The organism is Azospirillum himalayense (genome assembly GCF_042657465.1).
GTDB classification, from domain to species: Bacteria; Pseudomonadota; Alphaproteobacteria; order Azospirillales; family Azospirillaceae; genus Azospirillum; species Azospirillum himalayense.
In genome coordinates this window covers 163033-278375 of record NZ_JBHSLC010000049.1, presented here as the reverse complement: position 1 = coordinate 278375, position 115343 = coordinate 163033, and the positions used below count along the sequence as shown (strand labels likewise).

At 69.1% G+C, this 115343-nt stretch carries 87 protein-coding genes and 3 pseudogenes (1 of these 90 running past the window's edge); 50 read left to right on the top strand and 40 right to left on the bottom strand.

Going from position 1 to position 115343, the window contains the following annotated elements; genetic code table 11:
• The coding region annotated (locus ACFPMG_RS22705) for an isochorismatase family protein (RefSeq protein WP_376997476.1) crosses the window boundary (this coding region is incomplete at its 5' end): on the top strand, nt 1-221 show 221 of its 433 nt. Its footprint begins 212 nt before the window's first position.
• A gap of 316 nt (nt 222-537) precedes the next feature.
• On the opposite strand, the gene ACFPMG_RS22700 is transcribed toward ACFPMG_RS22705, so the two are convergent.
• The 4 genes from ACFPMG_RS22700 to tssA all read right to left on the bottom strand — a co-directional run bounded on the left by ACFPMG_RS22700 (nt 538) and on the right by tssA (nt 6813).
• On the bottom strand, nt 538-2622 hold the full coding sequence (locus tag ACFPMG_RS22700; RefSeq protein ID WP_376997474.1) for a caspase family protein: 2085 nt from the start codon (nt 2620-2622) through the stop codon (nt 538-540).
• A 142-nt stretch (nt 2623-2764) separates the two neighbouring features.
• Nucleotides 2765-3622 (bottom strand): PP2C family protein-serine/threonine phosphatase, encoded by an 858-nt coding sequence (locus ACFPMG_RS22695; protein WP_376997472.1) that lies wholly within the window; start codon nt 3620-3622, stop codon nt 2765-2767.
• 34 nt (nt 3623-3656) lie between these two features.
• Nucleotides 3657-5420 (bottom strand): serine/threonine-protein kinase, encoded by a 1764-nt coding sequence (locus ACFPMG_RS22690; protein ID WP_376997471.1) that lies wholly within the window; start codon nt 5418-5420, stop codon nt 3657-3659.
• A gap of 181 nt (nt 5421-5601) precedes the next feature.
• Nucleotides 5602-6813, bottom strand: a complete 1212-nt coding sequence (gene tssA, locus ACFPMG_RS22685) for a type VI secretion system protein TssA (protein ID WP_376997470.1) — start codon at nt 6811-6813, stop codon at nt 5602-5604.
• A 202-nt stretch (nt 6814-7015) separates the two neighbouring features.
• On the opposite strand from tssA, the gene ACFPMG_RS22680 reads away from it, so the two are divergent.
• The 4 genes from ACFPMG_RS22680 (at nt 7016) to ACFPMG_RS22665 (ending at nt 13090) form a co-directional block, all read left to right on the top strand.
• A complete protein-coding gene (locus ACFPMG_RS22680; protein WP_376997469.1) occupies nt 7016-8914 on the top strand; it encodes a type VI secretion system Vgr family protein in 1899 nt (632 codons plus the stop codon).
• A gap of 186 nt (nt 8915-9100) precedes the next feature.
• Complete coding sequence (gene tssH, locus ACFPMG_RS22675; protein WP_376997467.1) at nt 9101-11740, top strand: type VI secretion system ATPase TssH; 2640 nt, start codon at nt 9101-9103, stop codon at nt 11738-11740.
• 30 nt (nt 11741-11770) lie between these two features.
• Nucleotides 11771-12250 carry an Hcp family type VI secretion system effector gene (locus ACFPMG_RS22670; protein ID WP_376997465.1) on the top strand — a complete coding sequence of 160 codons (480 nt, stop codon included), beginning with the start codon at nt 11771-11773 and terminating at the stop codon, nt 12248-12250.
• Nucleotides 12251-12385: 135 nt separating this feature from the next.
• Nucleotides 12386-13090 (top strand): hypothetical protein, encoded by a 705-nt coding sequence (locus ACFPMG_RS22665; RefSeq protein WP_376997463.1) that lies wholly within the window; start codon nt 12386-12388, stop codon nt 13088-13090.
• Between the two features lie 93 nt (nt 13091-13183).
• On the opposite strand, the gene tssG is transcribed toward ACFPMG_RS22665, so the two are convergent.
• Genes tssG through tssB form a run of 6 tightly spaced genes read right to left on the bottom strand, consistent with a single transcriptional unit; the run spans nt 13184 to nt 19938 of the window.
• Nucleotides 13184-14200, bottom strand: a complete 1017-nt coding sequence (gene tssG, locus ACFPMG_RS22660; protein ID WP_376997462.1) for a type VI secretion system baseplate subunit TssG — start codon at nt 14198-14200, stop codon at nt 13184-13186.
• Nucleotides 14164-15975 (bottom strand): type VI secretion system baseplate subunit TssF, encoded by a 1812-nt coding sequence (gene tssF, locus ACFPMG_RS22655; protein WP_376997460.1) that lies wholly within the window; start codon nt 15973-15975, stop codon nt 14164-14166. The genes tssG and tssF overlap by 37 nt, the downstream gene beginning before the upstream one ends.
• Nucleotides 15972-16472, bottom strand: coding sequence for a type VI secretion system baseplate subunit TssE (tssE, locus tag ACFPMG_RS22650; protein WP_376997458.1), 501 nt, complete (start codon nt 16470-16472; stop codon nt 15972-15974). The genes tssF and tssE overlap by 4 nt, the downstream gene beginning before the upstream one ends.
• A gap of 26 nt (nt 16473-16498) precedes the next feature.
• A complete protein-coding gene (gene tssC / locus ACFPMG_RS22645) occupies nt 16499-17899 on the bottom strand; it encodes a type VI secretion system contractile sheath large subunit (protein ID WP_376997457.1) in 1401 nt (466 codons plus the stop codon).
• 3 nt (nt 17900-17902) lie between these two features.
• Nucleotides 17903-19408, bottom strand: a complete 1506-nt coding sequence (gene tssC / locus ACFPMG_RS22640) for a type VI secretion system contractile sheath large subunit (protein ID WP_417281713.1) — start codon at nt 19406-19408, stop codon at nt 17903-17905.
• A complete protein-coding gene (gene tssB, locus ACFPMG_RS22635) occupies nt 19405-19938 on the bottom strand; it encodes a type VI secretion system contractile sheath small subunit (RefSeq protein WP_376997456.1) in 534 nt (177 codons plus the stop codon). Before tssB ends, tssC (ACFPMG_RS22640) begins: the two co-directional genes overlap by 4 nt.
• Nucleotides 19939-20257: 319 nt before the next feature.
• On the opposite strand from tssB, the gene ACFPMG_RS22630 reads away from it, so the two are divergent.
• The 7 genes from ACFPMG_RS22630 (at nt 20258) to ACFPMG_RS22600 (ending at nt 30274) form a co-directional block, all read left to right on the top strand.
• Nucleotides 20258-20890 carry a DUF6931 family protein gene (locus tag ACFPMG_RS22630; protein WP_376997455.1) on the top strand — a complete coding sequence of 211 codons (633 nt, stop codon included), beginning with the start codon at nt 20258-20260 and terminating at the stop codon, nt 20888-20890.
• Nucleotides 20887-22155, top strand: a complete 1269-nt coding sequence (tagH, locus tag ACFPMG_RS22625; protein ID WP_376997454.1) for a type VI secretion system-associated FHA domain protein TagH — start codon at nt 20887-20889, stop codon at nt 22153-22155. The genes ACFPMG_RS22630 and tagH overlap by 4 nt, the downstream gene beginning before the upstream one ends.
• Before the next feature lie 44 nt (nt 22156-22199).
• Nucleotides 22200-23534 (top strand): type VI secretion system baseplate subunit TssK, encoded by a 1335-nt coding sequence (gene tssK / locus ACFPMG_RS22620; RefSeq protein ID WP_376997452.1) that lies wholly within the window; start codon nt 22200-22202, stop codon nt 23532-23534.
• Nucleotides 23535-23540: 6 nt separating this feature from the next.
• Nucleotides 23541-25115 (top strand): type IVB secretion system protein IcmH/DotU, encoded by a 1575-nt coding sequence (gene icmH, locus ACFPMG_RS22615; protein ID WP_376997451.1) that lies wholly within the window; start codon nt 23541-23543, stop codon nt 25113-25115.
• 127 nt (nt 25116-25242) lie between these two features.
• On the top strand, nt 25243-28749 hold the full coding sequence (gene tssM, locus ACFPMG_RS22610; RefSeq protein WP_376997487.1) for a type VI secretion system membrane subunit TssM: 3507 nt from the start codon (nt 25243-25245) through the stop codon (nt 28747-28749).
• On the top strand, nt 28731-29975 hold the full coding sequence (gene tagF / locus ACFPMG_RS22605) for a type VI secretion system-associated protein TagF (RefSeq protein WP_376997450.1): 1245 nt from the start codon (nt 28731-28733) through the stop codon (nt 29973-29975). The genes tssM and tagF overlap by 19 nt, the downstream gene beginning before the upstream one ends.
• A 26-nt stretch (nt 29976-30001) precedes the next feature.
• On the top strand, nt 30002-30274 hold the full coding sequence (locus ACFPMG_RS22600) for a PAAR domain-containing protein (RefSeq protein WP_376997486.1): 273 nt from the start codon (nt 30002-30004) through the stop codon (nt 30272-30274).
• 536 nt (nt 30275-30810) lie between these two features.
• Here ACFPMG_RS22600 and ACFPMG_RS22595 read toward each other — a convergent pair.
• Nucleotides 30811-31095, bottom strand: a pseudogene (locus ACFPMG_RS22595) (AMP-binding protein); the annotation flags it as partial.
• A gap of 356 nt (nt 31096-31451) precedes the next feature.
• Here ACFPMG_RS22595 and ACFPMG_RS22590 point away from each other — a divergent pair.
• From ACFPMG_RS22590 to ACFPMG_RS22580, 3 genes are all read left to right on the top strand, one after another.
• Nucleotides 31452-32246, top strand: a complete 795-nt coding sequence (locus tag ACFPMG_RS22590) for a hypothetical protein (RefSeq protein ID WP_376997449.1) — start codon at nt 31452-31454, stop codon at nt 32244-32246.
• 694 nt (nt 32247-32940) lie between these two features.
• The gene (locus ACFPMG_RS22585) at nt 32941-33681 is read left to right on the top strand and encodes a ParA family protein (protein WP_376997448.1); all 741 of its coding nucleotides are present in this window, start codon (nt 32941-32943) and stop codon (nt 33679-33681) included.
• A gap of 14 nt (nt 33682-33695) precedes the next feature.
• Entirely contained in the window at nt 33696-34430 is a 735-nt protein-coding gene (locus ACFPMG_RS22580) for a DUF3102 domain-containing protein (RefSeq protein WP_376997447.1), read from the top strand.
• A gap of 340 nt (nt 34431-34770) precedes the next feature.
• Here the strand turns inward: ACFPMG_RS22580 and ACFPMG_RS22575 are convergent, their stop codons facing one another.
• From ACFPMG_RS22575 to ACFPMG_RS22565, 3 genes are all read right to left on the bottom strand, one after another.
• Nucleotides 34771-35331 carry a hypothetical protein gene (locus tag ACFPMG_RS22575; RefSeq protein ID WP_376997446.1) on the bottom strand — a complete coding sequence of 187 codons (561 nt, stop codon included), beginning with the start codon at nt 35329-35331 and terminating at the stop codon, nt 34771-34773.
• Between the two features lie 379 nt (nt 35332-35710).
• A complete protein-coding gene (locus tag ACFPMG_RS22570) occupies nt 35711-36337 on the bottom strand; it encodes a hypothetical protein (protein WP_376997444.1) in 627 nt (208 codons plus the stop codon).
• Nucleotides 36338-36348: 11 nt separating this feature from the next.
• Nucleotides 36349-37143 (bottom strand): helix-turn-helix domain-containing protein, encoded by a 795-nt coding sequence (locus ACFPMG_RS22565; RefSeq protein WP_376997442.1) that lies wholly within the window; start codon nt 37141-37143, stop codon nt 36349-36351.
• Between the two features lie 834 nt (nt 37144-37977).
• Between ACFPMG_RS22565 and ACFPMG_RS22560 the strand changes: the two genes are divergently transcribed.
• Nucleotides 37978-39150 carry a hypothetical protein gene (locus tag ACFPMG_RS22560; RefSeq protein WP_376997441.1) on the top strand — a complete coding sequence of 391 codons (1173 nt, stop codon included), beginning with the start codon at nt 37978-37980 and terminating at the stop codon, nt 39148-39150.
• A 174-nt stretch (nt 39151-39324) separates the two neighbouring features.
• Here ACFPMG_RS22560 and ACFPMG_RS22555 read toward each other — a convergent pair whose 3' ends face one another.
• Together ACFPMG_RS22555 and ACFPMG_RS22550 are read right to left on the bottom strand one after the other, a co-directional pair.
• Complete coding sequence (locus ACFPMG_RS22555) at nt 39325-40353, bottom strand: DJ-1/PfpI family protein (protein ID WP_376997440.1); 1029 nt, start codon at nt 40351-40353, stop codon at nt 39325-39327.
• Nucleotides 40354-40544: 191 nt separating this feature from the next.
• Nucleotides 40545-41382, bottom strand: a pseudogene (locus ACFPMG_RS22550) (IS5 family transposase).
• A 376-nt stretch (nt 41383-41758) separates the two neighbouring features.
• On the opposite strand from ACFPMG_RS22550, the gene ACFPMG_RS22545 reads away from it, so the two are divergent.
• The 6 genes from ACFPMG_RS22545 to ACFPMG_RS22520 all read left to right on the top strand — a co-directional run bounded on the left by ACFPMG_RS22545 (nt 41759) and on the right by ACFPMG_RS22520 (nt 50782).
• Nucleotides 41759-44704 carry a xanthine dehydrogenase family protein molybdopterin-binding subunit gene (locus tag ACFPMG_RS22545; RefSeq protein WP_376997439.1) on the top strand — a complete coding sequence of 982 codons (2946 nt, stop codon included), beginning with the start codon at nt 41759-41761 and terminating at the stop codon, nt 44702-44704.
• Entirely contained in the window at nt 44701-45537 is an 837-nt protein-coding gene (locus ACFPMG_RS22540) for an FAD binding domain-containing protein (RefSeq protein ID WP_376997438.1), read from the top strand. The genes ACFPMG_RS22545 and ACFPMG_RS22540 overlap by 4 nt, the downstream gene beginning before the upstream one ends.
• Nucleotides 45525-46124: a (2Fe-2S)-binding protein gene (locus tag ACFPMG_RS22535; RefSeq protein WP_376997436.1), complete on the top strand. Its 600-nt coding sequence runs from the start codon at nt 45525-45527 to the stop codon at nt 46122-46124. The genes ACFPMG_RS22540 and ACFPMG_RS22535 overlap by 13 nt, the downstream gene beginning before the upstream one ends.
• A complete protein-coding gene (locus tag ACFPMG_RS22530) occupies nt 46117-47658 on the top strand; it encodes an AMP-binding protein (protein WP_376997435.1) in 1542 nt (513 codons plus the stop codon). The genes ACFPMG_RS22535 and ACFPMG_RS22530 overlap by 8 nt, the downstream gene beginning before the upstream one ends.
• Nucleotides 47659-47684: 26 nt before the next feature.
• Nucleotides 47685-48494 (top strand): enoyl-CoA hydratase/isomerase family protein, encoded by an 810-nt coding sequence (locus ACFPMG_RS22525; RefSeq protein ID WP_376997434.1) that lies wholly within the window; start codon nt 47685-47687, stop codon nt 48492-48494.
• A gap of 206 nt (nt 48495-48700) precedes the next feature.
• Entirely contained in the window at nt 48701-50782 is a 2082-nt protein-coding gene (locus ACFPMG_RS22520) for a methyl-accepting chemotaxis protein (RefSeq protein ID WP_376997433.1), read from the top strand.
• A gap of 43 nt (nt 50783-50825) precedes the next feature.
• Here ACFPMG_RS22520 and ACFPMG_RS22515 read toward each other — a convergent pair whose 3' ends face one another.
• From ACFPMG_RS22515 to ACFPMG_RS22495, 5 genes are all read right to left on the bottom strand, one after another.
• Entirely contained in the window at nt 50826-51689 is an 864-nt protein-coding gene (locus tag ACFPMG_RS22515) for an AraC family transcriptional regulator (RefSeq protein ID WP_376997432.1), read from the bottom strand.
• Between the two features lie 173 nt (nt 51690-51862).
• Nucleotides 51863-53281 (bottom strand): UbiD family decarboxylase, encoded by a 1419-nt coding sequence (locus tag ACFPMG_RS22510; protein WP_376997431.1) that lies wholly within the window; start codon nt 53279-53281, stop codon nt 51863-51865.
• An 87-nt stretch (nt 53282-53368) separates the two neighbouring features.
• Nucleotides 53369-54763, bottom strand: a complete 1395-nt coding sequence (locus tag ACFPMG_RS22505; protein WP_376997430.1) for a sodium:solute symporter family protein — start codon at nt 54761-54763, stop codon at nt 53369-53371.
• Between the two features lie 69 nt (nt 54764-54832).
• On the bottom strand, nt 54833-56113 hold the full coding sequence (locus ACFPMG_RS22500) for an alpha-hydroxy acid oxidase (protein ID WP_376997429.1): 1281 nt from the start codon (nt 56111-56113) through the stop codon (nt 54833-54835).
• 20 nt (nt 56114-56133) lie between these two features.
• Entirely contained in the window at nt 56134-57873 is a 1740-nt protein-coding gene (locus tag ACFPMG_RS22495; RefSeq protein ID WP_376997428.1) for a thiamine pyrophosphate-requiring protein, read from the bottom strand.
• 301 nt (nt 57874-58174) lie between these two features.
• Here ACFPMG_RS22495 and ACFPMG_RS22490 point away from each other — a divergent pair, with 301 nt between their 5' ends.
• From ACFPMG_RS22490 to ACFPMG_RS35440, 4 genes are all read left to right on the top strand, one after another.
• Nucleotides 58175-58882, top strand: coding sequence for a UbiX family flavin prenyltransferase (locus ACFPMG_RS22490; RefSeq protein WP_376997484.1), 708 nt, complete (start codon nt 58175-58177; stop codon nt 58880-58882).
• 52 nt (nt 58883-58934) lie between these two features.
• The gene (locus tag ACFPMG_RS22485; RefSeq protein ID WP_376997426.1) at nt 58935-59867 is read left to right on the top strand and encodes a LysR family transcriptional regulator; all 933 of its coding nucleotides are present in this window, start codon (nt 58935-58937) and stop codon (nt 59865-59867) included.
• Between the two features lie 122 nt (nt 59868-59989).
• Nucleotides 59990-61453: an aldehyde dehydrogenase family protein gene (locus tag ACFPMG_RS22480; protein ID WP_376997425.1), complete on the top strand. Its 1464-nt coding sequence runs from the start codon at nt 59990-59992 to the stop codon at nt 61451-61453.
• Nucleotides 61450-62130: a recombinase family protein gene (locus tag ACFPMG_RS35440; protein ID WP_465252033.1), complete on the top strand. Its 681-nt coding sequence runs from the start codon at nt 61450-61452 to the stop codon at nt 62128-62130. Before ACFPMG_RS22480 ends, ACFPMG_RS35440 begins: the two co-directional genes overlap by 4 nt.
• Nucleotides 62131-62365: 235 nt before the next feature.
• Here ACFPMG_RS35440 and ACFPMG_RS22470 read toward each other — a convergent pair whose 3' ends face one another.
• From ACFPMG_RS22470 to ACFPMG_RS22410, 13 genes are all read right to left on the bottom strand, one after another.
• The gene (locus tag ACFPMG_RS22470; RefSeq protein WP_376997424.1) at nt 62366-62701 is read right to left on the bottom strand and encodes a DMT family protein; all 336 of its coding nucleotides are present in this window, start codon (nt 62699-62701) and stop codon (nt 62366-62368) included.
• Between the two features lie 30 nt (nt 62702-62731).
• Nucleotides 62732-63622: a hypothetical protein gene (locus ACFPMG_RS22465; RefSeq protein ID WP_376997423.1), complete on the bottom strand. Its 891-nt coding sequence runs from the start codon at nt 63620-63622 to the stop codon at nt 62732-62734.
• A gap of 155 nt (nt 63623-63777) precedes the next feature.
• Nucleotides 63778-65430: a hypothetical protein gene (locus ACFPMG_RS22460; RefSeq protein WP_376997421.1), complete on the bottom strand. Its 1653-nt coding sequence runs from the start codon at nt 65428-65430 to the stop codon at nt 63778-63780.
• 20 nt (nt 65431-65450) lie between these two features.
• A complete protein-coding gene (locus ACFPMG_RS22455) occupies nt 65451-67106 on the bottom strand; it encodes a hypothetical protein (RefSeq protein ID WP_376997420.1) in 1656 nt (551 codons plus the stop codon).
• Nucleotides 67107-67339: 233 nt separating this feature from the next.
• A complete protein-coding gene (locus tag ACFPMG_RS22450) occupies nt 67340-69565 on the bottom strand; it encodes a TonB-dependent receptor plug domain-containing protein (protein WP_376997419.1) in 2226 nt (741 codons plus the stop codon).
• 588 nt (nt 69566-70153) lie between these two features.
• Entirely contained in the window at nt 70154-70792 is a 639-nt protein-coding gene (locus ACFPMG_RS22445; protein WP_376997483.1) for a TetR/AcrR family transcriptional regulator, read from the bottom strand.
• A gap of 29 nt (nt 70793-70821) precedes the next feature.
• Nucleotides 70822-72255 (bottom strand): MmgE/PrpD family protein, encoded by a 1434-nt coding sequence (locus ACFPMG_RS22440; RefSeq protein ID WP_376997418.1) that lies wholly within the window; start codon nt 72253-72255, stop codon nt 70822-70824.
• Nucleotides 72252-73766 carry an AMP-binding protein gene (locus ACFPMG_RS22435; protein ID WP_376997417.1) on the bottom strand — a complete coding sequence of 505 codons (1515 nt, stop codon included), beginning with the start codon at nt 73764-73766 and terminating at the stop codon, nt 72252-72254. The genes ACFPMG_RS22440 and ACFPMG_RS22435 overlap by 4 nt, the downstream gene beginning before the upstream one ends.
• Before the next feature lie 51 nt (nt 73767-73817).
• Nucleotides 73818-74990 carry an acyl-CoA dehydrogenase family protein gene (locus ACFPMG_RS22430; RefSeq protein ID WP_237906608.1) on the bottom strand — a complete coding sequence of 391 codons (1173 nt, stop codon included), beginning with the start codon at nt 74988-74990 and terminating at the stop codon, nt 73818-73820.
• Between the two features lie 33 nt (nt 74991-75023).
• Nucleotides 75024-76271, bottom strand: coding sequence for a dihydrolipoamide acetyltransferase family protein (locus ACFPMG_RS22425; RefSeq protein ID WP_376997416.1), 1248 nt, complete (start codon nt 76269-76271; stop codon nt 75024-75026).
• A 2-nt stretch (nt 76272-76273) separates the two neighbouring features.
• Complete coding sequence (locus ACFPMG_RS22420; protein WP_376997414.1) at nt 76274-77062, bottom strand: enoyl-CoA hydratase/isomerase family protein; 789 nt, start codon at nt 77060-77062, stop codon at nt 76274-76276.
• 24 nt (nt 77063-77086) lie between these two features.
• On the bottom strand, nt 77087-78061 hold the full coding sequence (locus ACFPMG_RS22415; protein ID WP_035681241.1) for an alpha-ketoacid dehydrogenase subunit beta: 975 nt from the start codon (nt 78059-78061) through the stop codon (nt 77087-77089).
• Between the two features lie 6 nt (nt 78062-78067).
• Nucleotides 78068-79081 (bottom strand): thiamine pyrophosphate-dependent dehydrogenase E1 component subunit alpha, encoded by a 1014-nt coding sequence (locus ACFPMG_RS22410; protein WP_376997413.1) that lies wholly within the window; start codon nt 79079-79081, stop codon nt 78068-78070.
• Nucleotides 79082-79526: 445 nt separating this feature from the next.
• Between ACFPMG_RS22410 and ACFPMG_RS22405 the strand changes: the two genes are divergently transcribed.
• The 17 genes from ACFPMG_RS22405 to ACFPMG_RS22325 all read left to right on the top strand — a co-directional run bounded on the left by ACFPMG_RS22405 (nt 79527) and on the right by ACFPMG_RS22325 (nt 97293).
• Nucleotides 79527-80747: an ABC transporter substrate-binding protein gene (locus ACFPMG_RS22405; RefSeq protein ID WP_376997411.1), complete on the top strand. Its 1221-nt coding sequence runs from the start codon at nt 79527-79529 to the stop codon at nt 80745-80747.
• Nucleotides 80748-80902: 155 nt separating this feature from the next.
• On the top strand, nt 80903-81805 hold the full coding sequence (locus ACFPMG_RS22400; protein ID WP_376997410.1) for a branched-chain amino acid ABC transporter permease: 903 nt from the start codon (nt 80903-80905) through the stop codon (nt 81803-81805).
• A 9-nt stretch (nt 81806-81814) separates the two neighbouring features.
• The gene (locus ACFPMG_RS22395; protein ID WP_376997409.1) at nt 81815-83611 is read left to right on the top strand and encodes a branched-chain amino acid ABC transporter ATP-binding protein/permease; all 1797 of its coding nucleotides are present in this window, start codon (nt 81815-81817) and stop codon (nt 83609-83611) included.
• Nucleotides 83604-84326, top strand: coding sequence for an ABC transporter ATP-binding protein (locus ACFPMG_RS22390; protein ID WP_376997408.1), 723 nt, complete (start codon nt 83604-83606; stop codon nt 84324-84326). The genes ACFPMG_RS22395 and ACFPMG_RS22390 overlap by 8 nt, the downstream gene beginning before the upstream one ends.
• Nucleotides 84327-84471: 145 nt before the next feature.
• Nucleotides 84472-85638: an iron-containing alcohol dehydrogenase gene (locus tag ACFPMG_RS22385; RefSeq protein ID WP_376997407.1), complete on the top strand. Its 1167-nt coding sequence runs from the start codon at nt 84472-84474 to the stop codon at nt 85636-85638.
• Nucleotides 85639-85864: 226 nt separating this feature from the next.
• Nucleotides 85865-86713 carry an IclR family transcriptional regulator gene (locus ACFPMG_RS22380; RefSeq protein ID WP_376997406.1) on the top strand — a complete coding sequence of 283 codons (849 nt, stop codon included), beginning with the start codon at nt 85865-85867 and terminating at the stop codon, nt 86711-86713.
• Nucleotides 86710-87858: a thiolase family protein gene (locus ACFPMG_RS22375; RefSeq protein ID WP_376997405.1), complete on the top strand. Its 1149-nt coding sequence runs from the start codon at nt 86710-86712 to the stop codon at nt 87856-87858. Before ACFPMG_RS22380 ends, ACFPMG_RS22375 begins: the two co-directional genes overlap by 4 nt.
• A 2-nt stretch (nt 87859-87860) precedes the next feature.
• Nucleotides 87861-88301 carry a Zn-ribbon domain-containing OB-fold protein gene (locus ACFPMG_RS22370; protein WP_376997404.1) on the top strand — a complete coding sequence of 147 codons (441 nt, stop codon included), beginning with the start codon at nt 87861-87863 and terminating at the stop codon, nt 88299-88301.
• A gap of 26 nt (nt 88302-88327) precedes the next feature.
• Nucleotides 88328-88711, top strand: coding sequence for a MaoC family dehydratase (locus tag ACFPMG_RS22365; protein ID WP_114857313.1), 384 nt, complete (start codon nt 88328-88330; stop codon nt 88709-88711).
• Between the two features lie 2 nt (nt 88712-88713).
• Nucleotides 88714-89115 carry a MaoC family dehydratase gene (locus ACFPMG_RS22360; RefSeq protein ID WP_376997403.1) on the top strand — a complete coding sequence of 134 codons (402 nt, stop codon included), beginning with the start codon at nt 88714-88716 and terminating at the stop codon, nt 89113-89115.
• Entirely contained in the window at nt 89112-89858 is a 747-nt protein-coding gene (locus ACFPMG_RS22355; RefSeq protein WP_376997401.1) for an enoyl-CoA hydratase/isomerase family protein, read from the top strand. The genes ACFPMG_RS22360 and ACFPMG_RS22355 overlap by 4 nt, the downstream gene beginning before the upstream one ends.
• Before the next feature lie 76 nt (nt 89859-89934).
• The gene (locus tag ACFPMG_RS22350; protein ID WP_376997400.1) at nt 89935-91092 is read left to right on the top strand and encodes an ABC transporter substrate-binding protein; all 1158 of its coding nucleotides are present in this window, start codon (nt 89935-89937) and stop codon (nt 91090-91092) included.
• 151 nt (nt 91093-91243) lie between these two features.
• Nucleotides 91244-92107: a branched-chain amino acid ABC transporter permease gene (locus ACFPMG_RS22345; protein WP_014198893.1), complete on the top strand. Its 864-nt coding sequence runs from the start codon at nt 91244-91246 to the stop codon at nt 92105-92107.
• Nucleotides 92108-92123: 16 nt separating this feature from the next.
• Nucleotides 92124-93827 carry a branched-chain amino acid ABC transporter ATP-binding protein/permease gene (locus ACFPMG_RS22340; RefSeq protein WP_376997399.1) on the top strand — a complete coding sequence of 568 codons (1704 nt, stop codon included), beginning with the start codon at nt 92124-92126 and terminating at the stop codon, nt 93825-93827.
• Nucleotides 93824-94558 carry an ABC transporter ATP-binding protein gene (locus ACFPMG_RS22335; RefSeq protein ID WP_376997398.1) on the top strand — a complete coding sequence of 245 codons (735 nt, stop codon included), beginning with the start codon at nt 93824-93826 and terminating at the stop codon, nt 94556-94558. The genes ACFPMG_RS22340 and ACFPMG_RS22335 overlap by 4 nt, the downstream gene beginning before the upstream one ends.
• Nucleotides 94559-94585: 27 nt before the next feature.
• Nucleotides 94586-95659 carry an SDR family oxidoreductase gene (locus ACFPMG_RS22330; RefSeq protein ID WP_376997397.1) on the top strand — a complete coding sequence of 358 codons (1074 nt, stop codon included), beginning with the start codon at nt 94586-94588 and terminating at the stop codon, nt 95657-95659.
• A 14-nt stretch (nt 95660-95673) separates the two neighbouring features.
• Entirely contained in the window at nt 95674-97293 is a 1620-nt protein-coding gene (locus ACFPMG_RS22325) for an AMP-binding protein (protein WP_376997396.1), read from the top strand.
• Between the two features lie 26 nt (nt 97294-97319).
• Here ACFPMG_RS22325 and ACFPMG_RS22320 read toward each other — a convergent pair.
• Nucleotides 97320-97606, bottom strand: a pseudogene (locus tag ACFPMG_RS22320) (transposase); the annotation flags it as partial.
• 38 nt (nt 97607-97644) lie between these two features.
• Between ACFPMG_RS22320 and ACFPMG_RS22315 the strand changes: the two are divergent.
• From ACFPMG_RS22315 to ACFPMG_RS22305, 3 genes are all read left to right on the top strand, one after another.
• On the top strand, nt 97645-97797 hold the full coding sequence (locus ACFPMG_RS22315) for a hypothetical protein (protein WP_376997395.1): 153 nt from the start codon (nt 97645-97647) through the stop codon (nt 97795-97797).
• A gap of 283 nt (nt 97798-98080) precedes the next feature.
• Nucleotides 98081-98677 (top strand): calcium-binding protein, encoded by a 597-nt coding sequence (locus tag ACFPMG_RS22310; RefSeq protein WP_376997393.1) that lies wholly within the window; start codon nt 98081-98083, stop codon nt 98675-98677.
• A gap of 249 nt (nt 98678-98926) precedes the next feature.
• The gene (locus ACFPMG_RS22305; RefSeq protein ID WP_376997391.1) at nt 98927-99619 is read left to right on the top strand and encodes a trypsin-like serine peptidase; all 693 of its coding nucleotides are present in this window, start codon (nt 98927-98929) and stop codon (nt 99617-99619) included.
• A gap of 75 nt (nt 99620-99694) precedes the next feature.
• Here the strand turns inward: ACFPMG_RS22305 and ACFPMG_RS22300 are convergent, their stop codons facing one another.
• Entirely contained in the window at nt 99695-103252 is a 3558-nt protein-coding gene (locus tag ACFPMG_RS22300) for a two-partner secretion domain-containing protein (protein WP_376997390.1), read from the bottom strand.
• Between the two features lie 195 nt (nt 103253-103447).
• Nucleotides 103448-104029 (bottom strand): calcium-binding protein, encoded by a 582-nt coding sequence (locus ACFPMG_RS22295; RefSeq protein WP_376997389.1) that lies wholly within the window; start codon nt 104027-104029, stop codon nt 103448-103450.
• Nucleotides 104030-104303: 274 nt separating this feature from the next.
• Here ACFPMG_RS22295 and ACFPMG_RS22290 point away from each other — a divergent pair, with 274 nt between their 5' ends.
• From ACFPMG_RS22290 to ACFPMG_RS22275, 4 genes are all read left to right on the top strand, one after another.
• Nucleotides 104304-105992, top strand: a complete 1689-nt coding sequence (locus tag ACFPMG_RS22290; protein WP_376997388.1) for a type I secretion system permease/ATPase — start codon at nt 104304-104306, stop codon at nt 105990-105992.
• A 29-nt stretch (nt 105993-106021) separates the two neighbouring features.
• Nucleotides 106022-107392 carry an HlyD family type I secretion periplasmic adaptor subunit gene (locus tag ACFPMG_RS22285; RefSeq protein ID WP_376997387.1) on the top strand — a complete coding sequence of 457 codons (1371 nt, stop codon included), beginning with the start codon at nt 106022-106024 and terminating at the stop codon, nt 107390-107392.
• A gap of 160 nt (nt 107393-107552) precedes the next feature.
• Nucleotides 107553-108260, top strand: coding sequence for a Crp/Fnr family transcriptional regulator (locus ACFPMG_RS22280; RefSeq protein ID WP_376997386.1), 708 nt, complete (start codon nt 107553-107555; stop codon nt 108258-108260).
• Nucleotides 108261-108264: 4 nt separating this feature from the next.
• The gene (locus ACFPMG_RS22275) at nt 108265-110007 is read left to right on the top strand and encodes a ShlB/FhaC/HecB family hemolysin secretion/activation protein (protein WP_376997384.1); all 1743 of its coding nucleotides are present in this window, start codon (nt 108265-108267) and stop codon (nt 110005-110007) included.
• Nucleotides 110008-110044: 37 nt separating this feature from the next.
• Here the strand turns inward: ACFPMG_RS22275 and ACFPMG_RS22270 are convergent, their stop codons facing one another.
• The 3 genes from ACFPMG_RS22270 to ACFPMG_RS22260 are packed head-to-tail and all read right to left on the bottom strand — an operon-like array spanning nt 110045 to nt 115037.
• Entirely contained in the window at nt 110045-110782 is a 738-nt protein-coding gene (locus ACFPMG_RS22270; protein WP_376997383.1) for a DUF928 domain-containing protein, read from the bottom strand.
• On the bottom strand, nt 110779-112836 hold the full coding sequence (locus ACFPMG_RS22265) for a CHASE2 domain-containing protein (RefSeq protein WP_376997381.1): 2058 nt from the start codon (nt 112834-112836) through the stop codon (nt 110779-110781). The genes ACFPMG_RS22270 and ACFPMG_RS22265 overlap by 4 nt, the downstream gene beginning before the upstream one ends.
• Nucleotides 112833-115037 carry a CHAT domain-containing protein gene (locus ACFPMG_RS22260; RefSeq protein ID WP_376997380.1) on the bottom strand — a complete coding sequence of 735 codons (2205 nt, stop codon included), beginning with the start codon at nt 115035-115037 and terminating at the stop codon, nt 112833-112835. Before ACFPMG_RS22260 ends, ACFPMG_RS22265 begins: the two co-directional genes overlap by 4 nt.
• Nucleotides 115038-115343 lie beyond the last annotated feature (306 nt).

Genomic DNA, 115343 nt, shown 5'->3' with positions numbered 1-115343 from the left:
TCGTCGCCGGCTTCCAAACCCACATGTGCGTCAGCAGCACGGTGCGCGCCGCCCTCGACCTCGGTTGGCGGACCACGGTGGTGGACGCGGCCAGCGCCACCCGCGACCTGCCGGACGGGGCCGGCGGCGTGATCCCGGCCGAGGCGCTCCACCGCGCCACCCTCGCCGCCATGGCCGACCGCTTCGCCGTGGTCGTCAAGGACAGCCGCGCCTGGGGGTGAGGGCATCGGGCGGGGCGTTGGTGCATGGAAGCGCCGCCGGGCCAATTGGCGGGGGCTGATGTGCCGTGCAAAAGGGCGGCCCCGTCGTCCGGATTGCCGAAACCGGTCGGATGGGTTGGCAGAGGGAAACCAACGGCGACCGCCTGCACGCCCGGGCGTCTGCCCGTGCAGCAGGCCGAAGCCGTCATCGGCGTAACGGCGCACAACCGCATGCTCGATTCAGGGCGCGCACCTCCGTGCGCCAAAGCCGCTTTAAGCGGCATTCCGCTCAGCACCGATCAGGGCGGCCCGCCGCAAACGGCAACGTGCAGTTCGCTCATTTCTGAACGACCACGCTGCCCTGCCAAACGCCGGGGATGACCAGGTCCTCACCCGACCCGCCCTTGGCTATGCGCACACCGGGGCCATTCTGAAGCCCATTCCTGAAGGTGCCGACAAACTGGTCGCCGGAACGGAAGTTCATGGTGCCCATACCTTCGGGTTGCATGTCGGCAATGGTGCCGAGGTAACGGTCGCCATTGCCGAACAGCACTTCTCCCGCCCCACTCGGACGACCGTTGCGGACATCGCCGGTGAAGACATCGCCGTTGGGGAAATGGTAGATGCCCGGCCCATTCGGACTGCCGTTCGCGAAAGTGCCCTCGAACCGTTCACCGCTGGGGAAGCTGTAGACGCCCGCCCCCGTCATGGCGTCGTTCTTCCATTCACCCTCATAGGCACCGCCGTTCCCATACCGATAGACTCCGAAGCCGTTCTTGGTCGGCCCGTCGCCCTGCCCCCGGTACGAATCGCCATTGGGGAACTGCGAATTGATGCTGCGCCCGTCCTGCGCCGCGGCCTGCGCCCGCTTCTGCGCGTTCCGTGCCTGCTCTGCCGCGGTGCGGCCGGCGTTGCGCTTGGCCGTGGCCTGCTGGGTCGCCTCACGCGCGCTGACCACCGCGGATCGGATGGGCGGCGGAAGGTTGGCGAACGGGTCGCCGGGCTTCGATTCCGCCGGCGAACCCGAACCCGGTGAACCCGAATTTGATGAGCCCGAATTTGATGAGCCCGAATTTGGTGTCCCTTTGGGTTCGTCCGAGGGTGTGCCGGTCGAACCGGACAACGGCGGCCTTTTCACCGCGTCCTGCTTGGGAACTTCGGAAAGGCTGGCGAGTGGAATGTAGCCGTCGTTCCAGAACACGTCACGAACCTTCACCCAATCGCCCTCGGGGACCGGAACGGCAACGGTCACGGGCGCGCCGCGTTCGAGGGTGCGCAGGCTGCGCGCTCCCTTCTCCGGACGATCCCGCATGGCGATCGCATCCTTGGTGACATAAACATCGCCCTCGATCAGACGCTTTTGCGGCGGCGGCGGCGCCTTCGCCTCCTCGGTCTTCGTCGGTGGTTCGGGCGGCGCATCCTTCGTCAGGAGGGTGGATTGGACATAGCCGGTCTTTCCCCCCTCCTCGACGCGCATCCACTCCGCCTTGCCCACCTTGACCTTGGCCGTGACGGACACCGGGGCCGCCTTGTCGAGGGTCCGGACACGGGATGACTTGGCGTCCGGGTCCTTGAAGACCGTTGTCTTGCGCGTGGTGTAGAAGTCCCCTTTGAACGGTTCGATGATCACGGCCGACGGTGCGGGAGCCGGTGGCGGAGTGGGTGCCGGGACGGCGGGAGGCGGGGGTGCCGTCTTGCTCGCCACCGGATCGCCGGCCGGCGGCGGAGGAGGCACCGGGACCAGCATCAGATCACCGTCCAACCGGTCCTCGAACCAGATGCGCTGGGCGCCTCCGGAAACGCTGGCGAGCGTCTGGTCCACCGCCTGAAACGCCCTTTTCACCGGGACGCCCGGTTTGACGATTTCCTCGGCAAGCGCTGCGGCGAAGGCGCTGGCGCCGTTCACCCTGGTCGGCACCGGGGACGATCCCGGCCGCTGGGCGAAGGCGATGATCATGCGATCGCGCGGCGTGGTCGTGGCCAGGAGCGGGCTGGCCGAACGGCCGTTCGCTCCCATGGTCGTCGCGAGGCGGTCCACCATCGGGTTGGGCACGATCGGATCGAACGCCACGATGGAGCGGTAGCTGGCGTTCTGGATCTGCTCCAGCACCGAATCCAACTCAACGGTTTCGAGCATGGCGTCCACCTCCATGTTGAGGCGGGCGTCGCTGGGAACGATGAAGCTCTTGTCGTTGAGGCTGAGCACCATGCCCGCATAGTAGAAGGCACCGAGGTCCGCCCGGGCCAAATCCTCCTGGAAACGGGACAGTGCACGGGTGAGGTTGCGGTGGTTGAGGTCGAACTGGGTGGCCACCTCGAAGCCGGCCTTGCGCAGGGCCTCGGTCACGGTCCGCGCGCTGGCGACGGCGCCCGGTACGGAGCCGCCGTTGTCGTAGCGGCCGTTGCCGATCACCAGCGCCACGCGCCGCTCCGCGGCCATGGCCTGTTCCACGAAACCCGAAAATAAGAGAGCCACCACGAGGACAAACGCGGACCAACCAAAACGCGCCCGACTTAACATGAAGGTTTCTCCCCCCTAGGGAATCGTTCGGTGCCGTCTCGTTTCACGATGTGAGCGTCGGATCGCCGTCTTGCGGATCACCGTCTTGCGGATCGCCGGCCGGTGGCGGGGCCCGCAACGGACCAGCCACGGCTTCGCATAGAACCAGCACCAGCGTGACGTTGTCCCGCGCCCCGCGCGCCAGTGCGGCATCGAGCAGCCGTCCGGCCGCTCCCGCAACACCGTCCGCACTGTGGCCCATGGTGTCGAGTTCGCCGGATATGTCCGGATCGGCGAGCGTCTTGGTGAGGCCGTCGCTGCACAGGAGGAAGAGGTCGCCGTGGTTCACGTCGCCCTCCACCGTGTCCAGGACCAGCGCGTCCGTGGCGCCGACGGCGCGGGTGATGACGTTCGACTTGGCATGCCCTTCCGCCTCGGACGGATCGAGCACGCCGCTGTCGATCAGCTGCTGGACGTAGCTGTGGTCGCGGGTCACTTGGACAAAGGCGCCGCCACGGGCCCGGTACAGCCGGCTGTCGCCCGCCCAGGCGCAGGAGAAACGGCGTCCGGTGATGGTCAGCACGACCGCCGTGCTGCCCACAACGGCGCTGCCGAGACGACCGGCATGATCCAGCAGCGCGGCGTTGCACCCGTCGAGGGCCGCGCGGATCTCCCGCCCCGTCGGCGCGCCCATGGTCGGGTCGATGCAGCGGTTCAACGCGGCCATCACCATCCGGCTGGCGTAATCGCCCGCCTCGTGCCCGCCCATGCCGTCGGCGACCGCCCACAGCCCGACGTCCGAGCGGTCCAGGCAAGCGTCTTCGTTGACGGACCGGACGGTTCCCGCGTGGCTGACCGCCGCCGTGTGGAACCAGAACGTCCGGGTCGGCGCATGATCGTCGATCGTTTCCCCGTCGCTCATCACCGTTCTCCCGCGGATAAAGGGTCCTGGACCGTCAGCAGCGCCGGAAGGGCCGGTTGTATTCGCGCCAGTCCGGATCGCTGTCCGAACGGGCGCGCAGTTGAACCATGGTGCGGTTGTCGCCGGAAAATTCGCCGAACTCCCAAAATGTCCGGCGCCCGTCGGTCCCCGTCAGCTCGACGACCAGCGTGCCGTCGGCCGTTTCATAGCGGCCGACCCGCATCGGAACGATGGAGCCGCTGGGCAACGACAGCGTCCATTCCGCCGGTGCCAGGGTCAGCTTCATGACCCCGCTGCACCATCCGCCCATGAGCGCACGGACACCCTCCACGCCCGGCGGTTCGACCGGGCGTGGCGGCGGCGGCGCCACCAACGGTTTTGGAACGGGCGGATCGGGCGGTGGCGGACGGGGAACCTCCATCGCCTTGGGACGCTCCGGTTCGGGGCGCTTGGCCGGCGGCGGAGCCGGAGCCGGCCTGGGAGTGGGTGTGGGCGTGGACATGGGTGTCGATGCCGAAGGCGGTGCCGCCTTCGGCGTCGGCGGCGCCACGTCGACGGCGCTTTCCACCGGCCGTGGCGCGGGCTTCTCCGGCGCCGGTGCCGGAGGAGCCGGCGCAAGCCAGCCCGTCCACCACAGGCCGCCCACCGCCAGGGCGGCGACCACGGTCCCGGCCAACCCCACCCTTGCGGCGGGGCCGAACCTCGGTGCGGCGCCTCCACGTCCCAGCTTCATGTCACGCAGGAAAACCTCGACCGAGCGCGTTCGTTTGGCGGCGTCGAATTCCAACGCGTTTTGCAGCGCCCGCATCTGCGCCTTCCCCAAGCCCCGGATGTGCACGAGTTTCATCCGCGTGTCCCGCGCATGGGTGGCCGGCATCCGGCTGAAAGGATGGTGCCCGGCGAGCAGCTCGTAGGTGATGCAGGCGAGCGAATAGATGTCCCCTCGCGGATCGGGCGTTTGCGTCTCGATCATTTCCGGGCTGGCGTAGGCGGGAGTCATCGCACCCAGACTGCCCACGTCGAAGGCCGTGGCATCCTCGTCGCCCGGCGTCGGCTGCTTGATCGCGCGGGCAAGACCGAAGTCGATGACTTTCACACGGCCGGAGTCGGTGATGAAAATGTTGCCCGGCTTCAGATCCCAATGAACGAAACCGTTGCCATGGGCAAAGGCCAGCGCCTCTCCCACCGCGTTGATGACCCGCCCGGCCTCGGCCGGCGGCATGGAGGTGAAACCTTCGGCCCGGATGATGCGGTCCAGCGACTTCCCCGTCAGATACTCCATCGTGATGAAGAAGCGGTCGCCGTCCCGGTCGAAGTCGTAGACCTTGATGATGTTGGGATGCGACAGCTCCTGCGCTTTGCGGGCCTCGCGCTGCAGGGCGATGATGCTGCTGGGGTGTTCGCGCAGGCTTTCCTTCAGGACCTTGATGGCGACATAGGGATTGCGGTCGGATGCCTCCTGCTTGCGCAGGTCGAGCGCCAGGAAGACCTTGCCCATGCCCCCGGCCCCCAGGACCTGTTCCAGGACAAACCGTTCCTTGAGCACGTCACCGACCTGGACCGGTTCCGCCGCGCGTGGCAGGGGCCGGATCCCGGAAGACGTCGACTGCAAGGACGGCGAGCGCAGGGACGGCAGCCCTTCCGACAGTGATCCGTCGGGGTTTGGCCCCTCGGAAGGCAGCCCTTCAGAATCCGGTCCGATGGAGATCGGCTGCACCACCGTGCCCTCATCCTCGGGCGGCTTGCCCCCCCGCGGTTCCGATAGGGGGATGCGCTGGAGAAACGGTTCCTTTCTCATGGCCTCGTCTCCCTGCCCTGACGCCTTCGGGCTCTCCGGTCACGGGTTGAAATCGCAGGCCTCGGTTCATGCTCCGGGGAACGGCGTCGTACCGGTTGCGTCGGCCCCCACGGGACTGTCGACGCCTCGCCCTGGAGAGTCATTCCGTCGTTCGAGCGGCACCGCATCTCAGCCTCTGCATCTAATCCTCTCCGGGCTCGGCAAGCCGCTTGTCGATACCGGCGGCCGTCAGCAGCCCGCGCCGCGCGTCCTCGTCCGGCAGCAACTCAGCCAGGAGTTCGACGAAAGGCAGCCGGGCACGCCGCACCAGTTCGGTCAGGGTGTAGGAGACGGGAGAGTGCGGCTCCGCCTCGCGGAAGTACCGGGCGACCGCCTCCAGCGTCCGCAACGCGTCCTCGCGCGAAGCGAACCCCTCGATCATCATCCCCCGAGGAGGTCCTTGCCAGGACGATGCGGCGGGGGTCGCCGATCCCGCAAACGCCGCCATCGCGGACGCCGCCGGCGCGACCGACGAGCCCGCATTGCCCTGGCCCACATCGCCCTGGCCCACATCGCCCTGGAAGGAAAGCGTTCCGGCGGGCTCCAGCGCGCTTCCGGCCAAGCCGGTCAACGTCCGGCGCATCTGCTCCAGCGTGTCACGGATGGCCCGTGTCGGCGGTCCGTCCATGCCGAGCCGCGCGTCGAGCGCCGCCTCCAGCCCCTGAAACGCCTGGAGGCAACGGTCGATGTCCGAGGCCAGCCTCACGAAGGCGGCGGGTGGCGTCGCACGCGCGCTGGCTTCGATCACGTCCATGGGCACCGTTCCGGCGGCGATGCGGCGCTCGCGCCGGTCATCATCCCCCAGCAGATCGAGCCCGGCCGCCTGCTCCACCTGCCACAGCGCGTAGGAACTGCCATCCGCACCGAAGGTCAGCGGGAGCCGGCTGAGCGGTTGAAGCAGCGTTCCGTTTCCGTCCCGTCCGTTCAGCCCGGTCAGCGGTGCGACGGTGGTCTCGACGCCGTCCTCATCCGGTTGCGGGTGCAGATCGGGCCAGTAGCGCTCCACCAACCCGCGCAGGACGGCAAAGCCGTCGGCCAGGCCCGCCATGCCGCGCGTGCGCAGCCACGCCTCGGCCAGCCATGCCGCGACCTCCAAGTCCTTGCTCTGCGTGGCCAGGACGGACGGTGCGAGATCGGCGATGAGCCGCCATTCGGGTGGTGTGGCGGAGGCGTCGCTCTCGGCCTCCTGCCGCCGCTCCGCCGCGCGCGCGGCCTGCCGCGCGTCCTTCAACTGCCGATAGGGGGCCCTGTCCGCGTAGTCCAAGCGCAGGTCCGGCCCCGTGGGCGCCTCGGCGGAGATCGGAGCCAGAATGGCTGCAAGGTCAAGCGCGGCCGTATCGAAAGAAGTATCCATGCCGGACATCCCTTTGACGCATGAACATTTCAGTCCAGCAGCGCCGATTACTCGCCATCAAAATGTAGGTAACGAAAAGAACAAGCGGATTAGTCAGCAATAAACCACCACGGCGGACTGCACTCGCATTGCGTTCGGTGGAGTGCTTCGGCAGTCTTTCCGGTCTGCCCGACCCATCGGAAGCCCAGCCGGGAGCGTTGCCATGGACCCGAGCGCCGCCATCGCCATCGCATCCACCAACCGCCTGCTGACGCTGGACACCGTGCTCGGGAGGGGAGCGACGCTCCTCACCGGCTTCTCCGGCGAGGAGGCCATGTCGTCGCTGTTCCGCTTCACCCTGGACGTCGTCAGCCCGCGCACGACGATCAAGCCGGAGGAGCTGATCGGCACGCCGGTGTCCTGGTCCGTGTCGGCACCCGCCGGAACCCCGCGCCGCTTCCACGCCCTCGTGCAGGGATTCGATGTCGGCGCCCCCATCGAGGATGGCCAACGCTCCTATCGGCTGGACGTCGTGCCCTGGCTGTGGCTGCTCACCCAGACCACTGACTGCCGCATTTTTCAAAAGCAGAGCGTGCGCGACATCATCCGCACCGTTCTGGAGGATCACCGCGCCGCCTCCCCCGCCGTGCAGTTCGATCTGTCGGGCATCAAGGGGGCCGACACGACGCGCGATTACTGCGTGCAGTATGACGAGAGCGACTTCGCCTTCCTCTCGCGGCTGGCCGAGGAGGAAGGCATCTTCTACGTCTTCCGGCACGAGGCCGACCGTCACGTCCTCGTCATGGCCGACGGCGCGTCCGCCTACAAGGATCTTCCCGAGAGCCGGATCGACATGGCGCGGGAAGGGCAAGGCTGGGGCGGCATCACGCAGTGGGTCGGCGGCTACCGCTTCCGCCCCGACCGGATGGTGCAGCGCGACTTCAACTTCGAAACCCCGCGCACCGACCTGACCGCGTCCAGCAACACCATGCTGCCGGCGATGCGCGGCGCGCCGCAGGAGCGGTTCGAGTATCCCGGCGGCTACGCCGACCTTGGCGCCGGCACGGCCCGCGCCAAGATGCGGATGGAGGAAATCGAGGCGCCCTTTCTCCAGGTCTCCGGCGCCGGCAGCGCCCGCCACATGGCGCCCGGCGGGCGCTTCACCCTGCACAACCACGCCGTGGCGGCGGAGAACGGCCGCGCCTACGTCGTCACCGGCGTCCGGCACGCCGCCACCGACCCGAAGCTGCGGTCGACCGGCGGCGGGCAGGCGACCTATCAGAACGGTTTCGACGCCATTCCGGCGGACGTCGCCTACCGACCGCCGCGCGTCACGCCGCGCCCGGTCATGCGCGGTCCCCAGACGGCCATCGTCGTCGGCAACTCCGGCGAGGAGATCGACTGCGACAAGCACGGCCGCGTGCGCGTGCAGTTCCACTGGGACCGGTTGGGCAAGCGCAACGAGAACAGTTCCTGCTGGATCCGTGTGGCGCAGCTGTCGGCGGGGCGCGGCTGGGGACACCAGTTCATCCCGCGCATCGGGACCGAAGTGGTGGTGGATTTCCTGGACGGCGATCCCGACCGGCCGTTGATCGTCGGCAGCGTCTACAACGGCGACAACCCCGTGCCCTACGCCCTGCCCGACAACAAGACGCAGAGCGGCGTCAAGACGCGCAGCAGCAAGGGCGGCGGTCCGGCCGACTTCAACGAACTGCGCTTCGAGGACCGCAAGGGAAGCGAGCAGGTCTATCTCCACGCCCAGAAGGACTTCCAGCGGGTGGTGGAGAAGGACGATACGCTGGAAGTCGGCAAGAACCAGACCGAGACGATCAAGGAAGGCGACCGGACGGTCACCATCGAGATGGGGAACGACACCCTGACCATCCAGCAGGGCAACCAGACCACCAAGGTCGCGCTGGGCAAGAGCGAGTGCGAGGCCATGCAGTCCATTGAGCTGAAGGTCGGCCAAAGCTCGATCCGGCTGGACCAGACTGGGGTCACCATCCGCGGCGTGATGGTGCGCATCGAAGGCCAGGCCATGACCGAGGTGAAAGCCCCGATGAACCAGGTGAAGGGCGACGCCATGGTCGCCATCAAGGGCGGCTTGGTCACCATCAACTGACCACCAACCGGGGGCACGCCCGAAATCGTCGCATCCTGCGGGGGAAGTGACCCGAACAGATGTCGCCCGGCTACTCCCATCGCCTATACACAGGAATGGCCTTTGAAACACCCCCGGTTGCTTTGAAAGATTTGCTCGCCGAACACGTACAGGCGAACACCAGGGCAAGATCAGGAGGCCGGATCGATGGTGTCGGTGAACCTGTCGTCGCTCCTTGCAAAGCTGAACGAACCATGCCGGACGGCCCTGGAGGCGGCGCCGGGTTTCGCGCTGTCGCGGGGCAACCAGGCGGTGGAGATCGAGCACTGGCTGCTCCGCCTGCTCGACCAGCCCGACACCGACCTGCACGCCATCGCCCACCACCACGCCATCGACATCGGCCGCGTCCAGGACAGCCTGACCCGCAGCCTGGACGGCATGCGCGCCGGCAACACGCGCACGCCGGTGCTGTCCCCCTATCTGGTCAGCCTCGCGCGCGAAGGGTGGTTGCTCGCCTCCCTGGACGGCGCCATGGAGGGCGGGGCGCCGCGTGTCCGCTCCGGTCATCTGCTGCTGGCGTTGCTGAGCGACGAAACGCTGGCCCAGGCGACGCGCTCGGCACTCGGCCCCCTCGCCAGATTATCCGCAGAGGCGCTGGCCGCCGACTGGCACGGCATCGCCGGGAACTCCCGCGAGGCCCGCCAAGCCCCGGCTCCCGGCGCCTCTCCCAAGGCGGAGGAGACCCCGGCCGCAGCCGGCGGCGCGCTGGCGCGCTTCACCATCGACCTGACGGAGCGCGCCCGCGCCGGCAAGATCGACCCGGTGCTGGGCCGCGACGCGGAAATCCGCGCCATCGTCGACGTGCTGACCCGCCGCCGCCAGAACAACCCGATCCTCACCGGCGAGGCCGGCGTCGGCAAGACCGCCGTGGTGGAGGGATTCGCCGCGCGCGTCGCCGCCGGCGACGTGCCGCCGGCCCTGCGCGAGGTCGCGGTGAAGACGCTCGACCTCGGCCTGCTGCAGGCCGGCGCCAGTGTGCGCGGGGAGTTCGAGAACCGCCTGCGCTCCGTCATCGACGAGGTGAAGGCGTCGCCCCAGCCGATCATCCTGTTCATCGACGAGGCGCACACCCTGATCGGGGCCGGCGGACAGGCCGGGCAGAACGACGCCGCCAACCTGCTGAAGCCGGCGCTGGCGCGCGGCGAGTTGCGCACCATCGCCGCCACCACCTGGGCCGAATACAAGAAATACTTCGAGCGCGACCCGGCCCTGTCCCGCCGCTTCCAGGTCGTGAAGGTGGAGGAGCCGGACGAGACCGCGGCCCTGTCGATGATGCACGGCCTCGTGGCGACGCTGGAGACGCACCACGGCGTGCGCATCCTGGACGAGGCGGTGGTGGAGGCCGTGCGCCTGTCGCACCGCTACATCGCCGGGCGGCAGCTGCCGGACAAGGCGGTCAGCCTGCTCGACACCGCCTGCGCCCGCGTCGGCATGAGCCAGTCGGCCACCCCGGCGGCGGTGGAGGACCAGCGCCGGACCATCGACGCGCTCGCCAACCGCATCGCGGTGCTCGACCGCGAAGCCGCGCTTGGCACCGACCACGCGGCCGCCATCGCCGAACTGACCGAACGGCGCGAGGCCGCCATCGCCGCGCTCGCCGCCGTCGAGGAGCGCTGGGCGCGGGAGCTGGAGCTTGCCGCGGAGATCAGGCGCCTGCGCGACGCGATCGAGGCCGCCGAACCCGACTCCCCCCAGGCGGCGGAGGGCAAGGCGGCGCTGGCCCGGACACTCGACGAACTGGCCGAGGCGCAGGGCGAGCAGCCTCTGGTCCACGTCTTCGTCGACGGGACGGCGGTGGCCGACGTGGTCGCCACCTGGACCGGCATCCCGGTCGGCCGCATGGTGACCAGCGAGATCGACGCCGTGCTGTCCCTGCGCGAACGCCTGTCAGAGCGCGTCATCGGCCAGGACCACGCGCTGGAGGCCATCGCCCAGGCCGTGCGCACCGCCCGCGCCCGGCTGACCGACCCGCGCAAGCCCATCGGCGTGTTCCTGATGGTCGGCACCAGCGGCGTCGGCAAGACCGAGACCGCGCTGGCGCTGGCCGAGGCGCTGTACGGCGGGGAGCAGAACCTGACCGTCATCAACATGTCGGAGTTCAAGGAGGAGCATAAGGTCTCCATGCTCCTGGGCTCGCCCCCCGGCTACGTCGGCTTCGGCGAGGGCGGCGTGCTGACCGAGGCGGTGCGCCGCCGCCCCTACTCCGTGATCCTGCTGGACGAGATGGAGAAGGCGCACCCCGGCGTGCAGGACATCTTCTTCCAGGTGTTCGACAAGGGCATGCTGCGCGACGGCGAGGGGCGCGACATCGACTTCAAGAACACCCTCATCATCATGACCTCCAACGCCGGCACGGACACGCTGACGCGGCTCTCGGCCTCCCCCACCGGCCTGCCGGCGCCGGACACGCTGCCGGACGCCCTGCAGCCGGAACTGCTGCGCCACTTCAAGCCGGCCTTCCTCGGCCGCGTGACGCTGGTGCCCTACCTGCCGCTGGCGCCCGACATCCTGACCCGCATCGTCGAGCTGAACCTGAACCGGATCGCCAAGCGCCTGCGCGAGGCCTACCGGGCCGACTTCCGCTACGGCCCCGAGGTCGTGGAGGCGATTGCCGCGCGGTGTGGCGAGGTTCACAGCGGCGCCCGCAACATCGAGCATATCCTGACCCGCGGCCTGCTCCCCGACCTGTCCGCCCTCCTTCTGGAGCGGCTGGCGCGCGACGAGCCGGTCGCCGCGGCCCGGGTCGGGCTGGACGCGCAGGGCCGCTTTTCCTTCGACATCCACTGAAAACCGCTTCAATCCTCCGGGAGGAATCCGATGGCCATCTACGTGAAGATCGACGGCATTGAAGGCGATGCAACGCATGAGTCGCACAAGAACTGGGTGGACGTCGGCTCCATGCAGTTCGGCGTCGGCCGCGCCATCAGCACACCGAGCGGCCGGGCGGCCAACCGCGAGTCCTCCGAGCCCTCGATCAGCGAGGTCACCTTGACCCGCGAACTCGACAAGTCCTCGCCCAAGTTCTTCAAGGAGGCGGTGGCCGGCAAGGTCGGCAAGAAGGTCCAGATCGACCTCGTTACCACTGGCGATCCCGGCGACACCTTCATGACCTACACGCTGGAGAACGCGCTGGTCAGCGGCTACAGCGTGTCGGCGAACGGTTCGGGCCGGCCGAACGAGACCATCAGCCTGAACTTCTCGAAGATCGAATTGAAGTACACGCCCTATGATGCCGGCCACAAGCCGCAGGCGCCGATTGTCAGTTCGTATGACATCGCGACGACAAAGTCGGGGTGAGCATACCCGGGACTTTTACTGCGTTAGTCGCCGCAAGTGGTGGCCAATGCGGAGTTGCATTGCCGTATACGCGAGCCGTTGGAAGGAAATGGCAGACGCAGATAACGGAATGACATTTAAAGATTGGAGACTCCCATGGCTGAAGGCAGTTCTAAAGTCGGAAACCGCCCACCTCCGTTAAGAATTGGCGGGCCGTCTCGCCCCAAAATACCCAAGCAACAATCCAACAATGCCGAAAAACTTTCTTCATCACTCGCGGCAAATTGCAGTTTTTTCAACATTACCCGCGATTCTGGATGGCGAATTACCGGCGACGACTCTCACCAAATCTCTTTAGATATTTGTAAGACTGGCTTCACATTGGCCGCTATTACTTACGACTTAGAGCATGCGAAATCAGGCAAAAAAGCGAAGGTCAGTTGTTATGGCGGAGGAGTTTCTGTAGGGCTAGGGATCGAGCCGCCAATACCTCTTCCAAGCTATTCAGGGGATATGGGGATCGGCGCACCCGGATCTGGCATTGGCCCTCTTATCGTCGGCCCACAAGGCTGCATATCGGAAGATCACAGGCTATTTGATGGTTATGCAACTCTAATCCCATTTTCTGGTAATGCGTATGTGAATGGCGTCGAAATTGGTTGCATAGTTTTCAGCGATATACCTGTCATCGCCATGGGTAGCCCGATCGCGGCTCCGGCCTTTATGGCCTCGATTAAAGCGATAGGGTTGGTGGCTGGAGTAAATTACGTGATCGACGCGGTTGCCGGCGTCGAGGTTTCCATGCTCATGCTGACATGCTCAGCAAAGCCCATTGTCGATATGACAACAAAATCCATTTGAGAGACACCGGCCATTCATCCGGCCGTTGCGCCTTGAATATCCACCATAAGAAGAAACGCGTGCGGCAAGCGGATATGGGTTGCAAAAAAATTTTTAAAACACCGCGTCCTCCGCATCCCGCTCCATCTCCCCGCCCTTCAGCCACGTGTTCCACCCCAACCGTGGCTGAAAGGCGCCGGGGCCCGCCTCCGCCAGCCGGCACTCCGGCACCCCCTCGCGCCTCAGGATCAGCTGCACATCGAAGTCCAGCGCCTCGCCCACCTGGAAGCGCGTCAGTGCCACCACGCGCTCCAGCCGCGCGCCGCCGGGGAGCAGCGAGTCGAAATCCGCATATGGCACCGGCCCGATCACCACGCGGAAGCGGCTCTGCACGTCCCAGGCGCGCTCGCCGGCCATGGCGTCCACCCCCAGCGCGCAGAAAGCCTCGCCCAGACGGGACTGCTCCGCCTCCGGCAGCGTCAGCCACGCGCCCTGGAACTGCTCGATGCGCACGGGAAGGCCGAGGTCGCCGGACAGCATCGCTTCCAGGGCGGCGGCGGAGGCGCGGCGTTGCGACAGGTGGCCGGCGTAATGCACCAGGGTCGGCGCCAGCGGGGACGCCATGCCCTGCACGCCGACCAGGGCTTGCAGGACGGCGGTGATCGGGTCCGGCTCCTCCGCCGTGGCGGCGCGCTCCACGGACAGGCCGAGGTGGTACTTGCCGGCCGCCCGCGCGAACAGCGACAGGATGCGGTGGTGGAAGACGTCGAGGAAGTCGGCCAGCGCCGGGTTGTGCGAGCGCCGGCACTCGTGGACGAAGGCGGTGTAGTGCTGCGGCAGGACGCCGAGCGGCCCCGTCAGGCCCAGCACCGACACGGCCATGTCCGCGCCATTCTCATGCCGGTCCACGCGCGGCACCTCCGCGGCCGGATAGACCAGCGTGTCGAGGCTGCGGAAGCGCACCGCGTCCTCCGTGCGCGGGTGGTCGCCGCCCACTGCCCCCCGGTCGCGCCCGGCCGCTCGCGCCGCCGTTTCCAGCAGGCGCACCGCCTGGACGAAGTCGAAGCGCCAGGGCTCCGCCGCCAGTTCGTCGGTTACAGGAGAATCCGTTCGCCCGCGCGCGCCGGCCATTGCTTCAGCACTCCCCCATGGTCCTTCGCGCGCAGGGTCAGGCGCGTGAAGCTGTTGACCGCCGCGTGCAGCGCCAGGAACCGTTCCAGCACCGCCGCGAACAGCAGCATGGACGTCCCCGAATAGCGCGCCGGGTCCAGGTCCAACGCCACGTCCACGCCCCGGCACAGCGCCAGCAGCCCCCCCTGCGGCGCCCGCGCCGCGGCGGGCCGGGCGCCGAGCCCCACGATGCCGTCGATGATGGCGGCGGTCTCCGGCGTGCGGCGCAGGTCGTACAGCGCCAGGATCTCGCGCAGATGCTCGGCCGCCCCCTCGCCCGTCAGCGACAGGTGGTTGAGGCTGAGGTGCGAGATCAGCCGCCAGCGGTTCTGCCCCAGCTCCGATGGCCGCAGAGTGCGCGACGGCGGGGTCAGGCAGTCGATGCTGTCCACCGCGGCCATGCCCTGGACGGGCGTCAGGCGCGGATTTCCGCCGCCGAAGGGCAGCTTGCCCGGCAGATCGCGGTTCAGGCAGGTCAGGTCCAGCGACAGCACGTGCCCGGCCGGTGCCGCGGGGTCGAAACCCAGGTCAACCAGCGACACGTACAGCTCGCTGCCGGGATTGGCCGGCCCGGCCGCGCGGCGCGTCGCATGCCAGAACCGCCCCTCGGGCGCGCCGGCGTGGCGGGTTCCGTAGAAGGGCAGGAACGCCGTGCGCCGGCCGTCCGGGGCGGCGGCGGTGACGCGGTCGATGCCGTAGACCTCCGTCCCGCGCGGCCGGCGCGCGTCGGGCACGACGCGGTATTCGGTCTGCCGGTGGGTCAGCGGGATCGGCTCCGCCTTCTGCGGGAACAGGTTGATCACCGGCGTGCAGCCGAGCGCGAAGTTCTCGACGCTGACCGCCCGCTCCAGATCCGGCCGCGCCTTGTCCAGATAGAGGAAGACCGACAGCGTGGTCCCCCTCGCCCGCCGTGCCCGCTCGGCCAAGCCGGTCAGGTCGAAGAACTGGAAGCTCTCCGGATAGGCGAAGTACTTGGTCAGCAGGCGGTAGCCGGGGGCGGTGCGCGGGTCGGCCGGCAGCATGGCCTCGTCGGGGTCGAAGCCCACGGGCCGGACCGCCTCCGGACCCAGGATGACCGGCGCCGGATCGGACGCGTCCTCCGCCACCGCGACGGAGAGCACATGGCCGGCCATCAGGTCGTAGAGCGGAAACACCCGTTCCGGCGCGCCGCGCAGGAACAGGCGCAGGCGGTCGGGCGCCAGCGACGAAAACGGCGTCTCCGGCATCAGCGTGCGGAAGGTCAGCCGAAGCACCGACACAGCACCGCGCGCCCTCGGATTCTCCGGGGCCGCGATCGGCCGCCCGGCGAGCACGGCGGACTCCAGCGCCACCGGCCACAGCGTCACCGGGCAGCAGGTTCGGAAGGTGCAGACCTCGCCCTCCACCGCTTCGCTGTTCAGCGCGCTGCCGGCCGGCAGGACCGCGGGCTCGGTCAGGTCCGGCACGCTGGTGAAGCGCACCACGGCGGCCGAGGGCAGCGGTGCCAGATAGTGCGGGTACAGCACCCCCAACAGCGCCTCGGTCAGTTGCGGGAAGTCGTCGTCCAGCTTCAGCCGGACCCGCGCGGCGAGGTAGGCGAAGGCCTCCATCAGCCGGGCGACGTGCGGGTCCTCCACCGCGTCGCCGGTCAGGCGCAGCCGGCCGGCCTGGACGGGATGCGCCTTGGCGAACTCCGCCGCGGAGCGCCGCAGATGGACGAGTTCCTGGTTGTAGTAGGCGATGAGATCGTCGCTCATGCGCCTTTCCCGGTCTGGTTCCGGCCGATCCTGTGGCGCCGCGTGGCGGGATCGAACACGGAGTCGAGCACCAGCGGCTCCGGCGTCGGTTCCGCATGCACCAGCGCGTTGATGCGGAATCGCAAGGTCGGGTCCAGCGGATCGGTCTTCGACAGCAGCTCCACCCGCACCGAGACGTAGCGCGGCTCCATCAGCCGGATGGTCTGCTCCATGGCGCGGCAGAAGGCTTCCTGCGCCTCCGCGACCGCCAGGTCGGTGCCGCCCATGTCCGGCAGGCCGTAGGCCAGCAGCGAGGCCTCCAGCTCCTCGAACTCCGTCGGCCAGCCGAGGCAGCGGCGGCGCGCGTTCAGCAGGGCTTCCAGGTCGCGGCTGAGGCTGGCGCGCAGCTCGCGGATGCTCTGTCCACGCGCCTTGGGGTCGGGCTGGCCGGGCTTGGGCGCCGGTTCCAGAAGACGGTCGAGCACGGAGGGCAGCAGTCCACGGTCGACGATGCTCATTACGCCTCCATCGGGATTCATCCCGTTCAAGATCCGGCGCGCGCGGCGACGCGGGTGGTCAGGCGGAAGCTCGCCACCGCCTGTTCGAACTGGAAATGCGGCTGCAGGTGGATGATGCATTCGAAATGGCCGGGGCGGCCGGGCGGTTCGACGACCTGCACGCGCCCGTCGCGCAGCGGGTAGCGCGCCTTCATCTCCACCGAGGCGTCGTCGTTCCCCATGACGTAGCCACGCAGCCAGTCCTCGATCCACGCCTGGCACTGTTCCGGGGTGGACACGCTGCCGACACGGTCCCGCGCCAGCACCTTGATGAAATGGGCGAAGCGGCTGACGCAGAGCATCGCCGACAGCAGGGCCGAAAGCCGGGCGTTCGCCCCCGCCGCGTCGTTCAGGTGGCCGGCCGGCTGCTGCACCGACTGGCAGCTGTTGAACACGCAATAGGGCGTCTCGCGCGCCCGCACCAGCGGCAGCAGCCCCTGTTCGCTGAGCGCCCGTTCCTGGCGTTCCGTCAAACCGATCTCCAGCGGCGCCCGCACCGCCACACCCCGGCGGTCCGTCGCGAAGTCGGCGCGCGGCAGATGGGTGACCAGCCCGCCGGCCAACTCGTCCAGCCGCGCCCCGCGGATGTCAGCGAGCCAGCCATGGTTGGCGAAGGCGCGCAGCACGACCGCGCCGAAGGCGAAGGCCGCGTTGCCCCACAGCAGTTCCCGCCCGTCCGGGGCCTCCGCGTTTTCCCGGAAGCGGAAGCCGTCGCAGCGCGTGCCATCGTCGGCGTAGGGCGCCCGCACCAGCACGCGCGGCAGGGCGAGGCCGAGGAAGCGCGCGTCCTCCTGCGCCTGGAACCGGGCAAAGCGCGCGTGCTCCGCCCCCTGGAAGACCGAAGAGAGATCCGTGTTGGGCGTCAGGTCCGAGAAGCGTTCAACCCCGAGCATGGCCGGCGCGCAGCCCAGGATCATGGGCGCGAAGGCGGCCGCCGCGATGGCCGACAGACCGCCCAACGCCGCCACGTCGTCGCTGGCGCGGCCGGGACCGAACCGATTCTGCACCTCGTAATCGCCGATCAGCAGGCCGTAGGGCTCGCCGCCCGGCATGCCGAACTCGTCGGAATAGATGCGTGCGAACAGCACGCTTTGGTCGAAATCGGCCGCGCGCTCCAGGTCGCGGCAGACCTCCGTCCAGGAGACGGGAAGGACGCGGATCTTGGCCCCCTCCACCCCGGCCGCAGCCTGCACCAGCAGATGCAGGCTGCGCCACCCGGCTTCCAGTCTTTGAAAGCGCGGGTGGTGCAAAATGGCGTTGACCTGCTCCGTCAACGCCCGGTCGATGGCCGCGATCAGCCGGTCCACCTCGGCGCGGAGGCGATCCCGGTCGCGGAGCGGGGCGATGGGAGTCGGTGCGACCTCCAGGCCGCCGCACGCCTCGTCCATCCTTTACGACCGCTTGGGCACGCGGGCGACCAGACGCATGGAGGCGTTCAGCTCTTCCATCTGCAGCCACGGCCGCAACCACGCCACCGCGTTGTAGGAGCCGGGCTTTCCGGGGATCTCCTTCACCTCCACCCGGGCGTCGCGGAGCGGGTATTTGGCCCGCATCTCGGGGCTGGAATCCGGGTTGGCGTTGACGTAGTTCATGATCCAGCGGTTCAGCCAGTCCTCGCAGTCGGTGGCCTCCATGAAGGACCCGATCTTGTCCCGCGCCATGACCTTCAGGTATTGGGCGAAGCGCGAGGTCGCCATGACGTAGGGCAGCCGGGCGGAGATGGCGGCGTTGGCGGTCGCCTCGGGCCGGTCGTACTGCTTGGGCTTCTGGGCGGTCTGGCCGCCGAAGAAGACGGCGTATTCGGTGTTCTTGTAATGGCACAGCGGCAGGAAGCCCAGCTTGGACAGCTCCGCCTCGCGCCGGTCGGTGATGGCGATCTCGGTCGGGCACTTCATGTCCCGGTCGCCTTCGTCGGTCACGAACTGGTGCACGGGCAGCCCGTCCACCCGCCCGCCGTTCTCCGCCCCGCGGATGGTGGTGCAGAAGCCCGTCTTGGCGAAGGCATCGGTCAGCTTGGTCCCCATCACATAGGCGGTGTTCATCCAGCAGTAATCGCCGTGCTCCATCGGCTGCGGCTGGCCCGCGGCGTCGCCGGGCGCCTCCTCGTACTTGAACTCCTCCACGGGCCGGGTTTCCGCCCCGTAGGGCAGGCGCGCCAGCACGCGCGGCATGGTCAGGACGACGAAGCGCGAGTCCTCCGACTCCCGGAAGGCCTTCCACTTCGCGTATTCGACCGAGTCGAAGATCTTGGCGAGGTCGCGCGGCTTGGCGAGGTCGCGGTAGTCCTCGAACCCGAACAGCTTCGGGCCGGCGGCCGTCACGAAGGGAGCGAAGGACGCCGCCGCCACGTTGGACATGGAGGACAGGAGCTGGATGTCCTCCGGATGGTTGGTGAACTCATAGTCACCGATCAGCGCGCCGTAGGGCTGCCCCCCGGACATGCCGAACTCGTTCTCGTAGAGCTTCTTGAAGGTGGTGCTCTGGTCGAACTCGACGGCGCGGTCCAGGTCCTTGAACAGCTCGCGCTTGGTGATGTGCATCACGCGGATCTTGAGCGACGTGCCCGTCTCGCTGTTCTTCACCAGATGGTTCAGGCCACGCCAGCTTCCCTCCAGCTTCAGGAAGTCCGGATGGTGCATGATGGCGGCGAGTTGCCGCGAGATCGTCGCGTCGATGGCGTCGATGGCCTTGTTCAGCGTGACCGTCAGGTTGCGGTCGTAGACGAGGGTGCCCTTCAGCGCTTCTTCCGTCAGGGTGGACAGAAGCGCCTGGGTCCGGTCGGGCTCGGTCTGCCGCGTCGCCTGGATCGCCTGGTCGAGCAGGCTGGGCATCGCCGGGGCGGTGGTGGGAACGGGGGCGGCGCCGGGCTCCGCGCCGGCTTGGGTCAGGTTGCTCATTCCCGCTCTCCTTCTCCGCCCGTCTGTTGGTCACCACCGGGAATGCCCAGTTCCCCGGACAGACGGCGCAGCTCGGCGTTGTCCTGCAGGATGTGGTCGAGCAGTTCCTCCAGATTCTCCGAACGGTCGGCCTTGGACAGCAGGTCGCGCAGCCGGTTGCGCGTCTCCAGCAGCGCCCTCAGCGCCTGCACCTGTTCGACGATGCGGGCCGGTTCGAAATCCTCCATCGAGCGGAAGTTCAGCTCGACCGCCATCTCGCTTCCGTCATCCCGCAAGGTGTTGGGCACACGCATCTTCACGCCGGGCGTCATCGCCGCCATGACCTTGTCGAAGCTGTCGCGGTCGATCTCGGAAAAGCGCCGTTCGCTGAGCGGCTTGGGCGGTTGCGCCGGATTTCCGGAGAAATCGCCCAGGACGCCGACGACGAAGGGCAGTTCGCGTTCGACCTCCGCCCCTTCCGTCTCGACCTGATAGCTGATGTGGACGCGCGGCTTGCGGACGCGCGAAAGCTTGTCGTGAACGCTGTCCATGAGTCCTCCCAGGAGAGTTCATTCGAATGGACGGCCGGATCGGGTTCGATCCGCAGCACCGCCGCGTCCGCGCCATTATTGAGAAATTTCGCCTATTTGTTTACCGATCGACCATACGTCTACAAACCTTAAAAAGGACCGCCAATTGTGTCTTCGATAATCGACTCGTCAAAGTGCGTCGAAGGGGTAATCAGCACTAACGAGTTATTGACACATTCGCGGCTTAACACCGTCTGACAATAGAAACGCCGGTTTCGTTCGGGAATACTGCTACTTGACGATCATCACGGCAGAAAAGCGAGCAGGAGCAGGCATGGGGATGACCGCCGCACCCCTGAGGAAGATTCGTCAGCGGCAGGCCCGTGACGTGGCGGATCTCTGCACGCTCGATAACGCGGCCCGGCTTCTGCTTGCCCCGGACCAGTCCCCGACCGATTATCTTGCGGCGCTGATCGGCGCCGGCCGGCGCGCCGACGCGGTGCGGGTTCTGGCCCATGCCTTGCCGCCGCGGGAGGCGGTCTGGTGGGCCTGCGTCTGCATAAGGGCCACCCTGCCCTCCGACGCGCCGGAGCCGGTCCTGTCGGCCCTGGAGGCTGCCCGCGCGTGGGTGTTCCAGCCCAGCGAAGCCAACCGCCGCGCCGCCTACGCCAGCGCCCAGGCGACCGACTTCCAGCACGCGGCCAGTTGGGCCGCCGTCGGCGCCTTCTGGTCCGGCGGCAGCATGGCGCCCGCCGGCGCACCCGATGTCCCGGCCCCGGACGGGCTGGCGGGCAAGGCCGTCGCCGCGGCGGTGATCCTGGCGGCGGTGAGCCGGCAGCCCGAACAGGGGAACCAACGGCTGGCGGCCTTCCTGGACAGCGGCCTGGACATCGCGGCGGGGGGCAACGGCCGCCTGGCCGAAACCTTGAGCGGGTCCGGAGCGGACGGCGCCGGGGAAGGAGACGCCCGATGACGTTGTCGCGCGTCACGCTCCAGGTGGTCAGCCATCAGTCGGCCGACATGGATTGTCCGTTGGCGCAGCCGGACGGCCTGCCGTTCACCATCGGCCGCAAACCCGGCAACTCGTGGGTGCTTCCCGATCCGGACCGCCACGTTTCGAAATGCCACTGCATCATCGAACGCGACGGGCCCGACTGGATCCTGACCGACACCAGCACCAACGGGGTGTACATCAACAACGGCTCGAAACCTCTGGGCAACCGCAACAGCGCGGTGCTTCAGGACGGCGACCTGCTGCGCGTCGGCACTTACGACGTCGCGGTGAGCATCGCGATGATCCCGGCGGCAGTCCCGGCGGCAGTCCCGGCACAACCACCGGCCTTGCCACCGGCACCGGACCCCTTCGAGGACCCAAGGCCCTTCGGCCGGTCGGCCCCGTCGGCAATGCCGACCGGCTGGTCCCAACCCGACCACGCTCCGCCGGAGACCGGTTGCTTCCGCATGCCGGCCCCTTCCGCCGACGCGGCGGTGTCGGCATCGTCCTTCATTCCGCCCGACTGGGATGCGGACGAAGACGCCGCAGCTCCACACCCACCCGCAACGTCCGTTGCGGAGCCGCCCCGGCCGGCCCCTCCGGTCCCAGGCACTGTTCCACCGGCCGCGGCGGGCGGAACGCCGGGTACGGAAGACGATCCGCTGTGGGAGGCTCTTCTGGATGGGCTGGGCATAGACCTCGGCCCCCTGAGCCCAGCGGAGCGCGCCGCCACGATCCGCACCGTCGCCACGGTCTACCGGACGGGGGTGCTGGGCCTCACGCAGCTTCTGCGCAGCCGGGCCACGGTGAAGGCCACCTTCAACGTCGACCACACGATGATCCAGGCGGTGGACAACAATCCCCTGAAGTTCGTCCCCGACCCGGACGAGGCTCTGGCCCGCATGGTGCGCCCCACCGGCCGCGGATACATGCCGCCGGACGACGCCATGCGGCAGGCGCTGGACGACCTGCGCTCGCACGAGATGGCCATGATGGCCGCCGTGCAGAAGGCGGTCACGGCGCTCGTCAAGGAGTTCGATCCCGAAGCCGTGGCGCAGGCGGCGGAGTCCGGCGGCGGAATCACCCACCTGCTGCCCGGAGCGCGCAAGGCCCAGTGCTGGGACCATTACGAACGTCACTACAAGCGCGTCCTCGCCGGGCTTGAGGAGGACCTTCTCGGTTCCTTCGGGCGGGCGTTCGGACGCGCCTACGTGACGCACACCAAAACGTCCGAACGACGCTGAGGCCGACGGACGCGCGGGGACGAAAGACGGAAAGGTCGCCGCCCATGGTCTGGGACAACAAGATCGTCTGGTCGGAGGGCATGTTCCTGCGCGCCCAGCACTTCCAGCAGTTCGACCGCTACGTCGAAGCGCTGGTGGACGCGCGGACGAACGCGTTATGCGCCTATGGCTGGGGCGTCACGGAGCTGGAGATCGACCGCGATCTCCTGGGCACCGGAAAGCTGGCGCTGCGCCGCGCCCGGGGCGTTCTGCCCGACGGGACGCCCTTCCAGCTGCCCGAACAGGCGCCCTTGCCGGCGCCGATCGAGCCGGCGGAATCCGTTCGCAACGCCGTCGTGTACATCGCCCTGCCCCTGCGCTCCCCCGGGCGCGCCGACGTCGCCCTGCCGCCGCACGAAGAGGCGATCACCCGCTACGCCGCCACGCCGTTCGAGGCGAAGGACGCCGTTGCGGCGTCCAACGCCATCGCCCAGCTCCAGGTCGGCCAATTGCGCCTGCGCCTGATGTTGGCGAATGAGGAGCGCTCCGGCTACGCCTGCATCGGCGTCGCGCGCATCGTGGAGGTGCCGGCCGGTCGCGGCATCGTGCTCGACCGGCATTACATCCCGCCAAGCCTGGCCTGCGCCGCGGCCCCCCAGCTGACCGGCTTCCTGGCCGAGATGCACGGGCTGATCAGCCAGCGCGCGGAGGTGCTGGCCAACCGGCTGGGGCAGGCCGGCGCGGGTGGCGCGGCGGAGATCGCCGACTTCCTGATGCTGCAGCTGTGCAACCGTTACGGTCCGTTGCTTGCCCACCACGATGCGCAAGCGCGCTTGCACCCGGAGGGCCTGTACAGCCTCTTCGTGCAGATGGCCGGGGAACTGGCCACCTTCAACGACCGGGGCCGCCGTCCGCCGAAGTTCGAGCCATACCGCCACGACGACCTTCAGATGAGCTTCCAGCCGGTGGTCGCGGAACTGCGCCGGCTGCTGAGTGCCGTCCTGGAACAGACCGCCATCCCCATTCCGCTGCAGGACCGCCGCTACGGCATCCGCGTGGCCGCCATTCCCGACCGCAGCCTGATCGACGCGGCGAGCTTCGTCCTGGCCGTGCGGGCCGACATGCCGACCGAGCAGTTGCGCCGCAACTTTCCCCTTCAGGTGAAGATCGGCCCGGTGGAGCTGATCCGCGACCTGGTGATGAGCGCACTGCCCGGCATCGGCACGGACCCCCTGCCCGTGGCGCCACGGCAAATCCCCTTCAACGCCGGATCGGTCTACTTCGCGCTCGACCGCGGCGGGGCGATGTGGAGGCAGCTCGGCACGTCCGGGGGGCTGGCCATCCACCTCTCCGGGGAGTTCCCGCAGATCGTCATGGAGCTGTGGGCCATCAGAGGATAATGCGCGATGAACGAAGACGATCCCTTCGGCATCGAGGACGCCGACAAGACGATCTTCAATCCCGTCAACCTCAACACGGGCCTCAACACCGGCGGGGCATCGCCGCGCCGTGCCGGGTCCTCCACGGCCGCACCTCCACCACCGTCGGACCCCACCCTGTCCCCGCCGACCGGCCCGCAACCGGGCGCGGCCCCGCCCGGCCCATCCGGCGGCCCATCCGGCGGCTCCCAAGGCGGCTTCCGGGGGCGGCTGCACGCCGCTGCCGAACAGGGGCGCGCTCCGGTCGCTTCGCCGGCCGGCGAGGCCATCGCGCTGCCCCACACCGGCGTCAACCCGCTGGCCGCCGCCGCGGCTCCACTCCTCGGCCTCGTCTCCCGCCTGCGCACGGCCAGCATGTCCGTGCCGATCGAGCAGGTGCGCGCCCAGACCGTCGCCGCGCTCCGGGACTTCGAAGGCCGCGCGACGGCTCAGGGAACCCCGCGGGAGACGGTGCGGACGGCGCATTACGCGCTCTGCGCGACCATCGACGACATCGTGCTGAACACCCCCTGGGGCAACCGCAGCCCCTGGGCCGCCGCCAGCATGGTCAGCAGCTTCCACAACGAGGTGACCGGCGGCGAACGCTTCTACCGTCTGCTGGAACCCCTGATGCGTCAACCGGCGGCCAACCGCGACCTTCTGGAACTGCTGTACCTGTGCCTGTCCCTTGGGTTCGAGGGGCAATACCGCCTGTCGCCGCGCGGCCAGTCGGAGCTGGCGCGCACCCGCGACACCGTCTACCGGTCCATCGCGGAACTGCGCGGGACCGGCGAGCGCGATCTGTCCAGCCGTTGGCGCGGGGTCGCAATGCCCCACCGCACGACCTCCACGGGCGTGCCCCTGTGGGTGATCGGGGTGGGTGCCGCCGCCCTGCTGCTGGCCGCGCATGTCGGCTTTTCCTTCGCGCTCAACGACCGCACCGACCGGACCTTGGCCGAGCTGGTGCGGCTTCCGCCGCGCTCGCCCCCGCAACTCAGCCGCCCGTCGGCGGCGCCCCAGGCCAGCGTCCCCGCACCGCCGGCCGAGCGCCCCGCCGACCCCGCTCCGCGGCCATCGCAGAGGATCGCCGCTCCCCCGCCGGCTCCCCCCTTCGCCCAGATCCGCGGCTTCCTGGAACCCGAGGTCCGGCAAGGGCTCGTCAGCCTGCACGACGCGCCGGACGGTCTGGTGATCCGCATGCGTGCGGGCAGCATGTTCCGTTCCGGCAGCGCCTCGGTCGAAAAGCAGACCTACGCGCTGCTGGACCGCATCGGACAGGCGCTGGAGGGCGAACCGGGCCTGGTCCAGGTGGTCGGCCACACCGACAACGTTCCGATCCGCACGGTCCGTTTTCCGTCCAACTGGCACCTGTCCAAGGCGCGGGCCGAAGCGGTGCGCGACCATCTTGCAAGGCTGATGTCGGCCCCCGCCCGCCTGTCCGCGGACGGCAAGGCCGATCTGGAGCCCGTCGCGTCGAACAACGACGCCGAAGGCCGCGAGGAGAATCGCCGCACGGACATCCTCATTCGGGCTGAAAGCCTGCCTGCTGTGGCAAACCGATGAGCCGCGGACCGCTGAACCACGCCCCCACCCCTTCCCCAACGGCGGGGTGCGGCATTGCAAAGGGTCACGGATGATGGGCCGCCTTGCCTCCGTGTTGCGTTCCCGATGGTTCTTCTCCTTGCTCGGGATGGCTCTGCTGAGCGCGCTCCTGTGGTTTGCCGGACCGCTGATCGGCGTTGGCGACGCGCGCCCGTTCGAGGACGACGCGGTGCGGCTGGCGGTCATCCTGGTCGCGCTGCTCGCCTGGGCGGCGGCGCTCGCCCTCGCCGTCCTGCGCAAGCGGCGGCGCGCGGCGGCGATGGTCCAGGGCATCGCCGCGCTCTCCCCGGACGAGCCGGCCGTCGCCACCGCCGAAGAGATCGCTACGCTTCAGGAGCGGCTGAACGACGCTCTCGACCGGCTGCGCCGCAACGGCAAAGGCGCCGGTGCGATCTACGACCTTCCCTGGTACGTGCTGATCGGTCCGCCGGGGTCCGGGAAAACGACGGCTTTGCTGAACGCCGGCTTGCGATTTCCGCTCGCCGCCGACAACGGGTCGGCGTCGGTTCGCGGAGTCGGGGGCACCCGCAACTGCGACTGGTGGTTCGCGGACGAGGCCGTCCTGCTGGACACCGCCGGCCGCTACACCACCCAGGACAGCCATGCGGCGGTCGACGCGGGCGCATGGCTCGGATTTCTCGACCTGCTGAAACGCACCCGCCCCCGCCAGCCCGTCAACGGGGCTCTGGTCGCCATCAGCCTGGCGGAGCTCGGCGCCGCGACCCCCGCGGTCCGCAACGCCCACGCCGCCGCCGTCCGCCAGCGCCTGAACCAGCTGTATGAGCGGCTTGGCGTGCGGCTCCCCGTCTATGTGCTGTTCACCAAGCTCGACCTCGTCGTCGGGTTTACCGAATTCTTCGCCGATCTCGGCAAGGACGAGCGGGAGCAGGTGTGGGGCGTCACCCTGCCCTTGGACGAGGCGAAGCCGCTGGAGCGCCTGCCCGCCGACTTCGACGCCCTGACGGAGCGCCTGCAGACGCGCGTGCTGGAGCGCCTGAACGCCGAATCGCTTGCCGAGCGCCGCAACCTGGTTTTCGGTTTCCCGGCGCAGTTCGCGTCGTTGAAGGAACCGGTCGCGGACTTCCTGACCGCCGTCTTCCAGCCGTCGCGGTACGAGCCCAGGCTGATGCTGCGCGGCGTCTACTTCACCAGCGCGACGCAGACCGGCGCGCCCATCGACCGCCTCATGGCGGCCATGGCCGGCACGTTCGGCCTGACCGCTCCGGTCCCGGCCGGCGCCGGTCCGAGCGGGCGGAGTTTCTTCCTGACGCGCTTGCTGCGCGAGGTCGTGTTCGGCGAGGCCGGCCTCGTCGGGCGCGATCCGCGGGTGGAGAACCGGAACCGCTGGGTCCGTCGCAGCGCTTGGGCGGCGGCGGCCCTGGTGACGCTGGCCGGCATCGGCGCATCGGCTCTCAGCTACCAGCGGAACACGTCCCTGGCCGAGCATGTGGAAGCGGAACTCGACAAGGCCAAGGCGCTTCTCGGCACCTCGGACGGCAATCCGCCGGTGCTGGGCGAGCAGGATCTCATCCTCGACATACTCGACCGGTTGCGCGGACTCACGGTCGGGACGGAGGGCATGGCGGGGCCGACGCCCGTGTCCATGCGCTTCGGCCTGCACCAGGGTGAAAAGCTGTCTCCCGCGGCGGACGAGGCGTATCACCGTGCGCTCGACCATCTCTTCTATCCGCACCTGCTTCTTTTGATGGAATACCGTCTGCGCGGCGCCATGGACCGCCCGGACCTGCTCTATGAGGGATTGAAGGCGTATCTGATGCTCGGCGGTGTCGGGCGAAAGGACGGGCCGACGCTGGATGCGGCGCTGGTCAAGGAATGGATGGCGCTCGACTGGGCCGCCACCTACCGGGGCACCGACAGCGAATCCGTGCGGTCGCGACTGGCGGCCCACCTCGACACGCTTCTGGCGAAGCCGCCGACGGCCCTTCCTCTGGACGAGCCGCTGGTGGCCAAGGTCCGCGCCACGCTGCTGCGCGAGTCGCCATCCGCGCGGGCCTACCGCATCGTCCGCCGTGCCGCCGAGGAGAAAGCGCCTCCGGAATGGCGCGTCATCGACCATGCGGGCCCGGCCGGCGCACAGGTCTTCATCCGCCAGTCCAACCAGCCGCTGACGGCGGGAATGCCCGGCCTGTTCACCCACAAGGGCTTCCACGAGGCGTTCCTGCCCAATCTCGGGCGCGTTGCGGAGCGCATCGCCGGAGACGCCTGGGTGCTGGGACCGCAGACGCTGGGACCTCAGACCGCGGCCGCCGGCCGTGACGGCGTCGCGCGGATTCAGGGCGAGGTGCTGACCCTCTATTACAACGAGTTCGCCCGGAACTGGGACGGGTTGCTGGCCGATCTGTCGCTGGCGCGGTTCCGCAGCGTGGACGAGGCCGCGACCGTTCTGAACGCCGCGGCCGGTCCGATGTCTCCCGTCCGCACGCTGGTGCAGGCCGTGGCCCGCGAGACGGATCTGGCCACGGCGCCCCCGGCGACCAACCCCGTCGACGCCGCACAGCAGGCCGCGGGCCAGACGCAGGCCGGGCAACGGCTCGCCGGGCTGGCGGAACAGTTCGGGTTGAAAACGGGCGGCAAGCCCGGCCAACCGGTCAGCGACCGCTTCCAGACCTTGCGCGATCTCGCCTTCGGACGCAGCGGCGGACCGTCGGGCCTGGACCAGGTGCTGGCCTCCCTCGACGGCCTCTACCAGCAGGTGAGCCGCGTGGCCGGCCTGCCGGGCCAGGGAGAGGGCGACAAGGCCGCCGCGGTGCGCCTGGGACAGCAACTCGCCGCCACCGCCGCGACCCTGCCGGAGCCGCTGCGAAGCTGGATCGGCGGCATGGGGCAGCAGACGTCCGTCGCGGCGCTGGGCAGTTTGCGCACGCAGATCAACACGGTCTGGCAAGCCTCCGTGGTGCCTTTCTGCGAGCGCGCGGTCAAAGGACGCTATCCGCTGCAACCAAGCAGCCGGAACGAGGCGGCGGTGGACGACTTCGCCCGTCTGTTCGCACCGAGCGGACTGATCGACAGCTTCTTCAACGCGAACCTGAAGCCGTACGTGGACACCACGCGCCAGCCCTGGCGCTGGCAGCGCATCGGCGGCATGGACCTGGACCTGTCCGAACCGGTGCTGGAGCAGTTCCGCCGCGCCGCCACCATCCGCGAAGCCTTCTTCGCCACGGGAAGTCCCCGTCCGGACGTCAAGTTCACGCTCACGCCACGCACCATCGATCCGCGGATCGAGACGGTGGAGATCGATCTGGAGGGGCAGCTCGTCACGTTCCAGGCCGGCGTCAACCGGGGCGTTACGGTGCAATGGCCGATGCCGATCAGCACCAACGTTTCCGCCGTCACCTTCGTTGCCGGCGGCACCACCGACACCCCGAGCAAGGTTCAGGCCCGCAGCACCAGCGGCCCCTGGTCGGTCTTCCGCCTGTTCCGCGAAGCGCGGTTCGAGCCGCGCGGACCCGACCGCGCCATCGTCACCTTCGCCGCCGGCGGCATGTCGGCGTCGTTCGAGCTGCGCGCGAGCAGCATCGTCAATCCCTTCTCACTGCCCGACATGGAGCAGTTCCAATGCCCTCCGAACCTTTGAGCGGCTTTTTCGGAAAATTGCCCTCGCGCGGAGATTTCGTCGCGCGGTCCCTGCCGCCGGGCTTTCGGGACGTGTGGGACGGTTGGCTGTCACGGGTCGTCGCGGACAGCCGGTGTTGGCTGGACGGGGGTCCGGAGGAGCGCTGGGGGCGTGTCTTCGCAGCCGCTCCCGTCTGGCGTTTCGCCCTGGGTCCGGACGTGGCCGGCCCCCAAGCCCTGTGCGGTCTCCTCGTTCCGAGCATCGACAACACCGGGCGCGCGTTCCCTTTGACCCTGGTGGCCGCATCGAGCGATGGCGCCGGCAACGCCTGGTTCGACCATGCCGAGGCCATGCTGCTCGATGTCCTGGACCGGGGTGGAGAGCCGGAGGAGTTGGCCGCCGCCCTGGCAAACCTTCCAGCAGCACCACACATCGCCGAACCAAGCCGGTCCTGGTGGTGGATTGCGGACCATCCACCCACGGTCCACACCGGGCTTCCGGACTCACAGGCCTTTGTCGCCATGCTCACCGGAGGGGCCGTTCTGTTTCCCATCCGCTCCGCCGCCGCGACCGATCCTGGAACCGTTCGAACGCGGAACGAGGATGCCATGCTCGACCGCCCGGACCTGGGTCTCTGGGCCGTTGCCGATGGGCTGGGGGGACTGGGCGCCGGAGATCAGGCAAGCCGGCTGGTGATCGACCAGCTGGGCGCCCTCGCCCCCGCCACGTCGGCGCAAACCCTCCTCAACGACGTCGGCCGCATCCTGCGTTCGGCCAATGCGGCGTTGCACGACGCGCCCACGGCGATGGCCTGTACCCTGGTGGCCCTGCTGGTGTTCGGACGGCATTTCGCCGCCGTCTGGGCCGGCGACAGCCGGCTTTATCGGCTGAGGGCCGGAGTGTTGGAGCAGCTCACGACCGACCATAGCGTCGTCCAAGCCATGGTCGAAGCCGGTGACCTCGCCTCATGCGATGCCGCGCACCACCCTCGCGGCAACGAGGTCACCCGCGCCGTTGGCGCGGCGGACACCCTGTTCCTGGACGTTATCCAAGGCGAATTGGCCCCTGGCGACCTTTTCCTTCTGTGCAGCGACGGATTGACCAAGGTTCTGCCCGACGCGGACATCTGCCGGATCGCCGAAAGCCAGCCCGTGGACCGTCTTCCCGCGCAACTGGTCGGCATCGTGCGCGAGATTGGCGCCCCCGACAACATCACCGTCGTCGCGGTGGAGGTTGCCTCACCGTGACCAAGCCCGCCGCGCGCTGCACCGACATGCACTTGTGCCCCATGGCTACCCCGGCGGTGGTGCCGGTTCCGCATGTGGGCGGACCGATCGTCGGCCCCGGCGCGGTCAATGTCCTGATCGGCGGCCTGCCCGCCGCGCGTGTGGGCGATCTCGCGGCCTGCGTCGGCCCGCCGGACACCATCGCCGGGGGCAGCGCCACGGTCCTGGTCGGCGGCAGTCCGCAAGCACGAATGGCCGACCCGACGCTGCACGGCGGTGCGATCATGGTCGGGCTTCCAACCGTGCTGATCGGAGACTGAGTCTGACCCTCGGCATGGTGCAGGGATACCGGATCCAGGAGATGCTGGCGCTGCGGGGCATCGTCGTCGGCCACGAGGCGGTCCGGCAATGGACTCGGACGTTCGGTCGGGGGATCGGCAACCTCTTCTTTCTCCGCCACGACCACCGCACCGCCTTCGAACACCGCGCCGTCCGGGTCCAAGCCTTCCGTGCGAGAATGGAGGCCGGATCGAGCGACTCGCAGCCCGGTTGCGGCCACCACGCCGTCCCCCAAATCGGAATGGGGAACGCCGAAGACGGCGGTCTCGCCCACCCCCTCGATGCGATTGAGCACGATCTCGACCTCGCGCGGATAAACATTGTAGCCGCCGGAAATGATGGTCTCCTTCGCGCGGCTGACCAGCGTGAGACGGCCATCCGGGGCGGCGCGCGCCAGATCCCCCGTCATGAAGAAGTCGTCCGGCCGGAAGTCTGCCGCCGTCTTCTCCGGCATCCGCCAACAGCCCCTGAACACATTCGGACCGCGACGTTCGAGACCGCCAACCTCACCTAGAGGTTGTGGCTGTCCGGCGGCGTCCACAACCCGGGCCTCCAGCCCCGGCAGCGGGTAGCCGACCGTGCCGGGCAGACGCTCGCCGTCGAGGGGGTTGAAGGCAATGATCGTGGTTTCCGTCATGCCGTAGCGTTCGAGAATCAGATGCCCCGTGCGAGCCTCGAACGCCTCGAAGATTTCCTGTGACAGAGGAGCCGAGCCGCAGGTGAACAGGCGCATGCTCCCGCACCGCTCCCTGGCGAGCCGCGGGTCGGCCAGGAGGCGCGTGTAGAGCGTCGGGACCCCCATGAACACGGTGCTGTGCGGCAGATGCTCGATTGCGGCATCCGCCGTGAATTTGAAGGAAACAGAGGCGTTCCGGAGGTGTAAATGACTGTTTGCAGCAGTTCCGCCCCGGTCGGTGCTGAGCGAATGCCACTTAACGCTGAAGATGGGTATTGCGCCGAGTGGCTGGTCTGGTAGGGCTGAGGGCAACGTTAACCGCCACCGGACCAGCAATCCATGGGCGTTCGATGCGATGGTCGAGCGCACGCTCGCCGAAATGCGCCGCGAGCGCGCCGACACTCCCCCTACCCTCCCCGTCCGGCCCGGCACGCGGCGTCTCGCTCGCCGGTGCCGACGCAGCGCGCTAAGTCGATAAGGGCATGACCGTGCTGGCCAGCGCTTCCGTCAAGGCCATGGAGACGAACATCGACGTCGACCGTGACCCGCACGTCGATCCGGCGGCCCGTCCGGCGGCGGAAATCGCGGCGCTCGACGCCATCGGCAGCGCCCCGCCGGGCTACGCCGCCGAGGATCGGGTGCGCCTTGCCGAGGTGGTCGAGGCGCGACTCGTCGAGATCAAGGAGCGGGTCGCCCTCCTCTCTTCGTCGGAGCGCGACGGTGCGGCGAGCCTTTCGTCTTTCGCCGCCGAGCCGCCGGAAAACACAGCGGCGAAGCGCCTGCGTGACGCCCGGCTCGGACGTGCTGCCGCGTTCCGCGTCCAAATGATCGACCGTCTCGACGGCGCGGTCGCCGGGATCGTGCGCGGATCGTGCGCGGATCGCGCTGAACACCGTGGCCATATGATCGCCACCGCGACAGGCCTTTCGCTGGATCGCACGATCGGCAAGGAGCCGACGGGTATCGACCGCATGCGGCTGGCCCGCCTGTACGACAACCTCATCACGGAGGGTGCGGATCGGCAGCGGTTCATGAACGCCATCGGTGGCGATGGTTCCGGTACCACAGGCTACGAGGTCGTCGCCAAGGCGTTCGACGCGGTCGCCATCCTCGACAGCGTGCGTTCCATGTCCGCCCACGCCGCAAACGTCGGCGGCGAGGTGGCCCAGCGTCTCGGCGAGGTGATCAACCAGTCCGGCCTCGCCGATGCGATCAAGGAGGCCCGCGTGACGGATCACGTCGCCAATCACCCCGACGTCCGGCACGACGCGCGGTGAGAGTGGATGCAGACCTGCAGGCACCGTGATCGCCCCGTCGGTGGCTGCGAACATCTCAAGAGAGTGGAAGCATGCTTCCATTTTCTGGGGGATTCTCACATCTCCACGTGACCTTCGCGACCAAGCGAGGCTCGACGCATGCCTCCACTCGCGAGAGACGCTTCTGTGACCGTAATCCGCCCAGACGCATCGGCTCTTCCCTTGATCAAACTGGAAGCATGCTTCCATTCCACGAGCAACTGTGTTGGCTTTCCCCGTAAGCCGTGGGAGCCCCCCTCACCAGAATGGAAGCATGCTTCCAGTTTGTCATCGACCCGAGGCGCCGCTTGTTGCGGGCCGCCATTCCGCGTCGGCATGGTAAAGGTGGACAGGGAAGGGCACTGAATTGGAAGCATGCTTCCCGTTCGATGCGGCCTTGACCGCAATCCGGTGGCTCGCCAGGCCCATGCCCTCCGAGTCGTTGCTTGGGGCTGCTGTCTCGATAGCGGGAGAATGGAAGCACGCCTCCATTTTGATTGCACGCGTGCTACGCCGGATCGTGGCGCGCATGAATGGCGTGTTTCTATCGACACGCAATGCCGACAATCACCTCTCATGATCGCGGAATGCGTTGACCTCGCCAACAAGCCTGAAGATGTTGGTGAAGCAAGGACGCTGGTCGGGTGTCCAAGGCAAGAGAGCAGGGGAGTGGTGCATGGACGGGGTTCTCGCGGTAGCTTCTAGTAAAGGTGGTGTTGGTAAGACAACAACAATCGTCATGCTTGCAGAGTACTTCCGCAAGCGTGGCAGTGTTGCTCTGCTCGACGCCGACCCGAATCAGAAACTCATCTCCTGGCTCGGTGATGAGAAAGGGGAGAGCCGCGTGGAGGGCATTGCCCTTGTGTCCCTCCTGGGGCGGAACATCGTCGAGACGATCACCGAGGCCAAGGCACAACATGACGTCGTCATTGTCGATTTTGCCGGAGCACTGACCCAAGAGATGGTCTTTGGTTTCGGTTATGCTTCGGCCGTGGTCATCCCGTCGGGCTCGAGCAAAGGGGACATCGACGAAGCTCGTAAGACCTTTCAGGTCGTTGAGCAGACGACAGCCTTGCTGTCTGCCGGCAATCCCTCCTTCTCCTTGCCGGCAAAGGTGCTCCTGTGCAAGGTCCGTCCCAACACCGACACCTACAAGGCAGCCAAGCAGCAGCTGGCCGCGTGGAAGGTGCCCGTGTTCGGCGACGATGTGCATGTTCCTCATCGCACTTCGTTCGAGAAAGCCTGGTGGCACAAATGTTCGCCGCAGGAAGTCGCAGACAAGGCGCTCAAGAAGCAGATCGATTCTGTCTGCACCGCCATCGCGTCGCTCGCTGGATTGGCTCCGCCGGAAGCAAAGCCAACGAAAGGCAGGGTGCCTCGCGCAAAGAAGGCCGCTTCGGCCGCGACCCCGGCATAAGCGGAGGATAGACCTTGGCCAAAAGACCTCTGCCCATCGACACCGGTTCGTCCCCGTCGAGCAGCGCACCCGCCGGGCAGGATGTGATCAGCATCCTGCGATCCGCGACGGCGGGGATGCCGAGCCTAACCAACCCGCAGGGTGGGGCGGTCGGCCGGTCCGCTGTTCCGACTTCTCGGTTGCCGTCGGAGTCGACGCCCTCCAACTCGATCGAAATTCTGCCGCCGGAAGGCAAGCCAGAGTCCGTCGCCGATTATGTGACGACTATCTCCCGCCTCTACGACGAGGCAGAGGAGCGGTTCGTCCAGATCGGCCGCCACCTCATCGAGGCGAAGGCGCGGCTCCAGCATGGCGAGTGGAGCAAGATGGTGGCCTTGCTGCCGTTCTCGCACCGCACGGCCACCATGCTGATGACGGCTGCACGCGCCATCACGAACCGCACCATTGCTCCGGAGCGCGCGCCACGTTCGTGGGCCAATGTGTACCTTCTGGCGAGCATGTCGGACGAGGAGCGCAAACTGGCTGATGAGCGGGATCTTATCCGCCCAGACGTCACGCGACGCGAAATCCTCGCATTCCGCCGCCAAGTCTCCGGAGGGGGGCAGGTCGGTGACGATCCGGTGGCCGACGCCATGGACTCCGTCGCTGAGGAAATCGCACGACTCCTCCAGGAAAAAGCCCGCATCGAGGCGCGGCTGGCGGAATTGCAGGGAAGCCGCGTCGCCGAGACGGTCGAAGCAGACAATTGATCCACAAGACTGGAAGCATGCTTCCAGTTCTCATCCGGGGAGGGGAGGGGAGGTTGATCCGCTCCCTCCCCTTCCATCATAGCCGAAGTTCGTCCTTGGCCTGGTCCGTGCGCAAACGGGGTCGCCCCATCCAGCCGCCGCGGCTCTCAGGCGCTCTACGCCCCGACCTCCCGCAAGACCTTCGACGCCGGCAGCGTTTGGTCCTCGCCGGGCGGCCATATCGATCTCCGCCACCTCAACCATATCAACGGCTTGGCCGACAACCGCGGCCAGACATCTCTTCGACGCTCATCGGCGCATAAGAACAACGTTTCATTGAGATGCTCCCGTGGGGTGGCGATCAGGCTGTTCCCACGGCGACCCGCAATGGGCGCTCGGCGCGCACCCAGCCGTCGTACCTTTTGTCCTGCAAGCCATCGATCACGTACTGGACCAGCCCGCCCGGCAGCATCAGGGCGGATTTGCGCTGATGAGGATCGCTTTTCGAGAACAGCGGCTGGGCACGAATGTGGCCTGCCCAGCAACTGATCTTTTCCCCGGTAGGGATGTTGAGCGAGTAAATGTTGGCCAGCGAATTCCAATCGGCGCAGACGGCGGACTTCTCCCGTACAACCCAGGACATGATGTGGTTCAACAGGTCGGGGCCAGCTGAAACAGCGGCGGCCGCGTCGGTGGCCATGTTGGTGGCCATGTCGAGGATTTCCAGAAACGCCTGCTCTGTGAACCACCACCGACCTCGCGGATCGTTGTCCCACTTCACCGTCTGGCCGCCGACCTTGATGTCGAAGGTGCCGCAGAGGCGAAGCAGTTTGCGCGGACCTTCGAGCGTGCAGAACACCGGCGTGCCATCGAAGGTTCGAGCGTCGTCGTGCGATAACTCCGGCCGTTTGCTGCTGTTCATCGGCGACCTCGCGTGTGTTGCGCGGCCAGTCTACACGCCTTGCCCCGCCAAGCGGGTGAGCAAAGGAAGCCTGTCCACCTCCAACGTGGAAGCCTGTGGCCGCGCGAACAGTGGTCACCGCGCTGGCATTCGGCCGCTAGATCGCGGTGTCGGTCCGTCTCCGCGATGCGCGGGCGCATCATCCCGGCGTCAGATCGATGCGGCCGGAACCCGCCGGCGCCACCCGGGATCGGATGGTGGTACGGGCGGCGACGCAGGGAACAGCGCCACTGAGCCGGCGGAACACGAAGAGGTGCTTCACGCCGAGCAGCACCGCAAGCCTGCCGATGCTCCAACGCTCGATGTTGGTGCAAGATGATTGAGCTGATGGCGTTCGGAATCAAGGCATCCGTCGAACAGCAGTCCCCCCCATGGTCATCACGGCCCCCGGCATGGAGCCCGATCTTGTGGCAACATGACCCGTCCGGACAATCATCCGCAGCCGGTCGACAAGCACACGCTCCTTCGCGCACGCCTCCGTGCACAGCGCCCGAATCTCCGCGATGCTCGGCCTCCACTTCTGCGTCCGCCGCCAAGTGCGCGCCGCCTGATCGATCGCCCAGGTCGGGAACTCGCCGAGGTCTTCGACCCAGTCCAACGCGACCAGCTGCTCGACGTCGGGCGTCAGCCCTTTGGCCGGGTAATGCGACAGCAGCGCCAACACACGGCCAAGCAGCCGGTCGGGTTCCACCGGCGCGAGAACCGAGCCCTCCAAGTCGGCCAGCACCCGCTGCGCCATGGCAGCCTGCCGGGCTGTGACGTTCGCCGGCGGCGACCAGGTCTCCTGGAGCTCCTCGAAGCCGTCCTCGCCGAAGCGCGGGCGGTGTTCCAGATGGCCTGCGGCCAGAACTTTCCGCAGCGGTTCCGGGAAGGCGGCTTCAAGCAACCGGCATCGGTCCGCAGGCGGCATCGCCGAATCGAACGGAAGTGGAGAACGTTCCGGCAACGGCATCACGGCGGCGGACATGGTGAATCTCCTCAAGACCAGGAACGGGAGGCCGGCTGCGTGCCCTTGAGCCGCGCCGCGACGGCCAGCCAAGCGTTGATGCGCTGCTCGGAGGCGCTCTCTCGCGGCCGGTTGGATCCCGGTGTCGTGGTCTCGGCGGTCGCCAGGGTCTTCACTGCCGGTGCCTTGCCGGCCGCCGCATCCTGGAACAGCCAGGCGCGCCAAGCGGCGGAGATGTCCCGGTACCGGTAGCCGTGCGCCTGGCAACGCAGGACGAAGCTCTCGACGTGTTGACCGATGTCGACGGTGTCGAAGCGGCTGCGAGCCCAGGCGAGATCGTCTGCGGTCGGCACCCAGTCCGCAGGCACGTCATGCGCCGGCCCGCGCCCGCCCGAAGCGAGCGAGTCAGGAATCTGTTCGGAATGGAGGTGTTTCTGACTCGCTGGCTGACAGGGGGCGTTCGCCTCCGAGTCATCCCTGTCGAGGTTCTGAACAGGGCGCGTCGCGGCCTCGGCGACCGTCTCCCCGTCCCGCTCGACGCGCAGCCGGTAAAGGCAGGACAGCCGGGAGCCGTCGCGGCCGCGGCGGTGTTCGATGCTGACCAGACCCATGTCATCGAGGCGCTGCAGAATGCGGTTGATCGTCGGGCGCGACCGCTTGAGTTTGGCCGCCAGCGTCGACTGCGACGGCCAGCAGACGCCTTGCTCGTCGGCGTAGGTGGCCAACGCCGCCAGGACGGCGAATCCGTCGGCCTCAAGATCGGGGTGGTCAAGCCACCAAGCGGGAATCTTGCCCCAGCGGCTGATCGTGTCGGTCGATGTGGTCATGGTCACTCTGGCTCCGAAGTCTCGTCCCGTTCCCTGCCATGCTTGGGAGCCTTGCGCGTGGCCGCAACCTGGACTCGGCGTCGTTCCAGGATCGGCGCGCGCTCATTGGAGGTTTGTCGCGCGCTCATGCAAGGTTCCGCGCGCGCTGTTCGAGGATATGCACGCGGATCTCTAGGACCAGGGCGCGTTTGTTCTAGGATTGGTGCGCGCATGCCCGAGAATCGGGTGGACTCGGACTCTCTGGGTTTCGCGCGCGCATCTTCTAGGATTCACGCGCGGCTGGTCGGCTCACAAAACGCCGCGGCGCATCGCGGGAATGAGGAGGGTTCTAGGAACAGCGCGCGCATGGAAGGGTGGGGGAGGATGCCATCGGCCGGGATGTTCAGCGCGCGCTGTTCCTAGATACCGTCCCGCATCGGCGCATCCTCGACCGCATGTTTCCTAGGAGGAGCGCGCGCTGCAGACGCTCGTTCCCCTCTGGAAACCCTAGGAACGACGCGCGTTTCATCGGCTTGGGGTCCGATATTCGGTAGCCTGCGGCTTCATGAGCAACAAGATGTTGCCCGCCCACCACCGCCGGCTGGAACCGCGCGTCAAACCTAGAACCGCGATTTCCGAGTCGTGCGGAAGCGGCCGATTCGAACGGCAACCGCGCGCCAAACCTAGAAGGGGCAGGGGGTCTCGCTCCCATGCGCGCGCCAATCCTAGAAGGAGCGCGCGCGCATCCTAGAACAGCGCGCGCGGAACCTCGTGTTCCCAAGGGTTCTCCGCTGGCGCGCGTTGCGCCGGCGGCGATCTCGACCTACGCTCGGCACGGATGAAGGAGCGATCGGCATGGCCCAGACGTCGACGAAGCTGACCAACTCGGCCAGCACCGGACCGGATGCGGTTCAACTGCTGCTTTTCGAGACCGAGAATCTGGCGGTCCAGCAGGGCGAACCGCGCCGGACGAACGCTTTCGGCCTGTGGGACACCGCTCCGCGATTCTTTTTCGGCGACGATATGGTGGAGACGCCGATTGACCGGCATTTCCAGGCCGGTGGCCGCTCCTACCGGCTGACCATCAACCCGGTCAGCCTGCGCCTGCGGTCCGATGGCAACGACGACGACGGGGTCAGGGACGACAAAAGCCGCTGGAAGGTCGTGATGCCCGGCAACCGGGAACAGATCGTCGAGGAGGTCGTTCGCCTGATCGCCACCCGGCGCGCCCGCCTCAGCCTGGACAAGCACGACGAGATCGTCCTGCGCTTCTCGCTGCACGAGATCCAGAAGGAGTTGGCCAAGGTCAACAAGACTCTGTCCCATTACGAGATCCGCGACGCTCTGACCATTCTGCACAAGAGCGTCGTCGAGGTGACCGTCGACGACGGCACCAAGGAAGCCGTGCTCTCGAGTTCGGCATTTCCCACGCTGCACTTCGGCACCAAGAAGATGAAAGGCCAAGCCGGCGTCAACGGCGGCACCATGGCTTACCTGAAGTTCAACGACTTGGTGGCAAGCGACATCCGCAACCTGCGCTACCGGATGGTCTCCTACGAGACCCTGATCTGCCTGCCGCCGGTGGGCCGATGGATCTACAAGATGCTGTCCTGGTACTACGAGGCGGGGAACCTGGACGAACCGATCGTCATCAATGCACGATCCATCATCCGCGACAGCGGCATGACCGAGCGTTCGCGCTTCCGCGACACGCTCAGCACCATCCGGGATTCTCTTGCGGCGGTTCAGGACGCCGGCATCATCGAACCCTTCGAGTTGGAACGGCAGGTCCAGGGTCGATCAATCGACGACGAGATCTACACGCTGACCCCATCCGCCGCCTTCCGGGCGGAAATCGAGATGGCCCGCGTGGCCAAGGCGCAGGCCGAGGATACCCTGGCGCAGATGGGAGGCACGCCGCACGGCCCGTTCCAGCGTGTGGATCGATTGGCCGGCACCCGACTTCGCCGTGATCGGGCGTCCAGGGCGGTCGAAAAGCCGGTTCCTCTGTTGGAGCGTGACGCCTGAAAGGCATTTGCCGTGCCGCTGCCCTGCTTGGCGCACGCGACCGGAGAGTCCGCGCGAGGCGGCGAACCGGCCGTTGCCTGATGGACAATCGCCAACGCTCGCACGCGGCGATTGGCGACATCACCTCTGACGGCCTGTTTTGAAACGTGGTTAGCCGCTTTCTCAAATGCGCGCTTATGGCTTTGGATACTCCATCTGCAACGAGACAAAATCCTCGGTTGCAGCGCCGTAGGTGTTCCTGATCCGACGGAGAGTTTCATCAAGCATCAAAGCAGCTGGAACGTTGACTGGCAACTCGACCGTTCGACTGCCCCTGTTCAGACCAACCACCCTCTCAGGAAGCACGGCCAAACCGTACCGCGTGGTGATTGGTTCGGATGTCGTCGATTGGGCGTAGGCGGCTGAACGATACGTGCGTGAATAGGCGTCTGCGGCCAGAGCCAAGGCAATCTCATCCGTCCCATGAGTGACCGGAATCTCGATGTCCTCATGCAGCCAAAACGCCAGCCAGTTGGTGGCCGCAGTTACGATGCTTGACAGCGTCAGACTGAAGCCTTCACCGCGATGTGACGCTCCCCAATCCTTGATCCCGAGATGTTGCGCTACCGCTGCTGCGCGTTCTCGGCCTGCGATTGCCTCTACGAGCGCGATGGACACCGGAATTGAGGCCGTGACCCCTGTCGTGGTCACGATATTGCCATCGGCAAGATAGCGTCTGTTCCGCAGGAAATGAGTTTCCGGGAATTTGGCTTTGAGATCGTCAATCGAATACCAGTGACCAACGGCACTTTTCCCGTGCAGCAAGCCAGCGTTGGCGACGACCCACACGCCGTCGCAAACCCCAACAATCGTCGCACCTTTTTCCGCTTGAGACCGGATCCACGCGATGAGCGTGGCGTCATCCACTCGATGAACCGCGGGAACAATCACGAAATCCGCGCCCTCAGGGAAGCGGGCATCGAATTGGGCGGTTGTTGCCTGCGGCTGCACCTTAAGGGCTGGAAACAACTGCACGGGACCTTGTTGCGTAGCAAGCGCAAACACGCTCGCCGTCCCGGATGCGGAAAGCACCCCAAATGGAATCACGTAGTCCGTAAGTTCAGTGAATGAATTTTCAGCAACTACGGCTACAATCGGCTTTTGACGAGAAAATCGGGCTGAATGAACCGGAATGTTAAAGTTAGCATTGCCTCCCTGGGGCACCTCTGCGCGCGCCAAAGCATCTGGCCACATAGACGCGACAGCGACACTGCCTATAAAAAATGCAATGCTGATGGCTCTCGGGATTTTTGTTATTCGCGCACGCATATTATACTACCATGATAATATTTAGTAGGCGCGATAATAGGCGGGTGCCCCGTCACGTTCAACCCGCTGAAAGCCCGCTTTGAAAGTCACCGCGGTGGCAGACGCTTTCGATTGGGATGGACGAGGCGGTGCAGCATGAGGCGGATGGCGGCCAGGGTGACCATGGCTTCGGAGACCTCGGGCAGTTCTTCGTAGTCTTTGGACAGCCGCCGGTATCGGCCAAACCAGCCGAACGATCTTTCAACGACCCAGCGCCGCGGGAGAACGATGAAACCGGTCCCGGCGATTCGGCGCACGATGATCAGCGTCAGGCTGAGCAGGAAGCAGGTGAGCGGGACCGGGAGCCGGTTATAAATGCTGTCGGCGAACACCGACTTGAGGCAGCAGTACAGCCGCTTGACCCGGCTCAGCAGGCCTCAGGCGCTGTCGGCGTCCTGGATGTTGGCGGCGTGGACGATGACCCCGAGCAGGAAGCCGGAGGTATCGACCGCGATGTGGCGTTTGCGCCCCCGGATCTTCTTGGCCGCGTCGTAGCCGCGCGGCCCCCTTTTTCCGTTGTCTTGACGCTCTGGGTGTCGATTATGGCCGCCGTCGGGCTGGCTTGGCGGCCGTCCTGCTCGCGCAGCATGACAACAGGTGATGGCGCATCGTCTCCCAGACGCCCGCGGCGAGGAAGGCGCGCATGTAGCCGTACACCGTTGGCCAGGGCGGGAGGGTCGGCGGCGGCGGAAGGTGGCGCCACTGGCAGCCAGTGCGCACGACGTAGAACTGCCCGTCCAGCATGCGCCGCATGTCCGTGGTGCGCGGCCGACCACCCGGCTTCGGCGGCGGGATCAACGGTTCGAGCACGCGGTACTGATCGTCGCTGAGCGCTTGGCCGGACCCTAAGTCCCCAACCAGCGCACGATCGTCGGGTGTCCACATCGCTGACTTCCAGACGGGAATTCCCCTTCCGAACAGCCGCCGCGTTCATCCGTCACCAAGGCTCAGCAGGCTTGAGCGCACTTTCAAAGCGGGCTCTGAGCAGGCCGAGCGACAGGCCGCACAACTTGGCGTCCACGGCTGCGGGGGATGGTCAACATTCGCCTTCACCGAAAATCAGACGCTCGGGTAAATCGCGATACTCCATGGTAAAGGCTTTTGCCGCCCGGTCCCCTAGGCTTCCCGCAATGGGAGGGCCGACATGACGGTTATGCGAACTGTTTGGAATGGGGCGGCCGGTCAACAGGCCTTCGACCACCGGAAAGGTAGAGCATCGGTTGAGGCGGGGATCGGTGCGCAGCCTCTCGTCGGCCGTTCCGTGCCGCGGGTGGAGGATGCGGCGCTGCTGACCGGCGTGGCGCGCTACGCCGACGATCTGCCGGCCAAGCCCGGGACACTGCACGCGGCCATCCTGCGGTCGCCGCACGCCCATGCTGACATCCTGGGCATCGACACCGCCGCCGCCCTGGCGGTACCCGGCGTGGCCGCTGTGGTCACAGGGAGCGACGCCAAGCGCTTCGCCAGCCCCTTCCTGGTCGGCGTGCGCGCTCCGATGGAACACTGGTGCCTGGCCGTCGACCGCGTCCGTCACGTCGGAGAACCCATTGCGGTGGTGCTGGCGGACAGCCGCTACCAGGCGGAGGACGCGCTCGACCGCATCGAGGTGCGATACCGTCCTCTGCCGCCGGTCACCTCGATCGGACAGGCGCTGGACCCGGCGTCGGCGCCGCTGCACCCGGCGCTCCGCTCCAACCTCGTCAACAGCCGCAGCTTCCGCTATGGCGACCCGGATGGCGCCTTCGCCCGTGCCGCGCGCACGGTGTCCATCGAGGTGGAGTTCCCGCGCAACTCCTGCACGCCGATGGAGTGCTTCGTCGTGCTGGCCGAACACGACGCGGCCGAGGACGCTTACGAGATCCTGTCGAACTTCTCCGGCCCCTTCGCGGTCCATCCGGTGATGGCCAAGGCGCTGAACGTGCCGGGATCGCGGCTGCGGCTGAAGACGCCGCCCCATTCCGGCGGCAGCTTCGGCAACAAGCAGGCGGTCTTTCCCTACATCGTGCTGATGGGGCTGTGCGCCCGCGTCGCCGGCCGTCCGGTGAAGTGGGTGGAGGACCGGCTGGAGCATCTGATGGCCGCCACCTCGGCCACGGCGCGGCGGATGCGCATCGACGCGGCGGTGGAGTCCGACGGCCGGGTGCTCGCCCTGCGCATGGAGCAGACGGAGGATTGCGGCGCCTATCTGCGCGCGCCCGAGCCGGCCTCCCTCTACCGCAACCACGGCAACCTGACCGGCGCCTACGACATCCCGAATCTGGCGGTGACCAACCGCATCGTCGTTACCAACAAGACGCCGACCGGGCTGAACCGCGGCTTCGGCGGCGGGCAGCTCTACTACGGGCTGGAGCGGCTGATGAACCGCGTCGCGGCGGAGCTCGGGCTCGACCCGCTCGACGTGATCCGCCGCAACCTCGTGGCGGCCGGGGCCATGCCCTACCGCACGGCGTCGGGAGGTTCGCTGGACTCCGGCGACTATCCCGCCACGCTGGAGGAGGCCGTGCGCGACGGCGCGCTGGAGGCGCTGAAGGCCCGGCGCGACGCGCGGCGCGCCGAGGGGCGGCTCTACGGCATCGGCTACGCAGCGGTGGTCGAGCCTTCCATTTCCAATATGGGCTACATCACCACCGTCCTGACTACCGAGGAACGGCGCAAGGCCGGGCCGAAGAACGGCGCGCAGGCGACGGCCAGCGTTGCGGTGGACCCGACCGGCGGCGTTTCGGTCCACGTCTCCTCCGCACCGCAAGGGCAGGGACACCGCACGGTGCTGGCCCAGGTGGTGGCCGACGTTTTCGGTCTGCGCTTCGAGGACATCCGCGTCAACACCGACCTCGACACCGGCAAGGATGCCTGGTCGATCGCGTCGGGCAATTATTCCAGCCGCTTCGCCGGGGCGGTGGCCGGGGCGGCGCAGGTCGCCGCGACGCGGCTGCGCGACCGCATGGCGGTGCTGGTCGCCGGATCGCTCAACAGCCGGCCGGAGGAGGTGCGCTTCGCCGGGGGCAAGGTCTTCGCGGCCGGGAACCCGGACAACGCCCTGTCCTTCTCCCGCGTCGCCGCCGCCGGCCATTGGGCGCCGGGCACGCTGCCGGACGGGCGGGAGGCGGCGCTGCGCGAAACCGCCTTCTGGACGCCGGAGCCGCTGAAAGCGCCGACCGACGCCGACCACATCAACAGCTCGGCCTGCTACGGCTTCATCTTCGACTTCTGCGGGGTGGAGATCGACCGCGACACCGGAGCGGTGCGGGTCGACCGCTACGTCACCATGCACGACGCCGGCCGGCTGCTGAATCCGCTGCTGGTGGAGGGGCAGATCCTGGGCGGCTTCGCCCACGCGGTGGGGGCGGCGCTCTACGAGGAATATGCCTACGGCGACGACGGGCGCTTCCTGTCGGGCACCTTCGCCGACTATCTGGTGCCGACCGCCTGCGAGGTGCCGGTGCCGGTCATCCTCCACCGCGAGAGCCCGTCGCCGGTCACGCCCCTCGGCGCCAAGGGGGTGGGGGAGGGCAATTGCATGAGCACGCCCGCCTGCCTCGCCAACGCCGTGGCCGACGCGCTCGGCGGGCCGGTGCCGTCGCTGCCGCTGACCCCGGCCAAGATCGCCGCGCTGATCCATCCGCCGGAGCCGCCGCGCCCGCCGGGGGCAGGGGCGGCAGGCGCGATGGCCGCACCGGCGCCGTCGGCCTCCGGCGGGCGCGGCCTGACCGGGGAAGGCAGCCGCGAGGTCCCGGCGCCGCCGGAACAGGTCTGGGCGATCCTGCTCGATCCCAAGGAGCTGGCCGCACTGCTGCCGGGCTGCGAGGCGCTGGATCTCGCCGGCCCCAATGCCTACCGGGCGGAGGTGGTGGTCGGCATCGGACCGGTGCGCGGCCGCTACACCGCGGAGGTCGCCCTGTCCGACCTCGACCCGCCCCGATCGCTGACCCTGACCGGCAGCGGGGCGAGCGCTCTCGGCACCGGGCGGGGCACCGGTCACGTCACGCTGGAGCGCACGGCCGGGGGCACGCGCGTCACCTACCGCTATTCCGCCGAGGTCGGCGGCAAAGTCGCGGCGGTCGGGGGGCGCATGCTCGACAGCGCGTCGCGCCTGCTGATCGGCCAGTTCTTCGAAAAACTGGTCGCCCGCGCCGGGGGCGCGCCGGCACCGGCCGAACGGCCGGGCCTCCTCGCCCGCCTTCTGCGCTTTCTGGGGCTGAACCGATGAAACCCGCGTCCTTCGATTACCTGCGGCCGGCCACGGTCGCCGACGCCCTGGCGGCGCTTGCCGAGGGGGGCGACGACGCCCGCGTGATCGCCGGCGGCCAGTCGCTGATGCCGATGCTGAACATGCGGCTGGTGCAGCCGCGCCTGCTGATCGACCTCGGCCGCCTGGAGGAGCTTCGGACCCTGCGTGTCGAAGACGGTTGGCTGAGCGTTGGAGCGGCGGTGACCCAGGCGGAGCTTCTGTCCCGCCCGACCCTGCGGGACGAGGTGCCGCTGCTCGCCGCCGCCCTTCCCTGGGTCGGTCATTTCCAGACCCGCAACCGCGGCACCGTCTGCGGCTCCGTCGCCCACGCCGACCCCAGCGCCGAAACCCCGCTCTGCCTCGTCGCCACCGGCGGCGCGGTGGTGCTGCGCAACGCCAAGCGCCGCCGCACCGTGGCGGCCGCCAACTTTTTCCTCGGCCCGCTGACCACGGTGAAGGCGGCGGACGAGATCGTCGAGAGCGTGCGCTTCCCGCTCGCCGCCGCCGGCAGCGGCCACGCCTTCCGCGAGGTCTCCATGCGGCACGGCGACTTCGCGATCACCGCCTGCGCCGCGACGGTGGACGGGACGCGGGCGAGCCTGGCTGTCGGCGGTGTGGCCGACCGGCCGACGCTGCGCTCCTGGCCGCTCGCCGGCGGCGCGCTGCCGCCGGACCTCGACGCGGCGCTCAACGCCTTCGCCTGGGATCTCGGCGGCGACGACGACCAGCACGCCACCGCCCGCTACCGCCGCGACCTCGTGCGCCGCATCGGCCGCACCGTCCTCGAGGAGGCCCTGTCATGCCGCCGCTGAAGAGCGCCACCACCCTGGCCGCCACCCCGGTTGCCGGCGTCCTGTCCGCCGACGCGCGCCACACCGTCACCGTCGTCCTCAACGGCGCGCCCCGCTCGGGCCAAGCACACCCCCGCCTGCTGCTGAGCGACTTCCTGCGCCACGAGCTGGGCGCCCACGGAACCCGCGTCGGCTGCGAGCACGGGGTGTGCGGCGCCTGCACGGTGCGCATCGACGGGGTGGCGCAGCGCGCCTGCCTGACCCTGGCCGTGCAGGCCGACGGGCGGCGCATCGACACGGTCGAGGGGCTGTCCCAATCCAACGAGGGGCTCAACGAGGGGGCCAACGAGGGGCGCTTGACGGCGCTCCAGGAGGCCTTCCGGAGGCACCACGCCCTGCAATGCGGCTTCTGCACGGCCGGCATCCTGATGTCGCTGTCCGATTACCTGGGCCGCAACCCGAAACCCACCGAGGAGGAGCTACGCGACATGTTGAGCGGCCATCTTTGCCGCTGCACCGGCTACGCCGGCATCGTCCGCGCCGTGATGGACGTGACCGGCCAAGCAGCGGCCTCAGAGACCATGGGCGGGGAGGCCGCGCATGTTTGACCTCGGCCGCAGCATCCTGGCCAGCGCGGAGCGCAGCCCAAGCGCCCTGGCCATCGTCGACGGCGATCTGCGCCTGACCTACGCGGAGTGGCTGGACCGCATCCGCCGGCTGGTCGGGGCCTTCGACCGCTTCGGCCTGCGCCCCGGCGACCGCATCGCCACCGCCCTGCAGAACAGTTGGGAGATGGCGACCATCCATTGGGCCTGCCAGCTGGCCGGCATCGCCGTGGTGCCGCTGAACTGGCGGGTGAAGGCGGACGAGCTGGACTACTGCCTGCCCAACGCCGAGGTGCGCGCCCTGTTCTTCCAGGACGTCTCGGCGGAGGCGACGGCCCGCTCCCCCGTCGCGCAGGCCCTGCCGCGGGTCGCCGTCGGTTCCGACGCGGCGGGGGGCACCCACCGCTTCGCAGCCCTGCTCGACGCCGCGCCGGCCCCGGCGGTGCCGCGCGCCACGGACGACCATGTGTCGCTGTTCCTCTACACCTCCGGCACCACCGGCAAGCCGAAGGGCGTGCCGCGCCGCCACCGGGCGGAGCGCGCCGCCGCCGTGGCCCATGTCGCCCAGAACTGCTACCGCCGCGGCGAGCGCACGCTGGGCGTCATGCCGCTCTACCACACCATGGGCGTGCGCTCCCTGCTGGCGATGGCTCTGGTGGACGGCACCTTCGTCTGCCTGCCGCGTTTCGACACGGCCCGCGCGCTGGAGCTGATCGCGACGGAGCGCCTGACCTGCCTCTACCTCGTGCCGACGCTCTACCACGACCTGCTGGCCGACCCGGGCTTCCCCGCCACCGATGTGTCGTCGGTGCGCAAGCTGGGCTTCGCCGGAGCGTCGATGACCGACGGGCTTCTGAAACGGCTGGACGCCGCCTTCCGGCCGGAGCTGTTCGTGAACCACTACGGCTCGTCGGAGATCTACACCTTCACGCTCGACCAGAACGCCCCGGCCAAGCCCGGCTCCGCCGGCAAGGCGGCGCTGAACCAGCGCATCCGCGTCGTGAGGCTCGGCTCCTACGACTCCGGCGACGTCGCCGCGGCGGGCGAGGAAGGGCAGATCATCGCCGACCTGTCGGGCGACGAGGCCTTCGAAGGCTACTGGAAGCGCCCCGACGCCGACGCCAAGGCGCTGCACGCCGGCTGGTACTTCACCGGCGACATCGGTTTCTTCGACGGCGACGGCGATCTGTTCGTCACCGGGCGCGTGGACGACATGATCATCACCGGCGGCGAAAACGTCTCGCCCGTCGAGATCGAGAGCGTCCTGTCCCTGCACGCCGGCGTGCTGGAGGTCGCCATCGCCGGCCTGCCCGACGAGCGCTGGGGCCAGCGCGTGGTCGCCTTCATCAAGCGGGAGCCGGGGGTGGAGGCCGCCGATCTGGACGCGCACTGCCGCACCTCCGGCCTCGCCAACTTCAAGCGCCCGCGCGAGTACGTCTTCTTGGACGAAATTCCCAAGTCGCCGGTCGGCAAGATCCTGCGGCGCAAGCTCCAGGCCGGCGAATACCAGCTCGAACACAGCCCCACCACGCTCTGAACACCCGACTTTTCTGGAGAGAACCCGTGAAGCCCTATTCGTTCGACAGCAGCAACCGCCTCCTCGCCGATCTCGACGGCTTCCGCGTCGAGATCGACGAAGCCAAGGAACGCGCCGACATCGTCCTGCACCGCCCGCCCTTCAACATCATCAGCATGCTCCAGCGCGACCAGTTCGGCGCGGTCTTCGCGGCGCTCGACCGCGATCCGGCGGTGCGTGTGATCGTTCTGCGGGCCGAGGGCGAGAACTTCTCCTCCGGCGGCAAGATCGCCGGCTTCCTGGAACAGACCCCGGAGCATGTGTCCGAGCTGGCGATCAACGTCGCCGCCCCGGAACGCTGCCGCAAGCCGGTGATCGCCCAGGTCCGCGGCTATTGCTTCGGTGTCGGCTTCGAGCTGTCGCTGGCCTGCGACTTCCGTGTCGCGTCGGAGACCGCGCAGTTCGCCCTGCCGGAGATGCGCATCGGCATGATTCCCGGCTCCGGCGGCTCGGCCCGTCTGCTGCACATGATCGGCATCGGCCGGACCAAGGACATGGTGATGCGCGCCAAGCGCATTCCGGGGCGTCAGGCCGCCGACTGGGGCTTCGTCACCGAATGCGTCGCCGATGCCGAGCTGGAGGCGACCGTCGCCGCGCTGGTGGACGAGCTGCGCGGCTTCTCCCCGCTGGCCCAGCGCACCATCAAGGGCGTGCTGAACAGCGGCAACAACGTGTCGGTCAACGGCGCCATCGAGATCGAGGGTCAGGCCTACGGCCGCCTGCGCGGCTCCGAGGACTTCGCGGAAGGCGTCGCCTCCTTCAACGAGAAGCGCAAGCCGGTCTTCAAGGGCCTCTGAACGGCGGATTGCCGAGCGCCGACAGGCCATTCCACCCCCTTCCAGCCACGCTCCGCTGGGAGGGGGACTTCCCAAGGGCAGCGCTGATTCGAATGTGAGGCACGCTGAATGTTTACCACATCATAATGTTTCGATGACCAACATTGTGGCGGAACCGCTTTTAGCTTTGAAGAGCATGGCGTGCAGTCTGTATTGAGGAGCGTTGCATGAGGATCCGGGCGGTTTTTCTTTCCTGCGTACTGTCTATGGCGACGGTGGCCGGGGTGGTGTCGGTCACCTTCGTGGCCGGAGAGTGGGGCAACTACCGCCGCGCCGTCGACGCCCGCACGCTTTCGGAGTCCATCGGAGCGGTGCTGGGGGTCACCGAGAAGGTCGTGCTGAGCCGCGGCCTTCAGAACGGAGCCCTGCTCGCGGACGCTCCCGCCAGCGATGAGGCCCGCGCCAAGATCGCCGCCGCCCGCCGTGACATCACCCAGACACTGGCCGAGGCCAACCGCACCGTCCAGGCCGCCGATTACGCAGGCCGAGCGGCGGCGCTCCAGACGCTCCGCGCGGTCGAGCAGGCGCTGGCGGCACTCCACGCCGAGGTCGACGCGGCCATCGGCCGCCCCAAGCCCGAGCGCGACCAAGCCTTCGTTAAGGGATTCGGTGAGCGCATCGTCGCCCGCGTCAAGGATTTGGGCGGCATCGCCAACGGCCTGGAACAGGGCGTGGCGCTCGCCGACCCCAACGTCGCCCGGCTTGCCGGAATCGCCCGCCTGTCCTGGGACATGCGCGAAGCCGGCGGACGCCGTGTCGCCATCTTCACCACCGTCGTTGGCGCCAAGCGGCCGCTCATCGGCAGCGAGATCGAACTGGCCGCCTTCCTGGCCGGTGAGACTCATCACGCCTGGGCGCGCCTGCAGGCGACCGCCGCGCAGCTCGGCGACGCCCCGGCCCTCGCCACCGCGCTGCGCGGCACCGAGACGACCTTCTTCGGCGCCACCGACGCCCTCATTGCCGAGCTGACCGCCAAGGGGCGCGTCGGCGGCGACTACGCGATCTCCTTCCAGGACGCCTGGTCCCGTCTGGTCGGCGGCGTGCAGTCGGCGCTCGCGGTGCGCGACGCCGCGGTCGCCGAGGCGCTGACCCGGGCGGATGCGGCCCGCGGCGCGGCCTTTGTCCGCCTGTTGCTCGCCGTCGGCGCCTTGGCGCTCGTGACGCTCACCGTGGTCGGCGTGGCCATGCTGATCGGCCGGCGCATCGTCGATCCGCTGGTCGGCATGACGGTGGTGCTGACCGAGCTGGCGCGCGGCGAGCGCGACGTGGCGGTGCCGGCGCGCGGGCGCACCGACGAGATCGGCGAGATCGCCGCGGCGGTCGAGGCGCTGCGCGTCACCGCCAAGGAGGCCGACCGGTTGGCCGCCGAACAGGCCGCCGAGCATGCCAGGCGCCAAGAGCGGACTCGCGCGGTGGAAGCGGCGGTCGCCGGCTTCGACCATTCGATCACCCGCATCCTGTCCACGGTCGACGGCGCCGCGGGCGAACTCGACGGCACGGCGCGTGGCATGACGGCGGTCGCCGACGAGGCGAGCCGGCAGGCGACCACGACGGCCGCGGCCGCCGAGGAGACGGCGGTGACGGTGCAGACGATCGCCGCGGCGACCGAGGAGATGACCAGCTCGATCCAGGAGATCGGCCGGCAGGTCGCCAGCTCCAACGCGGTCGCCGCCCAGGCCCAGGCGCAGGCCCTGGACACCACCGGTTCGGTGTCCCACCTCACCGGGGCGGCGATGCGGATCGGCGAGGTGGTGAAGCTGATCCAGGACATCGCCAGCCAGACCAACCTGCTGGCGTTGAACGCCACCATCGAGGCGGCGCGCGCTGGCGAGGCCGGCAAGGGCTTTGCCGTGGTCGCCAGCGAGGTCAAGCAACTGGCCACGCAGACCGCCAAGGCGACCGAGGACATCGCGGCGCAGATCGCCGCGGTGCAGGAGGCGACCCAGGGCACCAGCGCCGCCATCGACGGGATCGGCCGGACGATCGCCCGCATCAATGAGATCAGCGCGGCGATCGCCGCGGCGGTGGAGGAGCAGAGCGCCACCACCGGCGAGATCACCCGCAACGTCCAGCAGGCGGCCCACAGCACCACCGAGGTCAGCCGCACCATCGCCGGCATGAACCGGACGGTCGCGCGGACCGGCAGCGCGGCCGCCGAGGTGACCGGGGCGTCGAGCGCGCTGGCCCAGCAGGCCAAGGCGCTGCGCCGGGAAATCGAGAGCTTCCTCGCCGGCATCCGCGCCGCCTGACGCCCCGCCGTCCCTGTTGCCGTCCTCGCCGTCGCGCGGCGGGTCACGCCCCCGCGGCGGCGGGCTGGCTGTAGAGGGTGACGACGCGGCGGTACTCGGTTGGCGTCACGCCCTGGTGGTTGCGGAAGAAGCGGCTGAAATGGCTGGGGGCGGCGAAGCCGAGCCGGCCGGAGATCGCCGTGGCGCTCTCCCGCCCGGCGGCCATGGCGCCGATGGCGGCCTCCATCCGCAGCACGTTGAAATACAGCGCCGGCGTGATCGACAACGCCTGCTGGAACAGCCGGAACATGTGCGCCCGCGACAGGCCGGCGGCCGCGGCGACGCGCGCCGCGTCGAACTCCCCCCCCAGGTTGCCGCCCATGTAGCGGATGGCCCGCCGGATGCGGAAGTCCGTGGGCGCCGTGACCGGGGACAGGGCGGCTCCGCGCAGGCTCCGCCAGTCGGAAAAGCGGTCGACGATGGCGAGCATCAGGTCGAACAGCGCCTGCTCCATCCGCTCGGCCGAGGGATCGCCGTACAGCAGCTCCGCGGTCATGCGATCGGCGAGGCGCCGGATGTGCGGCGTCAGCGCGCCGCAGGGGTGGGCGAAGAAGCCGGGGTTGCCGCTGGCGGTGAACTCCCGCTGCATGGCGCCGAGCCAGCCGGGCTCGATGTAGAGCGCCAGGATCACCGTGCCCGGCGCCCCCGGCTGGTGGGCGTAGGAATGCGCCTCCCAACTGTTCACCAGCACGGCCGTGTCGTCGCGCAGGGGGTGGCACCGCTCGCGCACCGCGAACTGGGTGTCGGCGCCCGATGCCTTGATCAGCACATGGCAATGGGGGTGCGCGTGGTGGATCAGCGCGTGGTCCATGTCCAGCAGCGCGACGCGGCCGAACGCGCCCTGGTGTATCCGCATGGCCTTCGACATGATGCGCGGTCCTCGTTCTGTTCGTCCCCGGATGGCGCGGGGCCATGGCGCGGAGACGTCTGCCGATGGAAACAGGGTGACGGGTGCAGACCCGGCAAAAAAGGCGGCCGATCCGGCCTTTTGGACTCCGGATCGGCGCGAGTGGGGACGTGACTCGGTGCGGCCGGCCGGAGCTAGCCGATCGCGGTGCGCCATGAGGCGCCGGGATCGACCAGCCGGTCCAGATCCACGCTGTCCTCGCCGGGGACGCGGATGCGCTTGAACTTCATCTCGGGTGCGTCGACCGGGATGGTCGCGTCGATGCCCCATTTGGCGCCCAGCCCGTCGGCGGTGGACGGGTCGAGCTTGGAGCACTGGCTGTCGCCGATGACCACGAGGTCGCGGTCGGCCTGGAAGCGCGTGGCGACGGCCCACTCGACCTCGCGCGCGTTGTGGATGTCCACGTCGGTGTCGACGACGACGGCGTGCTTGATGTCGTAATGGGCGGCGAAGGCGCCGAGCAGGACGTTCTTGGCCTCGCCGTGCTGCGTCTTCCGCAGCTTCACCACGAGATGGTAGCGCCCGACGCCGCCCAGCGACAGGTGGACGTCCTGCACGCCGGGGAAATTGCGCTGAAGGGAAGCGAGGATGGTCGCCTCGCGCGGGATGGCGCCCAGCAGAAGATGCTCCAGCCCGCCGCCGACGATGGTGTGGAAGATCGGGCGGAGCCGGTGGGTCACCGCGTCCACCTGGATGACGTGGCGGTCGGCCCGCTCCCCGTAATATTGCGGGAACTCGCCGAACGGCCCCTCGGCCTCGCGGACGCGGGGCAGCAGACGGCCCTCGATCACGATCTCCGCCCGGGCCGGGACGCGGACTCCGTTGGTCAGGCAGCGCACGACCTCCAGCGGCTCGCCGCGCAGCGCGCCGGCGATCTCCAGCTCGTCCTGGCCGACCGGCACGATCGCCTGGGAGGCCAGCAGCGTGGCCGGGTCGACGCCGATGACCAGCGCGATCTCCAGGGACTCGCCCTTCGCTTCGGCCTTCCGGTAGAAATGGTCGGTGTGGCGCGGCAGCAGAAGGATGCCGATGCGGTCCGGCCCGTTGATCTGGCAGCGGTGGATCGAGACGTTCTGGACGCCGGTCTCCGGATCGCGCGCGATGGTCAGGCCGGCGGAGATGTAGGGGCCGCTGTCGTGCTCGTTGTGGGTCGGGATGGGCAGCAGCCGGGTCAGGTCGATGGGGCCGCGGTGCACGACCTCCTGCGCCGGGGCGTTGGTGATCTCGCGCCAGGGGAGCGGCGCGTCGGCGGCCTTGCGGACGTGGGCGATCAGCGCGTCGCCGGAGACGCCCAGCGCCTCGGCCATCCAGGCGCGGTCGGACACGAGGCCGGACACGACCGATCCCGGATGCCCGTCCGGGCGGGGGAACAGGGTGGCGGTGGTGCCGTCCAGGCGTTTGGCGGCGGCGGCCAGCTCATGGACCAGCCCGACACCGGGGCGCATCACCGTCAGGCGGTTGGTCGCCGCCAGCCGGTCGAGCCAGCCGCGCAGGCCGAAGGCCTTGCTGCGCGGGTCCTGGGAGTGGATGCGTTCGATGATGTGCGCGCTCATGGCGTTTGTGCCCTGCTGGAAGAGTTTCAAAGACGCGGCGGGGCCACGCGGGGGGCCGGGGTACCGTGTTTCCCCCGGCCCGCGCCGTCAGGCGGTGTCCCGCATGGCCCTGCCGGAGGTCATCAGGCGCGGCAGGTGGCTGATGCTCATCACGATCAGCGGGATGACCAGCGCGATGTAGGCGTTGTCGATGCCGTAGGGATCGCCGGCCATGTACCAGCCGATGGTCAGGAACAGCGACAGCACGATGCTGGTCACCGCCCCCTTGGGGCTGCCGAAGGTCGGCGCGTAGAAGATGAAGAGGACCAGCACCGCCAGGGTCAGCCGCAGCGACTTGGCCAGGAAGGTCACCTTCAGCACGTCCGGCGCGAAGATGGCCAGCGGGATCGGCAGCAGGCCGACGACGATGGCGGCGACCCGCACGAACCGAAGGGACTGGCTGTCGCCCGCGGCCTTGCCGGTGATCGGCAGGTAGAAGTCCTTGTAGAGCAGCGTCGCCGTGCCGATGCTGATCGCGGAGATCGTGCCGAACAGCGAGGCGGCGAGGCCGGCGACGACGACCGCCGCCATCATGCTGTCCATCTGCGCCACGATCATCGGGAAGGCTTGCAGCGAGTTGATCTTCGGGAACAGCACGGCCGCGCACATGCCGCAGATGGCCGCGGCGATGCCGAAGGGGATCAGCAGGACCGAGGTGTAGAAGCTGGCCTTCTGGGCCTTGCCGGCATCGCCGACCGTGCTGATCGCCTGAAGCACGTATTGGGTGGAGAAGACGGCACCCGTCCCGGCCAGGATCCAGGCGAGGATCTGCGGCCAGCCGGCGTTGTCGACGGTGAACATGGCCGGCGGCAGCTGCGCCCGAAGCTCCGACCAGCCGCCGACCTGGCTCAGCGCGAAGGCGGTGGCGACGATGATGCCGATGTACTTGACGACGGCGTGCATCACGTTCGTGTAGATGACCGAGCGCATCCCGCCCATGCCGACGTAGAGCGCGGCGAACAGGCCGGTGAAGACGATGGCCAGCGACCGGTCGATCTTCAGCAGCCCGGCGAGCACCGCCCCGCCGCTGGCGTAGACCGACACGGCCACGATCTGCAGCGCGAAGATCATGATGACGCTGGTGGCGATCTTGGTCGGCGCGCCGTAGGTCCGCGCCAGGGCGCCGGAAATGGTGTTCTCGCCCAGGTCCTTGAACTTGCGGGCGAACAGGAAGGCGTACAGCATGAAGCCGATGCCCAGCGCCACGAGGTTCCACGCCGCCGAGATGCCCCACTTGTAGCTGGCCTGGGCGGTGCCGACGCTGGCGGTCGTCCCGATGAATTCCGACATCAGCAGGAAGCCCACCAGGATGGCGGGGTAGGTGGTGCCGCCGGACGTGAAGTTGTGGGCGGTGTTGGAGAAGCGGCGCGCGGCGTAGCTGACCACGCCCATCGCCAGGATGTAGACGACAGCCAGGGACATGGCCGTCCAATTGGCTTCCATGCGGATACCCTCCCGGAGTGTGATGACGCCAGGCCCGTTGCCGAGGCTCTTGTTCGGGGCGCCGGTTGGTTATGGGTGATGATGGGGAGCGGCCGGCCCCCCGGCGGCGCCCGGAGCGGCGCCCAAGGTGACGCCCATCGCGGCGGCGCCGCTCTGGGCGAGCGCCACCCGCAGTTCCTCGGTGAAGAGGCGCACGACGTGGTCGACGCCGTCCTCGCCGGCCGCGGCGTAGGCCATCAGGAAGGCGCGTCCCGCGAAGGCGGAGACGGCGCCCCGGCCGAGGACGCGCAGCAGGTCCAGGCCCGAGGAGATGGAGCCGTCGACGAGGACCGTGGCCCGTCCACCGACCCGCTCCACGATCGCGGGCAGCGCGCTGGCGGTGGCCGGGGCGGCGTCGAACTGGCGTCCGCCATGGTTCGACACCAGGATTCCGTCGGCGCCCAGCGCGACCGCCGTCTCGGCGTCGTCGGGATGCAGGATGCCCTTGACGATCAGCGGGCCGCTCCAGGCCTCGCGGAATCGGGCCACCGAGTCCCAGGTCAGCGGGCCGGTCATCTTCTGGAAGACGAAGCTCGCCAGATCGGCGGTGCTCGCGTCCGGCCCCAGATAGGCTTCGAAGTTGCGGAAGCGCGGCTGGCCCTTCCGCAGCATCGCCAGCGCCCAGCCGGGCGCCCACGCCACGTCCCACGCGGTGCGCAGGGTGGGGCGGAAGGGCACGACCAGGCCGTTGCGGACGTCGCGCACCCGCTTGGAGCGCACCGGCACGTCCATGGTCAGGACCAGCGCGTGGGCGCCCGCGGCCTGGGCCCGCCGGATCAGGTCCAGCGACACCGCGTGGTCGTTCTCCGGCACGTTGTAGAGCTGGTACCAGAAGACGTCCGGGGCGATCGCCGCGATGCGTTCGATGGAGGTGTTGGCGACCGTGGACATCACGTAGGGAATGCGCGCCCGCTGCGCCGCCCGGGCGATGGACTCGTCGGCGTCCGGCCACAGCAGGCCGGCCAGCCCCATCGGGGCCACCCCGACCGGCAGCGCGTAGCCGCGACCGAACAGGGTCGTTTCCGTCGTCACCGAGCGAACGTCCAACCCATAGCGCGGCACGATCTCGATGGCGTCCAGCGCCCGGCGGTTGCGCACCAGCCCGAGGTCGTCGTTCACCCCGCCGGCCACGAAGTCATAGGCGAAGCGCGGCGTCCGCCGCCGGGCCTGCGCTGCGAGGTCGGCGACCGTCGGGAAGCGGCGGCGCAGGCGCGCAGCCTCCGTGGACAGGCCGCCGGTCCCCCAGCCGCCCGCCGGCTTCGCGGCGCCTGCCGGGGTTGCGGGGCTTGCCGGGGCGGCGACCCCGGCCATGGCTTGGTCCCGGGCCGACATCAGTAGTCACACAGCACGTTGACCAGCGCCTGCCGGCGCTCGCCGGTCACCACCGCGACCGCGCGGCGCAGCGTCTCGCGCAGGTCCTCCGGCCGTTCGACGCGGAAGCCGGCGCCGCCGCTCGCCTCCACCAGCTTCTCGTAGGCGGGCGCCGGGCTGAGGTCGGCCAGCATGCGGCCGCCGTCGCGCGCGGCGACGCCGGTCTTGTACATCGCCATGGTGGCGTTGCGCACGGCCCCGTAGAGCTGGTTGTTGAAGATGATGGTCAGGACCGGCAGACCGTGCGCCTCCGCGACCCAGTGGGAGGCGGTGGGGTTGGCGAACATGTAGGCGCCGTCGCCGAGCGTCGCGACGACCAGCCGGTCCGGGTTCGCGAGCTTGGCGCCCAGTGCCGCCCCCAGGCCCCAGCCGAGGCCGCCGGCGGCGCTCAGTCCGAAATAGCTGCCGCTCGCGGTCTGCGGGCAATGCTCCAGCCGCAGGGGGTATTCGTTGACGATCAGCGCGCCGGGGCCGACCGCCTCGGCGATGCAGGCGCTCAGCCATTCCGGACCGATGGCGGAGCCCGCCGGCATGGCGTCCGGCGCCAGGCGCTTGGCGGCCAGGGCGCGCGACTGGGTGCGCAGGACGGCGCCGCGGGCGGCGATGCGCCCCTCGTCGAGGCCGTCATGGCCGGTCAGGCGCAGTTCGACCGCTTCGAGGACCGTCGCGGTGTCGCCGATAAGGCTGAGATCCGTGGGGAAGCTGCGCATCGGGTAGCGGGTGAAGGACGGGTCTTCGCCGATCTGCACGACGCGGCAGCCGTCGGGCGGCGCTTCGAGGTTCGGGATCCAGGGAACGTCGGCCTCCAGCGCGATGACGAGGTCGGCCCTGGCGAGCAGCTCGCCCGGCTGGAAGCCGAGGTTCATCGGGTGGTCGGCCGCGATGTTCAGGAAGCGCGGATGGAAGGACACCACCGGGATCGCGAAGCGCTCCGCCACGCGGGCCAGCGCGTCGAAGCCCGCCTTGGTGCGCCCGGCGCCCTGGGTGATGATCAGCGGGCGTTCGGCCGCGGCGATCCAGTCGGCGAGCCGGCGGATGTCGTCGGGCTGCGGGTGCGGCACCGCCGGCGCCGGCCGGCGGCCGCTGTCGGGGCGGGAGACGCGGATGGGGTCGGCCAGCACGTCGCGCGGCAGGGTCGCGTAGACGGGGCCACGCGGCGAGGTCATCGCCACCTGATAGGCCCGCGCGACCAGATCGGCGGCCTGCTCCGGCAGGTGCAGCTCGTAATCCCACTTCACCGCTTCACGCAGCATGCCGCCCTGGTCGAACATCTCCTGCGCCCAGTGGATGTAGCGGGTGCGCGTGCCGTGCCGGCCGGTCTCGCTGTAGGGGGAGCGGCCGGCGAACAGCAGAACCGGGGTCTCGTCGCGGCTGGCGTTGAGCACCGCGTTGACCGTGTTGGCCGTGCCGACATTCACATGCACCATCACCGCCTGCGGCCGGCCGGTCGTCATGTAGACGCCGTGGGCCATCGAAACGGCGACGTTCTCGTGCGGGATCACCATGGGGCGAGGAACGTCCGTGCCGCGCTCCGCCGCGCGGGCAAAGGCCTCGGCGATCGGCGGGAAATCGGTTCCGCCATTCGCGAAAAAGTAGTCGACCCCGCAGGCGGACAGTTGACGCAGGAATAGGTCCGAAGCGGACTCGTCATGCTGCTCCTGTGCTTCGGTCGTCTGCTTCTGTTCGATCAACGTTGTCACTCCCTCGACTGCCGCGGTTCATCGACCGGCCCGGCTTAGTTCGTCCATGAAACGCTTTGTGGCGCCAATTAATCAAATAACTTCGAGTCATTGGAGCGATCATGAAAAATGATGGAGGAGCATCGGCATGCGAAAGCCGGCCGTTTGAGAGCTCCGTCCATCGACTGGTCGGTATGAGGGGTGCGTCCGCCATCAGGGATCGTGATTGCGGGTATTAGCAATCACTATTAGTGATCGTCGTGCGGCGCTTCCATACTGGGTTTCGGTTTGGTCCGCGTCGCGAGGGAAGTGACTGATGAACATGGTTCCGAACGCCTCCGCCTGGAGGGACGCCGGGGACGGGGAGAGCGGGCGGCGGGCCGCCGCGCCGCCGCGTCTGATTGTCGGCATTTCCGGCGCGTCCGGCGTGATCTACGGGATACGCATGCTGCAGACCCTGCGGTTGCTGGATGTGGAGACCCATCTCGTGATGTCGCGGTCGGCGGAGATCACCGCGGCGATGGAGACGGGCTGGAAGATCGCCGACATCCGGGCGCTGGCCTCCGTCGCCCATCCGATCGACGACATCGCGGCGTCGATCTCGTCCGGGTCCTTCCGCACCATGGGCATGGTGGTGGCTCCCTGCTCCATGCGCAGCATGTCGGAAATCGCCTGCGGCACCACGACGAGCCTGCTGAGCCGGGCCGCCGATGTCGTGCTGAAGGAGCGGCGGCGGCTGGTCCTGATGGTGCGCGAAACGCCGCTGCATCTGGGGCATCTGCGCACCATGACCGCGCTGTCCGAAATGGGGGCGATCCTGGCCCCGCCGGTCCCGGCCTTCTACGCCAAGCCGGCGGATCTGGACGAGATGATCGACCACACGGTCGGCCGGGTGCTGGACCTCTTCGACCTGGACAGCGGGAAGGTTCGCCGCTGGGGCGAAACGGCCCGGCGCTCCGGCCGGTCAGCCGTCCATCGGTCGCCGGAGCGGGCCGCCGGGCCAACCGGCGATTCCATGGTAGAAACCTGACGGAATCACGGTGCGGTGCCAACCCGGCGCCCTTCGACCCTGCGAGATCGTCATGGACCTGCGGCAACTCCAGTATTTCGTCTGCCTGTTCGAGGAGGGAAACGTGACGCGGGCCGCCCGGCGATTGAACGTGGTGCAGCCGGCGCTCAGCATGCAGATCGCCAAGCTGGAGGCGGAGCTGAACGAGAAGCTGTTCGAGCGCAGCTCGCAGGGCATGATCCCGACCGCCGCGGGGCGCACCATGTACCGCCTGTTCCTGCCGATCCTGCGGGACATCGCCGCGGCGAAGCAGGAGATCAGCAACCTGTCGGGCCGGATTTCCGGCCAGGTGTCCATCGGGCTGATCGCGTCCGTCACCCAGTCGGCGCTCTCGCAGACGGTCGAGCGGTTCTCGAGCCAGTACCCCAGCGTCGAACTGAACGTCACCGAAGGTTACACCGCCAACTTCGTGGAGCAGGTGACCACGGGGCAGTTGGACATCGCGCTGATCAACCGCTCCCGCAAGAAGCTGGCGCTCACCACCGAGGACATCCTGAACGAGGAGATGGTCCTGGTCAGCGGCACCGCCCACGGACCGGCGATCGTCGAGCCGGTGCGGCTGGCCGACCTGTCCCGCTACCGCCTCGTGATCCCGTCCAAGCGCCACGGCCTGCGCGCGGTGCTCGAGCAGGAGTTGGAGGTCCAGGGGATCGATCTGAAGCCGAAGCTGGAGATCGACTCGCTGATTTCCATCGCCGAACTGGTCGCGCGCACGGATTGGGTGACCGTTCTGCCCAGCATCGGCGTCCATCGCGGCTTGTCCGACGGCACTCTGCGGGCGCACCGGATCGTCGACCCGGCCATCGCGCGCACGCTTGCTTGGATACACAACCCGCGGCGCCCGCTCAGCCTCGCCGCCGTCCGCTTCATGGACATCATGAACGAGCGGCTTCTCGAGGCGGCGCGATCGACCTCATCGGTGACGGCGGACCATCACGCGAAGTGATCCCCTTGATTAGAACAGACTATTTGCCTGCCTGAGCAGCCCCGGGATTAGCTGCGGCCACGCCCGCCCGCCCATCCACTGCGCCGCGCGACGGCCGTCCAACGACAATGGAGGAAACAGACATGACCTTTCCCGACAGCCATCGATCGACCGGCCAATGGATCGGCGGCGCGTGGATTCCCGGCCAGCGGCAGGCGGCCAGCCTCAACCCCATGGACGGCAGCGCCATCGGAACCTTTGCCGACGGCGGACGGGACGAGGCGGACGCCGCCATCGCCGCGGCCAGCACTGCCTTCGAGCGGACGGAGTGGGCGCAGAGTCCGCGCCTGCGCCAGACCGTCCTGCTGGACTGGGCGCGCAAACTGGAGGCGCAGGCCGAGGATCTCGCCCGCCTGCTGACCTTGGAGAACGGCAAGGTCCTGGTCCAGTCGCGCGGCGAGATCGCCGGCGCCATTTCGGAGATCCGCTACTACGGCGGCCTCGCCCGGCACATCCCCGGCCATGTGCTGGAGGTCGAGCCCGGGGTGTTCTCCACCATGCTGCGCGAGCCCGCGGGCGTGGCCGCGCTGATCATTCCCTGGAACGCGCCCGCCGTCCTGCTCGCCCGCGCCATCGGGCCGGCGCTCGCCTGCGGCTGCACCGCCGTGGTCAAGCCGGCGGCGCAGACCACGCTGCTGACCACCGCCTTCCTGCGCGCCCTGTCCGAGGTGCCGGGGCTGCCGCCCGGGGTGTGCAACATGGTCAGTGAAACCGGGCACGCCGCGTCCGCCCGGCTGGTCGAGTCCCCCCTGGTGGACGTGCTGAGCTTCACCGGATCGACCGCGACCGGCAAGCGGATCATGGCCACTGCCGCCGAGACCATGAAGAAGCTGTCGCTGGAGCTGGGCGGCAAGAGCTGCTGCGTGGTCTTCCCCGACGCCGACATCGCAGCCACCGCGTCGCGCATCGCCGCCGCCGCCACCATCATCTCCGGTCAGCAATGCACCGCCGCCCGCCGGGTGCTGGTCCACGGCTCCGTCTACGACGCGATGAAGGAGCAGCTTCGCGCGGCGCTGGCTGCCATCGCCGTCGGCGACGGCATGAATCCGGCCATGGGCATGGGGCCGCTGATCGACACGGCGGCGCGCGCCCAGGTCCAGGGTCAGGTGGAGCGCGCCTTTGACCTGTGCGACGAGGTGGTCCTGCGCGGCGGCGTGCCGGACAGCCTGCCGGCGGCCGGCGCCTTCCTCACCCCGTCGCTGGTCGCGCATGGCGACACCGCCGCCTTCTTCTGCCAGGAGGAGATTTTCGGCCCCTTCCTGGTGCTGGAGCGTTTCGAGGATGAGGCCGAAGCGGTGGCGAAGGCGAACCACACGGTGTTCGGGCTGTCGGCCAGCGTCTGGACGACGGACGGCGCGCGCGCCCTGCGCATCGCACGCGCTCTGCGCAACGGCACCGTCTGGATCAACGACCACAACCGTCTCTTCGCCGAGGCCGAGACCGGCGGCTACCGCCAGAGCGGCCTGGGCCGGCTGCATGGCTATGATGCCTTCGCCGACTTCACCGAACTCAAGCACATCTGCCAGAACGCCGGCCGGGTGGCGTGACGCCGGCGCCGGCACCGTCAACTTGTCGACGACCGGGCAGAGCGAAGGCACGGCGGATGGTAGCGGCCTTGGCTTTTGCGCACGAGGGTGACATCGTGGTGGTGTGGAAGCTGGATCGTCTCGGCCGCTCGCTGCCACACCTGATCGAGGCGGTAAACGCCCTGGAGGCCCGTGGCGTCGGCTTCCGCTCCCTGACGGAGGCGGTCGACACGAGCACGCTTGGTGGCCGGCTCATCTTCCACATCTTCGGCGCCCTTAGGCAATTCGAGCGCGCCCTCATCCGCGAACGGACCCGCGCCGGCCTTGACGCCGCTGTGGCTCGTGGCCGCCGGGGCGGGCGGAGGCCGGTGGTCATCGAAGAGTTGGCGTCCGGGACCTCGGCGAACACCGCGGTGCCGGCGCCCTGTTCGCGCAGCCAATCGAGATGGCGCAGGAAATCCTGCAGGTGGCGCGGGCAGGTGGCGCGGGGTCGGCCGCTTCGGTTCGGTCGTCATGCCGTCCCAGGCGGTGCGCGTCTGGCCGGGCGGCAGAAGCAGCAATCCGTTCAGGCGGTCACGCACGTCGGCGCCCGACGCGCCGGCAACCTGCCGATGGTACCCACGGTTGATGGTCAGCCACCCCACGACCGAGGATGTCACCGGCCTTCGCTGTATACGCCGGCAATCACCCCGACATAGGCCCCTTGGGCAATGCGAAGGTCCAGAGCAGCAGCAATCTCTTCGAGAGGGCGCATTGAATGAAGCCGCCGTGGTTGGGGGGGAAGATCGGAAACAACCTGCAACCCCAGCGTGCTGGAATACCATAGGGTATGCTCCACCGAAACCGTGCGCGAAGACAACGGGAGTGCTGGGGTTCGATTCTTACCGAGACTTTCTGTTCCCCTGCAACTCGACCCCCTGGCCAACGGCCTTGTCAAAAGCGGTCGGAGAACATGAATCCGACGGCGGCGATCAGGCAGACGAAGGCGGCGAGGTGGTTCCATTTCAGCGCCTCTCCCAGATAGAGGGCGGCGAAGCCGGCGAAGGTCACCAGCGTCACCACCTCCTGGATTACCTTCAACTGTCCGGCGCTGAAGCCCGAGACGTAGCCGATCCGGTTGGCCGGCACGGCGAAGCAATATTCGACGAAGGCGATGGCCCAACTGATGAGGACCACCTTCCACAGCGGCGCGCCGGGATGCTTGAGATGCCCGTACCACGCGGCGGTCATGAACAGGTTGGAACAGCACAGCAGCAGAATGGTCGTCATCGCGATTTCCGGGAAAGCGGACAGGGTGGATCAGGCGCGGCCGTAGACCGGGATCACGGCGGGCATCGCCTCGCGCCATTTGGTGTAGACCTTGCCGATGTCGCCCAGCGGCTTGGCGAGCAGGGCGAGGTTGACGGCGAAGCTCGACGCGGTGGCGACGTCGCCGCTGCTGGGAATCAAGCCGAGGTCGAAAGCCAGCGAGACGCCGACGAACAGCCCGAAGCTGACCCACAGCACCGCCCCCATGCCCCGGTCGGCCAGCCAACGCAGCACCTCCAGATGCATGACCGAGCGGAAAAGCCGTTCCTGCGACCGCTCGAACCGCTCCTTGTGCAGACGCTTGGTGCGGGCGGCGAGCACGCGGTGGGTGGTCAGGACCAAGCGGCTCAGGCGCTGGATGGCCGGGCCGACCAGCCAGACGATCAGCAACGCCGGCAGGATGGACAGCAGCAGTGCCGGCAGCCATTCCGGGCCGATGGACAATTGCCAGAGGATGATCGCGCCGACTTCGGCGGTCAGCCGCCAGGCGTCCTTGTAGATGACCTCGAAGCCCTTCTTCGCCAACTCGCTGCCGTATAGAATCTGGGTGACGTCGCGGGCCTGGCTCTCGCCCCGGCGGCGGTCGAGGTAGGTGCGCTGAAGCACGATGATCAGCCGTTGCTCTACCGCCTTGGAGGCGATCCGCTCGGTGAATTCGGCAATCCCCCCGGCCAGCGCGACCAGCAGGAACGGCACACCGACGGCGGCGATCACCGTGACGACGGTCGCCCCGGCCATCTGCACGGCGCCGATGCCCTCCTTGGCGATCCAGGAGAAGCTGGGGGCAACCGCCGCCTTGAAGGTCAGAGCCAGCAGCAGAGCGCCGATCAGCCCGCGGATGCCGAGCAGGGTGCCGAGCATCTCGGTCAACAGACGGGGCATGGCGGACGAGGAGTCCCTGGAAGGGGGCTGGTCGGGAGGCTGGGAGAGAGGGGTGACGGGTGGCGGCGCGCCCGCGTCGGAACAGGCGGAAGGGGGCATGGGAACCCGATGGGCTGGAAGCGACTCCGCCGGACGGGCCGGCGGAGTCCTTGCGGTCAGGCGGCCGAGCGCCGGTGGATGGCCTGACGGTCGGTGGCGATCACCCATCCGGCGGCCGGAACGGCGCTCTTCACGCCGAACGGCCAGTCCGGCACGTCGCGCCAGCCCTCCGCACCTGGCGCGGCGAGCCACGCGCGGTCGCCGCGCCAAGCCAGAAGCCCGCCCTCGCCAGCCGAGGCGTGCAGTTCGCCCGGCCCGGCCACCGCCTCGACCAGGGCCGGTGTGCCGCCGTCGAGGCGGAACAGACCAGCCTTGCCGGCCAGCCAGATCCGCCCGTCCGCCGTCGCCATCGGCTCGGTGCCGGGCGGCAGATCGGCCAGCCGCTCGACCGTGCCGTCGAGCGGATCGACGCGGTGCAGCGTCCGGTCGCTGGCAACGATCAGCCGAGCCTCCCCATCGACCGCCAGACCGTCGATCAGTTGCCGCCCAAGGGCGGGCACCGCCCGCAGATCCTTCGGCCCGCCGGAACCGGACAGGAACAGCCCCGCCTTGGTGGCGAGCGCCAGCCGCCCGCCCGCGAAGGCGATGCCGGTCAACTCGGCGAAGCCGTGCGGACGACCCGTCACCTTGACATGCTTCCAGCTCGCGCCGTTGTCGGGGCTTTGGAACAGGCCGCGCTGCGCAGCCAGCCACCACACCCCGTCCGGCGCACGGGCGGTCCCCACCGCGTCGAGGACGCTCCAGTCGGCATGAACCGGCCGCCAGACACCCGAGCCGGTCTCGTCCGACAGGAAAGTTCCAAAGCTGGCGGTCGCCAGCAGCCGGCCACCGTCGAGCGCGAACAGCTTCTTGACCTTCGCGGCGGACGCGTCCGCCGCCGCTCCGTCGAACAGGTCACGGGAGAGGCCGGTGGACAGGTCGACCAGAAGCGCGCCTTGGCACCCCGCCACCAGGGCGCGGTCACCCAGCAGCAGCAGAATCTCCGCCTCGGCGAAGGCGGGATGCTTCATCTCCATGCGGCAACGGCCGCCATGCAGCAGTTCCAGCTTGCTGCCGCCGATCAGGGCGACCGTGCCCGCGCCGACGGCGGCGGCGGTCACGGGTTCCTTGCGCGGGACGACCGCCTCGCCCAGCCGATGCGGACCGCCCCATTGGGTGACGATCAGGTCGCCGGCCACGGCGCGGGCGAGGTCGGCGTAGGAGCCTTCGTAGACGTGGCGCCAGCGGTCTCCGCCGTCCACCGACACGGCCAGCGCCGGTTCGCGGCCCGGTCCCTGCTTCTTGACGAAGGCCAGGATGCGGCCCGGTTCGCCGGCGAGACCGATCACCTCATAGGGGCGACCGGAGCGCACGCCCGTCCAATCATCGCCGTCCAGCCGCCAGATGCCGGTCTTGCCTCCGGCGAAGACGACCCCGTCCTGGACCAGCAGCGATTTGGCTTCGGGCGCCGGCAGATCGGGGAGCCGGCGCAGGATGGTGCCGGTCTCGTCGCAGACCAGCAGCGGGGCGCCGCGTTCACCGGTCGCCAGCAGCACGCCGTCCGGGGCGGCGGCCAGCGCCCGCACCGGCCGTCCGGCGAAACCGGGAACCGGCTCCAGCCGGTCGTCGCGCCAGCGGAACAGGCCGCCCAGTGTCGCCAGCCACAGCGCGTCGCGGTGGAGGATGGCGCCCTTGACCTCGGGGCGCCGGTAGGGAGTGAAATCGTCCATCACAGGGGATTCCTTGAGGCTCACAGCGCGATGCGGAAAAGGCGGGCACGGTCGGTCGCCAGGGCGACGCCGCGCGCGCTGTCGATGGCGACATGGCGGACGCCGGCCGGCCAACCGGCCACGGCGGTCCAGTCCCGTCCCTCCCGGTGGCGCATCCACGCCCCTTGCCCATCCCAGACGAACAGCCGGTCGCCGGCCTCGGTCAGATGAATTTCACCCTTGGCGTCCGGCGGGGTCGCGTCGGTCAGGGCGCGGCCACGGAGTTCGGTCAGACGGTCGCCGCAGGCGAGCCACGCGACCCCGTTCCCGGCCAGCATCGCCGATTCGCCGATGGGCATCTCGGCCAGGGACTGGGGAGCCGTCGCCCAATCCCAGCGCCACAGCGTCCCGGCCGCCGTGCCGACGACCAGCGTGCCGTCGGAGCGATCGCAGGCCAGCGCCTCGACCGCCCCGGTTCCGAAGGCCTCGACGCGGACGAAGCGTTCGGGATCCTCGGACGGGCGGTTGACGAACAGCCCCTGCTTGGTGCCGATCGCCACCCGGTCGCCGGCCACCGCCAGGGCGCGCAGCTCCGCGTAATGCGGACCGTCCACCTTGATCTTGTGGTAGTCGATGCGGGCGCCCCGGTCGTCGGTGCGGAACAGCCCCCGCTGGCAGGCGATCCACCAGCGTCCGGCGGCGCCGCGCGCGGCGTGCTCGGCGTCGAGCACCCACCATTCGGAATCGGCGCGCTCCCACGACACGCCGTCGTCGAAGGACCGGAAGGTCCCGAAGGTGGTCGTCCCCAGCAGCGCGCCGTCCAGCAGGAACAGGCGCTTCAGCTTGCCGGGCCGGCGGTCGAGGCCGTGGGCGGGCAGCAGGTCGGTCAGGGTGCCGCTGGCCGGCTCGAACCGCCAGGCCCCCTGGGCGCCGGCGACCACCGCGCCGCCGGGCACGAGATGGAGATGCTCCGCCTCGGCGATGGCCGGGTGATAGGCGGCGAGCTTGGCGGCGCCGGGCCGCGCGATCTCCAGCTTGTCGCCATCGACCACGGCGGTGGTGCCGTCTGCCGCGATCAGCCCGGCGGTGATCGGGTGCTTCTTGTAGCCGGCGCGCTTGCCGATCGGCCGCGCCCCGCGCCAGCGGGTGATGATCGACCCGCCGGCCGCGGCGAGCACGAGATCCTGATAGTCGGGCTGTGGCAGCACCGTCCAGCTGTCGCCGTCGTCCGCGCTTTCGATCAGGGTGGGACGGTCGTCGGGAGCCAGCTTCTTGACCGAACCGACCAGGGTCCGGTCGCCCCGGTGCCACAGCCGCAGAAGCTCGGCCTTGCCCTCGGCGCCAAAGACATGGTTCCAACCCTGCCCATCGTGGCGGAAGACGCCGCGCTTGGTGCCGATCCACAGCGTGCCGCCGCAGGCCGCCAGCGTCTTGACCTTCTCGCCCGGTGGCGGGGCGATCCGCTCGCCCGGAACGCCGTCGGCGTCGCAGCGGGTGATGGCGGCGCCGTCCGGCCCATAGGTCGCGGCGACCAGCCGGTCGCCGTTAGCCGCCAGTGCCTGCACCTCGATGCCCTGCCAGCCGGGGATCGGCTCGGCGGTGGCGGCAGTGCCGGATTCCGGGTTCCAGCGCAGGAGTCCGGCGGCGGTGCCGATCCACAGCCAGCCGCCCAGCTCCAGGGTGGATTTGACTTCCACCCGTGCAAACATATCCAGTGATGTCATTGATTGTGCAAAGACGGGCTGGCACCGCGGCATCCGAGTGACGGATTGCCAGGTGTCTCCAACGGTCACGGCCGCGGTGCGCGCCGGTCCATCCTCATCATCTTGCCCAGGGTCGTCAGATCACGTCCCCACCATGAAAAAAGCATGAATTGCGACTGACTGTCAATCGCAATTCATGCTTTGGCATGCGAATTCCGCCGGGCCGCTCAGAAGCGCATGCGACCGCCGACAAGCAGCGTGCGGCCACTGCTGATGACCGCGTCGCGCGACAGCACGCCGTTGACCATCTCATACTCGTCGCGCGCCTTGTCGGTCAGATTCTCAGCACTGGCGAACAGGCTGAACCCCCCGGCGATCCGCTGTTCGGCGTAGAGATCGACAAAGGCCTCAGGCCGGCGGGTCTTGCGGCGGATCTGTCCTGCCCCTTCGTTGCTGATGACCAGCCGTTCGGAACTGGCGTTGACGGTTGCCGACAGGATGGTGCCGGTGTCGGGATCGTTCCAGGTCAGGCCGATGTTCGCGGTGATGTCCGGTGTTTCGGCGAAGGGCCGCTTGCCGGTGTTGGGGTCGTTCACCTCGGTTTTCAGGAAGGTCTGGTTGGCGAAGAAGGTCAGCGGCCGCAGCGCCTCGATGCCGAGCATGGCCAAATTGAAGCGCTGCTCCAGCTCCAGCCCGCGGGCGTAGCCGTCGCCGACGTTGCGGATCACCAGCGTGGTGCTGTTCACTTCGTCGGGCTCGATGACGTCCTGCACCCGGCGATGGAACAGGTTGGCCGCCAGGAAGAAGCCGTTGCCGTGGTATTCGGCCCCGGCATCGACGCTCCAGGACCGGGTCGGTGCGACGTCGGGGTTGCCGTAGATGGTGCGCGGCCCGCGTACGGTGATGCCCGGCGCCATGTCCTCGAATTTCGGCCGGTTGATCTGCCGCGACAACGCCCCCCGCAGCACGATCGCGTCGTTCAGCCGGTAGCGGATGGGCAGCGACGGGAACAGGTCGGTGGCGTCGGTGTCGGAGCGGCCGTTGTAACCGGTCAGCCGGTCGGTCACCCGCTCCACCCGCAGGCCGGGCGTGAGGGTCAGGGCGCCCAGCGTCACCTCGTCCTGGACGAAGGCGGCGTAGTAACGCTCCTCGATCTCATAGTCGGACTGCCGCGAGGTCAGACGGTTGGCCGCGGTCTGCGAACGCATCCCCGCGGCGTTCAGCGTGTAGCTCTCGCCGTCGCTGGTGCGCTTGGCCGCGCGGACCACGAGGCCGGCCTTGAGCACCTGCGGTACTCCCAGGCTCAGCGGCACCGTCAGCGTGCTGCCGCCCTGGACGGTCCGTTCGTCATAATCGGACTCACTTTCGGTGGCCGAGCCGAAGGCGAGCACCGGGGTCAGCGTCACCTCGCGGTTGCGGGTGTCGTAAGCGGCCGTGGACAGGTTGACGAAGTTCCGCAACGACACCCCGCCGGCGAAGCGGTGGGTATGGTCAAGCGTGGCGCCGACGTTGGTCGCCTCCTCGCGCCCGGTGGTCAGAACGCGGTCCTGGAACTGGCCGGTGACGCGGCGGTACTGATCGCGCCATTTATCGATGTCGGAGGTTTCGCGCAGCAGGATCGGCTTGAAGTGGATTTCGCCCCCCTCGTAGAAACCGGCAAGGTCGAGCGCGGCATCAAGGTTGGCGACGTCCTTGGGTTCCTCCTCGTTGCGGCGGAACCCCTGACCGCCGGGGCCGCCGGAATAGGTGAACTCGCTGTTGTTCTTGGTCTTGGTGAGCCGGCGTTCCTCGTAGGAAACGGACCCGAACAGGCCGAAGCGGTCGATCCGCCGCCCATAGGCGCCACCCCCCGCCTTCGCGGTTCCATTCAACCCGCCCAGCCCGCCGTAACCGACGCGCAGTTCACCGGTGGGTTCGTCGGGAATGGCGCGCGTGGTGACGGCGATCCGCCCGGCGATGCCCTCGGCATCGTGCTCGGCCGACGGGTTGCGCAGCAGCGTGACCTCCCCGGCCAGGAAGGACGACATGTTCATCAGCTCGAAACTGCGGCTGGGCGCCGGCATCTGGATGCCATCGACGCTGACGCGCGTGTAGTCGGTCGGCAAGCCGCGCAGGGAGAAGCTCTTCTTTTCGCCCGGCGGTCCGGACACCACGACGCCCGGCATGCGTCCGACGATGTCGCTGACGCGGTCGTTGGGCAGCGTGTCGAACTCCTCCCGCGTCACGGTCACGCTGGGCGCCACCGATTCCAGGCGGATGGCCTCGCCGGTCATTGCGGAACCGGTGACGGTGATCGAGGGCAGACGGGTGGGGGATTCCTGGGCCTGAACGGGAACAATGCCGATGAAAAGGCTGAAGGCCGTGGGAGCGATGGCTTTCGGCCAGTGACGAATCGTCGTGAAGCGGCGCCGGGCGTGGACCCGGTGCGCCCACAGCCCGCTTGCGTGCGGCATGGGAACACCTGTTTCAAAAAGAGGGTCGACACCTGGCGCTCTCTGATTAGCGCCAATGCGAATCATTCGCAATATGTTGCGTGCACGATGCGCCTTGAATCCGGGCTGCTGTGTCAGGTCTCGTCCGGAGTTCTGCCCCCGAGCGCGGCAGCCGTCCAACGTTGCAGACCGCGCCAGGCGGTGCGCCAGTTCATCAGATCCTCCGGCAGGTCGCGCCGGGGCGCCCGGTCTTGGGCTTTTGGGGCGGCTGCAAGGGCAACAGCCCACGCCACATCGCGTCGGTCAACATGGTTCTGATCGGCAACCGCACCCAGGCCGCCATTTGGGCGATGAACAACGGCATCGCGGTGCCCGCTTCGATCGCTCCCGCGGTCGGAGGCGACGGTTCGGGTTCGAGGCGCAAAGCGGGCGGGTATCCGGGCTGGCCCACGGTCTCCTGCACCAAAGGTCAAACGGGATCCCGCCCGCACCGGCTGCCCTCATGAGGGCGGCCGGTGCGCCTGATCGCAGCACATTCAGGCGTCTTGGCAAGATACAAGGTCACTGACGATGACGGGGCGGCCTCCGGGCCGCTCGTTCGGAGAACGCTCAACGGTTTCCGGACGTCATTCTCCCTGACAGCCCGTTGGTCAAAAGCTGAAGATAGACCGTAACCGCCTCCTCCGGCAAATTGACGACGCCGTTCTCGTCGGTGTAGCGCAAGGCGAGATAGCCCCGGGTTGCAATCAGCATGTAGACCAGCGGCTCCAGCGCCTCGTCGCTGAGGTCGGCGATCTCCCCGTTCTTGCGCGCGTTGCGCAAGAAGCGCATGTAGCCGCCGGTGATGTTGTGGAAATGCTGGCGGTGGGCCTTCGGCGCGAAGATCTCCGCCTCGTTCAGGATGCGCAGGAAATAGGGCATGCGCTTGAGGAAGGAGAAGAAGGCGCGGAAGGACAGCTCCTCCTTCTCCAGAAAGGTCCTGGCGCCGCTGGCCTGCTGGCGGATGTGGGCCAGCATCTTGGCGCCCAGCACCGGAAGCAGCTCGTCGAAGATTTCCTGCCGCGAGGCGAAGTAGTTGTAAAAGGTGCCCTGCGCCAGGTTCGCCCGCTGGGTGATGCGGGTGATCGAGGCATCGATGTAGCCGTATTCCCCCACCACCTCGGCGGCGGCCTGGAACAGGGCGTCGCGGACCTCTTCCGACCGCTGCACCCGCGTCTTCTTTCCCGCCGTCCGCCCCATCGCCACCATCGCCTGCAATCTCCCTCTCCGTCCCGGATTTAGCCGTTCCCCACGCCTTTGACGAGAGAAACCGACGCCTGATGCGGGTGATCGGGCAACCGCCCGAACGCCTCCAGCACGTCGTCCATCGCCGCGCCGGGCAGGGCGCGGGCGAAACGCTCGATCCGGTCGTAGGCGTCGGCGGGCACCCCGGTTTCGTCCCCGATGCGGCGGACCAGCGCGCTCACCGCCTCCCAGGGCAGGGAGAAGTCGTCGGTCGTCATGTCCTGGCGGCGCGTCAGCGCCGTGCCGTCCTCCAGCATCACCTCGATGGCGCAGCACAGCCGCCGCACGCCCTCGTCGGGGACGAGGGCGACCCGTTCGACCAGGGCGTTGACCGCGCCGTCGTCGTAGCGGGTCATCGTCTCCATGGTCGGCACGCCGCGCAGCAGGGTCAGCGCGATGCAGAAGGGGATGCTCATCAGCGTGCCGGAGATGCTGGCGAAGGGGCCCTTCGAATCCATGCCGGCATAGCCGGTCTCGAACGGGTTCATGCGCACCGTCACCGACCGGATGGCCCGCCCCGCCACCTCCTCGCGCAGGGCGAGCGCCGCGGTGACCGGGCTCTGGTTGAAGGCGCAGACCGGGTAGGGCTTGAAGGTGACGCGGTGGATCGACCAGTCGCGCCCCAGCCGCGCCGCCAACTCCACGGGATCGCAGCCGGTGCGGGCGAAGGCGCGGACGAAGCCGGTCCGTCCCTCGAAGGCGCGGGGGGCGGAGACCGAGCCCGCCGCCGCGAGCCGCGCCGCCGTCAACCCGTTCACCGCGGCGACGCCGACCTGATAGCGCCACTCGTCGGTGCCGTCGTCGAAGGATTGCAGGATGCCGCCGGTGAAGGAGGCGGCGTTGGCGAGGGCCGCCGCGATGCGCTCCTCCGGCAGGCCGAGCAGGCACGCCGTGCCGGCGGCGGCGGCCACTGTGCCGTAGAGCGGCGAGGCGCGCAGGCCGGCGGGCGTGGTCAGCGGCGAGAAGGCGTTCTCCAGCAGCCCGCCCGCCTCGTAGCCGGCGACCAGGGCCGGCAGCAGCCGTTCCACCGGGCCATGCCCGGCCTCGACCAGCGCGGTCAGCAGCGGGATCAGCACCGCGCCGATGTGGGCGGCGCCGCAGGTGTCCTCCTGCGCCCGGCCGTGGAACAGGGCGGAGCCGGCGAGCGCGGCGCCGGGGACGCTGGTCCGCCGGCTCCTACCAGATGTGTTGTCGCCCAGCATGGTGGCGCCGTCGGATCGTTCGCCGTGCAGGGCCAGCGCCGCCGCCCGCGCCACCGGGGCGTAGGGGGTGTCATGGCCGCCGAGTGCGATTCCGTAACCGTTCAGCAGGCAGACCCGCGCCTTTTCCACCACGTCGGGCGGCAGGCTGTCCAGGGTCAGGCCGGCGACGAAGCGGGCGATGGCCGTCGCCAGGGTGTCGGGAGCGGTCAGGTCGGGAGCGGTCAAGGGGTGTCCTCCGAATGGGCGGGGGCCAGTTCGTCGCGCAGCACGCGCTTCAGCACCTTACCGGACGGGTTGCGCGGCAGCGCCTCGCGCAGCAGCAGGCGCTTGGGGATCTTGAAGCCGGCAAGGTGCCGGCGGCAGTGCTGCTCCAGCGTCTCGGCGTCGAGGCTCTCGCCCTCCTTCAGCACCACGACCGCCGCCGGGACCTCGCCCCAGCGCTCGTCGGGGACGGCGATGACGGCGACCTCGACGACCTGGGGAAGCAGGAAGACGACGCGTTCGATCTCCGAGGAGGCGATGTTCTCGCCGCCGCTGATGATCATGTCCTTCTTGCGGTCGGTCAGGAACAGGAAGCCGTCGGCGTCGAGATAGCCGACGTCGCCGGTGCGGAACCAGTCGCCGTAGAAGCTGCGCGCCGTCTTTTCTGGGTCCTTCCAGTAACCCTTGGTGACCTTCGGCCCGCGCAGGCAGATCTCGCCGATCTCCCCGGCGGGCAGGGAGGTGCCGGCATCGTCGCGGATGTCGATCTCCACATGGGCGAGCGCCCGGCCCGTCGAGCCGATCTTCTCGATCTCGCGCCCGGCCTCCATCAGCGTGTCGCCCGAACAGCTCTCCGTCAGGCCGTAGCCGTCGATGTAGCGGGCGTTGGCGAACAGGCCGGTGAAGTCGCGGATGCGCTGCTCCGGCGTGCGCTCGCCGCCGCCGATCGCCCATTTCAGGCTGGAGACGTCGTAGCGCCCGCGCTCCGGATGGGACAGGATGCGCCCGACCATCACCGGGGCGAACCAGGCGCCGGTCAGTTGCTCGCGCTCGATGGCGGCCAGCGCGGTGTCCGGGTCGAAGTCGCGCAGCAGGCAGATCGTTCCGCCCAACCACAGCACCGCGAGGCCCGGCAGGTCGAAGGCGCCGACATGGTACAGCGGCCCGACCGCCAGCAGCCGATCCTGCGCCGTCAGCCCCAGCGCCGTCACATGGTCCATGCATTTCCAATAGAAGTTCTCGTAGGAATGCATGACCCCCTTGGGGTGGTCGGTGGTGCCCGACGTGTACATCAGCCGGAACAGGTCCTGCGTCCCGCGCACCCGCATCGGCGGCACCGGCCCTTCCGTGCCGGCCAGCGCCCGCCCGTCCGCCTGCGCCGCCGGGTCGACCAGGACGGCGCGCGGGTCGTCCTTCACCGCCGCGGCCAGCTCGGTGTCGGCGAAGACCAGCACCGCCCCCGCGTTGCCGGTGATGAAGGCGACCTCGGGAGCGGCCAGCCGGTAGTTGATCGGCAGGAACACCGCGCCGAGGTGGCTTGCGGCGAAGGCGATCTCCAGGAAGGCGGCGCTGTTCTTCATCACCACCGCCACCACGTCTCCCTCGCGCACGCCGCGCCGGTGGAGGAAGGCGGCCATGCGCCCGATGCGGTCGAGGAAGTCGGCGTAGCTGATGCGCTGGTCGCCGTAGACCAGCGCCAGCCGGTCCGGCGTGCGCAGCGCGTGGAACCGGATGAAGGCGCTCAGATTGACCACGGGTGTCCCCTCCCTCGGGATGTGCGTCCGGCGTTGCCCGCCGGTTCCGCTTCAGTAGGATTTCGGCATGCCGAGATCGTGCATGGCGATGAAGTTCAACACCATCTCTTCCGACACCGGGGCGAAGCGGAACAGCCTTGCGTCGCGCCACAGCCGCTCGACATGGTATTCCTTGGCGTAGCCCATGCCGCCCATCGCCTGCATCGACCGCTCGATGGCGTGGGACGCCGCCTGCGCCGCGATCAGCTTGGCGATGTTGGCCTCGCTGCCGTAGGGCAGGCCGGTGTCGCACAGGGACGCCGCCTTCAAATTCATCAGCCGGGCGCATTGCAGCTCGGCGTGGGCCTGGGCGAGCGGGAACTGGACGCCCTGGTAGGCGGCCACCGGCTTGTCGCCGAAGACCTTGCGGTCCTTGGCGTAGTCCACCGCCAGCCGGATGGCGAGGCTGCCGGCGCCGACCAGTCCGGCGGTGGTGACGATGCGCTCGGTGTTCAGCACGTCGAGAAGCTGGTGCCAGCCGCCGTCGAGCGTGCCGATCAGCTCGTCCGGCTCGATCCGCACGTCGTCGAAATAGACGGTGCTGGAGGCCAGCGTGTTGGTGCCGACCTTCTCGATCGGCTGGTGGCTGAGCCCCTCGCGGTCGACGTCGATCAGGAACAGGCTGATGCCGGCGGTGCGTCGGCCCGCCTCCTCCAGCCGGGTGGTGCGGGCGACCACCAGCATCTTCTGCGCGTCGGGCACGCCGGTGATCCAGATCTTCTGGCCCTTCAGCCGCCAGCCCTGGCCGTCGGCGTGGGCGAAGGTGCGGATCTCCAGGCTGTTGGAGCCGGCGTTCGGCTCGGTCAGCGCCATGCAGAAGTTCAGCTTGCCCTGGATCAGGGCGGGCAGCATGGCGTCCTTCTGCGCCTTGGTGCCGAACTTCGCCAGCGCCACGCCGCCGAAGATCGGGTTGATCATGAAGAGCTGGGCCAGCGTCGAGCCGCCGCCGGCCGCCGACAGCGCCTCCACCACCAGCGCCATGTCGAGCATGCCGAGGCCGGAGCCGCCATACTCCTCCGGCAGGGAAACGCCGCCGAGGCCGGATTCGCAGATGCCGGCCCAGGCTTCGGTCGGGAAGCTCTTCTTCGCGTCCTGCTCGCGCCAATAGTCGGGACCGAACTCGGCGCCGACGCGCGACGCCGTCTCGATCATCAGGCGCTGTTCTTCGGAAAGCTGGAAGTCCATGGGGAATCGTTCCTTGGGTCAGGCGGCTTTGGTTCAGGGTGCGCGAAGCAGGCGCAACGGCCGCTCCAGCCCGGCGATGATGCGGTTGAGGAAGGCCAGGGCGGTCACGCCGTCGAACAGCCGGTGATCCGCCGACAGGACGAGGCCGAGTTCGCGCTTCAGCACCGGCGCGCCCGCGTCGTCGGGACGGAAGACGGAGTGGACGCTGCCGACGCCGAGGATGCTCGACTGGCCGGGGTTGATGATCGAGGTCATGTAGGTGACGTTGTGCATGCCGGCGTTCGACACGGTGACGGCGCCGCCCTGGAAATCCTCCTCCGTCAGGCGGCCGTCGCGGGCGCGGCGGGTCAGCGACGCGGCCTCCGCCGCCAGCCGGTCGAGCGGCAGGGTCGCCGCCCCGCGCAGCACCGGGGCGACCAGCCCGCGCGGCGTGTCCACCGCCATGCCGATGTCGCCGCGGCCCAGGGCGAGGATCGCGCCGCCCGGAGGCTCGTCGTCCCACACCCGGTCCATCTCCGGCATGGCGGCGAGCGCCCGACCGACGGCGGCGAGCACCAGATGGGTCATCGAAATCCGCGGCAGCCCGGATTCGGTGTCGGCGTTCAGCCGGTCGCGCAGGGCGGCCAGCTCCGTCACCTCGGCCTCCGCGGCGAGGTAGAAGTGCGGGACGTCGCGCTTGGCGGAGGTCAGGCGGCGGGCGACGGTCGCTTGCAGGGTGGTGGGCTTCGACCGCTCCCCGGCGGGTGTCTCGATCTTCGGCGCCTGGGGCTCGGGTTGGAGTGCCGGTTGAGGCGCGGGCCGTGTTTGCGCCGCGGCGTCAACGTCGGCCACCTTGATGCGCCCTCGCGGCCCGCTTCCGGTCACCGTCGCGAGATCGACGCCGAGCCCCTCGGCGCGCCGGCGTGCGAGCGGCGTCGACAGGATGCGCTCCCCGTTGCTGCGGACCGGGGCGGGCAGGGGGCGGGCGTTGGCGGCGACGGGTGTCGGGGCGGCCTTCGCAGCGGGCGTCTCCGCCGGTTCCGGAGCGGGGGCGGTCCCCGCGCCATCGGCGGACCAGCGGGCAATCGGGGTGCCGACGGCCACCGTCTCGCCCGCCGGGATGGTCGTCTCGATCAGCACGCCGTCGCTGTCGGCCTCGACCTCCGAGGCGATCTTGTCGGTTTCGACGACGAGCAGCACGTCGCCGCTGCGGAAGGGCTGGCCGGGAGACACCCGCCATTCGGCGAGCACCCCCTCGGTCATCGTCAGCCCCAGCTTGGGCATCACCAGTTCGCGGACCATGGTCATTGCCCCGTGAAGGCGGCCTTGCGCTTCTCCAGGAAGGCGCGGCAGCCCTCGTGCGCGTCCTGGCTGTCGAGCACCAGACCGATCATCGCCTGCTCGTAGGCCAGCGAGGCGCCGAGCGGCATTTCCGCACCATGGCGCAGCGTGCGCTTGGTCAGTTTCAGGATCAGCGGCGACTTGGCGGCGATCTTGTGGGCGGTCGCCATCGCCTCGGCCATCAGGTCGGCCTTGGGCACGGCGCGGTTGACCAGCCCCCAGGCGACGGCCTCCGCGGCGGTGAACTGGTCGCCGGTGAAGACCAGTTCGCGCGCCCGGCAAGGCGGGATCTGGCGCAGGATGCGCTGGGTGCCGCCGGCGCCGGGGAACAGGCCGAGGTTGATCTCCGGCAGGCCGAACTTCGCGCTGTCGGCGGCGATGCGGATGTCGAGCGACAGCACCAGCTCGGTCCCGCCGCCGAGCGCCCAGCCGTTGACGGCGGCGATGGTCGGCTTGTCGCAGGTCTCGAACCGGCGGAACACCCGGTGCACGACCTCCGCGAAGTCGAGATAGTGGGCGAGGCCCTGGCGGCTGTCGAGGTCGGCGATGTCGCCGCCGGCCACGAAGGCGCGCTCGCCGGCCCCGGTGACGACGATGACGTGCACGCTGTCGTCGGTCTCCAGTTCGCCCAGCGCCCGCTCCAGCTCCAGCAGGGTCGGCACGTCGAGCGCGTTGAGGGTCGTCGGGCGGTTGATGGTGATCAGGCCCACGGCGCCGTCGCGGCTGGTGAGGATGGGGCTTTCGTCCGTCATGGTGTTTGTCCTCCCGTGGGGCGTTCAGGCGAGCGTGCTCTTGACCGCCGCGACGATCCGGTCGGCGTCGGGCAGATAGGCCGCTTCGAGGGTCTTGGCGAAGGCGATGGGCATGAAGGGCGCGCCGACCCGCAGCACCGGGGCGTCGAGGTCGTCGAAGGCGTCCGACGCGATGCGCGCGGCGATCTCCGCCCCGACGCCGAAGGCCTGCACCGCCTCGTGGGCGATGACCACCCGGTGGGTCTTCGCGACGGAGGCGAAGACGGCCTCCTCGTCCCAGGGCTGGATCCAGCGCAGGTCGACGATTTCCGCCTCGATGCCCTCGGCGGCCAGCCGGTCGGCGGCGGCGCGGGCGGCGTAGAGGGTGGCGCCGTAGGTGACGATGGTGGCGTCGCGGCCCGCCCGGTCGATGCGCGCCTTGCCGACCTCGCGCGGGGCGTTCACGTCGATGTCGCCCTGAAGCGCGTAGAGCGCCTTGTTCTCGACGACGACGACCGGGTCGGGCGCCTCGATGGCGGCGCGCAGCAGGCTGTAGGCGTCGGCGACGGTGGCCGGGCAGACGACGCGCAGGCCGGGGATGTGGGCGAACCACGCCTCCAGGCACTGCGAATGCTGCGGCCCGGCGTTCAGCCCGCCGCCGTGCGGCGTGCGCAGCACCATCGGCACGCTGCACTGCCCGCCGAACATGAAGCGGGCCTTGGCGGCCTGATTGACCACGGCGTCCATCGCCAGAGTCACGAAATCCATGAACATGATCTCGACCACAGGCTTCATGCCGGTCAGCGCGGCGCCCACGGCGGCGCCGACCAGGGAGGCCTCGGAGATCGGGGTGTCGCGCACCCGCTCCGGCCCGTGGGCGTCGAGCAGGCCGCGCGTCGCCTTGAACGGCCCGCCGGCGGCGGCCACGTCCTCGCCCATCAGCATCACGGCGGGATCGGCGGCCATCGCGTCGTTGAGGGCCTGGGCGACGGCGTTCACATAGCGCAAAGGCTTCGGCATCGGCGGTCAGGCCCCGGCGGTGAGGGTGGTCGGCGTGTAGACGTCGCGGAAGGCGGCGTCCACGTCGGGCAGGGCGTCGGCGCGGGCGGCCTCCAGGGCGTCCCGGATTTCGGCGTCCACGGCATCGACGAGGGCGGCGAGCGCCGATTCCTCGACACCGGCGGCGAGCAGCGCCTCGGCGGAGCGGCGGAGCGGGTCGTTCTGCGGCAGGCCGGCGATCTCGTCGGCGTTGCGGTAGCGCTGCGGATCGCCCTCGAAATGGCCGTGCCAGCGGGTGGTCAGGCATTCCAGGATGCGCGGGCCGCCGCCGCGGGCGGCTTCCACCACCTCCGCAGCGGCCTTGGCGACGGCGGCGACGTCGTTGCCGTCCACCCGGCGGTGCGGCACGCCGAAGGCGGCGCCCAGCTTGTCCAGCGTCGCGGCGAACTGGGTCGAGGTCGGCGAGAATTCCGACCAGCCGTTGTTCTCGCAGACGAAGACCATCGGCAGCTTCCACAGCGCCGCCATGTTCAGGCACTCGTGCAGGGCGCCCTCGGCCATCGCCCCGTCGCCGAAGAAGGCGACCGCCACGCCGCCGGTGCGCCGCGTCTGGTGGGCGAGCGCGCTTCCGGTGGCGAGCGGCAGCCCGGCCCCGACGATGCCGTTGGCCCCCAGCACGCCGAGCGACAGGTCGGCGACGTGCATGGAGCCGCCGCGCCCGCCGCAGATACCGCCGGCCCGCCCCATGATCTCCTTGAAGAAGAGGTCGAGTCTGACGCCGCGGGCCAGCACATGGCCGTGGCCACGGTGGGTGGTGGCGAAGCTGTCCCGCGGCCCCAGCGCGCCGACGACCCCGGCGGCGACCGCCTCCTGCCCGACGCTGAGATGGATGAAGCCGGGGATCTCGCCGTCGGCGAACAGCCGGGACAGGGTGGTTTCGGTCGCCCGGATCGTCTGCATGGTGCGGTGGAGCGCCAGCCGCCGGTCGGTTGGGATTGAGTTGGCCGGAATCGGATCTGCCTGAGCGGCGGATGACGGCATGGATGCCTCCCTTCGCGTTTCTTCCGCGCCCCGCCGGTGTGTGGGAGATGGCGCGGTGCGGAGTCGATGCTCCGTTGGTCGACCAAACAATGAATGATGATTCATGTTTCAGTCAAGAGGTCTGTTTGCCCCTGCATCGGCTCCCTTCTGCTGGGCGGGGCGCTGGCATCTGGTGACCCTCTCCCGCCCCGGGAGAGGGAAGGGGCCCGCGCCCAGCGCGGGATGGGTGAGGGTACCGCTGTCAATAAGCTCTTTGATCCTTGTGCTAACCCTCACCCGCCCGCTTCCGCGGGCACCCTCTCCCGGGGCGGGAGAGGGGACAGCCTCAAATACACCGTTGCGCTGACAGTTGGGCTGCGTTACATTCTCGATGAAAAATGACTCATGATTCATTCAAAAAGGCTGGGTCGCAGGCCCCGCTGCATAAGGGAGGGAAAAAAGCGCCATGCACCGTCGTTCCGTCATTCGCTTGCTCGGGGCCGCCGTCACGCTGACCTCGGCGCTCGCCCTGTCCGCCGGCTCCGCCGGGTCCGCCGCCGCGCAGGACACCATCAAGATCGGCATGACCTCGGCCCTCACCGGCCCCTACAACGAGTATGGCGAGGGCGGGCGGCGCGGCGTCGAGCTCGCCATCGAGAAGTGGAACGCCAAGGGCGGCATCAACGGGAAGAAGATCGAGTTGGCGATGCTGCTCGACGACCAGCTCGTGCCCGACCGCGCGGTGCAGAACATGCGGCGTCTGCTCGACAACAAGGAACTGGTCGCCATCATCGGCCCGGCGGGCAGCGGCCCGACGCTGGCGGTGATCGAGATGGCCGCCGCCGACGGGCGCCCCTACATGAACCCGGTGGCGCAGACTCCGACCGTCACCTACCCGGACGGCGGCAAGCCGCGCCCGAACGTCTTCTCCTTCGCCTTGCAGAACGACGTCGAATCGACGGTGCTCGGCCGCTACGTCGCCAAGCAGTTCAAGAAGCCGGGGCTGGTTCACGAGAGCACGGCCTACGGCGTGTCCGGCGCCGACATGATCGCCAAGGAGCTGAAGGCGGCGGGCGGTGCCGTCGTGGCGACGGAAACCTACAACCAGCGTGCCCAGGACGTGACGGCGCAGATCGCCCGTCTCCAGCGGGCCGGGGCCGACGTGGTGGTCTGCGTCGGGCTGGGCGCCGATCTGGCGGTGATCCGCCGCACCATGGCGCGGCTGAACTTCAACGTGCCGCTGGTCGCCTCCAACGGCGCCCTGTCGATCCCCTACCAGGAGGCCGCCGGCGATCTGGTGACCGGCACGCGCGGCTCGATGGTCTACGTCTTCGGCGAGGAGACGCTGAACCCGGCGGCCCAGGGCTTCGCCGACGCCTACAAGGCCAAGTACGGCACCGACCGCTGGTGGGGCAACGACCCGCAGCGCCCGCAGATCTTCATGTCGCTGTCGGTCAGCAACGCCTACGACGCCGCCGATGTGCTGTTCGAAGGCATCAAGCGCGCCAACTCCACCGATCCCAAGGCCATCGCGACGGCCATCGAGGGCATCCAGGGCCTGCGCGGCGTGAACGCGACCTATTCCTTCTCGGCCACCAAGCACCACGCCATCGCGCCGGAGGACGTGGCGATCTTCGAGTACGTGAAGACCGGCGATAAGATCGGGCTGACCATCGTCAAGAACTGACGGGGTTCCCTCTCCCGCCCCGGGAGAGGGAAGGGGCCCGCCGCGAAGCGGTGGGAAGGGTGAGGGGTGATCGGGACATGGAGTCCGTACCACGCCCGACGACCCTCACCCTCCCCACTTCGTGGGTCCCCTCCCTCTCCCGGGGCGGGAGAGGGATGAGAAAGGACGACGCCATGCATTTCGTGCTGCAACTCGTTTTCGCCGGCGTCTGCGTCGGCGCGGTCTACGCGCTCATCGCCATGGGGCTGTCGCTGACCTTCTGGACCACGCGCACGCTGAATTTCGGCCAGGGCTCGCTGCTGATGACCGCCTCGGTCGCGACGGTGGCGATGCTGGCGGCCGGGATGCCCGCGGCTATCGCCGTGCCGCTGGGCATCCTGCTGGCCGGCGGGCTGATGGTGGTGGCGGAGCGGATCGCCATCCGCCCGCTGCTGAAGTCCGGCGACAGCATGGGCTGGGTGGTCTCCACGCTGGGGCTCGGCATCTTTCTCCAGGGCTTCGTGTCGACTGTCTTCGGCTCGCAGGCCATCGCCTTCCCGTCGCTGGTCTTCGACAGCCTGGATTCGGTGGACATCGCCGGGGTCCAGGTGTCGTCGCAGTATCTCGCCGTTCTCGGCCTGTCGCTCACCCTGATGGTGGCGATGGAGCTGTTTCTGCGCCGCTCCGCCTGGGGCCGCGCGGTGCGGGCGGTGTCGCACGACGCCGACGCGGCGGCGCTGGCCGGCATCCCGGTGCGCCGGGTGATCGTGCTGTCCTTTGTCGCCAGCGGCGTGCTGGCCGGCATTGCCGGGGTGATGGTGGCGCAGATCACCGGCACCGTCGATCCCAGCTTCGGCTTCAACCTGATGGTGCTGGGCTTCGTCGCCGCGGTCTTCGGCGGCATGGGCAACACCGCGGGAGCGCTGGTCGGCGGCATCGCGCTCGGCGTCATCGAGAAGCTGGTCGGCGGCTATGTCTCCACCGCCGCCGAACATGGCATGGCCTTCGCCATCCTGATGGTGATCCTCGCCATCCGCCCGCAGGGCCTGTTCGGCCGCAAGGAATTCACGAAGGTGTAAGGGCCAGCGATGCGGAATCTCCTCTCCTTCCTCACCCGGACCCCGGTGGTCGCGGCCCTGCTGGTGGCGCTGGGCGTCGCGGCGGAGTTCGTCAGCGGCTCCACCGTGCAGATCTGGTCGTTCCTTCTCATCAACGTCCTGCTGGCCCAGAGCATCAACCTGCTGACCGGTGTCGCGGGTCAGATCTCGCTGGGGCACGCCGGCTTCCTCGGCATCGGCGCCTACGGCTCCGCGCTGCTGATGAAGAACTTCGGGTTTCCGCTGCCGATGACTCTGCTGGCCGGGGCGGCGATGGGGGCGGTGAGCGGCTGGCTGCTGTCCTTCGCCGCCGGGCGGGTGCGCGAGTTCTACCTCGCCATGATGACGCTCGGCTTCGGCATGATCTTCTACGAGGTGGTGCGCGAGTGGACCTCGGTCACCGGCGGTATGATGGGGCTGAGCGGCGTGCCGTCGCCCGGCCTGCGGACGCTGACCCTGTTCGGCTGGCCCGTCGGCCCGGTCGCCTACTTCCAGATCATGCTGGCGGTGGTGGCGGGGGTGGTGTGGCTGCTGCGGAACTTCGTCACCAGCCCCTTCGGCCGGGCCTTCTTCGCCATCCATGTCAGCGAGGTCGCCGCCGGCAGCATCGGTGTGCCGCGCGCCCGCACCAAGCGCAACGCCTACATGCTCAGCGCCGCGCTGGCCGGTCTGGCGGGGGGCTTCTACGCCCATCTCGTCGGCTATCTCGGGCCGGAGACCTTCGGGCTGCACCGCTCGGTGGAGGTGCTGGTGATGGCGGTGGTCGGCGGGCTGGGCACGCTGGCCGGGCCGGTGCTGGGCGCCGTCGTCTTCACCTACCTGCCGGAGAAGCTCCAGATCTTCGCCGAGTACCAGTTCATGGTCTACGGCCTGATCCTGCTGCTGTCCTTCGTCCTGCTGCCGCGCGGTCTGGCCGGGCTGCTGCTGCCCCGCCCGCGCTTCGCCAAGGACGTGGCGCCGCTGCCCGCCGCGCCGCCCGCCGCACCAAAACCGTCGGGGAGCGGACCGCTGCTGAGCGCGGAAGGGGTTTCCATCAGCTTCCTCGGGCTGCGGGCGCTCGACAACGCGTCGGTCACCGTGGGGGCGGGGGAGATCCTCGGCCTCGTCGGGCCGAACGGGTCGGGCAAGAGCACGCTGGTCAACATCATCAGCGGCATCTACCGGCCGGGCGACGGGCGCGTGACCTTCGACGGCGCCGCCATCACCGGCCTTCCCGACCACGCGGTGGCCCGGCGGGGGGCGCTGCGCACCTTCCAGGACCCGCGGCTCGTCCCGGCCTTCACGGTGCGCGAGAACGTGCTGCTCGGCGGGCACCGGCTCTACCGGCAGAACCCGCTGGCGGCGGCGCTGAACCTGCCGGGCGCCCTGCGCGAGGACGCGGCGATGCTGGGCCGCGCCGACGCCATCATTGCCATGGCCGGCCTGTCGCATCTGGCCGACACGCCGGTGCGCGACCTGCCTTACGGCGACCAGCGGATGACCGAGCTGTCGCGCGTCATCCTCGCCGACCCGCGCCTCGTCATGCTCGACGAGCCGGCGGCGGGCCTGTCGGAGGTCGAACTGCAACGGCTGGGCGGACTGGTCCGCCATCTGAAGGAGCGGGGTGTCGGCGTGATCCTGATCGAGCACCACATGGATTTCCTCAACGAACTGGTTGACCGCGTGGTCGTGCTGGACAGCGGTCGGGTCATCTACCAGGGCGGCATGGCCGGCATGTACCGCGACCCGGCGGTGGTCGCCGCCTATCTCGGCACCGAAACCCACCCGGGGGAGGCCGTCCATGCCTGACGCGATGGGTCTTGAAATCCACGGGCTGGAGGTCCGCTACGGACCGGTGGAGGCGGTGCGCGGTGTTTCGCTGCGGGCCGAGCCGGGGACCATCACCGCCATCCTGGGCGCCAACGGGGCCGGCAAATCCTCGCTGATGAAGGCGATCTCCGGCCTGGTCCCGGCGACGGCGGGGCGCATCACGCTGGACGGCGACGACATCACGCGGCTTCCTCCGCACGAGCGGGCGCGCCGCGGCCTGTCGCACGCGCTGGAGGGACGCCGGCTGTTCCACCGCATGACGGTGGAGGAGAATCTGAAGGTCGCCTGGGACTTCCGCAACCGTGGCGGCAACTTCCGCGCGGTGGCCGACCGCGTCTACGAGCAGTTCCCCATGCTGGCGCCGCGGCGGCAGACCCCGGCGGGCATGCTGTCGGGCGGCCAGCAGCAGATGGTCATCCTGTCGGCGGCGCTGATCCACGAGCCGCGCTACCTGCTGCTCGACGAGCCGTCGCTGGGGCTGGCGCCGGTGATCGTGCAGCAGATATTCGGCTTCATCGAGTCCGTCTGCCGGGAGCGCGGCACCACCATCCTGCTGTGCGAGCAGGTGGCGGCCATCGCCCTGCGCGTCGCCCATTCCGGCTGCGTGCTGCGGCGCGGGCAGGTGGTGCGCGGCGGTCCGGCGGCGGAGCTGGCCGCCGACCCGGCGCTGTCGGCGGCGTATCTGGGCGGGTGAGTGGGTGCTGCGCTTGCCCCCACCCCGGCCCTCCCCCGCTGACGCAGGGGAGGGAGAATGGTCCCCTCCCCTGCGCAGCGGGGGAGGGTTAGGGTGGGGGCAAGTGTGCCCATGCCGGACCAATCAACGACGGGAGGAAACCACCATGCAGTCGGGTGTCTACGAGTTCCTGGCGCAGGACCGCGTCATCTACGGCCGCCCGGCGGCGGAGGCGGTGGCGGAAACCGTCGCCAAGCTGGGAAAGCAGCGCGCGCTGATCGTGGCGAGCCGGACGCTGAGCCGAGCCACGGGCGTCGTCGCCGCCATCCGCGACGCGCTGGGCGCGCGTTGCGCCGGGGTATTCGATTCCTGCGTCGAGCATGTGCCGCGCGCCTCCGTCCTGGCGCTGGCCGAAGAGGTGCGGCGGCTGGAGCCGGACCTGATCGTCACGGTCGGCGGCGGCACGCCCATGGACACGGTGAAGGTGGCCCTGGTGGCGCTCGCCGAGGGCATCACCGACACCGCCGGCTTCGACGCCGTGCGCATCCGCGTCGCCGAGGACGGGACCCGCATCGTCCCGGCGGTGAAGGACCCGCCGCTGCGCCAGATCATCGTGCCGACCACCCTGTCGGGCGCCGAATTCTCCAACCTCGGCGGCGCCACCGACCCGGACCGTCGGGTCAAGGACCTCTACACCGGGCGGTACATCGGCGGGCAGGTGGTCATCCTCGACCCCGCCGTGACCGTCCACACGCCGGAGCGGCTGTGGCTGTCCACCGGCATCCGCGCCGTCGATCACGCGGTGGAGACGGTCTGTTCCCGCAAGCCCCAGCCCTTCACCGACGCGACCTGCCTGCACGGGCTGGCGATGCTGGCGCGCTCCCTCCCCGCCAACCGGGAGAGGCCGGACGATCTCGACGCGCGGCTGGACAGCCAACTCGGCGTCTGGCTGGCCTCGACCGGGCTGGGCCGGGTGGAGTGGGGGGCCAGCCACGGCATCGGCCACCAGCTCGGCGCCGTCGCCAACGTGCCGCACGGCCATTGCTCCTGCGTCATGCTGCCCAGCGTGCTGCGCTGGAACCATCCGGTGAACGCCGACCGCCAACGGCTGGTGGCGCAGGCGCTGGGGCGGGAGGACGGCGACGCGGCGGCGGCGGTCGCCGATCTGGTGCGCGCCCTGGGGCAGCCCGACAGCCTGCGGGCGGTCGGCGTGACGCGCGACCATTTCGCCGCCATCGCCGCCGGGGCCATGCAGAACATGATGGTCCGCAGCAACCCGCGTCCGGTCACCAAGGAGGACGACGTCCGGGAGATCCTCGAACTGGCCTGGTGATCCGCAAGCGCCACCACTCTGCGCCACCACCGTACGGCACGAACGGCCCCGCCCCCCCGGCGGGGCCGTTTCGCGTTCGGGATGCGGGGGGCAGCCGTGCAAAATGACTATGGGGGTATGCATTCCAAACAATGCAGAGGACAGATAATTCGTTTGACCAACAATATTTGCGCACTCATAATCTTCATAGAAAATAAAATTCTCAATAGAGAACGGAGAGCGCGCCATGCTCACCGACGACCAGGACCGGGAGTCCTTCACCCTTTCGACGACCTTCAACGCCGGCAAGCCGGTCGGCGCGGTGGTCAGCGCCTTCGCGATCCTGCGTCATCTGGCGGCGCAGGAGGGGGCGGTGTCGAGCGCGCAGGTCGCCCGCGCGCTCGGCCTCAACCCGAGCACCTGCTTCAACATCTTGAAGACCCTGGCCGCGGAGCGGGTGGTCCAGTTCGAGGAGGTCGGCAAGGCCTACCGGCTGGGCGCCGGGCTGCTGGAGCTGGCGGGCAGCGCGCTCGATCAGGTCGGCTACACCCGGCTGCTCCACCCGGAGCTGGAACGGCTGGCCGCCGCGTGGCAGACGCCGATGACGGCGTGGCTGCGGGTCAGCGACCACCGCGTCATGCTGGTGGATCAGGCGGTGTCCAGCTCGGCCATCCAGATCCACATGCGGATCGGCCACCGGCTGCCGCTGCTGGTCGGCGCGCTCGGCCGCTGCATGGCGGCGCACGCCGGCCTGCCGGTGGAGGAGATGCGCCGCCAGTACGCCGCTGTCCGCCAGGACAACCCGCCGCCCTTCGAGCAATTCCTGGCCGAGGTGGAGGAGGCGCGGGCTGCCGGCTACGCGGTGGACCGCGACGGCTTCACGCGCGGCGTGACGACGGTGTCCAGCCCGATCCTCGACGACGAGGGCCGGCCCTTCCTGGCGCTGTCGGCGGTCGGGCTGACCGCGCAATTCTCCGACGAGCGGGCCGCGGCCATGGCCGGCGACCTGCGTGACACCACGCGGCGCCTCGGACGGCTGCTTGCCGGACCGGGCCGGGCGGCCGCACCCCTTTCCCCACGGGAGACCACGCGATGACCCCGGTGATCTCCGGCGCCGCCGACACCGCCGTCGGGCGGCTGGACGGCAGCGGCTGCATGGCGCTTCACGCCGAGGCGGCGTCCGCGGCGCTGGCCGACGCCGGCCTGCGGGCCGACGAGGTGGACGGCGTGCTCTGCGCCTATTCGCTGGCCGAGCCGCATCTGATGCTGTCGTCGGTCTTCAACGAGTATTTCGGCATCGCGCCGTCCTACAGCGCCGCCGTCCAGGCCGGCGGGGCGACCGCCTGCGCGCTGGTGATGCAGGCGGCGGCGCTGGTGCGGGCGGGCATCTGCCGCAACGTGCTGGCCGTCTGCGCCGACAACCGGCTGACCGGGCTGGGGCGCAGCGGCGCCGTCGCTGCATTGGCCGAGGTCGGGCATCCACAGTTCGAACGCCCCTACGGCATGTCGATCCCGGCGGCCTACGCGCTGGTCGCCCGGCGCTGCATGCATGAACGGGGCGTCACGGCGGAGCATCTCGCCGCCATCTCCGTCACCCAGCGCGGCCACGCGCGCCGCCACCCCAAGGCCCAGGCCCGCGACCCGCTGACCATGGAGCAGGCGCTGTCCGCCCGCATGATCGCCGACCCGCTGCGGCTGTTCGACTGCTGCCTCGTCTCGGACGGCGGCGCCGCCCTGGTGATCAGCGCCGCCGACGCGGCGGCCAACCATACGGACCGCGCGGTGTCGATCCTCGGCTACGGCCAGATGAACACGCACGAGCATGCCTTCGCCATGCCCTCGCTGACCGATTTCGGCTGCCGGCAATCGGCGGCGCAGGCCTTCGCCATGGCCAGGCTGACCCCGGCGGACATCGACGTCGCCGAGATCTACGACAGCTTCACCATCACCCTGCTGGCCGAGCTGGAATCCATCGGCTTCTTCCCGAAGGGGGAGGCCGGTCCGGCGATCCTCGACGGCGCGCTGGAGCTGGACGGGGTTCTGCCCTGCAACACCCACGGCGGGCTGCTGTCCTACGGTCATTCCGGGGCAGCGGGCGGCATGTTCCATATCGTCGAGGCGGTGCGGCAACTGCGCGGCGAGGCCGAGGCCCGGCAGGTGGCGGGGGCGCAAACCGCCTTCGTTCACGGCGACGGGGGCATCCTGTCCGCCCATTGCTCGCTGATCCTGGGGAGGGCCTGACGATGACCGCGACCGATCCGTCCGCCAAAGATCCAATGGCCGCAAAGCCCGTTCCGCTGGTCACCGCGGACACCCGCCCCTTCTGGGACGCCTGCGCGGAGGGGGCGCTGACCTTTCAGCGCTGCGCCGCCTGCGGCCACGTCCAGTTTCCGCCGCGGCCCTTCTGCACCGAATGCCGGGCCGCAGGGCCGGGGACGGAGCGGTCCGCCGGGCTCGGCATTATCCACAGCTACACCATCGTCCACCGGGCGCCGACCGCGGCCTTCAAGGCGGACACGCCCTACGTCCTGGCGCTGGTCGATTTCGACGAGGGCTTCCGCCTGATGGTCAATCTGCGCGGTTGCCCACCGTCGGACGCCCGCATCGGCCTGCGCGTCTGCGTCCTGTTCGAGCCGCTGGCCGGCGGCGGCGCGCTGCCGCAGGTCCGGCTCCTGGTGGAGTGAACCCAACCCTTCGGGAGGGACCATCCATGCATCTGTTCGACACGCTCCAGGAGGGCGCCGCCTTCGGCGCCGAGGAGCTTCACCTGTCCGACGCGCTGATGGAGCGCTGGACCAGCCTCTACCCCGACGACCCGCCGGACGGGCGGATGCCCGCCGGGATGATCGCGGTGGCCACCATGCGGGCCTATTCCAGCCTCGTCGTGCCGCGCCCGCCGGGGAACATCCACGGCTCGCAACGTTACGAGATGCTGCGCCGCCCGGCGGTCGGGGAGCGCTTGACCACCCGCATCGCCTGCGCCGGAAAGGAGCTGAAGCGCGACCGCCGCTGGGTCCATTTCGACACCGAGACGGTGGGGGAAGACGGCACCCCCTGCTTCCGCGGCCGCATGACCATCCTGTGGGCGGCCTGACCATGGCGGACGGGACGACCACCATCGACCGCCTGACCCCGGTCACCAAGCGGATCGACCGCGCGGCGATCCGGCTCTACGCCGAGCTGACCGACGACTTCAACCCGATCCACGTCGATCCCGACTTCGCGGCGACGACGCCGATGAAGGGCATCATCGCCCACGGCCTGCTGTCGGTGAACCTGCTCTGGCAGGCGGTCCGCCGCAGCCTGGGCGAGGCGGCGGTGTCCGACGCGACGCTGGACATCCGCTTCCTGCGCCCGGTGCGCGAGGACGACGTGGTGACCGCGGGCGGCCAGCGCCGCGCCGACGGTGACGGCTACGACGTCTGGATCGACAACCAGCATGGGGAAACGGTGATCGCCGGTCGCATGCTGCATGGGGCGGGGAGGGCGGCGACATGACCGGTACGCTTCTCGTCCGCGACGACGGCGACCTGCGGCGCATCACCCTGAACCGCCCCGCGAAGATCAACGCGCTCGACACCGCGACCCTGCGGGCGTTGGCCGAGGCCATCGACGGCGCGCCCGTTGCCGGGGCGGCCCTGGTGACGATCGATGGCGCCGGGCCGCGCGGTTTCTGCGCCGGCGGCGATGTCGCCGAGATGAGCCGCGGTGCCGAGGCCTTCGCCGCCCAGGAGGAGGCGCTGCGGGCGGCGATGCAGGCGCTGCACGGCTCGGCGGTCCCGGTGATCAGTGTGGTCCATGGCCGGACGCTGGGCGCCGGCTGCATCGTGGCGTGCCTCAGCGACCTCGTGCTGGGGGCCGACGGTGTGCAGTTCGGCTTTCCGGAGATGCGCTTCGGCCTCTACCCGGCCTTCGTCCACGCCGCGCTGACCGAACGGCTGCCGGCGGCGCTGGCCTTCCAGATCCTGGCAGGGGGCCGGATGATGGACGCGGAGGAGGCCTACGGCTTCGGCTTCCTGACCGAGATCCTGCCCGCCGACGGCTTCGCCGAGGCGGCGGAGGCGCGCATCGCCTACTACCGCGACCGGCTGGACGCCCTGGCCGCGGGCCGGCGCATCCTGCGGATGGAGAACCGCCCGTCGATGGCGGAGAAGACCGCACGGCTGGCCCCGTTGCTGGCCGAGAACCACGCGGCGCCGTCCGTCCGGCGGCTGCTGTCCGGGCTGTCTTTTGCCCGCTGACTTCCTTTCGAAACGGCAACGAGTCCCGCCAACGGGACCGCGTCACCCCCGAACAACGGATTCCTGGGAGGGAACGATGTCGAAACGCACCCTGTTCGCCGCGCTCGTGCTGAGCAGCGCCCTGTCCACTGGCGCCCTCTCCACCGCCGCGCTGGCCGCCGACCCGGCGGTCTACAAGATCGGCGGCATCTTCGCGATGACCGGCGCCTCGCCCCATTACGGCAAGGTGATGAGCGCCGGGGCGCAGCTCGCCGTGGACGAGATCAACGCCCAGGGCGGCATCGACGGCGTCAAGCTGCAGCTGGTCATCGAGGACCACAAGAGCGGCAGCGCCCAGGCCGCGGTCGCCGGCATGAACCGGCTGATCGACGTCGAGGGGGTGAAGGCGGTGCTGCCCTCCTTCTCCACGGTGACGCTGGCCACCATGCCCATCGGCGACCAGAAAAAGGTGATGATGATCAACGGCGGCGGGGTCAGCGCCCAGACGGTCGGCACCTCTCCCTACATGTTCAACATCCGCTCCATGGCGTCGGATCTGGCCGCCGGCATCGCCCACCGCGCGGCGGAGCAGGGGGCCAAGAAGCTCGCCCAGATCGCCATCAAGTCGGAGTTCGGCGACGCCACCATCGCCGCCACCACCAAGGCGTGGGAGGGCATGGGGCTGAAGATGGTCGCCGCCGAGCAGTTCCAGGCCGACGCCGCCAACATCGACACCCAGGTCGCCAAGCTGCGCGCCTCCCAGCCCGACGCCATCGCCAACTGGCCGACGACACCGCAGGCCGGGCTGGCGGTGAAGCGCATGCGCGAGCTGGGCATGAAGCAGCCGGTCTATTGCATGGAATGGACCGCCGAGGACACCAAGGTCGCCGGCAAGCACGCCGAGGGGGTGGAGGTCGTCACCGACTATTTCGCCGCCACCGACGAGAATCCCTGGTCCAAGCGCTTCGCCGACGCCTACAAGGCGAAATTCGGTGAGATGCCCGACTTCTACGCCGCCAATTACTACGAGGGCGTCTACGTCATCGCCGAGCTGATCCGGCGGGCGAAGGCCAAGGGCGGCGACTATTACAGCGGGGAGCGTCTGGTGCAGGCGCTGTGGGAGAATCCGACCTTCGACAGCGTCTACGGCAAGACGCTGACCTTCCGCAAGAACGGCGTGGCGCAGAAGCCTGTGGCGGTGTTCCGCCTGGAGAACGGCGAACAGAAATTCGTGAAGTTCACCTCGGGCGAGTGATCACCGGTCCGCCCGACTTAGTCCTCTCCCCTCTGGGGAGAGGGGAGGGTGAGGGGGGTGCGCTTTTGCCGGACGCTCCGACACGCGCATCCCCCTCACCCCAACCCTCTCCCCAGAGGGGAGAGGGGGACATAGACAGGAGCGCCATTTCATGGATCTGCTCATCCAACTGACCCTGAACGGTCTGTTCAACGGCGCGCATTTCGCCCTGCTGGCGATGGGTTTCGCGTTGATCTTCGGGACGACCGGCGTCGTGCACTTCGCCTACGGGCCCGTCTATGCGGTCGGCGCCTACGCCATCTGGGCGCTGGCGGCGCTGGTCGGGCTGCCCTTCTGGGCGGCGGTGCTGCTGGGGATCGCCTTCACCGCGGCGCTCGGCGTCGGCTGCTACCTGTTCATCTACCGCCCGTTCGAGATCAGCGGCAGCCCGCCCTTCGTCGTTCTGGTCGCCTCGCTCGGCCTGTTCATCGTCATGAAGAACCTGATCGGCATCGTTTTCGGCACCGGGGTCAAGACGGTCGACAGCGTCGCCTACGACGTGCATTTCGTCGGCAACGCCTTCTTCACCACGGTGCAGCTGGGGCAGGTGGCGGCGGCGCTGCTGGTCGGCTGCGGCATCGCGCTGTTCCTGCGGGCCAGCCGCTACGGCAAGGCCATCCGAGCCATGGCCGACAACCGCGAGATGGCCACCGTCATCGGCATCGACACCACGCGGCTGTCCATCCTGGTCTTCGCGCTGGGATCGGCGGTGTCGGCGGTGGCCGGGGCGCTGGTCCTGCTGCGCGACGGGCTGAACCCCAACATGGGCTTCGGCGCGGTGTTCGTCGCTTTCGTCGCGGTGATCGTCGGCGGGGTGGGCTCGCTGCGCGGGGCGGTCATCGCCGCCTTCCTGCTGGCCTTCGTGCAGAGCCTGGGCATGTGGCAGATCCCCACGGAGTGGCAGAACACCATCGTCTTCGTGGTGCTGTTCGGGTTTCTGCTCGCCCGCCCCTCCGGCATCGTCCGCCGGGCGTGAGGAGAGGGACACAGCCATGGAATATCTCGCCCACATCCTCGTCATGGTCTGCCTCTACGGAATCCTGGCGACCTCCTTCAACCTGCTGATCGGCTTCGGCGGCATCTTCGCCCTGGCGCACGCCACCTTCTACGCCAGCGGCGCCTACGCCGCCGGCATCCTGGCGACGAAGCTCGGCATCGGTTTTCCACTGACCCTGCTGGCCGGGATGGTGGTGACCGCCGTCCTCGGCCTGCTGGTCGCCTTTCCCGCCATGCGGGTGGGCAGCCACTATCTGGTCGTCATCACGCTGGCGCTGCAGGCCATCACCATCGACGTGCTGATGAACAGCAAGCCGCTGACCGGCGGGCCGGACGGCATCGCCGGCATTCCGCCGGTGTCGCTGTTCGGCACCGCGCTGACCAGCCCGGTCAGTTTCCTGCCGCTGGCCGCGGTGATGGCGGCGCTGTGCTGCGCGGTCGCCTGGAGGCTCGGCGCCTCGCCCTTCGGACGCTCCCTGCGCGCCATGCGGGAGAACGAGGCGGCGGCCCAGGCGGTCGGCAAGAATCTCGTCCGCATGAAGCTGGTGGTCTTCGCGATGTCGGCGGGGCTGGCCTCGGTCGCCGGTTCGCTGGTCGCCCACTACATCGCCTTCGTCAATCCGGAATCCTTCACCATCGAGGAGACCATCCTCATCCTCGCCATGGTGATCCTGGGCGGTATGGGCAATTTGTGGGGCTCGCTGGCCGGGGCGGCGATCCTGGTGCTGCTGCCGGAGGGGCTGAAGTTCGTCCATGTGCCGGGCGACATCGCCGACATGGTGCGGCAGGTGATCTACGGCGTGGTGCTGATCGTCATCCTGCGGCTGCGCCCGGAGGGGCTGTTCCCCGAGACGGTGTTCCGCACCCCGACCGGGGCCGCGCGGTCCAGCGTTCCCGCCAACGGCCCGCTCTCCGGTGCCGTGGAGCGCGCAGGCGGCACGCCGGGCGAGGTGGTGGTCTCCGCGACCTCCCTGTCCAAGCATTTCGGCGGCATCCAGGCGGTGAAGGACCTGACCATCGACCTGAAGCGCGGCGAGATCGTCGGGCTGATCGGCCCCAACGGCGCCGGCAAGACGACCGCCTTCAACCTGCTGTCCGGCTTCCTGCGCCCGACCGGCGGCACCATCCTCTACCGGGGCCGCGACGTGACGACGCTGAAGCCGCACGAGGTGGTGGCCGCCGGGCTGGCCCGTTCCTTCCAGGACCTGAAGCTCTTCACCAAGCTGACGGTGGTGGAGAACATCCTGGTCTCGCTGCCCGCGCAGCCGGGCGACCGCCCGCTGGACGTCTATTTCCGCCCCGGCCTGGTCCGCCGGGCCGACCGTGAGAACGTCGCCCGCGCGCTGGAGATCGCCTCCTTCGTCGGGCTGCTCGCCAAGGCCGACGAGACCGCCGCCAACCTCTCCTACGCGGAGGAGAAGCTGCTGGTCATCGCCCGGCTGCTGGCGACCGGGGCCGACGTGCTGCTGCTCGACGAGCCGCTGTCCGGCCTCGACACCGTAACGGTGGAGCGCATCTGCGGGGTGATCCGCGACCTCGCCCGCGCCAACAAGGCCGTCTGCATCATCGAGCACAATCTGGAGGTCATCCGCGGCGTCTGCGACGAGATCGTCTTCATCGACGAGGGCCGCGTGCTGACCAAGGGACCGCCGGACACGCTGATGCGCGACCGCGAACTGGCCGAGAGGTATTTCGGATGACCGAGATTCACACCATGCCGATCGCCGAACCCGTCCTGGAGGTGCGCGGCCTCAGCGCCGGCTACGGCAAGCGGGCGGTGGTCCACGACGTGGACCTGACGGTGCGGGCCGGCGAGATCCGCGTGCTGCTGGGCCACAACGGGGCCGGCAAGACGACGCTGGTGCGCTCCGTCTTCGGGCTGCTGCGGCCGACATCCGGGACCGTCCGCTACCGGGGGGAGGACATCACCCGGCGGCGCTGCGCCGACAACGTGAAGGCGGGGATCGCGCTGGTCCCGCAGGGGCACGGCATCTTCCGCAGCCTGACCGTGCGCGAGAATTTGGAGCTTGGCGCCTATACGGCGCAGGACCCGGCGGAAATCCGGGCGAACCGCGACGCGGTGATGGACCTGTTCCCGATCCTGCGCGAGCGCGCCGGCCAGATCGCCGGCACCATGTCCGGCGGCCAGCAGCAGATGCTGGCGATGGGCATGGCGCTGATGCACCGGCCCGACGTGATGATCCTCGACGAGCCGTCCATCGGCCTCGCCCCCAACCTCGTCCAGCGCGTCATGGAGGCCATCGCCGAGGTCAACCGGGCGCTGCGCATGGCCGTGCTGATGGTCGAGCAGAACGTCGTCCACGCCCTGCCCATCGCGCAGAGCGTCACCGTGCTGCGCACCGGCCGCAAGATTTACGAGGGCCCGCCCGAACCGCTGGGCGACCGCCAATACCTGATGACCCTTTTCTGAAGAAATCCACACAGAAGGATCGTGTTCATGGCCCGTCAGAAGATGCTGATCGTGGGTGCGCTGGGGACCGTCGGCCGCCCGATGCTGGAGCATTTCGAAGCCTCTCCGGAATGGGACGTCTGCGGCGTGTCGCGCCGCACTCCCGATTTCGAGACCACCGCCGAATGGGCCGCCGTCGACCTGCGCGACCCCGACGACTGCCGCAAGCTGCGCGAGATCAAAGGCGTCACCAACATCTGCTACACCGCCGTCTACGAGAAGCCCGACGTGACGCGCGGCTGGTCGGAATGGGACCATGTCGAGACCAACCTCGCCATGCTGAAGAACGTGGTGGAGAATGTGGAGGCGGTGTCGCCCAACCTGCGCCACATCACCCTTCTCCAGGGCACCAAGGCGTACGGCGGCCATCTCGGCCCCTTCCGCCAGCCGGCGCGGGAGAGCGACCAACGCTACATGCGCCCCAACTTCTACTACGACCAGCAGGACTGGATCAGCGAACGCCAGCAGGGCAAGGAGTGGAGCTGGAGCGTGCTGCGCCCGCAGATCGTCTGCGGCCTCGCGGTCGGCAGCCCCCTGAACATCATCACCGCCATCGGCGTCTTCGCCGCGGTGTCGCGCGAATACGGCCTGCCGCTGCGCTTCCCCGGCGGGGCGTCGCGCATCGGCGAGGCGACCGACGCCCGGCTGATCGCCAAGGCCGCCGAATGGGCCGGCACCAGCCCGCAATGCGCCAACCAGGTCTTCAACATCGCCAACGGCGACGTCTATGTCTGGGAGAACGTCTTCCCCAAGGTGGCCGAGCTGTTCCGCATGGAGTTGGAACCGGCGCAGCCCTTCTCGCTGGCCCGCATCATGCCTCAGAACGAGCCGATCTGGGACCGCGTGGTCGCCAAGCACGGTCTCAAGCCCTACAAATACGCCGAGGTCGTGCCGTCCTGGCAGTTCGCCGACTTCCTGTTCGGCTACGGCCAGCGCCCCAACCCGCACCACATGAGCACGATCAAGGCGCGCAAGCTGGGCTTCCACGAGTGCGTGGACAGCGAGGAGATGTTCGTCGATCTCCTCCAGGAGCTTCAGAAGCGCCGCATCCTGCCGGAATGAAAGAGGCCCGCCGCATGACCATCACGCGCAAGATCCACGGCGTTCCGGTGCAGTGGGAAACCCTGCCGGCGCTGGTCGCCGCCCGCGCGGCGCAGCATGGGGACGCCCCGCGGCTGACCGTCGCCGGCCGGGCGATGAGCTACCGGGAGCTGGACGGGGAGTCCTCCCGCGTGGCCGCCAACCTGCACCGGCTGGGGGTGCGCCGGGGGGACCGGGTCGCCTGCTTCCTGCGCAACGCGCCGGAGCATCTGCTGACCTGGGTCGCCGCCGGCAAGCTGGGGGCGATCTGGGTGCCGCTGAACGCCGGTCTGGTGGGGGAGGATCTCGTCCACACCCTGACCAACGCCACACCCGCCGTCCTGGTGGTCGACGGGGAACTGGCGGAGCGGGTCGAGGCGGTCGCGGAGCGGTTGCCGCCGATGCGCGTCTATGCGGTGGAGGATGGCGATGGGGGAACCGGCGGTCGCTTCCGGCCCTTCGCCGACCTGCTGGAGCCGGGGCATCCGCTGCCGCTGGTGGAGGTGTCCGGCGGCGATCCGGCGGTCATCATCTACACCGGCGGCACCACCGGCCTGCCCAAGGGCGCGCTTCTGCCGCATTTCGCCTGGATCGCGGCGGGGATGCGCTACGTCGAGGCGTTCGAGACGCGGCCGGACGACGTCCATTACTCGATCCTGACCCTGTTCCACGTCGGTGGGCTGATGTTGGGCGTGATGGGGCCGATGGTCGCCGACATCCCGACGGTGATCGATCGCCGCTTCAGCGGCAGCAATTTCTGGGCGCGGGCGCGGGAGACCGGGGCCACCATCGTCGATCTGATCGGCACCATGATCACCGTGCTGACCGAACAGCCGGAGAGCCCAGCCGACCGCGACCACCAAGTGCGCGTCTCGCTGGGGGTGACGGGCCAGATCCCGCCCGCCGTGGCCGACCGTTTCGTCGAACGGTTCGGCATCGGCTTCGTCAACGTCTATTCGCTGACTGAGACCGGTGGCGTGCTGATCGTCAACAACCGGATGGACTCGCCAAAGCCGCGCGCCAACGGCCTGACGCACGGCTGGGCGGAGGTGACCATTCTGGACGAGGACGACCAGTCGGTGCCGCCGGGCGTCACCGGCCAGATCGCGCTGCGCCCCCGCTACCCGCACATTTTCATGTCGGGCTATTTCAACGCGCCGGAACGCACGTTGGAGTGCCTGTCGAACCTGTGGCTGCACACCGGCGACCTGGGATACCTGGACGAGGACGGTTTCCTGCACTTCACGGGCCGTCAGGCCCATTGGCTGCGCCGCCGGGGCGAGAACGTCTCGGCCTACGAGGTGGAGAGCGTGCTCAGCCATTGTCCGGGCGTGCGCGAGGTCGTGGTGGTCGGCACACCCTCCGAGAGGGGTGAGGAGGAGGTCAAGGCTTTCGTCATCCGCGACCCTGGCAGCGACGTGGATCCCGCCGCCATCGTCGCATGGTGCGAAGGCCGCATGGCGGCCTTCAAGATTCCGCGCTTCATCGCCTTCGTGGACAATTTTCCGCGCTCCGTGACAAAGCGCGAGGTGGAGCGTCACAAGCTGCGGGCGTTGCCGAACGATGGGGTCTGGGATCGCGAGGCATTGATGCCCCGATCGGAGCGAAGCCGGTAGGATGCGGACGCAGGGCGGCGTGTTGCGGCGGCGATCCCCTCGGGAAAGCCCGTCAACCCGTCGACCACGGCCAGCGGGATGTCTTCCACGCCCCGGTTCTTCAGCTCGGTCAGAACGCGCAGCCAGAATTTGGCGCCTTCGTTCTGTTCGGTCCGCAGGCCCAGCACCTCCTTGGCGCCGTCGGCGCGCACGCCGACGGCCACATGGATGGCCTTGTTGCGCACCAGGCCTTCGTCGCGGATCTTGCCCCGGATGGCATCCGGGAACACCAGCGGGTCGATGCCTCCGGGGCCGGGTTCTGCCAGGCCGTCACCTTCCCGATCATCGCGTCCGGGATCACGGACGCCGGTCGTGCCGGACAACATCACGCTGCTGCCGCTGCCGTCCTACAACCCCGGGTTGAGCCCACTCGAGCGCGTCTGGCTGTACCTGCGCGAGCGCTTTCTGTCCCACCGACTCCTGAACGACTGTGACGACCTCGTCCAGGCCTGCTGTGACGCCTGAAACGCCCTCACCGCCACACCGAAGCGCCTACCGAAGCGCCTACGCTCCCTCGCCGGCTGCCCATGGCTTCCATGCGTCAATGCTAAAGCACCGCGGCATCAAGCTGCTTCACAACGAGGAGTGCCGTTGAAACCAAGTGAAGTGCACCACTCTGTGGTTTCATGAAAAGAAATAAAGCAACGTTATATTCAGATGGGAAGTGAACGTTTAAACTGATCTCGGGGAGCGCATGCGCTTTAATCCTTCTCACAGGGCGACGCCCTGCCAACACAAGGAGGAAACCATGCGAATTGTTCCGAACGCGACCGATGGCTCTGATGTTCTTCAGGGAACGTCCATCAACGATACTTTCAATGGACTTGGTGGTGGCGACCAGATTTTCGGCGGGGCCGGCGCGGACACCATCAGCGGCAATGACGGTGACGACGTGATCTTCGCCGACGTCTATGCCGGCCAAACCGAACCCAGCCTGGGGACCGACACCGAGGGCACCTGGAACAAGCTGTTCGGCGACGCCGGGGACGACGTGCTGGTCAGCGGCGCCGGTTTCGACGACCTGTGGGGCGGGGTCGGCAACGACACGCTGACCGGCGGGGCCGGTTGGGACTGGTTCGTGTTCGAGCCGGGCAGCGGCGTGGACGCCATCACCGACTTCACGCCGGGCACCGACCAGATCATCGTCATGCCGAACATGAACGGGGCCGGCGATCCGGTGCTCAGCCAGAACGCCGACGGCACGGTGGTCGACTTCGGCGCCGGCAACGCCGTGCTGCTCCAGGGCGTCGCCCTGGCCGAGCTGCCGGCCGACGCCGTCGTCACCGCCCCCTACAGCGACGTGGCGTCCTTCTACAGTACGGCAGTAAACGCTCTTCTAGGCTGATCGCAAGATCGGCCAAGTTTTCCTGGATCAGGTTTTCCAATGGTGAAACTCCGGGCTCCGTGCCGTTCGCGCGGAGCCCCTTTTTTTGGGAAAATCAAACAATCCTGATTAGAAATATTATTGCTAGTCTTGCGCTGTTTCAGTGACCGCTTCGACTGTGCGTACTTCGTTCCTGGGGTTGAATGATGGTGTTCGGGATCGGTGCCCGGAATTCTCCATCCATCGGTTCACAGCACAGGAGCAGCAGCGATGTCCCAAGTCGAAGTGACCAGCCAGACCGAGCATCCTTGGCAGAGCATCGTCTTCATCACCTCCACCTACGCGAACGGCGAGGTCCACACCGGGTCCGGTGTGATGGTCGGACCGAATGACGTCCTGACGGCATCCCACGTCGTCTACGATTCGACGACGGGCCAGAGCCCGATCGAGATCACCGTCACCCCGGCCTTCGACCCGTCTCCCTTCACGGCGCCGTTCGGAAGCGTGGACGCCGTCTCGTGGCATTACAACGCCGACTTCGATCCGAACGGGGACGGCCTGATCGTGTCCGGCAACGGCGGCGCGGGCCTGGAAGGGGTGGAACTCGACTACGCGTTGCTCGATCTCGGCGTGGCGTTGGGCTACGAGACGGGCTGGATGGAGATCGATCCGACCTTCGTGTCCGGCAGCGTCAACCTGACCGGATTCCCGGATTTGTATGGCAACAACATGATGAACGATATGGGTTGGGTCGCGGACAACCCGTTCGACGACTTCATCGACATCAGTGGCCTGGAGGTCCATCCCGGCAATTCCGGCGGGCCGGTCTGGTACGAGGAGAACGGCGTCGGTCACGTCGTCGGCATCGTCTCCACCGGCGTTGCCGCCCATGATGTCATAGCGAGCTACGGCACGCTGCTCGACTGGATCGCCGATAATGACCGCCTGATCGCGGCTGCCTGATCGCAGCCGTGTGACCCGCTCAAGGGAGGCCTCCGGTGGGGCGAAGCCGGAACCGGGGGCCTTCCTTTCGCCCGCCTATCGGCAACCCGGCCTCGCGGCCATCTGGAACCGGAGCGGCGGCGCCGGCCCTGATGCGTCACCGGCCTTCCCGCCTGCCGGCCCGCCGTAGGGAGAGGGCAAGGGGGCGGCGGGGTCCAGCGGCAGGCCGCCACCGTTGCCGACGATCAGACTGCTGCTCGCCCGCCCGCCCCGGCCGGCGCAGGTGTCGCGCAGCAGGTCCCGGCTGCCCAGGAAGCTCTCCGGCAGCTTGACCAGGCTGCTGGCGATGGTGTTGTCGGGCGCCGGGGTGGAAATGGTCCCCGACACGCTCTCGGCCGAAGACGCTTCGATCACCGTCGCGGGGGAGGACAACAGCTGGTCGGCCCGGATCGTGATGTTGCCGCCGTTGCCCTTCTGCGCGTTGGCCTGGATTCGGCTGTCGTCCAGCACCACGAATGGCGGATCGATGACGATGTTGCCGCCGCTGCCGGTGCCGCCGGCGACCGAGGTCGTGATCGCGCTTTCGTGCAGGTCGAGCAGCCGGCCGACTTGGATGGTGATGTCGCCGCCGTTCGCCGTGGTGGTCTGGGTCCGGATGGCCGCACCGTCCAGCGCCAACTCGTCCGTCGCCGTGATCACGACCGATCCGCCCGTCCCCGTTCCCTCGCTTTCCGCGCTGACCGTTCCGTCCCGGCGCAGGAGAAGATCGCCTGCGCGAATGGTGACGGAGCCGCCATCGCCGGTCGAGCCCGGCTGGGCGCTGCTCAGCACTCCGGTCGCTGTCGGGACGCCCTGGCGGTCGATCAGCAATTGCCCGGCCTGCACCGTCACCGAGCCGGCATCCCCCTTCTCGAAGGTGGTGCTGCGGATCTGGCCGCCATGGGTCAGGGAAATCCGCCCCGCCGTCGTCACATGGACGATGCCGCCCTGGCCGCCCGAGCCCTGTTCCGCGCTGCTTCCAATTCCGGTCAGGCGCGGCGGACCGTCGATGCCGTGGATCGACAGCGATCCGGGCTTGACCGTCACGGCTCCGGCATCGCCCTCGCCGAAGGTGTTGCTGCCGATCTCACCGCCGTTGAGGATCGCCAAGTCGCCGGTGGTGGTGACCCGGACCGTTCCGGCATCGCCCTTGGATCCGGGCTCGGCGTTGCTGGAGATGCCGGTGAAAACCTCGTCGGGGATGCCCATGATCGCCAGCGTTCCGGCATGGACCGTCACCGCCCCCGCGTTGCCGTCGCCGAAGGTGTCGCTGGCGATGGAGCCTCCCTGGCTGATCGCCAGCATGCCGGCCCCTACGGTCACCGTGCCGGCGTTGCCCTCGCGCACGTCGGGGCTGGAACCCCGGTTGGCGTTGCTGGAAATGCCCGTGAAGCTCTGCCCGCCGTCGCCGGTGATGGCCATCGAGCCGGCCCACACGGTGACGTCGCCCGCGTTGCCGGAACTGAAGCCGTTGCTGCCGATCTCGCCGCCCTGGTCGATGGTCAGCGCGCCGGCCGAGGCGACGCCGACCGTGCCGGCATTGCCGCTGGAAAGGCGGTTGGCGTTGCTGGAGATGCCGGTGAAGCTCTTGCCGTGAGTGCCGCTGATCGACAGCGACCCGGCGGTCACGATGACATTCCCGGCGTTTCCCGTGGTGAAGGTGTTGCTGCCGATCTCACCGCCATTGGTGATGCTCAGCGGGCCGGTGGTGCTGACGCGGACCGTGCCGGCGTCGTTGGTGGAGCCGTTGTCGGCGTTGCTCGTGATCCCCGTCAGGACGGACGTGCCGGTTCCGGTGATCGACAGCGAACCGGCCGTTACCGTGACGTCTCCGGCGTGACCGGCACTGAAGGTGTTGCTGCCGATCTCGCCGCCGTCGGTGATGGTCAGCGGGCCGGCGGTGCTGACGCGGACCGTGCCGGCGCGCCCGCCGCTGCTCGTGTTGGCCTGAATGCCGACGAACACGCCCCTGAAATCGCCGAAGACGCCTCTCACCCCGGTGATCGACAGGCGTCCGGCCTCGACCGTCACGTCGCCGGCGCGGGAGCTTCCAAACGTGTTGCTGGCGATCTGCGCGTAGGGGCCGGACAGGTCGATGGCGCCGGCACGCACGGAAACCATGCCCCCGATTCCCGTCGCGGTCTCCGTGACTTGGCTGATCAGGCCCGTGAACACGTCGCCCGCACCGCCGGTGATGGTGATCGTGCCCGCGTCGACGGTGACGGGGCTGGCATTGCCAGACCCCTCGATGCGGCTGCCAATCTGGGCGGTGTCGCTCAACAGCAGCGGCCCGGTGATCCCAAGCGTGACCGACCCGGTGTCCCCGGTCGCCCAGGGATAGCCCTCGCTGACGATCCGCGACCGCACGCCAGCCGTCGAGTCGCCCGACATGGTGAGGCTCCCGGCGTTCAGGGAAATGTCGGCGGCCTTGCTTGCCCCATAGGTGCGGCTCAGAATCGCGCCGCCCTTGTGGATGTCCACACTGCCCGCGGCGATCGTGATCGGGCCGGCCAAGCCGTTCGCGAAGAAGGCCGCCTGGCTGTCGATGAGCGTCGAGAAAGTCTCCCCGATGCCCTCGATGGACAGGCGGTCGGCGATGACCGTGATCGGGCCGGCGCCACCCTGGCCGAAGGCAATGCTGCCGACGCGCGCTCCCTCGCGCAGCGTCACGTCTCCGGCTTGGAGGCTGATGGGCGCTCCTTGGCCGCTCCCCGTCGCGACGCTGATGAGCGCTCCGCTGGCAATGTCCAGAGACCGGCTTTGGGCGTCGAGGCCCCCCTTGGCGTCGGCGCCGCCGGTGTTGATCGTCGCGACGGTCGCGTTGTCGATCGTTAGGGAGTCCCCACGAATCCGGACGCTGCCGCCACCGTTGCCGCTGGAGGCGACGGACGCGCGATCGTGCAGCCGGATTTTCCCCCGCTTGGCGGCGTTCACGGTGCCGTCGGTGAGGCGCACCTGCCCGGCCCGGGCCACGGACGCCACGGTCACGCTCCCGCCCGGCGCCTCGACGCGGCCCGTCGCCCCGCCGCGCACCTCGATATCGCCGCCGACCAGGGACAGGGCCTTTCCCGGCTTCACGGATATCCGTGCGCCATCGACCTTCAGCCCCCCCGTGGGCCGGTCGAGGAAGCCGAAAGCGGCCGGCGGGGCGGCGGTGAAGCTGCTCCCGCTCTTGTCCAGAGCGGAGAAGCGCGCGCCGTCGGCGAAGTGCACCTCGTGCGCCGTGCCGACGTGCAGGCTGGCCGGTACGTCCACCACGGCGTTGGGGCCGAAGGTCATGCCGGCCGGGTTGATGAGGTGGACATCGGCCTGCCCGACCGTGGAGCGCAGCGTGCCGTCGATCGCCGACGGGCTGCCGCCGGTGACCCGGCCGACCACGTTGCGCACGTTGCCCGGCCCGGTGAAGGTCACCGTCTGACCCTGGTTGACGTTGAAGCGGTCGAAGCTGTGGAACAGATTCCCACCGGCCTGGGTGCCGAGGCCGGCACCGATCTCCACAAGGTTGCCCGATAGGCTCACGCGCGGGCCCGTCGTGCCGTCGGTGGCGATCTGAGCCAAGGCGACCGCCGGTGACAGGAGGGCGACCACGGGGGTGAGCAGGAGTCTCCGCCGCATGCGACGCCCTCCGCGTTCCGAGTGCCGGCCAGCTTACCCCCCAACCGCATCCGCCCGACACGGCGCAGAGGCGGATGCGTTTCGCCTTTTGCGACTGCGGAAAAGAAGGGCTGACAAAGAAAGGGCTCCGCGCGGATGGCGCGGAGCCTGAGGTTTCTCACATGGCAAATCCGAAGCGGAAGGAAACGCGGACGCTCAGCCCAGGAGGGCCTCCACCGCGGTGGTGTAGAAGGACGGCCCGTCGCTGTAGGGGGCGGTGACGACGGCGTCGGCCGGCAGCTCGGCCAGGGCGACGCCCTGGAGCAGCACGGCGTTGCCGGCGCCGAAGTCGACCACCGTGCCGTCGGCGTTCTGGCTGAGCACCGGATCGCCGGCCCCGTTCATGTTCGGCATGACGATGATCTGGTCGCTGCCCGGCGTGAAGTCGGTGATGGCGTCCACGCCGCTGCCCGGCTCGAACACGAACCAGTCCCAACCGGTCCCGCCGGTCAGCGTGTCGTTGCCGACCCCGCCCCACAGGTCGTCGAAACCGGCGCCGCTGACCAGCACGTCGTCCCCGGCGTCGCCGAACAGCTTGTTCCAGGCGCCCTCGGTATCGGCCCCGGTGCCGCCGTAGCTGTCCGCATAGATCATGTCGTCGCCAGCGTTGCCGTTGATGGTGTCCGCCCCGGCTCCGCCAAAGATCTGGTCGCCGCCGCCCAGTCCCTTGAAAGTATCGTCAATGGAAGTGCCCTGCAGCGTGTCGGCGCCTTCGGTCGCGTTCGCAATGATGGTCATCGCAATCTCCGTGGTGTGACTGGGCATCGCCCGGTGACTGCGATTAAAAGGCATTGGGGGCTCGGTATCAGTTCACGGCATCACCGAGCATCGCCAAATTTTGATATTTTATTTCTTTTGCGATCCGTTGGAATTTCTGGGGCAGCTTTGCAGGAATTGCGCGGAACACTGCGGAGTGGTGGTGGCGCTCACTCCCCCGCGCACAAGCCTGTGGCGGAATGACGGCACGCCGTGGGGATGGCTCCGGCGCACCGGAAAGGGAAAATCGCCCGTCATGTCACCGCTCGCCCCCGCCCGCCGCTGTCTGGTTGCCGCCGCGGGCTTCAGCGCCGCCATCAACGTGCTGGCGCTGACCCTGCCGCTCTATTCCATGCAGGTCTATGACCGCGTCCTGTCCAGCGGCAGCCTGGAGACGCTGCTCTATCTGACTGTGATCGCGCTGGTCGCACTCGTCTTCGTCAGCTGGCTGGAGATCCTGCGCGCCCGCCTGCTGCTGCGCGTCGCCAGCTGGGTGGAGCGGCGCTTCGCTCCGGACTGCGTGCGCCGCGCGCTGACCACGCCCGGTGGCCGGCGGGGCGCCGATCTCACCACCCTGCGCGAACTGGCGGTGCTGCGGCAGACCATGGGCAGCCCCGTGGTTGCCGCCCTGGCCGATGTCCCGTGGGTTCCGGTCTATCTGGTGGCGTTGTTCGCCCTGCACCCGCTGCTGGGGCTGGTGGCGGCCGGCGGCGCCCTGATGCTGTTCGCCATCGCCTGGGCGGGCGAGATTCTGACGCGCCGCGCCGTCGCCGCCTCCGCCGAGGCCGGCACGACCGCCCAGCGCTTCGTCGAGGCGGCGGTCCGCTCGCGGGAAGAGATCCATTGCATGGGCATGTCGGCCGCCGTGGTCGAGCGCTGGGCGGCGGGAAACGCCGCCGCCCTGGACCAGGGGGAGCGCGCCTGCGCCCGGCACGCCACCGCCTATTCCCTGACCCGCTGGGTCCGCTTGGTCGTGCAGGTCGCCATCATGGCGGTCGGCACCTATCTGGTGGTCGATCATGCGATCACCGGTGGCGCCCTGTTCGCCAGCGCCACCCTTCTCGGCCGTGCGCTGGCCCCGGTGGAGCAGGTGATCGGTGCATGGCGGACGCTGGCGGCGGCGCGTGCAGCGTGGCGGCGCGTGGCAGCCCATCTGGAGACACCGGCGCCGCGGCGCACCGTCCGCGGCCTTCCGCCGCCACGGGGCCTGTTGTCGGTCGAAGGCATCGCCGCCAGTCCCATTCCCGGTGCCCGGTCCCTGCTGAAGAACGTCTCCTTCGCGATGGAGCCGGGTACCGTGCTGGTGGTGGTCGGGTCCTCCGGGGCCGGCAAGACCACGCTGGCGCGAACGCTGGTCGGCGCGCTGCCGGCCCAGGCCGGGGCGGTGCGGCTGGACGGCGTGGACGTGGCGGGCTGGGACCGGGGCGAACTCGGGCGCCATGTCGGCTATCTGCCGCAGGACGGCGACCTGATCGATAGCACCGTCCGCGCCTTCATCGCCCGCATGGAGGAGGCCCCGCTGGATCGCGTGACCGAGGCGGCGACGATTGCCGGCGTCCACGACATGATCCTGCGCCTGCCCCAGGGTTATGAAACCCGCCTCGGCAGCGGAGGCTTCCTGCCGTCCGCCGGCCAGCGCCAGCGTCTGGCGCTCGCCCGCGCCGTGTTCGGCGACCCTCGCCTCGTCGTGCTCGACGAGCCGGACGCCCATCTCGACGGCCCCGGCGAGGCGGCGTTGCAGAAGGCCATCGCCGCGCTGAAGGCGCGCGGCGCCACGGTTGTCGCCACCAGCCACCGGCCGAACCTGCTGCGCGTCGCCGACTGCGTGCTCGTCCTGCGGGACGGCGCTGTGGCCCGGTTCGGACCGCGCGACGAGGTGATCGCCGCCCTCGGCCAGCCCCGCCCCGCCCAGACGCGGGACGCCATCTCCTCTTCCGCCGCCTGACCCTCGTTTTCGCGACAAGGATCCCCGCCATGACCAGCATCGCCGACACCGCGAACTCCGCCCCCAACTCCACCGCCCCCAACTCCACCGCCACCAACTCCGCCGCCGCCCCCAACCCCGGCCGCATCATCCTGGCGGGCGTCCTGTCCCTCACGGTTTTCACCGGCGTCCTTGGCGCCTGGTCCCTGACGGCACCGCTGGACAGCGCGGCCGTGGCGGCCGGACACGTGGTGGTCGAGAGCCGCCGCAAGACCGTGCAGCATCTGGAAGGCGGCATCGTGCGCGGCATCCTCGTCGCCGAGGGCGCGCGGGTGGAGGCCGGCGCGCCGCTGGTCGTCCTGGACCAGACCCAGGCGCGCAGCGCGCTGGACACGCTGCGTACCCAGCAGGATGAACTGCTGGCCCGCGAGGCCCGCCTGCTGGCGGAGCGGGCGGGAGCCGACGAGGTGGCCTTTCCGCCGCATCTCGCCGTCCGCGCCGCCCACGACCAGGATGCCCGCATCGCCGAACTGCTCGACGGGCAGCGCCGCCTCTTCGCCGCGCGGTGGGAAAGCCTGAGGGGGCAGGTGGACATCCTGATCCAGCGAACCGCCCAGCTCGACGCCGAGGCCGACGGGCTGCGCGCCCAGGTCGCCAGCACGGAAGTCCAGCTGAGCCTGATCGCGGAGGAGATGCAGGACGCGCGCACCCTCGTCGTCAAGGGGCTGGAGCGCAAGTCGCGCCTGCTGTCGCTGGAACGCGAGGCCGCGAACCTCGGCGGCCGGCGCGGCGAATATCTCGCCTCCATCGCGCGGGCGGAGCAGCGGCGCGGCGAGACCGAGCTGCAAATCCTCGATCTGCGCAACAAGCGCGCGGAGGAACTGGCGACGGAGCTGCGCGAGGTGCAGGGCAAGCTGCGCGAACTGGACGAGCGCCTGCACGCCGCCGGGGACGTGCTGGATCGGACGGTGGTGCGCGCACCGGCCACGGGCATGGTGATGAACGTGCAGGTCCACACGGCGGGCGGCGTCATCGGGGCCGGCAAGCCGATCCTGGACATCGCGCCGGACGACGACAGCCTGCTGATCGAGGCCAGGCTGCGGCCGACCGACATCGACAACGTCCACACCGGGCTGCCCGCGCGGATCCGCCTGACCGCCTTCAAGCAACGGACGACCCCCGTCCTGTCGGGCCGCGTGACCTATGTCTCCGGCGACGCGCTGACCGACCAGCGCACGGGCGATGCCTCCTACAGCGCGCACATCGTGGTGGACCGCGGCGAGTTGCAGCGGGCCGGGGGGCTGAACCTCCAGCCCGGCATGCCGGCGGAAGTGATGATCGTGACCGGCCGCCGCACCGCCGCCGATTATTTCCTGGCACCGCTGACCGACAGCTTCGCCCGCGCCTTCCGCGAGGAGTGATGCCGGGGCGGCGTCCGAACGCGGCACGGCACGCCGGTACCAAACATTTCGAAATTCGGATAACCCCGATGCTCCATTGGCACGGGCTTTCCGGGTGACGTTAAGTGGGGAGGCCGCAACCGATGGTTCGGATCTCCCTGGAGCCACATGGGAGGGATTCGTGCGTCGCTTCGATCCGGTCTTCAAACGCCAGCTTCTTCTTCAGCACGACCTGTTCCGCTGCATCAGCGGCAAGGACGTGGACGCGATCCTCGCCTTCGCAGGGGAGCGCCGGTGCAAGAACGGCCAGACCATCTTCCAGAAGGGCGATCCAGGCAGCGGCATGATGGCCGTGCTGCTGGGCAACGTCCGCATCGGCACGGTCTCCGAAAGCGGCAAGGAGATCGTCTTCAAGGTCGTGGAAACCGGCGGCATCTTCGGCGAGATCGCCTTGCTCGACGGACGCCCGCGCACCGCCGACGCCACCGCCATCGGGGACTGCGTGCTTCTGGTCATCGAACGGCGCGACTTCGTCCCCTTCCTGGAAAAGAGCCCGCAGGTCGCCATCAAGATGCTGGAAGTCATGTGCGACCGCCTGCGCCAGACCAGCCTGCTGGTGGAGGATCTGGCCCTGCTCGACCTGCCGCAGCGGATGGCCCGCCTGCTGGTCCGGCTCGGCGCCAGCTACGGCCGCCGCACCCGGGACGGGTTGCGCATCGACCTGAAGCTGTCTCAGAAGGATCTCGGCAACCTGATCGCCACCAGCCGCGAGAGCATCAACAAACAGCTCCGCACCTGGCAGGACGAGGAGCTGATCACGGTGGAGAACGGCTACATCACGCTGCTGCAACCGCAGCAGATCGCCGACTACGGCCAGCCGGCGCGGTGACCCGGTGCCCGCGGGCCGGTGCATCGCCGGGGCCATGGCCCTGCTGATCGCCACGGCGTCATCGGCCCAATCCCAAATCACGCCGGCCCAAATCACGCCGGCCCAAATCACACCCCCGCTGCCGGAGCGGGGCACGCGCGAACGCCCGGACCTTCCCGGCTTCGAACCCTCCGGACCGGACATCCTGCCGCCCCCCGTCCTCGACCGGCCGGAACGGGCGCCGCCGCTCTCGCAGGCGCCACGCGTCTTCGTGAAGGGCTACCGCTTCGAAGGCAACACGGCGATCCCCACGGCCGAGCTGGTGGCCGCCGCCGCCCCCTTCGCCGGACGGGAGGTCAAAGCCGACGAGTTGCAGGAGCTCCAGCGGCGCCTGACCGAACTGCACATCGAGCGGGGCTTCATCACCTCCGGCGCCGTGCTGCCGGACCAGGACGTCACCGACGGGATCGTCACCGTCCGCATCGTGGAAGGCGTGCTTTCCGGCATCGACGTGACCGGGACCGGCAGGCTCGACCCCCGCTACGTCGAACGCCGGCTGGCGCGCGGCGTCACCACGCCGCTGGACGTCAACGCTTTGCGGGAGCGTGTGCTGCTGCTGCTCCAGGACCCGCTGATCGAGCGCATCAACGCCGAACTCGGGCCGGGCGAACGGCTGGGGGAAAGCCGCCTGGGCGTGGCGGTGACGCGGGCGCGGCCCTACGCGCTGTGGCTGAACGTCGACAACGCCTCGTCCCCGACCACGGGGGAGCTGCGGGGCAACGCCTTCGGCATCGTCCGCAACCTGACGGGCTGGGGCGACGCGTTGGAGATCGACCTGGAGCAGACGCGCGGCTCCCACGACTATTGGGCGGCCTTCGAGCTTCCGGTGACCTCCGCCGGCACGACGCTGCGCTTGCGGGCGGAGGACGCCCGCGCCCGCATCGTGGAAGCCCCGCTGGACGAGCTGGATATCGAGAGCCGCGTGCGCACCTACGAGGCCGGCGTCTCACACCCGGTGATCTTGACCGCGCGGGACCGCCTGGACGTCGGCCTGACCCTGTCGCGCAACCGGACGGAGACCTTCCTGCTGGGACGGCCCTTCACCTTTTCCGAAGGGGTGGACGACGGCCGTGCGACCCTGACGGTGCTGCGCCTGTCGCAGAACTGGCTGCGCCGCCGGCCGGAGGAGGTGATCGCGCTGCGCTCCGTCTTCAGCCTGGGCATCGACGCGCTGGGGGCCACCGTCCATCATGAGCCGGGAGCGCCCGACGGTCAGTTCCTCGCCTGGCTCGGCCAGTTCCAGTGGGCAAGGCGCCTGGACGAGCGGGGCAACCAGATCGTGCTGCGGGCCGACGCGCAACTCTCGAACGACACCTTGCTGCCCAACGAGCGCATCGCCATCGGCGGCTTCGACACGGTGCGCGGCTACCGCGAGAACACGCTGGTCCGCGACCAGGGGCTCGTCCTGTCGCTGGAGGGGCGGTTTCCGCTGTTCCAGGTCCCGCTGCCCCCGCTGTCGCGCGATGCCGAGGACGGGCGCGTGTCGCTCGTCCCCTTCCTGGATTACGGCCGGGGTTGGAACCACGGGGAACCGACGCCGGCCCCGCGCGCCATCGCCGGCGTCGGTCTCGGCCTGCGCTGGGACGTCTCCCCCGACGTCAGCCTGCAACTGACCTACGCCCGGCCCTTGCGCGACGTGCCGGATGCGGACGGCGACTCCCTCCAGGACCACGGCGTGCAGTTCCGCGTCACCGCAAGGGTTTTCTGAGATCCCCGCCCGGCCGCCCCGGGCCGGTGCGACGGCCTCACTCCCTCCTGCCCGCGCGGTCGTACGCCGCCGGCTCGCGCAATCCCACCTGTTCCAGCAGGGAGGCGCGCAGGTCCCGCAGGCCGGCGTCGCCGGGCTGGCCGGCGATGGCGCGGGACAGGACCGCCAGCGCGTCGTACCAGTATCCCTGGGCGGCCAACCGGCTCGCCGCCGTTGCCGGCGGGGCCTTGCGGTCCACCGCCGGGCTCGCTCCGGTCTGGTAGACGATCATTCCCGACGCCAGCACGTCGCCCGACCGTTGCGCCGGATCCACCTGCATCGCGACCGACCAGCGGTAGAGCCGCCCCGGCTCCAGCCGGACCTTGTGCTGCGCCAGATCGACGGCGTTGATGCCGGGTGATGGGCGCTGCAGCGTCACGTCCAGCAGGGGCGGGCGTCCCGACATCTCCACCGTATCGACGACGATCTCGATCGGCCCCTTCGCCGGTGCCCCCAGGTACCAGAGCAGGGTCGGCTGCGGCGAGGCCGTCAGGCCGGCATGGTCGGGGGCGAGGACCTCCAGACTGGGCAACCCGCCAACCGGCCCGCGCGTGCTGCCGCCGATGCGCCCCTGTGGCGCGCCGCGCGACGGCGGGACATAGACGATGCCGCCGGGCACGGCGGCCTCCTGCGCGCCGCCGCGTTCGGAGGAGGCCGCCTGGGCGGCAACCGGCAGGCCGGCGGACAGAATCGTGGTCGCGGCGAGCGTCGCCGCCAGGATCGGATGGCGCGTCATCCCGTGGCTCCCTTCTTGCGTGAACCGGTGATCGGTCCGGCTCCATCGGTCGATGATGGTCCGGATGTTAGCGGCGTCGGGGCCGGCGGCGCTGTGAGCCGCAACACGTCCGCGTCCGGCTCCCCCGAGTCAGGGACCTCCACGTCAGGCACCTCCACGTCAGGCACCTCCGCGTCCGCCTCGCCGAGGATGACGTGCACGCCGACCTTGCGGTCCTTGCCCTTCAGCGGCACTTCGCCGACCGCCGAGCCGCGGAAGGCGCCGCGCAGCCGCTCCCAGGTCGGATCGCCCACCAGGATCCGGCAGGGTCGCCCCGGCACGTCGGTGCCAACCGTCTTGGCGAGCGCTTCCAGGCGGGCCGCCGTGTTCACGGCGTCGCCGGTCAGCGAATACTCCATGTGCCCCGGCGCGCCGATGCTGCCGGCCACCATCGGGCCGGTGTAGATGCCGACCCGGATCCCGGCCGGCGGCAGGCCCTGCCTGGCCCAGCCCTCGTTCAGGCGGGCCAGCACGTCGGCCATGGCGAGTGCGGCGCAGACCGCGTTGCCGGCGTCGCGGTCGATCTCCTCCTCCGTCTCGCGGGGGACGGGCACGCCGAAGACGGACAGGATGGCGTCGCCGACGAAGCGCAGGGGCAGTCCTCCGTGATCCTGAATGACCGGGACCATGGCGCCCATGTAGTCGTGCAGCCAAGCGTCCAGCTCCTCCGGCTCCATCTTCTCCGAAATCGGCGTGAAGTTCGCGACGTCGGAGAACAGGACGGTCGCCGTCAGCCGTTGCGGCCGGGGCCGCCCGCCGTCCATGAACAGGTGCCGGCGCTCCCACAGCTCCTTGGCGACCGGCCCCGGCACGTGGCTGGAGAACAGGTTCATCAGGGCCTCGCGGTCGGCCCGCTCCCGGCGGGACAGGAAGGCGGTGACGAGGCCGAGCGCCAGCGCCCACGCTCCCAGCGGCGCGGCCAGCGGCACCCACAGCGCCTGCGCCAGCGCCGCGAACCACAGCCCGGTCAGCAGCGCCGTTCCCCCGGCCAGCAGCAGGGCGAAGGCCAGCGGTCCGTGCATCGCCAGCGCGAGGAGGGAACCGGCCAGCCCGACGGCGACGGTCACCGCCAGTTCGGCCCAGTCCGGCAGGTTCGCCGTCGGCGTCGCCTCGCCCAGGGCCATGCGGAGAAGCTGGCCGGTGGCCTGGGCGTGCACCACGGCGCCGAAGGCGAAGCCGCTGTCCACCGGCGTCCGGAAATAGTCCTTCACGCTGTCGGCGGTGACCGCCACGAACACCAGCCGCCCGGCCAGCGCCTCGGCTGGAACCCGCCCCTCCAGCGCCTCCCGCACCGAGAAATTCCGGATCGGCCCGGGCCCCAGGGCGTAGTCGAGCAGGAACTGATAGCCGCGCGCGTCCACCCCGGCATAGCCGCCGTCCGTCGCCTCCACCGGACGCAGCGTGGCGGCGCCCAGCCGCATGTGCTCCGGCTCCTCCGGGTCGGACTGCGGGACGATACCCCGGTGTCCGAGCAGGCGCAGCGCCATGACCATGGACAGCGCCGTGGCGTGCTGCCCCGACGGGTCTTCCAGGAACAGCAGGCTGCGGCGGACCACCCCGTCGGGATCGACCAGGATGTCGGAAAAGCCGATGCGGTCCGGTGTCGCCAGCACCGACGGCGCGGCGATGGCCCCGCCCGCTTCCGACGGCTGGCGGTTGACCCAGACGATGTCGGGGTTCTCCCGCAGCACCCGCTCCAGCTCTCCCTGGCCGTCGCCGATGGGCCAGTTGCGGTAGATGTCCACACCGATGGCCGCCGGCTTCGCGGCGGACAGCGCCTTCAGCAGGTCGGCCAGCTGCCCGTCGGACAACGGCCAGCCGAGCGCCGCCAGATCCGCCTCCCGCGCGCCGACCAGCACGATGCGGTCGTCCACCGCCGGCCGGGCGCGCAGCTTCAGCCCGTTGTCGTAGGCCAGCAGGTCGAGCGGTTGCAGCCAGCCCAGCAGATGCATCAGCAGCACCGCGAACACGGCGGCCTGCCCGATCAGCAGCGACGGGACGATCCGCTCCCTCATCGCCAGTTCCCGATCAGCAGGAAGGCGGCCCAATAGCCGGGGTGCTGGTAACGCACATCCGTCAGCATGGAGATCTGGGCCTGCCGCAGCGCCTCCGCCTTGCCGGGCGCGCCGGTGGCCAGCCGCCGGTAGAAGTCGGCGATCAGCTGCGACGAAGCCTGGTCGTTGATGAACCACAGCGAGGCGAGCGCGCTGCGCGCCCCCGCCTTGATCGCCACCCCGGCGAGGCCCAGCGCCGCCCGGTCGTCTCCCGCCGCCGTCTGGCAGGCGCTGAGCGTCAGCAACTCCACCGGCTCTTCCCGGTACTGGCTCAGCTTCACGAAGCGCTCGAGCTGGTCCATGCTGAGCCGCCCGTCATAGGCCAGGATGTAGCTGTCGCTCGCCTCCGGCTCGAATTTTCCGTGCGAGGCGATGTGGACGATGGAGTAGGGCGCCGCGTTCAGCTCCCGCCCCACCCGTTCGATGACGAAGCTGCGGTTTTCCAGCACCGTCCCGCCCAGCGCGCCATGGATCGTCTTGATTTCCGACTCGACGAAGGGCAGGGCGGGGAAGCCCTGCACGCTCTCGGTCAACCCGGCCAGCAGCAGCTCGGCCTGCTGCACGGTCAGCGGCTTCGGCTCCATCAGGCTGAGGCCGGGCGTGACCGCCAGCGCGTAGCGCTCCACCAGGAAACGCTTCCCGTCGTGGAGGGCGGCCATCGGAATGCTGCGCAGCGGCCCGTCCGGCACGAGGACGAGCGTGTCGGCCTTCCGCTCCTCCAGCAGCGGCGTGAAGGGCCGGACCAGCCAGTCGTAGAGCCGCCGCGCATCGCCGAGGAAGCGGGAGCTGGTCCGCTGCTCCAGCTGCCGGCGGAAGCTGGCCGCAACCGCCCCGACCTCGGCCCCGCCGACCGGAACGGTGGCCTGGTGCAGCCCGTCGGACAGGCTCAGCAGCAGCTCCAGCCGGTCGGGCAGCAGGATGGGGTAGAGCACGGCGGTGCCCGGGGCCAGCGGATCGATGGTCTGGACCTTGGCCTTCAGCGCCGCCACGCAGTCGTCCTGGAAATAGTCCTCCAGCTCCGCCGCCTTCAGTTGCTCCAGGGCGTCGCGGGCGGCCACGAGGTGCCGTTGCGCCTGGGGCGTGCCCCGCAGGGCGGAGGCTTGGCGGAGCCGCAGGTCGGCGGATTCCAGATAGACCGGCCCGATGGCCTCCCGGAACAGGGAGCCGTAACCGCCATAGGCGCGCAGCAGGTCGGAGCGGATGCGCCGGATGGCGGCGGTCGCGGCGTCATAGGCCATCAGGGCGTCCGCCGTCCGGCCCTGGCTGCGGTGCAGCCGCCCGGCCTGCCAGTGCCAGCGGAACAGGAGGTCCGCGGCCATCCTCTCCTGCGCCCAGAAGCTGGCCTCCCGCGTCAGGACGAGCGCATCGTCGGGGCGGCCCATCCGCTCATACAGGGTGCCCAAATATCCACGCGCGGCCGACAGGGTGCGCCGGTCTCCGGCCGCCCGCGCCAGCTCGGCGGCCTTTACAAAGCAATCATGGCTGCGGCGGGCGAGGGTGCCGCGGCTCTGCCGCGCCGCCGCCTGCACGTCCATCAGGGCGATGCCCTGGGCGACGAGCAGAAAGGCCTTTGCGCCGCCGTCCTCCAGCGCCGCCAGATCGCGTTCGACCTCCGCCAGCGCGGCTTCGGCCTGTGCCGGCGCACCCATGGCCGCGAGGCGGCGCGCGGCGTTGATGCCGGCCGTCGCCGCCAGCGCCGGGTCGCCGGCCCGCCGCGCCAGCATGGCGCTCTGTCGGAAGGCATCCACGGAATCCGGCGTGTGTCGGAAGGCATCCACGGAATCCGGCGTGTCGCGCAGCCGGCCCAGTGTGTTGAGCGCCGCCGCCCGGGTGCGCTCCTGACCGGGACCGATTTTGGCCAGCAGGCGGTCGAGCGCCCGTGCCCAACCTTCCCGAGCCCGTCCGTCGAACTCGCCCGCACTTCCGACATCAGCCAGAGCGGCGTCGATGGCGGACAGGAGGCCCGGATCGCCGGACTTTTCCGCCAGGGTGCGCGCTCGCAGCAGCTCGTTGAAGGACTGCTCGAGCTTGCCCTCCGCCCGGCGCGCCTCGGCCTGCCGGGCGAGCCCATCGGCCGTCGTCGGGTCTTCGGCGCGAACCATTCCCGCCGCCAGAATGGCAAGCCCGGTCAGCAGGCATGGCAGCAGAGAGGCCCGGCCCATGGGCATCCCTCCTCTTTGTCCAATCGGCGGGCAGGAGTCCGACCGGTGGTCAGCTTACCCCCCAACCGCATCCGCCCGACACGGCGCAGAGGCGGATGCGTTTCGCCTTTTGCGGCTGCGGAAAAGAAGGGCTGACAAAGAAAGGGCTCCGCGCGGATGGCGCGGAGCCTGAGGTTTCTCACATGGCAAATCCGAAGCGGAAGGAAACGCGGACGCTCAGCCCAGGAGGGCCTCCACCGCGGTGGTGTAGAAGGACGGCCCGTCGCTGTAGGGGGCGGTGACGATGGCGTCGGCCGGCAGTTGCGA

Coding starts and splice junctions, on each gene's coding strand:
- ACFPMG_RS22695 (WP_376997472.1), bottom strand. CDS start 3,622: ATGAGCGACGGGGAAACGATCGACGATCATGCGCCGACCCGGACGTTC.
- ACFPMG_RS22690 (WP_376997471.1), bottom strand. CDS start 5,420: ATGAGAAAGGAACCGTTTCTCCAGCGCATCCCCCTATCGGAACCGCGG.
- tssA (WP_376997470.1), bottom strand. CDS start 6,813: ATGGATACTTCTTTCGATACGGCCGCGCTTGACCTTGCAGCCATTCTG.
- ACFPMG_RS22680 (WP_376997469.1), top strand. CDS start 7,016: ATGGACCCGAGCGCCGCCATCGCCATCGCATCCACCAACCGCCTGCTG.
- tssH (WP_376997467.1), top strand. CDS start 9,101: ATGGTGTCGGTGAACCTGTCGTCGCTCCTTGCAAAGCTGAACGAACCA.
- ACFPMG_RS22670 (WP_376997465.1), top strand. CDS start 11,771: ATGGCCATCTACGTGAAGATCGACGGCATTGAAGGCGATGCAACGCAT.
- ACFPMG_RS22665 (WP_376997463.1), top strand. CDS start 12,386: ATGGCTGAAGGCAGTTCTAAAGTCGGAAACCGCCCACCTCCGTTAAGA.
- tssG (WP_376997462.1), bottom strand. CDS start 14,200: ATGGCCGGCGCGCGCGGGCGAACGGATTCTCCTGTAACCGACGAACTG.
- tssF (WP_376997460.1), bottom strand. CDS start 15,975: ATGAGCGACGATCTCATCGCCTACTACAACCAGGAACTCGTCCATCTG.
- tssE (WP_376997458.1), bottom strand. CDS start 16,472: ATGAGCATCGTCGACCGTGGACTGCTGCCCTCCGTGCTCGACCGTCTT.
- tssC (WP_376997457.1), bottom strand. CDS start 17,899: ATGGACGAGGCGTGCGGCGGCCTGGAGGTCGCACCGACTCCCATCGCC.
- tssC (WP_417281713.1), bottom strand. CDS start 19,408: ATGAGCAACCTGACCCAAGCCGGCGCGGAGCCCGGCGCCGCCCCCGTT.
- tssB (WP_376997456.1), bottom strand. CDS start 19,938: ATGGACAGCGTTCACGACAAGCTTTCGCGCGTCCGCAAGCCGCGCGTC.
- ACFPMG_RS22630 (WP_376997455.1), top strand. CDS start 20,258: ATGACCGCCGCACCCCTGAGGAAGATTCGTCAGCGGCAGGCCCGTGAC.
- tagH (WP_376997454.1), top strand. CDS start 20,887: ATGACGTTGTCGCGCGTCACGCTCCAGGTGGTCAGCCATCAGTCGGCC.
- tssK (WP_376997452.1), top strand. CDS start 22,200: ATGGTCTGGGACAACAAGATCGTCTGGTCGGAGGGCATGTTCCTGCGC.
- icmH (WP_376997451.1), top strand. CDS start 23,541: ATGAACGAAGACGATCCCTTCGGCATCGAGGACGCCGACAAGACGATC.
- tssM (WP_376997487.1), top strand. CDS start 25,243: ATGGCTCTGCTGAGCGCGCTCCTGTGGTTTGCCGGACCGCTGATCGGC.
- tagF (WP_376997450.1), top strand. CDS start 28,731: ATGCCCTCCGAACCTTTGAGCGGCTTTTTCGGAAAATTGCCCTCGCGC.
- ACFPMG_RS22600 (WP_376997486.1), top strand. CDS start 30,002: ATGCACTTGTGCCCCATGGCTACCCCGGCGGTGGTGCCGGTTCCGCAT.
- ACFPMG_RS22590 (WP_376997449.1), top strand. CDS start 31,452: ATGACCGTGCTGGCCAGCGCTTCCGTCAAGGCCATGGAGACGAACATC.
- ACFPMG_RS22585 (WP_376997448.1), top strand. CDS start 32,941: ATGGACGGGGTTCTCGCGGTAGCTTCTAGTAAAGGTGGTGTTGGTAAG.
- ACFPMG_RS22575 (WP_376997446.1), bottom strand. CDS start 35,331: ATGAACAGCAGCAAACGGCCGGAGTTATCGCACGACGACGCTCGAACC.
- ACFPMG_RS22570 (WP_376997444.1), bottom strand. CDS start 36,337: ATGTCCGCCGCCGTGATGCCGTTGCCGGAACGTTCTCCACTTCCGTTC.
- ACFPMG_RS22565 (WP_376997442.1), bottom strand. CDS start 37,143: ATGACCACATCGACCGACACGATCAGCCGCTGGGGCAAGATTCCCGCT.
- ACFPMG_RS22560 (WP_376997441.1), top strand. CDS start 37,978: ATGGCCCAGACGTCGACGAAGCTGACCAACTCGGCCAGCACCGGACCG.
- ACFPMG_RS22540 (WP_376997438.1), top strand. CDS start 44,701: ATGAAACCCGCGTCCTTCGATTACCTGCGGCCGGCCACGGTCGCCGAC.
- ACFPMG_RS22535 (WP_376997436.1), top strand. CDS start 45,525: ATGCCGCCGCTGAAGAGCGCCACCACCCTGGCCGCCACCCCGGTTGCC.
- ACFPMG_RS22530 (WP_376997435.1), top strand. CDS start 46,117: ATGTTTGACCTCGGCCGCAGCATCCTGGCCAGCGCGGAGCGCAGCCCA.
- ACFPMG_RS22520 (WP_376997433.1), top strand. CDS start 48,701: ATGAGGATCCGGGCGGTTTTTCTTTCCTGCGTACTGTCTATGGCGACG.
- ACFPMG_RS22515 (WP_376997432.1), bottom strand. CDS start 51,689: ATGTCGAAGGCCATGCGGATACACCAGGGCGCGTTCGGCCGCGTCGCG.
- ACFPMG_RS22510 (WP_376997431.1), bottom strand. CDS start 53,281: ATGAGCGCGCACATCATCGAACGCATCCACTCCCAGGACCCGCGCAGC.
- ACFPMG_RS22505 (WP_376997430.1), bottom strand. CDS start 54,763: ATGGAAGCCAATTGGACGGCCATGTCCCTGGCTGTCGTCTACATCCTG.
- ACFPMG_RS22500 (WP_376997429.1), bottom strand. CDS start 56,113: ATGGCCGGGGTCGCCGCCCCGGCAAGCCCCGCAACCCCGGCAGGCGCC.
- ACFPMG_RS22490 (WP_376997484.1), top strand. CDS start 58,175: ATGGTTCCGAACGCCTCCGCCTGGAGGGACGCCGGGGACGGGGAGAGC.
- ACFPMG_RS22485 (WP_376997426.1), top strand. CDS start 58,935: ATGGACCTGCGGCAACTCCAGTATTTCGTCTGCCTGTTCGAGGAGGGA.
- ACFPMG_RS22480 (WP_376997425.1), top strand. CDS start 59,990: ATGACCTTTCCCGACAGCCATCGATCGACCGGCCAATGGATCGGCGGC.
- ACFPMG_RS22470 (WP_376997424.1), bottom strand. CDS start 62,701: ATGACGACCATTCTGCTGCTGTGCTGTTCCAACCTGTTCATGACCGCC.
- ACFPMG_RS22465 (WP_376997423.1), bottom strand. CDS start 63,622: ATGCCCCGTCTGTTGACCGAGATGCTCGGCACCCTGCTCGGCATCCGC.
- ACFPMG_RS22460 (WP_376997421.1), bottom strand. CDS start 65,430: ATGGACGATTTCACTCCCTACCGGCGCCCCGAGGTCAAGGGCGCCATC.
- ACFPMG_RS22450 (WP_376997419.1), bottom strand. CDS start 69,565: ATGCCGCACGCAAGCGGGCTGTGGGCGCACCGGGTCCACGCCCGGCGC.
- ACFPMG_RS22445 (WP_376997483.1), bottom strand. CDS start 70,792: ATGGTGGCGATGGGGCGGACGGCGGGAAAGAAGACGCGGGTGCAGCGG.
- ACFPMG_RS22430 (WP_237906608.1), bottom strand. CDS start 74,990: ATGGACTTCCAGCTTTCCGAAGAACAGCGCCTGATGATCGAGACGGCG.
- ACFPMG_RS22425 (WP_376997416.1), bottom strand. CDS start 76,271: ATGGTCCGCGAACTGGTGATGCCCAAGCTGGGGCTGACGATGACCGAG.
- ACFPMG_RS22420 (WP_376997414.1), bottom strand. CDS start 77,062: ATGACGGACGAAAGCCCCATCCTCACCAGCCGCGACGGCGCCGTGGGC.
- ACFPMG_RS22415 (WP_035681241.1), bottom strand. CDS start 78,061: ATGCCGAAGCCTTTGCGCTATGTGAACGCCGTCGCCCAGGCCCTCAAC.
- ACFPMG_RS22410 (WP_376997413.1), bottom strand. CDS start 79,081: ATGCCGTCATCCGCCGCTCAGGCAGATCCGATTCCGGCCAACTCAATC.
- ACFPMG_RS22405 (WP_376997411.1), top strand. CDS start 79,527: ATGCACCGTCGTTCCGTCATTCGCTTGCTCGGGGCCGCCGTCACGCTG.
- ACFPMG_RS22400 (WP_376997410.1), top strand. CDS start 80,903: ATGAGAAAGGACGACGCCATGCATTTCGTGCTGCAACTCGTTTTCGCC.
- ACFPMG_RS22395 (WP_376997409.1), top strand. CDS start 81,815: ATGCGGAATCTCCTCTCCTTCCTCACCCGGACCCCGGTGGTCGCGGCC.
- ACFPMG_RS22390 (WP_376997408.1), top strand. CDS start 83,604: ATGCCTGACGCGATGGGTCTTGAAATCCACGGGCTGGAGGTCCGCTAC.
- ACFPMG_RS22385 (WP_376997407.1), top strand. CDS start 84,472: ATGCAGTCGGGTGTCTACGAGTTCCTGGCGCAGGACCGCGTCATCTAC.
- ACFPMG_RS22380 (WP_376997406.1), top strand. CDS start 85,865: ATGCTCACCGACGACCAGGACCGGGAGTCCTTCACCCTTTCGACGACC.
- ACFPMG_RS22375 (WP_376997405.1), top strand. CDS start 86,710: ATGACCCCGGTGATCTCCGGCGCCGCCGACACCGCCGTCGGGCGGCTG.
- ACFPMG_RS22370 (WP_376997404.1), top strand. CDS start 87,861: ATGACCGCGACCGATCCGTCCGCCAAAGATCCAATGGCCGCAAAGCCC.
- ACFPMG_RS22365 (WP_114857313.1), top strand. CDS start 88,328: ATGCATCTGTTCGACACGCTCCAGGAGGGCGCCGCCTTCGGCGCCGAG.
- ACFPMG_RS22360 (WP_376997403.1), top strand. CDS start 88,714: ATGGCGGACGGGACGACCACCATCGACCGCCTGACCCCGGTCACCAAG.
- ACFPMG_RS22355 (WP_376997401.1), top strand. CDS start 89,112: ATGACCGGTACGCTTCTCGTCCGCGACGACGGCGACCTGCGGCGCATC.
- ACFPMG_RS22350 (WP_376997400.1), top strand. CDS start 89,935: ATGTCGAAACGCACCCTGTTCGCCGCGCTCGTGCTGAGCAGCGCCCTG.
- ACFPMG_RS22345 (WP_014198893.1), top strand. CDS start 91,244: ATGGATCTGCTCATCCAACTGACCCTGAACGGTCTGTTCAACGGCGCG.
- ACFPMG_RS22340 (WP_376997399.1), top strand. CDS start 92,124: ATGGAATATCTCGCCCACATCCTCGTCATGGTCTGCCTCTACGGAATC.
- ACFPMG_RS22335 (WP_376997398.1), top strand. CDS start 93,824: ATGACCGAGATTCACACCATGCCGATCGCCGAACCCGTCCTGGAGGTG.
- ACFPMG_RS22330 (WP_376997397.1), top strand. CDS start 94,586: ATGGCCCGTCAGAAGATGCTGATCGTGGGTGCGCTGGGGACCGTCGGC.
- ACFPMG_RS22325 (WP_376997396.1), top strand. CDS start 95,674: ATGACCATCACGCGCAAGATCCACGGCGTTCCGGTGCAGTGGGAAACC.
- ACFPMG_RS22310 (WP_376997393.1), top strand. CDS start 98,081: ATGCGAATTGTTCCGAACGCGACCGATGGCTCTGATGTTCTTCAGGGA.
- ACFPMG_RS22305 (WP_376997391.1), top strand. CDS start 98,927: ATGTCCCAAGTCGAAGTGACCAGCCAGACCGAGCATCCTTGGCAGAGC.
- ACFPMG_RS22300 (WP_376997390.1), bottom strand. CDS start 103,252: ATGCGGCGGAGACTCCTGCTCACCCCCGTGGTCGCCCTCCTGTCACCG.
- ACFPMG_RS22295 (WP_376997389.1), bottom strand. CDS start 104,029: ATGACCATCATTGCGAACGCGACCGAAGGCGCCGACACGCTGCAGGGC.
- ACFPMG_RS22290 (WP_376997388.1), top strand. CDS start 104,304: ATGTCACCGCTCGCCCCCGCCCGCCGCTGTCTGGTTGCCGCCGCGGGC.
- ACFPMG_RS22285 (WP_376997387.1), top strand. CDS start 106,022: ATGACCAGCATCGCCGACACCGCGAACTCCGCCCCCAACTCCACCGCC.
- ACFPMG_RS22270 (WP_376997383.1), bottom strand. CDS start 110,782: ATGACGCGCCATCCGATCCTGGCGGCGACGCTCGCCGCGACCACGATT.
- ACFPMG_RS22265 (WP_376997381.1), bottom strand. CDS start 112,836: ATGAGGGAGCGGATCGTCCCGTCGCTGCTGATCGGGCAGGCCGCCGTG.
- ACFPMG_RS22260 (WP_376997380.1), bottom strand. CDS start 115,037: ATGGGCCGGGCCTCTCTGCTGCCATGCCTGCTGACCGGGCTTGCCATT.